General features: G+C 68.2%; 94 protein-coding genes and 5 tRNA genes (2 of these 99 cut by a window edge). 63 read left to right on the forward strand and 36 right to left on the reverse strand.

The features are described from left to right. The 3 genes in view from rapZ to OOB33_RS08695 are tightly spaced (at most 3 nt apart) and all read right to left on the reverse strand, a layout consistent with a single transcriptional unit that may run on beyond the window. Nucleotides 1-709, reverse strand: the 5' portion of a protein-coding gene (gene rapZ / locus OOB33_RS08685) for an RNase adapter RapZ (protein WP_102767966.1). It extends 254 nt beyond the left edge of the window; only the first 709 of its 963 coding nucleotides appear in the window; the start codon lies at nt 707-709; its stop codon lies beyond the left edge, outside the window. Beyond that, nucleotides 706-2,457: a DNA repair protein RecN gene (gene recN, locus OOB33_RS08690; protein WP_271008382.1), complete on the reverse strand. Its 1,752-nt coding sequence runs from the start codon at nt 2,455-2,457 to the stop codon at nt 706-708. Before recN ends, rapZ begins: the two co-directional genes overlap by 4 nt. A 3-nt stretch (nt 2,458-2,460) precedes the next feature. Next, complete coding sequence (locus tag OOB33_RS08695) at nt 2,461-3,336, reverse strand: NAD kinase (protein ID WP_102767964.1); 876 nt, start codon at nt 3,334-3,336, stop codon at nt 2,461-2,463. Nucleotides 3,337-3,404: 68 nt separating this feature from the next. Between OOB33_RS08695 and hrcA the strand changes: the two genes are divergently transcribed. After that, nucleotides 3,405-4,424, forward strand: coding sequence for a heat-inducible transcriptional repressor HrcA (hrcA, locus tag OOB33_RS08700; protein ID WP_102767963.1), 1,020 nt, complete (start codon nt 3,405-3,407; stop codon nt 4,422-4,424). 200 nt (nt 4,425-4,624) lie between these two features. Then, nucleotides 4,625-4,701, forward strand: a tRNA-Ile gene (locus OOB33_RS08705). A 220-nt stretch (nt 4,702-4,921) separates the two neighbouring features. Here OOB33_RS08705 and OOB33_RS08710 read toward each other — a convergent pair. Next, on the reverse strand, nt 4,922-6,127 hold the full coding sequence (locus OOB33_RS08710) for a PEP-CTERM sorting domain-containing protein (protein WP_271008383.1): 1,206 nt from the start codon (nt 6,125-6,127) through the stop codon (nt 4,922-4,924). A 236-nt stretch (nt 6,128-6,363) separates the two neighbouring features. Further along, complete coding sequence (locus OOB33_RS08715; RefSeq protein ID WP_271008384.1) at nt 6,364-7,449, reverse strand: helix-turn-helix transcriptional regulator; 1,086 nt, start codon at nt 7,447-7,449, stop codon at nt 6,364-6,366. A gap of 166 nt (nt 7,450-7,615) precedes the next feature. Here OOB33_RS08715 and OOB33_RS08720 point away from each other — a divergent pair, with 166 nt between their 5' ends. The 5 genes from OOB33_RS08720 (at nt 7,616) to OOB33_RS08740 (ending at nt 13,134) form a co-directional block, all read left to right on the forward strand. Then, nucleotides 7,616-8,461 (forward strand): tRNA-uridine aminocarboxypropyltransferase, encoded by an 846-nt coding sequence (locus tag OOB33_RS08720; RefSeq protein WP_271008385.1) that lies wholly within the window; start codon nt 7,616-7,618, stop codon nt 8,459-8,461. Nucleotides 8,462-8,506: 45 nt separating this feature from the next. Further along, nucleotides 8,507-9,898: a cache domain-containing protein gene (locus OOB33_RS08725; protein WP_333780322.1), complete on the forward strand. Its 1,392-nt coding sequence runs from the start codon at nt 8,507-8,509 to the stop codon at nt 9,896-9,898. Continuing rightward, the gene (locus tag OOB33_RS08730) at nt 9,895-10,533 is read left to right on the forward strand and encodes a response regulator (protein ID WP_271008386.1); all 639 of its coding nucleotides are present in this window, start codon (nt 9,895-9,897) and stop codon (nt 10,531-10,533) included. The genes OOB33_RS08725 and OOB33_RS08730 overlap by 4 nt, the downstream gene beginning before the upstream one ends. 275 nt (nt 10,534-10,808) lie before the next feature. Continuing rightward, nucleotides 10,809-12,881 (forward strand): carbon starvation CstA family protein, encoded by a 2,073-nt coding sequence (locus OOB33_RS08735; protein WP_271008387.1) that lies wholly within the window; start codon nt 10,809-10,811, stop codon nt 12,879-12,881. Nucleotides 12,882-12,930: 49 nt separating this feature from the next. Continuing rightward, the gene (locus OOB33_RS08740; RefSeq protein WP_102769604.1) at nt 12,931-13,134 is read left to right on the forward strand and encodes a YbdD/YjiX family protein; all 204 of its coding nucleotides are present in this window, start codon (nt 12,931-12,933) and stop codon (nt 13,132-13,134) included. Nucleotides 13,135-13,761: 627 nt separating this feature from the next. Here the strand turns inward: OOB33_RS08740 and OOB33_RS08745 are convergent. Together OOB33_RS08745 and OOB33_RS08750 are read right to left on the reverse strand one after the other, a co-directional pair. After that, nucleotides 13,762-14,169: a DUF1801 domain-containing protein gene (locus OOB33_RS08745; RefSeq protein WP_271008388.1), complete on the reverse strand. Its 408-nt coding sequence runs from the start codon at nt 14,167-14,169 to the stop codon at nt 13,762-13,764. 63 nt (nt 14,170-14,232) lie between these two features. After that, on the reverse strand, nt 14,233-14,706 hold the full coding sequence (locus OOB33_RS08750; RefSeq protein WP_271008389.1) for a hypothetical protein: 474 nt from the start codon (nt 14,704-14,706) through the stop codon (nt 14,233-14,235). On the opposite strand from OOB33_RS08750, the gene OOB33_RS08755 reads away from it, so the two are divergent. After that, nucleotides 14,705-15,337, forward strand: a complete 633-nt coding sequence (locus tag OOB33_RS08755) for an ABC transporter ATP-binding protein (protein ID WP_243392773.1) — start codon at nt 14,705-14,707, stop codon at nt 15,335-15,337. The two genes, OOB33_RS08750 and OOB33_RS08755, sit on opposite strands and share 2 nt — an antisense overlap. A gap of 119 nt (nt 15,338-15,456) precedes the next feature. Beyond that, on the forward strand, nt 15,457-16,218 hold the full coding sequence (locus OOB33_RS08760; RefSeq protein WP_271008390.1) for a peptidoglycan-binding domain-containing protein: 762 nt from the start codon (nt 15,457-15,459) through the stop codon (nt 16,216-16,218). Between the two features lie 15 nt (nt 16,219-16,233). Here OOB33_RS08760 and OOB33_RS08765 read toward each other — a convergent pair whose 3' ends face one another. Together OOB33_RS08765 and OOB33_RS08770 are read right to left on the reverse strand one after the other, a co-directional pair. Next, nucleotides 16,234-17,448 (reverse strand): sensor histidine kinase, encoded by a 1,215-nt coding sequence (locus tag OOB33_RS08765; protein ID WP_271008391.1) that lies wholly within the window; start codon nt 17,446-17,448, stop codon nt 16,234-16,236. Beyond that, nucleotides 17,438-18,061, reverse strand: coding sequence for a response regulator (locus OOB33_RS08770; protein WP_271008392.1), 624 nt, complete (start codon nt 18,059-18,061; stop codon nt 17,438-17,440). The genes OOB33_RS08765 and OOB33_RS08770 overlap by 11 nt, the downstream gene beginning before the upstream one ends. A gap of 171 nt (nt 18,062-18,232) precedes the next feature. On the opposite strand from OOB33_RS08770, the gene OOB33_RS08775 reads away from it, so the two are divergent. The 4 genes from OOB33_RS08775 to OOB33_RS08790 all read left to right on the forward strand — a co-directional run bounded on the left by OOB33_RS08775 (nt 18,233) and on the right by OOB33_RS08790 (nt 22,543). Continuing rightward, entirely contained in the window at nt 18,233-18,919 is a 687-nt protein-coding gene (locus OOB33_RS08775; protein ID WP_171829116.1) for an ABC transporter ATP-binding protein, read from the forward strand. Further along, nucleotides 18,916-21,381, forward strand: a complete 2,466-nt coding sequence (locus OOB33_RS08780) for an FtsX-like permease family protein (RefSeq protein WP_271008393.1) — start codon at nt 18,916-18,918, stop codon at nt 21,379-21,381. The genes OOB33_RS08775 and OOB33_RS08780 overlap by 4 nt, the downstream gene beginning before the upstream one ends. A gap of 68 nt (nt 21,382-21,449) precedes the next feature. After that, nucleotides 21,450-21,980 (forward strand): hypothetical protein, encoded by a 531-nt coding sequence (locus tag OOB33_RS08785; protein ID WP_102767953.1) that lies wholly within the window; start codon nt 21,450-21,452, stop codon nt 21,978-21,980. A 20-nt stretch (nt 21,981-22,000) separates the two neighbouring features. Continuing rightward, nucleotides 22,001-22,543, forward strand: coding sequence for a GNAT family N-acetyltransferase (locus OOB33_RS08790; protein WP_165794565.1), 543 nt, complete (start codon nt 22,001-22,003; stop codon nt 22,541-22,543). A gap of 9 nt (nt 22,544-22,552) precedes the next feature. Here OOB33_RS08790 and OOB33_RS08795 read toward each other — a convergent pair whose 3' ends face one another. Further along, the gene (locus tag OOB33_RS08795) at nt 22,553-23,035 is read right to left on the reverse strand and encodes an OsmC family protein (protein WP_271008394.1); all 483 of its coding nucleotides are present in this window, start codon (nt 23,033-23,035) and stop codon (nt 22,553-22,555) included. Nucleotides 23,036-23,072: 37 nt separating this feature from the next. Further along, nucleotides 23,073-23,726 carry a DNA oxidative demethylase AlkB gene (gene alkB / locus OOB33_RS08800; protein ID WP_271008395.1) on the reverse strand — a complete coding sequence of 218 codons (654 nt, stop codon included), beginning with the start codon at nt 23,724-23,726 and terminating at the stop codon, nt 23,073-23,075. Nucleotides 23,727-24,018: 292 nt separating this feature from the next. Between alkB and OOB33_RS08805 the strand changes: the two genes are divergently transcribed. Next, entirely contained in the window at nt 24,019-27,006 is a 2,988-nt protein-coding gene (locus OOB33_RS08805; RefSeq protein ID WP_271008396.1) for an adenosylcobalamin-dependent ribonucleoside-diphosphate reductase, read from the forward strand. A gap of 37 nt (nt 27,007-27,043) precedes the next feature. Here OOB33_RS08805 and OOB33_RS08810 read toward each other — a convergent pair whose 3' ends face one another. The 3 genes from OOB33_RS08810 to OOB33_RS08820 are packed head-to-tail and all read right to left on the reverse strand — an operon-like array spanning nt 27,044 to nt 29,602. After that, on the reverse strand, nt 27,044-27,628 hold the full coding sequence (locus OOB33_RS08810) for an OmpA family protein (protein WP_271008397.1): 585 nt from the start codon (nt 27,626-27,628) through the stop codon (nt 27,044-27,046). Beyond that, nucleotides 27,588-28,985 (reverse strand): sensor domain-containing diguanylate cyclase, encoded by a 1,398-nt coding sequence (locus tag OOB33_RS08815; RefSeq protein ID WP_271008398.1) that lies wholly within the window; start codon nt 28,983-28,985, stop codon nt 27,588-27,590. Before OOB33_RS08815 ends, OOB33_RS08810 begins: the two co-directional genes overlap by 41 nt. Next, nucleotides 28,982-29,602 (reverse strand): YfiR family protein, encoded by a 621-nt coding sequence (locus OOB33_RS08820; protein ID WP_271008399.1) that lies wholly within the window; start codon nt 29,600-29,602, stop codon nt 28,982-28,984. The genes OOB33_RS08815 and OOB33_RS08820 overlap by 4 nt, the downstream gene beginning before the upstream one ends. A 272-nt stretch (nt 29,603-29,874) precedes the next feature. Here OOB33_RS08820 and OOB33_RS08825 point away from each other — a divergent pair, with 272 nt between their 5' ends. Next, entirely contained in the window at nt 29,875-31,848 is a 1,974-nt protein-coding gene (locus OOB33_RS08825; RefSeq protein ID WP_271008400.1) for a hypothetical protein, read from the forward strand. Here the strand turns inward: OOB33_RS08825 and OOB33_RS08830 are convergent. Continuing rightward, nucleotides 31,829-33,094, reverse strand: coding sequence for a patatin-like phospholipase family protein (locus tag OOB33_RS08830; RefSeq protein WP_102767944.1), 1,266 nt, complete (start codon nt 33,092-33,094; stop codon nt 31,829-31,831). The two genes, OOB33_RS08825 and OOB33_RS08830, sit on opposite strands and share 20 nt — an antisense overlap. 139 nt (nt 33,095-33,233) lie before the next feature. Between OOB33_RS08830 and OOB33_RS08835 the strand changes: the two genes are divergently transcribed. Then, the gene (locus tag OOB33_RS08835; RefSeq protein ID WP_271008401.1) at nt 33,234-33,557 is read left to right on the forward strand and encodes a hypothetical protein; all 324 of its coding nucleotides are present in this window, start codon (nt 33,234-33,236) and stop codon (nt 33,555-33,557) included. On the opposite strand, the gene OOB33_RS08840 is transcribed toward OOB33_RS08835, so the two are convergent. After that, on the reverse strand, nt 33,551-33,988 hold the full coding sequence (locus tag OOB33_RS08840; RefSeq protein ID WP_271008402.1) for a hypothetical protein: 438 nt from the start codon (nt 33,986-33,988) through the stop codon (nt 33,551-33,553). The two genes, OOB33_RS08835 and OOB33_RS08840, sit on opposite strands and share 7 nt — an antisense overlap. Nucleotides 33,989-34,163: 175 nt before the next feature. Between OOB33_RS08840 and OOB33_RS08845 the strand changes: the two genes are divergently transcribed. From OOB33_RS08845 to OOB33_RS08855, 3 genes are read left to right on the forward strand one after another with little or no spacing between them, the layout of a single operon-like run. Beyond that, complete coding sequence (locus OOB33_RS08845) at nt 34,164-34,559, forward strand: MerR family transcriptional regulator (protein WP_271008403.1); 396 nt, start codon at nt 34,164-34,166, stop codon at nt 34,557-34,559. Further along, the gene (locus OOB33_RS08850; RefSeq protein ID WP_102767941.1) at nt 34,556-35,170 is read left to right on the forward strand and encodes a hypothetical protein; all 615 of its coding nucleotides are present in this window, start codon (nt 34,556-34,558) and stop codon (nt 35,168-35,170) included. Before OOB33_RS08845 ends, OOB33_RS08850 begins: the two co-directional genes overlap by 4 nt. 29 nt (nt 35,171-35,199) lie before the next feature. Then, nucleotides 35,200-35,730 (forward strand): 3'-5' exonuclease, encoded by a 531-nt coding sequence (locus OOB33_RS08855; RefSeq protein ID WP_102767940.1) that lies wholly within the window; start codon nt 35,200-35,202, stop codon nt 35,728-35,730. A gap of 15 nt (nt 35,731-35,745) precedes the next feature. Here OOB33_RS08855 and OOB33_RS08860 read toward each other — a convergent pair whose 3' ends face one another. The 4 genes from OOB33_RS08860 to OOB33_RS08875 all read right to left on the reverse strand — a co-directional run bounded on the left by OOB33_RS08860 (nt 35,746) and on the right by OOB33_RS08875 (nt 43,248). Beyond that, entirely contained in the window at nt 35,746-38,409 is a 2,664-nt protein-coding gene (locus tag OOB33_RS08860; protein WP_271008404.1) for a diguanylate cyclase domain-containing protein, read from the reverse strand. Nucleotides 38,410-38,511: 102 nt separating this feature from the next. Next, the gene (locus OOB33_RS08865) at nt 38,512-39,072 is read right to left on the reverse strand and encodes a PEP-CTERM sorting domain-containing protein (RefSeq protein ID WP_271008405.1); all 561 of its coding nucleotides are present in this window, start codon (nt 39,070-39,072) and stop codon (nt 38,512-38,514) included. Between the two features lie 190 nt (nt 39,073-39,262). Then, nucleotides 39,263-40,240 carry a caspase family protein gene (locus tag OOB33_RS08870; RefSeq protein ID WP_271008406.1) on the reverse strand — a complete coding sequence of 326 codons (978 nt, stop codon included), beginning with the start codon at nt 40,238-40,240 and terminating at the stop codon, nt 39,263-39,265. A gap of 11 nt (nt 40,241-40,251) precedes the next feature. Further along, on the reverse strand, nt 40,252-43,248 hold the full coding sequence (locus tag OOB33_RS08875; RefSeq protein ID WP_271008407.1) for a CHAT domain-containing protein: 2,997 nt from the start codon (nt 43,246-43,248) through the stop codon (nt 40,252-40,254). 134 nt (nt 43,249-43,382) lie between these two features. Here OOB33_RS08875 and OOB33_RS08880 point away from each other — a divergent pair, with 134 nt between their 5' ends. From OOB33_RS08880 to OOB33_RS08890, 3 genes are all read left to right on the forward strand, one after another. After that, the gene (locus OOB33_RS08880; RefSeq protein ID WP_271008408.1) at nt 43,383-43,967 is read left to right on the forward strand and encodes an RNA polymerase sigma factor; all 585 of its coding nucleotides are present in this window, start codon (nt 43,383-43,385) and stop codon (nt 43,965-43,967) included. After that, nucleotides 43,957-44,700, forward strand: a complete 744-nt coding sequence (locus tag OOB33_RS08885; protein ID WP_271008409.1) for a hypothetical protein — start codon at nt 43,957-43,959, stop codon at nt 44,698-44,700. The genes OOB33_RS08880 and OOB33_RS08885 overlap by 11 nt, the downstream gene beginning before the upstream one ends. Nucleotides 44,701-44,798: 98 nt before the next feature. Further along, entirely contained in the window at nt 44,799-46,331 is a 1,533-nt protein-coding gene (locus OOB33_RS08890; protein WP_271008410.1) for a methyl-accepting chemotaxis protein, read from the forward strand. 22 nt (nt 46,332-46,353) lie between these two features. Here OOB33_RS08890 and OOB33_RS08895 read toward each other — a convergent pair whose 3' ends face one another. Further along, nucleotides 46,354-46,479 (reverse strand): hypothetical protein, encoded by a 126-nt coding sequence (locus tag OOB33_RS08895; protein ID WP_271008411.1) that lies wholly within the window; start codon nt 46,477-46,479, stop codon nt 46,354-46,356. Nucleotides 46,480-47,391: 912 nt separating this feature from the next. Here OOB33_RS08895 and OOB33_RS08900 point away from each other — a divergent pair. Genes OOB33_RS08900 through OOB33_RS08985 form a run of 18 tightly spaced genes read left to right on the forward strand, consistent with a single transcriptional unit; the run spans nt 47,392 to nt 72,769 of the window. Further along, a complete protein-coding gene (locus OOB33_RS08900; RefSeq protein ID WP_271008412.1) occupies nt 47,392-49,677 on the forward strand; it encodes a phage tail sheath family protein in 2,286 nt (761 codons plus the stop codon). 16 nt (nt 49,678-49,693) lie between these two features. Continuing rightward, nucleotides 49,694-50,218 (forward strand): phage tail protein, encoded by a 525-nt coding sequence (locus OOB33_RS08905; RefSeq protein ID WP_102767933.1) that lies wholly within the window; start codon nt 49,694-49,696, stop codon nt 50,216-50,218. Nucleotides 50,219-50,254: 36 nt separating this feature from the next. After that, nucleotides 50,255-50,992: a hypothetical protein gene (locus tag OOB33_RS08910; protein ID WP_271008413.1), complete on the forward strand. Its 738-nt coding sequence runs from the start codon at nt 50,255-50,257 to the stop codon at nt 50,990-50,992. Then, complete coding sequence (locus OOB33_RS08915; RefSeq protein ID WP_271008414.1) at nt 50,989-51,903, forward strand: hypothetical protein; 915 nt, start codon at nt 50,989-50,991, stop codon at nt 51,901-51,903. The genes OOB33_RS08910 and OOB33_RS08915 overlap by 4 nt, the downstream gene beginning before the upstream one ends. After that, complete coding sequence (locus OOB33_RS08920) at nt 51,900-53,207, forward strand: DUF4255 domain-containing protein (RefSeq protein ID WP_271008415.1); 1,308 nt, start codon at nt 51,900-51,902, stop codon at nt 53,205-53,207. The genes OOB33_RS08915 and OOB33_RS08920 overlap by 4 nt, the downstream gene beginning before the upstream one ends. Further along, nucleotides 53,204-55,273 (forward strand): ATP-binding protein, encoded by a 2,070-nt coding sequence (locus tag OOB33_RS08925; protein WP_271008416.1) that lies wholly within the window; start codon nt 53,204-53,206, stop codon nt 55,271-55,273. The genes OOB33_RS08920 and OOB33_RS08925 overlap by 4 nt, the downstream gene beginning before the upstream one ends. Next, nucleotides 55,270-55,587: a hypothetical protein gene (locus OOB33_RS08930; protein WP_207795935.1), complete on the forward strand. Its 318-nt coding sequence runs from the start codon at nt 55,270-55,272 to the stop codon at nt 55,585-55,587. The genes OOB33_RS08925 and OOB33_RS08930 overlap by 4 nt, the downstream gene beginning before the upstream one ends. After that, nucleotides 55,584-58,982 carry an eCIS core domain-containing protein gene (locus tag OOB33_RS08935; protein ID WP_271008417.1) on the forward strand — a complete coding sequence of 1,133 codons (3,399 nt, stop codon included), beginning with the start codon at nt 55,584-55,586 and terminating at the stop codon, nt 58,980-58,982. The genes OOB33_RS08930 and OOB33_RS08935 overlap by 4 nt, the downstream gene beginning before the upstream one ends. Beyond that, nucleotides 58,979-59,635 carry a hypothetical protein gene (locus tag OOB33_RS08940; protein ID WP_102767928.1) on the forward strand — a complete coding sequence of 219 codons (657 nt, stop codon included), beginning with the start codon at nt 58,979-58,981 and terminating at the stop codon, nt 59,633-59,635. The genes OOB33_RS08935 and OOB33_RS08940 overlap by 4 nt, the downstream gene beginning before the upstream one ends. Before the next feature lie 28 nt (nt 59,636-59,663). Continuing rightward, entirely contained in the window at nt 59,664-60,008 is a 345-nt protein-coding gene (locus OOB33_RS08945; RefSeq protein ID WP_271008418.1) for a LysM domain-containing protein, read from the forward strand. Between the two features lie 4 nt (nt 60,009-60,012). Then, the gene (locus OOB33_RS08950; RefSeq protein WP_271008419.1) at nt 60,013-61,125 is read left to right on the forward strand and encodes a hypothetical protein; all 1,113 of its coding nucleotides are present in this window, start codon (nt 60,013-60,015) and stop codon (nt 61,123-61,125) included. Continuing rightward, complete coding sequence (locus OOB33_RS08955; RefSeq protein ID WP_102767925.1) at nt 61,122-61,637, forward strand: phage baseplate assembly protein V; 516 nt, start codon at nt 61,122-61,124, stop codon at nt 61,635-61,637. Before OOB33_RS08950 ends, OOB33_RS08955 begins: the two co-directional genes overlap by 4 nt. Nucleotides 61,638-61,660: 23 nt before the next feature. Beyond that, complete coding sequence (locus OOB33_RS08960) at nt 61,661-61,984, forward strand: PAAR-like protein (RefSeq protein WP_102767924.1); 324 nt, start codon at nt 61,661-61,663, stop codon at nt 61,982-61,984. 16 nt (nt 61,985-62,000) lie between these two features. Further along, nucleotides 62,001-62,360 carry a GPW/gp25 family protein gene (locus tag OOB33_RS08965; RefSeq protein ID WP_102769599.1) on the forward strand — a complete coding sequence of 120 codons (360 nt, stop codon included), beginning with the start codon at nt 62,001-62,003 and terminating at the stop codon, nt 62,358-62,360. After that, nucleotides 62,357-64,822, forward strand: coding sequence for a putative baseplate assembly protein (locus OOB33_RS08970; RefSeq protein ID WP_271008420.1), 2,466 nt, complete (start codon nt 62,357-62,359; stop codon nt 64,820-64,822). The genes OOB33_RS08965 and OOB33_RS08970 overlap by 4 nt, the downstream gene beginning before the upstream one ends. Then, nucleotides 64,819-67,527, forward strand: a complete 2,709-nt coding sequence (locus tag OOB33_RS08975; protein WP_271008421.1) for a putative baseplate assembly protein — start codon at nt 64,819-64,821, stop codon at nt 67,525-67,527. Before OOB33_RS08970 ends, OOB33_RS08975 begins: the two co-directional genes overlap by 4 nt. Beyond that, the gene (locus OOB33_RS08980; protein ID WP_271008422.1) at nt 67,524-69,626 is read left to right on the forward strand and encodes a phage tail protein; all 2,103 of its coding nucleotides are present in this window, start codon (nt 67,524-67,526) and stop codon (nt 69,624-69,626) included. The genes OOB33_RS08975 and OOB33_RS08980 overlap by 4 nt, the downstream gene beginning before the upstream one ends. Before the next feature lie 29 nt (nt 69,627-69,655). Then, the gene (locus OOB33_RS08985) at nt 69,656-72,769 is read left to right on the forward strand and encodes a DUF6519 domain-containing protein (RefSeq protein WP_271008423.1); all 3,114 of its coding nucleotides are present in this window, start codon (nt 69,656-69,658) and stop codon (nt 72,767-72,769) included. Between the two features lie 74 nt (nt 72,770-72,843). Here OOB33_RS08985 and OOB33_RS08990 read toward each other — a convergent pair whose 3' ends face one another. Beyond that, the gene (locus OOB33_RS08990; protein WP_271008424.1) at nt 72,844-73,752 is read right to left on the reverse strand and encodes a hypothetical protein; all 909 of its coding nucleotides are present in this window, start codon (nt 73,750-73,752) and stop codon (nt 72,844-72,846) included. Between the two features lie 508 nt (nt 73,753-74,260). Here OOB33_RS08990 and OOB33_RS08995 point away from each other — a divergent pair. Continuing rightward, the gene (locus OOB33_RS08995) at nt 74,261-74,671 is read left to right on the forward strand and encodes a cupin (RefSeq protein WP_271008425.1); all 411 of its coding nucleotides are present in this window, start codon (nt 74,261-74,263) and stop codon (nt 74,669-74,671) included. Nucleotides 74,672-75,338: 667 nt separating this feature from the next. Here OOB33_RS08995 and OOB33_RS09000 read toward each other — a convergent pair. Then, nucleotides 75,339-75,704 (reverse strand): hypothetical protein, encoded by a 366-nt coding sequence (locus OOB33_RS09000; protein ID WP_271008426.1) that lies wholly within the window; start codon nt 75,702-75,704, stop codon nt 75,339-75,341. A gap of 525 nt (nt 75,705-76,229) precedes the next feature. On the opposite strand from OOB33_RS09000, the gene OOB33_RS09005 reads away from it, so the two are divergent. From OOB33_RS09005 to OOB33_RS09035, 7 genes are all read left to right on the forward strand, one after another. Next, nucleotides 76,230-76,306, forward strand: a tRNA-Arg gene (locus OOB33_RS09005). 12 nt (nt 76,307-76,318) lie between these two features. Beyond that, a tRNA-Glu gene (locus OOB33_RS09010) sits at nt 76,319-76,393 on the forward strand. Nucleotides 76,394-76,702: 309 nt separating this feature from the next. Continuing rightward, on the forward strand, nt 76,703-77,263 hold the full coding sequence (locus OOB33_RS09015; protein ID WP_271008427.1) for an HNH endonuclease: 561 nt from the start codon (nt 76,703-76,705) through the stop codon (nt 77,261-77,263). Nucleotides 77,264-77,461: 198 nt separating this feature from the next. Continuing rightward, nucleotides 77,462-77,527, forward strand: a tRNA-Pro gene (locus OOB33_RS09020). A gap of 259 nt (nt 77,528-77,786) precedes the next feature. Continuing rightward, nucleotides 77,787-78,923, forward strand: coding sequence for a slipin family protein (locus OOB33_RS09025; protein ID WP_271008428.1), 1,137 nt, complete (start codon nt 77,787-77,789; stop codon nt 78,921-78,923). 65 nt (nt 78,924-78,988) lie between these two features. Next, nucleotides 78,989-80,215 carry an RtcB family protein gene (locus tag OOB33_RS09030; RefSeq protein ID WP_271010031.1) on the forward strand — a complete coding sequence of 409 codons (1,227 nt, stop codon included), beginning with the start codon at nt 78,989-78,991 and terminating at the stop codon, nt 80,213-80,215. Between the two features lie 323 nt (nt 80,216-80,538). Then, on the forward strand, nt 80,539-81,180 hold the full coding sequence (locus OOB33_RS09035) for an MBL fold metallo-hydrolase (protein ID WP_271008429.1): 642 nt from the start codon (nt 80,539-80,541) through the stop codon (nt 81,178-81,180). A gap of 11 nt (nt 81,181-81,191) precedes the next feature. Here the strand turns inward: OOB33_RS09035 and OOB33_RS09040 are convergent, their stop codons facing one another. Then, a complete protein-coding gene (locus OOB33_RS09040) occupies nt 81,192-81,518 on the reverse strand; it encodes a DnaJ family domain-containing protein (protein ID WP_271008430.1) in 327 nt (108 codons plus the stop codon). A gap of 324 nt (nt 81,519-81,842) precedes the next feature. Here OOB33_RS09040 and OOB33_RS09045 point away from each other — a divergent pair, with 324 nt between their 5' ends. Then, nucleotides 81,843-82,421 (forward strand): PEP-CTERM sorting domain-containing protein, encoded by a 579-nt coding sequence (locus OOB33_RS09045; RefSeq protein WP_165794561.1) that lies wholly within the window; start codon nt 81,843-81,845, stop codon nt 82,419-82,421. Nucleotides 82,422-82,677: 256 nt separating this feature from the next. After that, entirely contained in the window at nt 82,678-83,343 is a 666-nt protein-coding gene (locus tag OOB33_RS09050) for an MlaC/ttg2D family ABC transporter substrate-binding protein (RefSeq protein WP_271008431.1), read from the forward strand. 2 nt (nt 83,344-83,345) lie between these two features. Here OOB33_RS09050 and OOB33_RS09055 read toward each other — a convergent pair whose 3' ends face one another. After that, nucleotides 83,346-83,939, reverse strand: a complete 594-nt coding sequence (locus OOB33_RS09055; RefSeq protein ID WP_271008432.1) for an NADPH-dependent FMN reductase — start codon at nt 83,937-83,939, stop codon at nt 83,346-83,348. Further along, on the reverse strand, nt 83,936-84,715 hold the full coding sequence (locus OOB33_RS09060; RefSeq protein ID WP_271008433.1) for an arylamine N-acetyltransferase family protein: 780 nt from the start codon (nt 84,713-84,715) through the stop codon (nt 83,936-83,938). Before OOB33_RS09060 ends, OOB33_RS09055 begins: the two co-directional genes overlap by 4 nt. 154 nt (nt 84,716-84,869) lie before the next feature. Here OOB33_RS09060 and recC point away from each other — a divergent pair, with 154 nt between their 5' ends. The 5 genes from recC to OOB33_RS09085 are packed head-to-tail and all read left to right on the forward strand — an operon-like array spanning nt 84,870 to nt 98,131. Next, nucleotides 84,870-88,508, forward strand: coding sequence for an exodeoxyribonuclease V subunit gamma (gene recC / locus OOB33_RS09065; protein WP_271008434.1), 3,639 nt, complete (start codon nt 84,870-84,872; stop codon nt 88,506-88,508). Further along, on the forward strand, nt 88,505-92,299 hold the full coding sequence (gene recB / locus OOB33_RS09070; RefSeq protein WP_271008435.1) for an exodeoxyribonuclease V subunit beta: 3,795 nt from the start codon (nt 88,505-88,507) through the stop codon (nt 92,297-92,299). The genes recC and recB overlap by 4 nt, the downstream gene beginning before the upstream one ends. Before the next feature lie 2 nt (nt 92,300-92,301). Further along, nucleotides 92,302-94,275 (forward strand): exodeoxyribonuclease V subunit alpha, encoded by a 1,974-nt coding sequence (gene recD / locus OOB33_RS09075; RefSeq protein WP_271008436.1) that lies wholly within the window; start codon nt 92,302-92,304, stop codon nt 94,273-94,275. Between the two features lie 35 nt (nt 94,276-94,310). Then, nucleotides 94,311-95,462: a metallophosphoesterase family protein gene (locus tag OOB33_RS09080; RefSeq protein ID WP_271008437.1), complete on the forward strand. Its 1,152-nt coding sequence runs from the start codon at nt 94,311-94,313 to the stop codon at nt 95,460-95,462. Beyond that, entirely contained in the window at nt 95,459-98,131 is a 2,673-nt protein-coding gene (locus tag OOB33_RS09085; protein ID WP_271008438.1) for an AAA family ATPase, read from the forward strand. Before OOB33_RS09080 ends, OOB33_RS09085 begins: the two co-directional genes overlap by 4 nt. Before the next feature lie 192 nt (nt 98,132-98,323). On the opposite strand, the gene OOB33_RS09090 is transcribed toward OOB33_RS09085, so the two are convergent. Then, nucleotides 98,324-98,400, reverse strand: a tRNA-Pro gene (locus OOB33_RS09090). 53 nt (nt 98,401-98,453) lie between these two features. Beyond that, nucleotides 98,454-99,383: an octaprenyl diphosphate synthase gene (ispB, locus tag OOB33_RS09095; RefSeq protein ID WP_271010032.1), complete on the reverse strand. Its 930-nt coding sequence runs from the start codon at nt 99,381-99,383 to the stop codon at nt 98,454-98,456. A gap of 377 nt (nt 99,384-99,760) precedes the next feature. Between ispB and rplU the strand changes: the two genes are divergently transcribed. The 4 genes from rplU to proB all read left to right on the forward strand — a co-directional run bounded on the left by rplU (nt 99,761) and on the right by proB (nt 102,767). Then, nucleotides 99,761-100,072 carry a 50S ribosomal protein L21 gene (gene rplU, locus OOB33_RS09100; protein WP_102767905.1) on the forward strand — a complete coding sequence of 104 codons (312 nt, stop codon included), beginning with the start codon at nt 99,761-99,763 and terminating at the stop codon, nt 100,070-100,072. Nucleotides 100,073-100,121: 49 nt separating this feature from the next. Then, nucleotides 100,122-100,379 carry a 50S ribosomal protein L27 gene (gene rpmA, locus OOB33_RS09105; protein ID WP_102767904.1) on the forward strand — a complete coding sequence of 86 codons (258 nt, stop codon included), beginning with the start codon at nt 100,122-100,124 and terminating at the stop codon, nt 100,377-100,379. A gap of 178 nt (nt 100,380-100,557) precedes the next feature. Further along, the gene (gene obgE / locus OOB33_RS09110) at nt 100,558-101,652 is read left to right on the forward strand and encodes a GTPase ObgE (RefSeq protein ID WP_102767903.1); all 1,095 of its coding nucleotides are present in this window, start codon (nt 100,558-100,560) and stop codon (nt 101,650-101,652) included. Further along, the gene (proB, locus tag OOB33_RS09115; RefSeq protein ID WP_102767902.1) at nt 101,649-102,767 is read left to right on the forward strand and encodes a glutamate 5-kinase; all 1,119 of its coding nucleotides are present in this window, start codon (nt 101,649-101,651) and stop codon (nt 102,765-102,767) included. The genes obgE and proB overlap by 4 nt, the downstream gene beginning before the upstream one ends. Nucleotides 102,768-102,892: 125 nt before the next feature. On the opposite strand, the gene OOB33_RS09120 is transcribed toward proB, so the two are convergent. Then, nucleotides 102,893-103,561 (reverse strand): RNA pyrophosphohydrolase, encoded by a 669-nt coding sequence (locus OOB33_RS09120; RefSeq protein WP_102767901.1) that lies wholly within the window; start codon nt 103,559-103,561, stop codon nt 102,893-102,895. A 164-nt stretch (nt 103,562-103,725) separates the two neighbouring features. Here OOB33_RS09120 and OOB33_RS09125 point away from each other — a divergent pair, with 164 nt between their 5' ends. Genes OOB33_RS09125 through OOB33_RS09135 form a run of 3 tightly spaced genes read left to right on the forward strand, consistent with a single transcriptional unit; the run spans nt 103,726 to nt 107,307 of the window. Beyond that, on the forward strand, nt 103,726-105,468 hold the full coding sequence (locus tag OOB33_RS09125) for a proline--tRNA ligase (RefSeq protein WP_271008439.1): 1,743 nt from the start codon (nt 103,726-103,728) through the stop codon (nt 105,466-105,468). A 35-nt stretch (nt 105,469-105,503) separates the two neighbouring features. After that, entirely contained in the window at nt 105,504-106,634 is a 1,131-nt protein-coding gene (locus OOB33_RS09130; RefSeq protein WP_271008440.1) for a DUF418 domain-containing protein, read from the forward strand. Nucleotides 106,635-106,668: 34 nt separating this feature from the next. Continuing rightward, the gene (locus OOB33_RS09135) at nt 106,669-107,307 is read left to right on the forward strand and encodes a lytic transglycosylase domain-containing protein (protein ID WP_271008441.1); all 639 of its coding nucleotides are present in this window, start codon (nt 106,669-106,671) and stop codon (nt 107,305-107,307) included. A gap of 33 nt (nt 107,308-107,340) precedes the next feature. Here the strand turns inward: OOB33_RS09135 and OOB33_RS09140 are convergent, their stop codons facing one another. The 6 genes from OOB33_RS09140 to hemA form a co-directional block, all read right to left on the reverse strand. Further along, entirely contained in the window at nt 107,341-107,910 is a 570-nt protein-coding gene (locus tag OOB33_RS09140; RefSeq protein ID WP_271008442.1) for a UbiX family flavin prenyltransferase, read from the reverse strand. Nucleotides 107,911-107,945: 35 nt separating this feature from the next. Then, complete coding sequence (gene grxD / locus OOB33_RS09145) at nt 107,946-108,260, reverse strand: Grx4 family monothiol glutaredoxin (protein WP_102767897.1); 315 nt, start codon at nt 108,258-108,260, stop codon at nt 107,946-107,948. 61 nt (nt 108,261-108,321) lie between these two features. Next, complete coding sequence (locus OOB33_RS09150; protein WP_133155173.1) at nt 108,322-108,921, reverse strand: hypothetical protein; 600 nt, start codon at nt 108,919-108,921, stop codon at nt 108,322-108,324. Between the two features lie 113 nt (nt 108,922-109,034). Further along, nucleotides 109,035-109,871, reverse strand: a complete 837-nt coding sequence (gene prmC, locus OOB33_RS09155) for a peptide chain release factor N(5)-glutamine methyltransferase (protein ID WP_102767895.1) — start codon at nt 109,869-109,871, stop codon at nt 109,035-109,037. Continuing rightward, on the reverse strand, nt 109,868-110,953 hold the full coding sequence (gene prfA / locus OOB33_RS09160) for a peptide chain release factor 1 (RefSeq protein WP_102767894.1): 1,086 nt from the start codon (nt 110,951-110,953) through the stop codon (nt 109,868-109,870). The genes prmC and prfA overlap by 4 nt, the downstream gene beginning before the upstream one ends. Nucleotides 110,954-111,032: 79 nt before the next feature. Next, on the reverse strand, nt 111,033-112,343 hold the full coding sequence (hemA, locus tag OOB33_RS09165) for a glutamyl-tRNA reductase (protein ID WP_271008443.1): 1,311 nt from the start codon (nt 112,341-112,343) through the stop codon (nt 111,033-111,035). Nucleotides 112,344-112,516: 173 nt separating this feature from the next. Here hemA and OOB33_RS09170 point away from each other — a divergent pair, with 173 nt between their 5' ends. After that, entirely contained in the window at nt 112,517-112,795 is a 279-nt protein-coding gene (locus OOB33_RS09170; protein WP_102767892.1) for a hypothetical protein, read from the forward strand. Here the strand turns inward: OOB33_RS09170 and miaB are convergent. Further along, nucleotides 112,779-113,094, reverse strand: the 3' portion of a protein-coding gene (miaB, locus tag OOB33_RS09175) for a tRNA (N6-isopentenyl adenosine(37)-C2)-methylthiotransferase MiaB (RefSeq protein WP_102767891.1). It continues 1,061 nt past the right edge of the window; only the last 316 of its 1,377 coding nucleotides appear in the window; its start codon lies off the right edge, out of view; it ends in the stop codon at nt 112,779-112,781. The two genes, OOB33_RS09170 and miaB, sit on opposite strands and share 17 nt — an antisense overlap.

Below are 113,094 nucleotides of genomic sequence, written 5' to 3' on the forward strand. Positions count from 1 at the left end.
GCGGCCGCAGCTCGCGGTCGTAATAGGGGTTGGGCAGCACGCGCACATCGAACACAAAGTCGGCATCGCTGGGCACGCCATGCTTGAAGGCAAAGGACTCGAACACCAGGGTCAGCTTGTTGCTGGGCGCCAGCACCAGATCGCGCACCCAGGCGCGCAGCTGGGCGGGGCGCAGCTGGCTGGTGTCCAGCACGGTGGATTCCACGCGCAGGGCGGCGAGCATCTCGCGCTCCAGCTCGATGGCTTCCAGCAGGGCGCGGTGGCCGTTGTCCGAGCCACCGTGGCCGCCGCGGGTGCGCGATTCGCCGCCGTCCAGCTCGCCGAACTGGCTGGTCTCGTCGATGCGCAGAGGGTGCGGGCGGCGCGTTTCCGAGAAGCGCCGCATCAGGGTCTCGGTGTTGGCATCCAGAAAGATCGAGCGGATGGACACGCCCGAGGCGCGCAGCTGTTTGAACAGGGGCAGCAGCAGGGGCAGGGAGCCGGCGCTGCGCACATCGACCGCAATCGCCACGCGGCGCTCGCCGCGCTGGGCTTCGAGCTTGAGGAAGTCCAGCAGCAGCTCGGCCGGCAGGTTGTCCACGCAGAAGAACTCGGCATCTTCCAGCGCATGCATGGCCAGCGACTTACCGCCGCCGGACATGCCGGTCACCAGGACCACCGAGCTGGCTTCGGCTTGGGCGGCATCGTAGGGGGATGTCGTCGTGCTCATGAACGTGCTTTCTTGGCCTTGCCGGCGGAAGGAGAAGAGGGGGAAGAGAGAGAAGAAGGGCTCGTGTTCGCTGCGTCTAGGGCTGACAGGTCCAGCATCTCCTGGGCATGGGCCTGGGCGGCCGAGGAGAGGCGCTCGCCGCCCAGCATGCGGGCAATTTCGGCCACACGGGTTTCGCCCAGCACCGGCTGCACATCGCTGCAGGTCTGGCCGCCGCGCAAGGCCTTGGCCACCACCAGATGGTGGTCGGCGCAGGCCGCCACCTGGGGCAGGTGGGTGACGGCCAGCACCTGGCGGCTGCGGCCCAGCTGCTTCATCAGCCGGCCCACGGTCTCGGCCACGGCGCCGCCGACGCCGGCGTCGATTTCGTCAAAGATCAAGGTGCCCACGCCCGCGTTCACGCCCGTGCCGGTCTTCTGGCAGGTGGTGACGGCAATCGCCAGGGCGATGCGCGAGAGCTCGCCGCCCGAGGCCACCTTGGCCAGTGGCCGCGGTGCGCTGCCGGCATGGCCGGCCACCAGGAACTCGGCCGACTCCTGGCCGTAGCTCTGCGGCTGTTCCTGCGGCAGCAGGGCGATGTCGAACTGGCCACCGTTCATGCCCAGCAGCTGCATGGCGGCGGTGACGGCGCTGGCCAGGGCGGGGGCTGCTTTGGCGCGTGCCGCGCTGACGCGGCGGGCCTCGGCATCAAATGCCTTGCGGGCTGCGACCAGGCTGGCCTGCAGGGCGGCCAGGTCGGTGGCGGCGTCCAGCGCGGCCAGCTCCTCGCGCCACTGCGCATGCAGGGCCGGCAGCTCCTGCGGCGGGCGGCGGTAGCGGCGTGCCAGGGTCAGCCAGGCGGAGACGCGCTCGTCCAGCTCTTCCATGCGGCCGGGTTCACCATCGGCCTTGTGTAGATAGGCGCTGAGGGTGTGGCTGGCGTCCTGGATCTGGGCCTGGGCGCCGCGCAGGGCTTCCACGGCCGGGGCCAGGCGGGCGTCGTACTCGAGCACATCTTCCAGCCGGTCCAGCGCGTCGCCGGTCAGGCCTTCGGCCGTGCTGTCTTCGGCCTCGCTGAGCGCGTTCAGCGCGGCGCGCACCGCGTCGAGCAGCGATTGCGCATGCGAGAGCCGCTGGTGCTCGGCATTGAGTTCGTCCCACTCGTCGGCGCCCGGGGCCAGGCGGTCGATCTCGCCGATCTGCCAGGCCAGGCGTTCGCGCTCGCTGAGCAGCTCGTTCTGGCGCGTCTGCGCGGCGTCCAGCGCTTCGCTGGCGCGCTTCCAGTCGGCGAATGCGGCGGCCAGGGGGCGGGTGTCGAGGTCGGCGTACTGGTCCAGCAGCTCGCGCACCGAGGCCGGGCGGGTCAGGCCTTGCCAGGCGTGCTGGCCGTGGATGTCCAGCAGGCTGTCGGCCAGCTCGCGCAGCTGGCTCACGGTGGCGGCGCTGCCATTGATCCAGGCGCGGCTCTTGCCCTGGCTGTCGATCACGCGGCGCAGCAGCAGGCTGGCGCCCTCGGATTCAAAACCGGCTTCGTCCAGCCAGCCGCTCAGGTGCGCGGGGCAGTCAAACTCGGCCGAGATCTCGGCGCGCGCCGCGCCTTCGCGCACCACGCCGGCATCGCCGCGCTGGCCCAGGGCCAGCTGCAGCGCGTCGATCAGGATGGACTTGCCGGCTCCGGTCTCGCCGGTCAGCACCGAAAAGCCGGCGCCAAAATCGAGCTCCAGCTCGGGCACGATGACGAAGTCACGCAGACTCAGGCGTCGCAACATGGTTCAGCTCACCCCTTCGTACCAGCGCAGCTTGCGGCGCAGGGTGGCGTAATAGCTCCAGCCCTTGGGGTGCAGGAAGCAGACCTGGTGGGCCGAGCGGCGCACAGTGATGCGGTCGCCGTGCAGCAGGCTGGCCAGGCTTTGCATATCGAAATTGACGCTGGCATCGCGCCCGGCCACGATCTCCATGCGCACCTCGCCGGTGTCCGGCAGCACGATGGGCCGGTTGGACAGGGTGTGCGAGGCGATCGGCACCAGCAGCCAGCCGCCGATGCTGGGGTGCATGATGGGGCCGCCGGCCGAGAGGGCGTAGGCGGTGGAGCCGGTGGGCGAGGCGACGATCACACCGTCGGCCCGCATATTGGCCACGAACTCGTCGCCCACATCGATGCGCAGCTCCACCATGCTGGCGGTGGCGCCGCGGCTGACCACCACATCGTTCAAGGCCAGGCCGTCGAAGATGCTCTCGCCATCGCGCCAGACCGAGCCTTCCAGCATGGAGCGCTTTTCGGTCTCGAAATCGCCGTCCAGAATCGGCGCCAGCGCTTCCTGAAACTTCTCCAGCGAGATGTCGGTGATGAAGCCCAGGCGGCCCTGGTTGATGCCCACCAGCGGGATGCCATGCGGCGCCATCTCGCGCGCGAAACCGAGCATGGTGCCGTCACCGCCGACGACGATGGCCAGGTCGCAGCGCGAGCCCAGCTCCTCGGTCGTCAAGGCCTCGAAGGCCGTCATGCCGGTGTTGAGGGCGGTCTCGCTTTCGAGGGAAACATCGAGGCCTTGCCGCATCAGAAAATCGGCAATCTCCTCCAGAATCGGGCGTATGCCGCGGGCCTGGTGTTTGCCGACGATTGCCACATGTTGGAAACGTTTGGCCATAGCGAAGAATTACACCACAGCACTATGTCAGTCCGCTGAAGGCGGGCGCCAGTCCCTACAATGCCGCCATGCTCGACGAGCGATCCAAATCCCTGCTGAAAACCCTGGTCGAACGCTATATCGCGGACGGCCAACCTGTCGGTTCCCGCACCCTGTCCAAAGCCTCGGGCCTGGAGCTGAGTCCTGCCACCATCCGCAATGTGATGGCCGATCTGGAAGAGCTGGGCCTGATCGCCAGCCCTCACACCAGCGCCGGCCGCATCCCCACGGCGCGCGGCTACCGGCTCTTTGTCGACACCATGCTGACCGCCCAGCCCGGCCTGGTGGTGCCCGATGACCGGCCGATCGAGGCCCAGATCCAGCCCGACCAGCCCCAGCGTGTGATTGCCAGCGCCGCGCATCTGCTGTCCAGCCTGTCCAATTTCGTCGGCGTGGTCACCGCGCCGCGCAAGCCGAGTGTCTTCCACCACATCGAGTTCCTGCGCCTGGGCGAGCGCCGCGTGCTGGTCATCATGGTCTCGCCCGATGGCGATGTGCAGAACCGCGTCATCTTCACCGCCCAAGACCACAGCCAGGCCGAGCTGGCCGAGGCCAGCAACCGCCTGAACGCCAGCTACGCCGGCCTGAGCCTCGAGGCCGTGCGCGAGCGCCTCAAGAGCGAGGTGGACCAGCTGCGCAGCGAAATCTCCGGCCTGATGAGCGCAGCGGTCCAGGTGGGCAGCGAAGCCATGGCCGACGAGCAGGAGCGCGTCATCATCTCCGGCGAGCGCAATCTGCTCACCGTGCAGGACTTCTCCAACGATATGGGCAGCCTGCGCCGCCTGTTCGATATGTTCGAGCAAAAGACGCAGCTCATGCGCCTGCTCGACGTCTCCAGCCGCGCCGAAGGCGTGCGCATCTACATCGGCGGTGAGAGCCAGGTCGTGCCCTTCGAAGAGCTGTCCATCGTCTCCTCGCCCTACGAAGTCAATGGCCAGGTCGTCGGCACCCTGGGCGTCATCGGCCCCACCCGCATGGCCTACGACCGTATGATCCAGATCGTGGACATCACCTCGCGGATGGTGAGTCAGGCGCTGTCGCAGAAGTGAGGGGCGGGGCGCCGCTGGCGCGGTGAATGGGTGAACAGGTGAACGGGTGAACGGGTGAACACCTGCGGGACAGGTTGCTCCGCGATTCGCGCGCCCCTCGGGCCCCCAGCCCTCGCCCGCAGCGCCCCTATACAATCGCGGGCTTCGCCGGTGCAAGGCCGGCGATTTTTCTTCTTCTCCAAGGGTCTCAAGTCCCCCGGGGGCCGTTAGCTCAGTTGGTTAGAGCAGGGGACTCATAATCCCTTGGTCACAGGTTCAAGTCCTGTACGGCCTACCAGTCATCCCCTCCAAGCCACACCCATTTCGCGGTGCGCGGTCGAGGTTGGCAGCCGTTTGCCGCACTCTTTGCCTCACTTTTCCAGGAATCACCGGGTCAGGGGTGGCTGGATGTTTTTTGCAATCTCCCTTTCGTAAAAAGGCCCGCAGTTGCGGGCGTGAAGGCACGGCGTGAAGCCGTGCGAGATGACGAATCGGGAACTCTGAGGGCCCGGAGTGGGTCAGCGCTGAGGTGAGTTTGTCGGAGTGGGCTTGGCGCGGCGGCGGCTGACGACGCCCAGCCAGCCGAGGCCGCCCAAGGTCAGCACCCAGCTCTCCGGCTCCGGCACGCTGGACACCAAGGTCATTTGGTAGGCATGGACCTGGCCGTTGTGGACGGCGGTGCCGACGATGCTGCCGTTGTCGGCGATGGCCATGGCGGAGGCGCTGGTGTTGGTGCTGAAGTCCCAATCGCTGCCGGCGGGCAGCAGGCTTTGGATGGTGTAAGTCGTGCCGTCGGCGTAGAGGAAGGGGATGGAGAACTCGCCGCCGGCGTTGCCGACCACCCAGCCTTTGTCGTTGACGCCGCTGCCCGAGCCGTTGGAGGTGTTGGGTGGCAAGTTGATGGCTTTCATTCCTTGGCTGGCCGACCAGATGAAGGGGCTGCCGTCGCTGCTGTAGATGCTGCTGGAGCCGACCACATAGCCGTTGTTGCTGACGCCGAAATTGATGGCCGAGTTGTGGCCGGGCAGGGCGCCGAGGCTGCTCATCTCGCCGGTGGCCGAGTTGTAGACCATGCCGACGATGAGAGCGAGATCGCTGGGATCGGTGCCGATGCCCACCACCAGGCCGGCGTCGTTGACGCCAAAGGCCTCGGTCATGAAACTGCCGTTGGCCGTGGTGGCGTTGATGATCTGGCTGCTGCCGGTGGCGGCATTGAAGAGCACGGCGCGGTCGCCGTCCTGCGAGCCGGCGCGGCCGACGATGAGGCCGCTGTTGTTGACGGCGTTCGCGGCACCCCAGCCATAGCCCTCGGGCAGGGCCAGGGCTGTGACGCTGCCGTTCGGGTTCCACATCACCGGCAGGGGCGCGGTGCCGAACCAGGTGGTGGCCGACACGCCGACCGTGAGGCCGGCGTTGTTGACACCGTGGGCGGTGGCGAACTGGCGGCCGTCGATATTGCCCAGCGCCTGCATGCCGCCCTGAGCGCTCCAGCGATAGGCCAGGTCGTGGCTGTCGGACGAGCGGCCGACCACAAAGCTGCCATTGCGCGAGCTGCCAAAGGCCTGCGAGAACTCGCCATTGCCGATGACGCCAAGGTCGACGATGGTGTAGCTGGGCGCGTCTGCATGTGCGCCGCTGGCGAAGGCCGCCGCGGCGCTGAGGGCCAGTGCCTGGATCAGAAGGCGGTGCTTGCGGTTCGAGGGGGTGGGTGTGTTGGTATTCATGCGGCGTGGGCTGTGCTGAAAGAGAAAGGTGAAAAAACCAGGGGCCAGATAAGCAGATGAAGGCCACCCGATACCGCGATGCGGCGGCGTTAGGGCTGGCGAACGGTTTTCACCATAGCAGCGCAATCTGGGCGCTGAAACCGGGTTTGGCCGCAGCGCCGCGCAGATTGACGATGGCGGGACAGGCCTGACGATTTCGGGTCAGTGGGCGGGGGCCTGCGTCAGGCGGGGCTGAATCAGCGGCTCTCGCTCGGCCGCTCGCCAAAGCGGCGCAAGTAAGCCTGGCTGAACTTGCCGGCGCTTTGAAAACCCCAGCGCTGCGCCAGCTCAGCAACGCGGCCGGCCTGACCCTGGCGCAACTCGGCGCGGGCGCGGTCCAGGCGCAGCTGGCGCAGGTAGGCCATGGGAGTGAGGCCCAGATGCTCGTTGAAATGGCGCAGCAGGCTGCTGACGCTGACGCAGGCGGCTGCGGCGATATCGCTCAGCAGGATCTCGCTCTGGGCATGGGCGTCGAGGTAGTCCAGCGCGCGGCTCAGGCTGCGCGGCAGCAGGGGCTCCTCGCGGCGCTTGTGCTGGGCCGCGGGGCCGAGTGCGGTCTGCTCATGCAGCAAGCTCAGCCCCATCATCTCCACCCAGCGCTCGATCAGCAGGGGCGGCATGGCGCCATCGCCCTGCTGCAGCAGGCCGCTGGCTTGCCGCGCCATGAAGTGCAGCTTCTGCGCCAGGCCGGGGGCGAGCTTGGGCTGCAAGCGTGCAGGCGGCGCCTCTGCGCCCGGCACGGCCCACAGGGCGGAGCCCAGGCGCAGCAGGGGCTCGCGCGGCAGGGCGATCTCCACAAAATGCGAATCGGCCGCGAATTGGGCGCGCTCCACCTCGGCCGGGTTGAAGACCAGGCCCTCACCGGCACGCGCCAGGCATTCGCCCTCGTTCACCATCTGCAGGCGCACCGAGCCGGACAGCACCAGGCCCACCAGCAGATGCGGCGCGCGATCAGCTGGCGCGCTGCTGTCCTGAGAACGCACGTTCAGGACAAAGCTGTTGCGTGATTCGGTCAGAAACAGCTGGGGCGCCGCGCCGGCCTGCAGGGCGCTCGGCGCCTGCACCAGCTCCAAGTTCAGGCGCGCGGCCCGGTCCCGGCCCCAGGAAGCAATCTCGCGATGCGCCGAGGGCGCGCGGGCGTTCAGCTCGGCGAAATAGTGTTCGATGCCCTGGCGCGAGGCGAACTGGACGGAGCGCAGCACCGGCGGTCGGGGCGGTGGTGGTGTTGCCAACTTGCGCGAGGTCTGGCCTCGGGCGGCCGAGGGTTGCGATGCATCATTCATGCCGAAAGAGTCGTGCTCTGAGCCGGGATCCGCCTGCATCGGCGGGCAGAGGGTTCGGTCCAGTATGAAGCAGCGCAGCCGGTGCACCCTCCCGGCATAACCCGCAGATGCGCGGTGTGCGCCCGCGAGGGGCAGCTGGGGGGGGCTGGCCCTAGACTCCGCATCTATGTCTCTTGTGTCCCCCTTTGATCTGGAGCCCGCTCTGGATCTGCTGCTCGCTGACCATGCGGTCGCCCGCCTGCGCGCGGCCTGTCTGCTGACGGACACCGCCAACACACGGCCGCGCCTGGACCGAGGTGAGCCGCGCATCGAGCGCTGCGCGCGCTGCCGCCTGATCCCCAGCCACTGCATGTGCCATCTGCGGCCGGTGCTGAGCGTGCCGCCGCAAGGCCATCGGCCGGCGGCGGTGTGCCTGATCATGGCGCCTTTCGAGGCGCTCAAACCCAGCAACACCGGCTGGTTGATTGCCGACGTGCTGTCCGAGACGCAGGCTTTCGTCTGGTCGCGCGTGCAGGTGGAGCCAGGCTTGCTGGCGCTGCTGGCCGATCCGCAGTGGCAGCCCTTTGTGGTCTTTCCGGGCGAGTTTGCCGATCCGGGGCGTGAGGTGGTGACCGAGCTGGCACCGATCCAGGCTGATCCCTCCCAGCCGCCTGAAGGTCGGGTCAAGCGCCCGCTTTTTATCCTGCTCGACGGCACCTGGTCGGAGGCACGCAAGATGTTCCGCAAAAGCCCCTACCTGGCCCGTCTGCCGGTGCTGAGCCTGCAGCCCGAGCAACTCTCGCGTTACCGCCTGCGCCGATCGCACCACGAGCACCATTTCTGCACCTCGGAAGTGGCCGCCCTGTGCCTGGCCCTGGCCGGCGATGAGACGGCGGCGCAGACGCTGGAGGCGTATCTCGATGTCTTCAGCAGCCGCTACCTGCGCGCCAAGCAAAGCCTGCCGGCGGATGAGGGCGATGAGGGGCACCAGCGATTGCGGGTGTTGGCTGCGGAGCAGGCGGGCCGAGCCTGAAGAACCCGGCACAGCCGACAAAGGCCACAAACCCGACAATGCCGCATGGCCCTGCAACTCCGCACCAAATTCATCCTCCTCGCCGTCCTGCCCCTGGTGGCCAGCCTCTTGCTGATCGCGCTGGCGGTGCGGCATCAGGAGCGGGAGCTGGTGCAGCGCGAACATGCGCTGGTGGAGCGGGCGTATATGGAGGCGCGGCGGGCGGAGTTGAAGTCCTATGTGGCGCTGGCGGTCAGCACGGTGAAGCCGCTGTATGAAGCGCCGGGGGACCCGCTGGCCCAGCGGGCCCAGGCGCTGAAGCTGCTGGCCTCGCTGGACTATGGGCCGGACGGTTACTTCTTCGTCTACGACCTGGACGGCAACTCCCTGATGCACTCGCGCCAGCCCGAGTTGGTGGGCCGCAATTTGTGGGACATGCGCGATCCCCAGGGCCGGCCGACCATCCAGGAGCTGATCGCGCAGGCGCGTCAGGGCGGCGGCTTTGTCGACTACCTCTGGCGCCGGCCCTCCAACGGCCAGGTCGAGGCCAAGCTCGGTTATGTGGTGCCGCTGGAGCGCTGGGGCTGGATGATTGGCACGGGGCTCTACCTCGGCGACCTGCACGCCACCATGGAGCAGCTGGACGCCCAGGCCAGCAGCAATATCGCCACCACCTTGCTGTGGATTGCCGGCATCGCTGTTTTCGGCGTGGCCTTGATCAGCAGCACGGGGCTCTTGCTCAACGTCAGTGAGCAGCGCGTGGCCGATGCCAAACTGCGCTTGCTGGCCCACCAGGTGGTGCAGTCGCAAGAGGATGAGCGCGCCCATCTGGCGCGCGAGCTGCACGACGGCACCAGCCAGACCCTGGTGGCGACCAAGCTGCTGGTCGAGTCGGCCGTCGACGCGCTGGAGGCCGGGCGGCCGCTGCCGGCGCGGGTGCTGGCCACGGCACTGGAGCGGCTCAAGACCTGCCTGGACGAGGTGCGGCGCATCTCGCACCGCCTGCGCCCGGCCATGCTGGATGACAGCCTGGGCTTGCCGGCTGCGCTGCAAACCCTGGGCCGTGAGTTTGAGGACGATGGCGGCGCGGGTTCGGTGGCGGTCAGCGTGCAGGGCGAGCCGGTGGAGCTGCCCGAGTTGGTCAAGACCGTGCTGTTCCGCGTGGCGCAAGAGGCGCTGACCAATGCGGCCAAGCATGCGGCGGCCGCGCATCTGCAGCTGGATTTGAGCTTCGAGGCCGGCCGGGTGCGGCTGCAGATCAGCGATGATGGCGCCGGTTTCGATGAAGCCGCCGTGCAAGAGCATCCGCGCCAGGGCATCGGCCTGCGCAATATGCGCGAGCGCCTGGCCTCCATCGGCGGGCGCTTGCAGATCCGCTCGCAGCCCGGCGCGGGCACCGAGGTCTGGGCCGAGGTGCCGCTGTCTCTGAACCCTGCCGCTTCCATGGCCTCCGCATGAACTCAGTTTTCGCTTCCGCCCCGATCCGCATTGCCCTGGTGGACGACCACCCGCTGGTGCGCGACGGCCTGCGTTTGCGCCTGGGCGCGGTGCCGGAGTTTGCGGTGGTGGGCGAGGCCGGCGATGCGCGCGAGGCCCTGGCCTTGTTGGCGCACACGGCGGTGGACATCGTGCTGATGGATGTGGGCATGAAGGAGGTCAACGGCATCGAGTTGGCCGCCGACTTGCTGCAGCGCCAGCCGGGCCTGCGCGTGCTGATGCTCAGCATGTACGACAACCCCGAGTATGTGCAGCGCGCCCTGCAGGCTGGCGCCCAGGGCTATGTGCTCAAGGACGCGCCGGCCAGCGAGATCGTGGCCGCCATCCAGGCCGTGGCGGGTGGGGGCACGTTTTTGAGCCCGGCGGTGTCGCGCCGCCTGTTCCGCGCCCAGACGCCTCGCCCCTTGCTCTCGCCGCGCGAGAGCGAGGTACTGGCCGCGCTGGGCCGCGGCGAGTCGAGCAAGCAGATCGCCGCTGCCATGGACCTGAGCGTGCGCACGGTGGAAGCGCATCGGCAGAACATCAAGCGCAAGCTCAATCTCGAGGGACAGGCGGAGTTGATCAAGTATGCCGTCGAGCATTCAGGGCAGGCGTGAACAGGTGAACAGGTGAACAGGTGAACAGGTGAACAGGTGAACAGGTGAACAGGTGAACAGGTGAACAGGTGAACGGTTGAGCGTGCGAGTTGAATCCTGGTGCTTCAAACCAGATCATCAGGGTTGACCCTTAAGTGATGCCACGCGCCGCCGCGCGTGGTCTGACGGATGCGCGCGGCCGGCCGCTGGCCGAGACTGCGGCCACGCAGCGGTCCCCCTCGTTTTTCCTCTCTCGTTCCCACAGCCAAGACCGCGCGGATCAGGAGACAAAACTCATGTCCTCGAACATCAGGCGCCACCTCGGGTGGCTTCTGGTCGCGGTGCTGGGCGCTTTTGCGCTGGCCACCGTGGCCCTGGGCCGCGGCGAAGCGGTCAGTGCTCTGTGGGTGGTGGTGGCCGCAATCTGCGTCTACCTGATCGCCTACCGCTACTACAGCCTCTTCATCGCCAGCCGCGTGCTGGAGCTGGACCCGCGGCGCCAAACGCCCGCCTGGCGGCACAACGACGGTCTGGACTATGTGCCGACCAACCAGTACGTGCTCTACGGCCACCACTTCGCCGCCATCGCCGGCGCCGGCCCCCTGGTCGGCCCGGTGCTGGCCGCGCAGATGGGCTATCTGCCTGGTCTGCTGTGGCTGCTGGCCGGTGTGGTGTTTGCCGGTGCGGTGCAGGACTTCATCGTCCTCTTCATCAGCACCCGCCGCGACGGCCGCTCGCTGGGCGATCTGGTCAAGCAGGAGATGGGATTGGTGCCGGGTCTGATCGCGCTGTTCGGCGCCTTCATGATCATGATCATCATCCTGGCCGTGCTGGCGCTGATCGTGGTCAAGGCCCTGGCGCATTCGCCCTGGGGCACCTTCACCGTGGCGGCCACCATCCCGGTGGCGTTGTTCATGGGCGTGTACTTGCGCTACCTGCGCCCGGGCCGCATCGGCGAGATTTCCATCATCGGCTTTGTGCTGCTGATGCTGTCCATCGTCGGCGGCCAGTGGGTGCATGAGAGCCCGGTCTGGGGCCCGATGTTCACCTTCGAAGGAACCACGCTGACCTGGATGCTGATCGGCTACGGTTTCGTTGCTGCCTCCATCCCCGTGTGGCTGCTGCTGGCCCCGCGTGACTACCTCTCGACCTTCCTGAAGATCGGCACCATCGTGGCCCTGGCCATCGGCATCGTCTTCGTCGCACCGACGCTGCAGATGCCGGCCATCACCCAGTTCGCCGCCGGCAATGGCCCCGTCTGGTCGGGTGATCTCTTCCCCTTCCTGTTCATCACCATCGCCTGCGGCGCCGTCTCGGGCTTCCATGCGCTGATCTCTTCGGGCACCACGCCCAAGATGCTGGAGAACGAAACCCACGCGCGCTTCATCGGCTACGGCGGCATGCTGGCCGAAAGCTTTGTGGCGGTGATGGCCCTGGTGGCCGCCTCCTGCATCGAGCCGGGCGTCTACTTCGCCATGAACAGCCCGGCCGCCCTGGTGGGCAAGACGCCCGAGGCCGTGGCCGCCACGCTCTCGACCTGGGGCTTTGTCATCACGCCCGAGATGCTGATCCAGACCGCCAAGGACGTGGGCGAGAACACCATCCTGGCGCGCGCCGGCGGTGCACCGACCCTGGCCGTGGGCATGGCGCAGATCCTGCACCAGGCCATCGGCGGCAAGGCCATGATGGCCTTCTGGTACCACTTCGCCATCCTGTTCGAGGCGCTCTTCATCCTGACCGCCGTGGACGCCGGCACCCGCGCCGGCCGCTTCATGCTGCAAGACTTGTTGGGCAGCTTTGTGCCCGCCCTCAAGCGCACCGATTCGCTGCCCGCCAACCTGATCGCCACTGCGCTGTGCGTGGCGGCTTGGGGGTACTTCCTCTACCAGGGCGTGGTCGATCCGCTGGGCGGCATCAACACCTTGTGGCCGCTGTTCGGCATCGCCAACCAGATGCTGGCCGCCGTGGCCTTGATGCTGGGCACCGTGGTGCTGTTCAAGATGAAGAAGCAGCGCTATGCCTGGGTGACGGCCCTGCCAGCCCTGTGGCTGCTGATCTGCACCATGACCGCCGGCTGGCTGAAGATTTTCTCGTCCGACGCCAAGGTGGGCTTCCTGGCGCACGCCAGCAAGTACAGCCAAGCCCTGGCCGAAGGCCAGCTGCTGGCCCCGGCCAAGACACCCGAGGCCATGAGCCGTGTGGTCTTCAACGACCGCCTGGACGCCGCCCTGTGCGTGCTCTTCATGTTCGTGGTGGTCAGCGTGCTGATCTACAGCGTGCGCGCCATCCTGGCCGCGCGGGCCTCGGCCAAGCCCACGGCCCAGGAAACGCCCTTTGTGGCTTTGTCGGCTGCCGCTGCGGCACGCTGAGTGTCAAGCCATGGCTGCTGCTGACGATGTGATCGAACAGGCGCGCGAACTGCGCCAGCGTGTCGGCCAAGCCGGCCGCTACCTGGCCCAGGGCCTGCGCCTGATGGTCGGCTTCCCCGACTTCGACACCTACCGCGAACACATGGCCCGCACCCACCCCGACCAGCCGGCCATGACCTACGAGCAGTTCTTTCGCGAGCGCCAGGCCGCTCGTTACGGCGGGGCGGATGGGCGGATGAGCCGCTGCTGCTGACCCGGCGGGCGGCTGCCGGCACATTGCCCACCTCCGTAGGGTTTGTCGTTCTCGCTGCGGTGGCTCGCCCCGTCGCCGGGCTCATGGTTCGCGGGTCGGCTCGGGCGAGCCGACTCCCCTCGATGCTCACTCCGCGGCTCAGCGGCGCCAAACTCCCTCCGTTCGCTGCGCTCACTGTGGTCAAACAGTGGCGCCGATTCAGTTCTTGAAGCGCGCGGTTACGCGCGCCTGAGCCGCTCCGTTGCGCCCTCGGCCGCGCACAAATCGCCCGTCGGCGGGCCGAGCCCCCTCCGGAGGTGGCGTTCTCTACCGTCGAAGGGCACATCGCCCGCGATGCAAGCGCCCTGCAGCCCGCGCCGCTGCCGGGCGATTTGTGCCGGGCCGAGCAGCGCAGCGCCTCGGGGCGCGCGCGTACACGCGCGCTTTGAGGTCTGACTTGGCGCTTCTGTCTGAACGAAGCGAACGCAGGGAGCGAAGTGAGTTATGCGCCAGCCCCGAGGCGCGAGCAGCGCAGGGAAGTCGGCCCGAGAGGGCCGACCCCGGAACCATGAGCCCGGTGGCGGCGCGGGCTGCAGGGCCTCACGAGCAAAACCAAAGGCGGTTTCGTGCAGTTTGTAGCCGTCGCCCTCAGACCTTCTTGCTGTTGAAGGCCTGCGTCACCAACTGCTCCAACGCGCCTGCGTCCACATCGGCCAGCCGCTTCAGGTAGACGCAGCCTTTGCCGCGCTTGAGCTTGCCCAGCGCTTCCAGCAAGGGCTCGGCCTCGTCAAACCCTGTCAGGCCGTAGAGCGCGATGTCCGCCGACCGGGAGGCAAAGCCCACGGCGCAAATTTCCCCGGTCTTGCCGCCCGCCAGCGGGTAGCGGTGCAAGCCGAAACCGACGATGGCGCTGCCCCACATCACCGCGGGCTGGCCGGTGGCGCGCTGCATCAAGTCGGCCAGCGCGAGGCAGTCAGCGCGGCGGGTGGTATCGGCAATCGCGTTCAGGTAGGCGGCCACATCGGCGGCTGTGGCTTGGGTTTTGTTGGCGGGCATCGCTCAGGGCTTTCAAGTCTCGGTCGTGGGAGATGGTGAGGGGCAGGCCAGCGTCGGCTTCTTTCAGGGCAGCCGGTCGTCAGCCTCCTCGTTCAATCGCATGAAGGTGCCTGCAGCATCGAACTTCAGGCCGAGCTGGCCGATCCAGACAAACCCCTCCTTCTCAAAAGGCTCGCTCTCGGGCACGGGCTGTCGCGCAGCCTCGATCAGGGCCTGTCGGGTGTACGAACCCTTGGCCATCGTTCGAACCAGGGCCCTGGTTTGCGCCAGCGCCTGGCGAGTTTCTGCTGCAGAGATTTCGGTATAGCTGCGGGTGATGCCGGCGTCGATCGCTTGATACGCCCACCAGGCGTTGGATCCGATCAGGGCGGCGATGAGCGCAAGGACGAGGTGGCGAGGGTGTCGCATGGGCAAGAGGCTCCTGTTGTGAGGAGGGGTGAGCGCATTCATCGGAATTGTGCGGTCGCGGCCAGCGCTCTCGACCTCCCGCCGCGTTCCCGGAGAATGAGTGCGCCCCACTTCTTGCGAATGCTCCATGTTGTCCCCCGATCCATCCCAGGCTGTCTATCGCGCCCACGGCCTTAGCCTCGCCCATCCCGACCCCGGCCAGCCGCCCCTGATCCAGGACCTGAGTTTCGAGCTGCGGCCGGGCCTGAGCCTGCTGCGCGGCGGCGATGGCCGAGGCAAGACGCGCTGCTTGCGCTTGATCGCGGGGCGGCTGGGTGCGCCGCTCGCGGGCCAGATCGAATGCAGCTTGGCTCCTGCAGACATCTTTTTCGAGGACCCGACCGACCCGGCGCTGGACGCCCAACTGGCCTCGGCGTGGCTGAGCGGCCTACGCCAGCGCTATGCCGACTGGCGCGCCGACCTGGAGCCGGCCCTGGTCGAGGGCTTTGCTCTGGCGCCGCATCTGGACAAGCCGCTCTACATGCTTTCCGCCGGCAGCCGGCGCAAGCTGGGCTTGCTGGCGGCCGCTGTTTGCGGCGCGCGCCTGACCCTGCTGGACACGCCGTTTGCCGCCCTCGACGGGCGCTCCATCCGCCTGCTGGGCGAGCTGCTGCAAGAGGCCGCAGCGCAGCGCGAGCGTGCCTGGCTGCTGGCCGACTACGAGCGGCTGGCCTGTCTTCAAGGCATATCGCTTCAGACCGAGATCGATCTCGGCGACTGAAACGATCCGCAGCGCGCCACTATTCACGCGGCACCTGGGGATGGCCGGCCGGCTCGTGAGCCCCTAGCGTCTGACTCGCCCCGCAGCGTCGCGGGAGTTCAGCGAGCAAGGAGCATGGCATGGCATACGGTGATCGGGTCCTGCAACAAGGGCTCAAGGGTGAGGATGTGGTGGAGCTGCAGCTGCGCCTGGCGGGCTACCGCGGCACGCTGCTCGATGGCGACTTTGGCTCGGGCACCGAGCTGCAGGTCAAGAGCTTCCAGCGCGACTACATGAGGCTGAGCGCTCCCAGCGGCGTGGTGGACCGCGCCACTTTTCTGGCCATCGACGAGCTGGCCAGCCGCTTCCCCATCGACTTTGCGCAGCTGCGCTGCCCTTGCGGGGTCTGCAGCGGTTTCGGCCAGGGCCGCTTCAAAGGGCGCTACATGCCCGGCGGCGAGGGCCAAGAGAAGTTCCACCGCTACGAGTACCCCGGCATCCACCGCCTGATCCTCTGGGCGGCGCGGGCCTTGTTTGCCTACCGCGAGGACATTCGTTTCAGCTTCTCCTCGGGCTACCGCTGCGCGGTCGAGAACGAGCGCAAGGGCCGCACCACCACCAACCACCACGGCAAGGCCGTGGACATCGACACCGTGCTGGCGCCCGGCATGGGCAAGCGCGAAGACCTGGAGCGCTGCAACGAGCTGCGCAGCCTGCTGGTCGAAAAGTCCAATGCCCAGATCGGCTGGCTGGCCCGCAACCGCAAATCGCTGGAACCCTCGGACATCGCGCCCACCTGGGTTCACTACGATGTGCGCGAGTACGAGAGCAAATACCTGCGCGACGAGTTCTTCTGCCGCGATCTGGCCGGGCTGGACCGGCGCCTGCCGATCACGGTCTGAGTTAGGGCCTGCGGCTCAGAAGCTCAATACAAAAGCCGCGCCGCCCTCCAGCGGCCGCACATGGCGCACGCGGCCGCCCATGCCGTGCACCAGCTGGCGCACCACGGTCAGGCCGATGCCCTGGCCGCCCTCGCTGGCGCTGAAGAAGGGCATGAAGATCTTGTGCTCCAGGCCCGGCGGCACGCCGGGGCCGTTGTCGCGCACGCTGAGCTGCAGCCGCCCGCCGCGGCCCTGGCGCGCCTGCACCCAGAGGCGCGGCTGGCTCAGGCCCTCGGTGGCCTGCTCGGCATTGCGCAAGAGGGCTAGCAGGGCCTGCTCCAGCTGGCCTTCGTCGGCTTGCAAATACAGGCCCGCGCTGGCCGGCTCGAAGCTGGCCTCGCCGCCGCGCTGGCGCCAGGCCGGGGCCACCGCCTGCTGCAGCCGCTGCAGCAAACCATCGAGCGCCACCGGGGCCAGCACCGGCGCTGGCCATTGGCTGACACGCCGGTAGGTGCGCACAAAGCGCGCCAGCTCGGCCGCGCGCAGCTCGATGCCGGCCAGGGCGCTGCGCAGATCGGCCTCCACCAGGGGCGGCTCGTCCAGCAGCAGCTGGGCCGTCTGGCTCAGGCTCTGGATGGGCGTCAGCGAATTCATGATCTCGTGCGTCAGCACCTGCACCAGCTGCTGCCAGGCCTGCAGCGATTCGCCCTCCAGCTCGTTCTCCAGCGGCACCAGGGCCAGCAGGGTCTGCTGTTCGCCGTCCAGCGAGAGCGGCTGGCGCTGCAGCTGCCAGCGTTCGCTGCCGCGCTCGGTGTCCAGCAGCACCGGGCCGCTGCGGATGTCCTGCCTGCGCAGCAGGGCCTGCAAGGCCGCAGGCTCGCGCACGCCACCCGGTGCGGTCAGGCGCCGCGCCCGGCTGCTCAGGGCTTGCAGCGTGGGCAGCGCCGCGCTTTCGCGCAGCACCCAGGCGGCCACCGGCAGGTGCTCCAGCTGCGTCTGCAGCAAGATCAGCTGGCGCTGATCTGCAGCCAAAGGCGGCTCGGGCGGCAAGGGCAGGGCTGGGCGGCGGCGCAGCTGCACCGCGGCGCGCAGCAAGGGCCAGGCGCAAGCCGCGCCCGCCACGGCCAGCAGCAGCAGGGCCAGGGTGCTGCGCGCACTCAGCGGCCCACGCGCCAGCAGGGCCTGGCCCAGGGCACCGGCCGCGGCCCAGAGCAGGGCGGCCGCCAGCAGGCGCAAGGACTCAAAGCCCATGCTTGTCCAGTCGCCGGTAGAGGGCCGCACGCGACAGGCCCAGGATGCGGGCGGCGGCGCTGAGATTGCCCTCGGCCTCGGCCATGGCGGCCAGCACGGCGGCGCGCTCCTGGGCGGCGAGGGAGCGGTCGCTGTCGGGTGTGAGTTCGGGTTTGGATGCGACCGGTGGGGTCAGGTCTTGCCGGCTCGCTGCACTTTGCTGATCGACCCGCTGCAAGGCCTCGCGGCAGGTGGCGATCAGGCGCACGTTGTCCCAGGGCTTGGTCAGAAAATCAAAAGCACCACGCTTGAGCGCCTGCACGGCCAGATCGATGTCGGCGTAGGCCGTCATCACCACCACCAGGGGCGCCTGCGGCCGGGCCTGCACCTCGGCCAGCAGCTGCAGGCCTTGCGCGCCGTCGCTGCGGCCGGGGCCGAAGTTCAGGTCCAGCAGAAGCAGGCTGGGGCGCAGCCGGTCCAGGGCGGCCATCAGCTCGGCCGGCCGGCGCAGGCAATGGATGGGCGCCACCCGGCGCTGCAGCAGCAGCTGGGCGGCCAGGCCGACGCCGGGGTCGTCGTCGAGCAGCAGGATCTGGTGGGCGGGCGCTGCGGCCACGATGTCGATGTCGTTCACGGCCTGCATCTTCGCAGCAGCTCGCACGCGCGCGCCAGCCCGGTGTCCGGAAGCGGACAGGGGGCTTGGCGGCCGGCATGCGGGGCGGCGATGCTGGCAAGGCCGGGGCTGAAGTCTTCCGCAGGCCCCATCTTTTTTGCCGCCGCCCGCCGCGGGCGCAGCCATCACCTCATGATCGAACTGAGCCAACTGAGCAAACGTCACCGCGCCGGTGATGTCGAGACCCTCGCCCTCAATGCCATCGACCTGCGCATCGAGGCCGGCGAATACGTGGCCATCACCGGCCCCTCGGGCTGCGGCAAGTCCACCTTGCTGGGCCTGCTGGGCCTCTTGGACCGGCCCAGCAGTGGCCGCTACCTGCTGGAGGGCGAAGACCTGGCGCGCAAGAGCCCGCGCGAGCTGGCGGCCCTGCGCCGCGGCCGCATCGGCTTTGTCTTCCAGAGCTTCAATCTGGTGGAGGAGCTCAGCGTGCAGGACAACGTGCAGCTGGCCCTGCGCTATGGCGAGCAGCCCGAGCGGGCGCAGCGCCAGCGCGTGGCCGAGGTGCTGGAGCGCCTGGGCCTGAGCCACCGCGCCGGCCACCGGCCCAGCCAGCTCAGCGGCGGCCAGCAGCAGCGTGTGGCGATTGCCCGCGCCATCGCCGCGCGGCCAGCCCTACTGCTGGCCGACGAGCCCACCGGCAACCTCGACAGCGCCCATGGCCAGGAGGTCATGCACCTGCTGCGTCAGCTGAACGAAGAGGGTACGACCCTGGTGATGGTGACCCACAGCCCCGAGCATGCGGCCCTGGCCTCGCGCACCGTGCGCCTGCTCGATGGCCGCGTGCTGGTGGACGCCCATGCCGAGGCCTGCGCATGAGCGGCCTCCCAACTTTGTGGCGCGAAGCCTGGGCCGGCCTGCGCCAGCGCCGCGCCGCCACGCTTGTTTCTGCCGGTGGCCTGATGCTGGCGCAGGCGGCCTGCTTGCTGGTGGCCGTGCTGGCTCTGTCGCGCAGCGCCATCGACCCCGGTGTGCCGGCGCCCGAGCGCGTGGTGATGCTGGACTTCCGTCCCCATGCCAAGGGCGAAGGCGGCGTGGAGAACGACTGGCAGCTGGCCGCGCCGGCCGCCCTGGTGCCCTGGCTCAAGACCCGCGGCCTGCCGCTGGAGCAGATCAGCCGCAGCAGCAGCGAGGGCTTCACCTTGCAGATGAGCGGCGATGGCCAGAGCCGCGTCGAGGTGGTGCGGGTGCTGATTGCCGACCCCAGTCTGGTGCCGCTGATGGGCTTGAAGACCCTGCATGGCGACCTGGCCGCCACCCTTGCCCGCAAGGACGCCATCGCCTTGACGCCCAAGCTGGTGCGCAAGCTCTGGGGCGATCTGCCCCTGGCCCAGGCCCTGGGTCGCATCGTCGAATGCCGGGGCAAGAGCTACACGGTGACGGCGGTGATCCCGGCGCTCGACAGCCGCAGCACGCTGGATGCGGCCCATGAGGCCATGGCCAGCTTCGAGCTGGCCGGGGTGGATTTCCGCGGCGGCCTGCTCGACAGCCCCGAGGCGCTGGAGGGCATCCACAAGGGCAATGCGCAGATTTATGCGCGCTTGCGCCCGGGCGCTGAAGTCAATCAGCTCGCGCCCCTGCTGGCCGCGGCCTACCGCGCCCACCCGCTGCACGACAAGCTGCCGGCCGAATGGAAAACCGCCGGGCCGGAGCAGGCCGCGGCCGACTTCCGCGCGCTGCCCCTGCCCCAGCTGCCGCTCGAGGGTCAGGACTTGCTCTGGACCGTGATGACGGCCTTGGGCGCCGCCAGCGGCCTGCTATTGCTGCTGGCCGCCATCAACACCATGAACTTGCAGGCGGCCCAGCTGCTGCAGCGCCAGCGCGAGACGGCGCTGCGCCGCAGCCTGGGCGCCAGCGGTGGCCAGCTGCTGCAGCTCTGGTGTACCGAACTCTTGATCACCTTGGGCCTGGCCGCGGCTGGCGCGGCCTTGCTGGCCTGGTGGTTGGGCCCGGCCGCCGCCGACTGGCTGGGCTTGAGCGCCCAGCGCCCGGTGGTGGACGCGCTGCCGGCGCCGGCATGGCAAGGCCTCTTGCTGCTGCAACTGGTGCTGCTGCCGCTGAGCCTGGCCTTGCCGGCCACCCTGGCCCTGCGCCAGGTGCCAGCTCCAGCCTTGCAAGGCCGCACGGTCAGCGAAGGGCCCTGGGGCCGGCGCCTGCGCCAGGGCTTGTTGAGCCTGCAGCTGGGCGGCGCCTTGCTGCTGCTGGCCTTGAGCGGGGTGATGGCCTTGCAGCACCGCCACCTGCTGCAGCTGGACCGTGGCTTCGAGACCCGCAACCGCCTGGTGCTCAGCGCCATGGTCGAGCGCGATTTCGTGCCCAAGCTCGATGCCTTTGTCGATGGCCTGCGCCAGCATCCCGCCATCCAGCATTTCGCCTTCAGCACCGCCCGCCCGGCCATGGACCATTGGGGTCCGAGTGAATTGCACGTCAGCCCCAGCGGCGCCAAGCAGATGCTGCGCATGACCACGGTCTCGCCGAGCTACTTCGTCACCTACGGCATGAAGGTCTTGGCCGGCGCGCCCGAGCAGGGCAGCGGCGAGGGGCGATTGGTGATCGACGCCAAGGCGGCGCGCCTGCTGGGCTTTGCCACGCCGCAGGCGGCCGTGGGCGCCGTGCTGCGCGGCGGTGGTGACCAAGTCCAGGAGGGCCAGGAGCAACGCCGGGTGGTGGCGGTGGTCAATGACATGAAGCAGGAATCGGCGCGCGATGCGGCCCAGCCGCAGGGCTTTGTGCTCAGCGATGCGCCGCAGTGGGACTTGACGGTCTACGGTCCCGATGCCCGCGCCTTGCGCGCCGGCCTGGAGGAGGTCTGGCGCACGCATGGCCCGCCGCTGGGGCATATGGTCTGGAGCGCCGAGGAGCAGACTGCCCTGGTCTACCGCCAGGAGGAACAGCTGCGCCAGGTGCTCAGCGTGGTGGCGCTGCTGGCGGTCGGCGTGGCCATGCTGGGCGCCTACGCCCTGGTGGCCGACACCTTGCGCCGCCGCCGCACCGAGCTGGTCCTGCGTCGCTTGCATGGCGCCAGCCACGCGGACATTGCCGCCGAAGTGGCGCGTGAGTTCCGTGGCCCGCTGCTGCTGGCGGGCATCCTGGGCCTGCCGCTGGCCGGCCTGGCGGGCATGGCTTACCTCGACGGTTTTGTCGACCGCCTGGCGCCGCTGCCGGGCCTGGCCTTGCCGCTGCTGGTGGCGGCCTTGCTGACGGTGGGCATCACCGCCTTGGCTGCGGCCCGCCACATCCGCCTGGCCTTAGGCCTGCAGCCGGTGGAGGCCTTGCACTGAAGCCCGTGAATCAGGCGCCGGCCCGCAGCTAGACTTCCCGCTGTTCGGTTAGCCGGTGAGATAGAAAAATGAGTGAACAGCAGCAGCAGCGCCTGATCGTGGGCGTCGACAAATTCGAGAACATCGTCGCCTTGTTGCTGGAAGAAGCGGGCTTTTGGGTGCGCCGTGGTTTCAAGGTCGCGCTGACGCAGGATGAAAAGCGCCAGATTGGCAAGACCTCGGCGCCCAAGCCCGAGATCGACATGCTGGCCTACCACCCGGGCCGCCAGGAGTTGCTGGTGCTGGAGGTCAAGGCCTACCAGGACACCCCCGGCGTCAAGCTGGCGCAGATGCAGGAAGTTCACGAGGTGCCCACCGGCCGCTTCAAGCTCTTCACCAGCGATCTCTACCGCCAGGTGGTCTTCACCCGTCTGCAGCAGCAGCTGCTGGAGCTGGGCCAGATCGCTGAGCACACCCAGCTGCGACTGGGCCTGATCCCGGGCAAGGTCAACCAGGGCCAGAGCGAGGCCTTGCGTGCGCTGATGCAGGAGCGCGACTGGTTCTTCTGGTCGCCGGACGAGGTCAAGGCCAAGGTGGCGGCGCGCTCGGCGCAGGGTTGATGGCCGTGGCTGAAACCGGCATGAGCGCTTCGCTGGAGGACGCGCTGCCGCAGCGCAGCGCGCGGGTGCTTTTGCGCCGCTTGCGTGCCGGTGATCTGGCGGACTTTCAGGCTTACCGCCAGGACCCGCAGGTCGGGCTGTACCAAGGCTGGCAGGCGCAGAGCGATGCCCAGGCCCTGGCCTTTTTGCAGGAGATGGCCAGCGCGCCCCTGTTGCAGCCCGGCGCCTGGTGCCAGCTCGGCCTGGCCGAGACGGGCAGCGATCGCTTGATCGGTGACATCGGCCTGTGCCTGGCGGCCGACTCGGCGTCCGTCGAGATCGGTTTCAGCCTGCATGCGGCCCGCCAGGGCCAGGGCCTGGCGGCCGAAGGCGTGGGGGCGCTGATCGCTTTGCTGTGGGCGTGTTCGCCGGCGGCCGACGTTCGCGGCATCACCGATGCGCGCAACCTCGGCTCCATCCGCTTGCTGGAGCGCCTGGGCTTTGCGCGGGTGGACAGCCAGGCTGCGGTGTTTCGCGGCGAGGCCTGTGTGGAGCATCACTACCGCTTGCCTCGGCCCGCTTGAATCGCCCGCTCAAGTCACCAGGTAGCTCCACCTGCCTTCGCAGCGAACGGTGCTGCGCACCGAGTTGGCGATGAAGCAGTGCGTGTGTGCGGCATGGTGCAGGGCTTGCACGGCTGCCTCGTCGGGCGCCTTGGCGCCGCCAAACTGCACTTCGGGCCGCAGCATCACCTCGGTGATGGCGTCCTGCCCGGCTTCGTTCTGGGCCATCAGGCCTTCGGCCGGGTCCTCGTAGTGGCTCACCACATAGCCGGCACGCGCCGCCAGGTCCAGGAACCAGAGCATGTGGCAGCTGGACAGGGCGGCGATGAAGGCCTCTTCGGGGTCCACCGCGCTGGGGTCGGAGAAGGGCAGGCGCACGACGCTGGGCGAGCTGGAGGCCGGCACCTCGGCGCCGCCGTCGAACAGCCAGCGGTGGGCACGGCTGTAGCGCCGGCCGGTGAAGTCTTCATCGGGGCCCAGTGCCCAGCGGATGGTGGCGTGATGGGTGGACATGAAAGCCTTTCGCTGCAGCGATGGCCTGCATCTTCGTTCATCCCGCGCAGCGCAAGGTCAGGTTGATGCGCTGCTCGCCCAGCAGCGGGTGACGGCCCGGCGCCAGCGCCTGCACGCCGTGGAAGGCCAGGCGCGAGGGCCCGCCCCAGACCAGCACATCGCCATGCTGCAGCGGCCAGCGCGCCGGCCGCTCGCTGCGGCTCAGGCCGCCGAACAAGAACAGGGCCGGCAGTCCCAGGGAGATGGAGACGATGGGCTGGCGCAGGTCCTGCTCGTCGCGGTCCTGGTGCAGGCTCAGCGGCGTGCCGGGCAGGTAGCGGTTGACCAGGCAGGCATCGGGGCGAAAGCCGGGGTAGCCGGCCTCCTCGGCCACCGCCACGGCCAGCTCGGCGATCACCGGCGGCAGCGCCGGCCAGGGTTGGCCGCTCAGCGGGTCTGTCGATTGGTAGCGGTAGCCGCGCGCGTCCGAAACCCAGCCCAGGGGGCCGCAGTTCGTCATCGCCACCGCCATGCGCCGGCCGCCGGGGGTGAGCCAGTGGCGCAGCGCGGCCGCGGCCATCACGCCCTCGGCGGCGGCCAGCAGCTGGGGTGCCTGGGCCAGCGCCCGGCCGCGCAGCAACACGGCGCCAGGGGCCAGGTCTTGCCGGGCCGGCGGCGGCTCCAGAGCGTCATCAAACAGGTCGAGGTTCATGTGGCGCGAGCCTGGGTGCTTGTCAATTGGTGAAATCTTTTTGGGGTCAAATTCAGCAGCCAAGTTCGCTTGCAAAAGCTTGCAAACCCGAATTCCCGAGGCTTGAGAAGCGAGTGGCCGCTGACATCTTTGTTTTTGCGCGGACGCCGCCCAGGCCGGGCAGGGCCATCTGCTGATCCGGGTCAAAACGGGCTCGCTAAGATGGTTGCAGCATGCGCAGCCGGGCTTTCATGGCCCGGCCAGCCGCCACGATCCCGCCACTGATTTTGCTTGCGCTCCCGGAGTACCTCGCATGAGCTCGTCCATCACCCCCCAGCCCACCCAGTTTGATTTCGACAGCGTCCCGCAAGCGCCCCGACAGCCCCTGGCGGCGCCGGCCGCCCTGCCGGCCCAGGAGATCAGCGCCGAGGTGCTGCTGGAGAAATACGCGAAAGGCGAGGAGCAGACCCTGGACGAGCTGCGCCTGCGCGTGGCGCGCGCCCTGGCCCAGGCCGAGGCGCCCGAAGCCCGGGCCGAATGGGAAGCGAAATTTCTCGATGCCCAGCGCCGCGGCTTCGTGCCGGCCGGTCGCATCAATTCTGCCGCCGGCACCGAGCTCAGCGCCACCTTGATCAATTGCTTTGTGCAGCCGGTCGGTGATTCGATTGCCTCGCTGGACGATGGCCACCCGGGCATCTACACCGCGCTGACCGAGGCGGCTGAGACCATGCGTCGCGGCGGCGGTGTCGGTTACGACTTTTCCCGCATCCGCCCGCGCGGCGCCTGGGTCGGTTCGACCCAGAGCAGCGCCTCCGGCCCGGTCAGCTATATGCGGGTGTTCGACCGCAGCTGCGAGACGGTGGAATCGGCTGGCGCCCGCCGTGGCGCGCAGATGGGCGTGCTGCGCTGTGACCACCCCGATGTCGAGGAGTTCATCCGCGCCAAGGACAAGGGCGATCTGAAGAACTTCAACATCTCGGTCGGCGTGACCGATGTGTTCATGCAGGCGGTCGAGGCCAATGGCGAGATCGAGTTGGTGCACAAGGCCGAACCCGGCGCCAAGCAGCGCGCGGCCGGCGCCTACCAGCGCGGCGACGGCCTCTGGGTTTACCGCAAGCTGCAGGCGCGCGAGCTCTGGGACATGGTGATGCGCTCCACGTATGACCATGCCGAGCCCGGCGTGCTCTTCCTGGACCGCATCAACAACGACAACAATCTGTACTACTGCGAGTCCATCTCGGCCACCAACCCCTGTGCCGAGCAGCCGCTGCCGCCCTACGGCTGCTGCTGCCTGGGTTCGGTCAACCTCACGCATTTCGTGCGCCAGCCCTTCGGCCTGGACGCCAGCTTCGACGGCGAGGCCTTTGCCGAGGTCTGCCGCACGGCCACCCGCATGCTGGACAACGTGCTGGACGTGACGCCCTGGCCCCTGCCCGCGCAGCAGCAGGAGGCGCGCAACAAGCGCCGCGTCGGCCTGGGCTTCACCGGCCTGGGTGACACCCTGGTGATGCTGAACCTGCGTTACGACAGCGAGGCCGCGCGCGCCATGGCCAGCGAGATCAGCACCCTGATGCGCGACGCCGCCTACGAGGCCTCGGCCGATCTGGCGCTGGAGCGCGGTGCCTTCCCGCTTTTCAATGCCGACCTCTATCTCTCGGGCGGCAACTTCGCCTCGCGCCTGCCGCAAGGCCTGAAGGACAAGATCCGCGCCCAGGGCCTGCGCAACTCGCACCTGCTGTCGATCGCGCCCACCGGCACCATCAGCCTGGCCTTTGCCGACAACGCGTCCAACGGCATCGAGCCGGCCTTCAGCTGGAGCTACACCCGCAAGAAGCGCATGCCCGATGGCAGCTACAAGGAGTACGCCGTCGAGGACCATGCCTGGCGCCTGTACCGCCATATGTTTGGCAGCGATGCGCCGCTGTCACCGGCCTTCGTCACGGCGCTGGAGCTTTCGGCCTCCGACCATGCCTTGATGGTGGCGGCGGTGGCGCCCTTTGTGGACACCTCGATCTCCAAGACCGTCAATGTGCCGGCCGACTACCCCTACGCCGATTTCCAGGACCTGTACACGCAGGCCTGGAAGAGCGGCCTCAAGGGCCTGGCCACCTACCGGCCCAACAGCGTGCTCGGTTCGGTGCTCAGCGTTGAATCGGCCCAGCCGGCGCCCGCTGCTGCGGTCAGCTCGCCCGAGCCGCTCAAGCCGGTGACCTCGGACGGCGGCAACCAGCGCATGCTGGTCTCGCGCCTGCCCAATGCGGTGCTGGCCTCGCTGCGCTGGCCCAGCCGGCCCGAGCTGCCGAATGGCAACCCGGCCTGGAGCTACATGATCCGCCACCCGCATGGCGACTTTGCCCTGTTCGTCGGCGAACTGCCGGCCGAAGGGCCCGATGCCGGCCTGTTCGGCAAGAACCTGCCCTTTGAGGTCTGGGTCAACGGCGCCGAGCAGCCACGTGGCCTGTCGGCCGTGGCCAAGACCTTGTCCATGGACCTGCGCAGCAATGACGCGGCCTGGCTGCGCCTCAAGCTCGATGCCCTGGCCACCGTGGCCGAGGAGCGCTCTTTCGAGATGGCCATGCCGCCGGGTGGCGAGCAGCGCCTCTTCCCCGGCGTGGTGGCGGCCACGGCTGCGGTCATCCGCTGGCGTTGCGAGCAACTCGGCGCCCTGGCCGAGGGCGGCGCCACGCCGGTGATCGATGCCATGTTCAGCCGCGAAGAGCCGCGCACCAGCACCATGGGCACCCTGGCCTGGGCGGTGGACGTGGACAACCCGGCCACCAACGAGCAATTCACACTGACCCTGAAAGAGGTCAGCCTGCCCACGCCGGACGGCGGCTTTGTCACCCGGCCCTGCGCCATGGGCTTCTCGGGAAACTACCCCAAGGCCCTGGACGGCATGGCCCGCCTCTTGAGCCTGGACATGCGCGTCATGGACCCGGCCTGGATCGGCATGAAGCTGCGCAAGCTGCTCAATGTCGGTGAACCGCTGGGCCACTTCATGGCGCCGGTGCCCAACCTTTCGGGTGAGCGGCGCCAGCAGATCTGGCCTTCGACCGTGGCCTATGTGGCGCGCCTGATCATCCACCGCTACGCCATGCTGGGCGTGCTGGACGAACAAGGCCTGCCCCTGGTGGAGATGGGCTTGCTGCAAGCGCCGATCAGCGCGCGCAAGGCCAGCAGCGCCGGCGCCCTGCAGGCCCAGGCCGGCAAGCCCTGCCCGGAATGCGGCAACCGCACCATGATCCACAAGGACGGCTGCGACTTCTGCACCGCCTGTGGCTATGTGGGGCAGTGCGGCTGATCGAGTGAACCGGTGAACGGGCCGGAGGTTCGCTCTCTCAGCTCGCCATCGCAATCAGCACCACGCGCCGGTTCTTGGCGCGGCTTGCTTCGTTGCTGTTGTCGGCGATCGGCTTCTCGTGGCCGAAGCCCTGCGTTTTCAGCGCGCTGCTGGGCCAGCCCGCGCCTTGCAGTGCGTGGCTGACGGCGCTGGCACGGCGCAGGGACAGCTGCTTGTTGTAGCTGGCGTCGCCCACGGCGTCGCTGTGGCCCTCGATTCGCAGCCGTGGCACCTCGACCTCGCGCAGCTGCTGGCCCAGCTCGATCAGGCGCTTGCGCTGCTCCAGCTGCAGGCGGTCGGAATCGAAGCCGAACAGCAGGCTGGTGGCCAGGTTCAACTCCCACTCATCGCCGGTCTGCGCAAAGCCCAGCTCCTGCAGGCGGCGCCGTTGCTGCTCGGTCCAGGGCGAGGGCGGTGTGATGACGGCTGCCGTGCCGGGGCTGCTTTGGCAGGCCTGCAGGAGCAGGGGCAGCAGGGGCAGGCCAAGCAGCGCGCGACGCTGCGTCAGGCCGGCGGCCCGGTCATGGGTGTTGAGGCCGGTCTCAGTCCGGGCTGGGTGTGGGGCGTGTCGGGGCTGCTTCAAGTGAACTCCTGCTTGATGAGCCGCTGGGCAGCACACCGCGTGCCGCCCGCTTGCGCTGGTACATGTCCTGGTCGGCCGCCTTCATCAGCTCGGCAGCACTCAGGCCATGGGTGGGGAAGATCGCCAGGCCGACGCTGATGCCGGGCACCACGGTGGATCCATTGGGCAAGGTCACCGGCTGGGCCACGGCACTGCGCAGCTGCTCTGCAATTGCCGGGGCATTGGTGGCCTGACGCAGGCCATGGACCAGGACCACGAACTCGTCGCCGCCCAGGCGCCCCACCAGGTCCTGTGCGCGCACGCTGCGGCTCAGGCGCTGGGCCACGGCCACCAGCACGCAGTCGCCGGCCTCGTGGCCATGCTCGTCGTTGATGGTCTTGAAGTGATCGGCGTCGATGAAGTAGAGCGAGAAGCAGCCGCCGGCGCGGCTGGCTTGTGACAAGGTGCTGGCCAGCACGCGTTCGAAATGGGCGCGCGTCGCCACACCGGTCAGGCCGTCGCGCGCGGCCTGGTCGCTGAGCTCGGCATGGGCATGGCGCAGCGCGTCATGCTCGCGCAGCAGTTGCTGCTGGTGCTCGCTGAGCTCCTGCAGCAGGGCGTCGAAATCGGCGCTGAGCTGGTCCAGCTCGCGCACGCCCGCACGCGGGGCCTGGCGCAGGGCCAGCAAGGGGTTGTGGGGCTCGCGCAGCTGGCGCATCTGGCGGCTGTGCTCGGCCAGTGCTTGCAGGGGCAGGACCAGGCGATCGGCCAGGCGGTGCGACACGCGCAGCACCGCCACCCCGGCCAGGCCCATGGCCAGCAACACGCCCGCGGCGGCCCAGCTCATCAGGCTGAGCAGGGCGCTGGCATCGGCCTGCAGCTCCACCACGGCCTGCACCTGGCCCTGGGCCAGCACCGGTGCCTCGGCGCGCACCGGCCAGAGCGTTTCGGCCAGGCGGGCCCAGCTGCCCTGGGCATCTGCCTTGCGGTAGCAGGCGAAGTCTTCATCCGGCAGCGTGCCGGCCGCGCCCGGGCGCGGCAGATCGCGCAGGCTGTGGGCACCCAGGCGCACGCGCGCGGCCGACACCGGCTCGTGGCGCAGCAGCTCTTGCAGCAGGGTTTCGGTGGCCTGCCGGTCCTGGAACACCACGGCGGCCTCCACCGAATAGGCCAGCGAGCGTGCCTGCAGCTCCAGATTGCGCACCGTGGACAGGTGCAGCAGCAGGGCGGCGCCCACGGTCAGTACCAGACCGACGCTGAGCACCGACAGCCACCCGATGCGCCAGCTGGCCGCACGCATCAGCTCGAGCACGCTGGGCACCGGCCGGGCGTGATGGGCCGGGCCTTGAGCCCAGAGATGGCGCCAGGGCTTGCTCATGCCTTGCGCCCCTGGGGCTTGGCCAGGCGCAGCACCTGAGGGTGCACGCGCAGGCCGCTGCGGGCCACGGCGTCGAGGTTGACCTCGAAGCGGGTACGGCCGTCCTGAGCCTCGAGGCAGAACATGCCGCCGTCGCTGCAGAACTCGGGCCCACGGCCCAGGGTCAGCACCGCTTGCTGGGCCAGGCTGCGCAGCAGCTGGCGCAGCGGCTCGGGCTGCCAGCCTTCCAGGTAGACGGCCTGGCAATGGGGCGGCAGGGCGCTCTGATTGGCCTCGATCAGATGGACCTCGAGCTGCCGGCCATCGTGCAGGGGCTGGACCTGGCGGGCGATCTCCTGCGCATCGCTGGCGCTGCGGCTGATGCACAGGCCCAGGGTGGCCGGGCCTTGCGGCCAGCGGGTGTAGCTGACGATGGCTTGCAGGATGGCGCCGGTGGCCAGGGCCGATTGCGCCACCACGGCCTGCTGTGGCAGGGCCTGAGCCTGGCAGGGGCCGCCGGCCAGGCCGCCCAGCAGCAGACCCAGGCCCAGCTCGAGCCGGCGCCGCAGGCGCCCGCGCAGCCACCCGGGCGCGCGCCGCAGCGGGGTCGAGCAGGAGACAAAAAAGGCAGCCAACATTCAGATTCCAAACCAGCCACGCAGGGCCCGGGCCGGGGCCCGGGGACGCGCTTCATATTTCCGAATGAAGACGAGATCGGCCCAGTATAGGCAGGGCTGAAGCCCGAGCCCCGGGCATTCCTGCGCGCTTGGCCTGGCTCACCCCCGCAAGTGCAGGGGGTCTTGTTGCAGCGTCGCGGCAACCGGGCAAAGCGCGGGCTTTTCCGCGGATGGTTGGGGCAGGTCAACGGCTAGGCTCTTGGCCATCTGAATCCCTTGCCCGGGAGGCCTGGATGGCATTCGCACATGAGCTGCTCTTGTTTCCTCTGGAATGCGAGGTGCAGGCCGCAGCCCAGCAGCTGCATGACAGCTCCGACTGGAACGCCCGCCTGGCGGTTGCCTGGGGCCTGCGCCAGCTCAACAGCCCGCGCGCCCAGGCCCTGGCCGTGGCCTTGCTTCAGGAGCTGGAGGAGTCCCAGGAGCAGACCGCCTTCATGGACCCGGCGGCCCTGAGCACCATGCGCGCCCGCCTGCATCTGGTGCAGGGCGAGGTGGCCATGCTGATGATGCGTCTGGACGACGCCCAGGCCTGCGTGGAGCGTGCCCGCGCTGAGCTGCAAGCCCACCCCAACCCCTGTGTGCAGGCCGATCTGCATGGGCTGCAAGCCAGCATCCATGCCGACCGAGGCGATGTCGACCTGCAACGCGACGCCCAGCAGAGCGCGCTGGACTGGGCTGACCAGGCCCAGGACGCCGAGCGCCAGCTCTACTACCGGGCCTGCCTGGCGCGCGCCGATCTCTTCCTCGATTTCGAGCTGGCCCGGGCCACCTGGTCCGAGCAGCTGCCCTCCAGCGGCGAGGGCCTGTCGGCCATGTGCCGCGCGGCGTTGTCGGACTACCGCGCCCTCGAACATGGCCTGGGCTCCGAGTATGTCGAGGCGGCTGCTTTTCTGGAGCAGTCCTACGAGGCCAGCCTGGAATCGGGCCAGGTGCGGCGCGCCATCGGCGCGGCCTCCAATCTGGGCTACAGCTACACCAGCATTTCCGATTTCGAAACCGCCCTGGCCTGGCTCAAGAAAGGCCTGGCCGTGGCGCGGCGCGTGCGTTGGCCCGGTGCCATCGGCCTGTGCCTGGCCCAGACCGGCGAGGCCTTGCGCCGCGTCGGCCAGACCGAGTCGGCACGCGAGCTGCTGCGCGAATGCCTGCAGACCCTGGCCCAGCATCCGCACAGCCGCACTGCCATGATGGCGCTGGATTACCTCGGCCAGGCCGAGCTGGACCATGGCCACTACGAGGAAGCGCTCAAGCATTTCGAGCTGTTGGGTCAGCGCGAGCGGCATTCGCATTCCAGCGATATGCGCACCGGTGTCGTCCTCGGCCGGGCCCGGGCTTTGATGCACCTGGGGCGGCTCGACGAGGCCAAGTCTGTGGCCCTGGAGGCCATCAAGGCTGCCACCGCCCAGCAACAGCGCAGTGATCTGGTGGAGCTGCGTGCCCTGGTGGCCGAGATCGAGCGGCGCAGCGGGGCCACACCCGACACGGTGCTGAGCTGGTTGCAGCTGGCCCTCGAGCAGGCGCAGGCGCTGGAAGCCTACCAACCCAAACCTGAGCTTCTGGACGCTGCCGCGGAGGCCCTGAGCCAGGCCGGCCGGCCCGAGGAGGCCTATGCCATGGAGCGCCGTGCCATGGCCGCGCGCCAGGCCGCCTGGGCCACGGCCTCACGCCATGCCCGCCAGCAGGTCGAGGTGGCGCGCAACGAGCGCCAGCATGCCCGCCAGCAGGCCCAGGCCAAGGAAGAGCGCCTGGCCAAGCTGCAGGCCGCCCACGAGCAGTTGCAGCAGCTGGTGGTGCTGGGCCGTGAGATCTGGCGCCAGCGCAGCCCGGGCCTGATCTTCACCGTGCTTTGCCGCGAGCTGCGCTCGGTGCTGAGCGCCGAGGTGCTGGCTGTCTACCGCCGCGATGCCAGCGGCCAGACCCTGGTGATGGGCGAATCGTCCAAGGGCGAGCATGAAGGCCTGCCGCTGAAGATCGCCGTCAGCGACCCTGACAGCCCTTGCGCCGCCTGCAGCCGCGACTGGACCGAGCGCCATGAGACTCTGGAGCGCGGCCCCACCCGCATCTTCGCGCCCATGGTCGGTGACGATGCCAACCCGGCCGTGCTGGTGCTGGAGCTGCCCGAAGGCCAGGCCTGGGGCACGCGCGAGCAGGGCATCCTGCGCCACCTGAGCACCGACGCCGCCCTGGCCTTCAAGCGGGCCATGGCTTGAGCTCACTGTCGACCGGCCGAGCCCCTTCTCTTGGTTGCGGCGCTGCCTTCTCCAAGGTCTGCCAGCCGAAGAAGCGCGCCACCTTGTGACCCTGTGCCCAGGTGTCTGCTTGCCCGAGTGCCATCAGTTCGCGCGTGTAAGGTGCTTCGAACAACAGGTAGCTGGCCAGGGCAGCCCCCTGTGGTCTTGGTCCGCCGGGCGCAGTCTTGCCCACCCCGGTGCCGCGCAAGAGGGTCCGCACAGCGCGCGGCAGGCTCTCTAGATGGCGAGCGGCGATGTCGTCCAGGCGCTGCGAGGGCGCGATCACCAGGGCGTCGAGCGGCCGCAGCGGTGTCTCGGCCAGGGCCTCGGGCGGCAGCAGGGCCAGGGTGCGGTTGATGCGCTCCATGCGCTCGATGTCCACCGCCAGCGCGTCGAGAAAAATGCCCGAGAGTGCATGGCCGGCCACCTGGGCCAGGCTGGGGTAGGCTGAGCTGCTCTCGCGCTGCAGGGCCGGCTCGTGCATGCGACCGGCGCCGATGATGAGCAGGCGGCGTGCGCCGAGATGGATGGCCGGCGAGAGCGGCGCCGTCTGACGCATCGAGCCGTCGCCATACCAGGCGCCGAGGCCGTCGTGGTGCAGGCGCGTGGCCGGAAAGATGAAGGGAATCGCCGAGGAGGCCAGCAGATGCTCTTGCGTCAGCATGGTCGGCACGGCCAGGCGGCTGGAGCGCAACCAGGGGGCGATCGGCCGCGCGGCCTGGTAGAAGCTGACATGCTCGCCGCTGCTGTAGCTGGAAGCGGTCACCGCCAGCGCTTGCAGATGGCCGCGCGCCAGCATGCTGGGCAGGCGGCTCATGGGCACCAGGCGGCTGAGCAGGCCGCCCAGCGGCGTGTTGTCCAGCAGCGAGCGCGGGCGAAAGCGCGCCAGCGCCCAGCCCAGCGACATCATGCTCAGCCAGCGCGCGCCGCTGCGCGCCACGCCCAGCGCGTCGCTGCGGTAGACCTGCTCGGCGCTGAATTGCGACCAGACCTCGGCCAGCTGGTCGACCCCGGCGTCGTAGTGGTCGGCATGGCAGGCCAGGGCCGCGCCGTTGATGGCGCCGGCCGAGGTGCCGACGATGACGCCAAAGGGGTTTGCTGGATCACCGCGGCTGTGCTGATGCTGGCGGCGCATGGCCGTGATGGCCTGCAGCACGCCCACCTGATAGGCCGCCCGCGCGCCGCCGCCGCTGAGGACCAGGGCGGTGGTGGCAGGCTGGTTCATGGCGCGGGCTCGGGGCTAGGGGACTCACGCCCGATTGAGGGTCAAGCCGCTCAGCCGGGGAGCAGGGGGCGGCAATGTCGCTCCGCTGGACATGGCTTCTCTCGTCCTGACCGTGTCGCATGCGGAGGTGAGCCGGCTCATGAAGATACTCCTTGAAGCGTGCGTGGGGCGGCGGCTGGAACAGAACGATGGAGCGTGCCGGGCGCCGCTGTCAGCACAGCCACCCTTGCCTGCAAGCGCGATCTACGCGAAACCTGATGCCGATGGGCTGGTTGTGATTTCACTGCAAATGATAAAAATACCAAGTGACCAATTGCACGAATTTAGCAATTCGTCGATCCGTGACGCCGGAAATGAGATCAAGTGCATCGGCTCCGTGTTGGCTTGCGCAAAAGCAAGACGCCGCCGCGCGGGGCGGCGACCTTGGGGCTTGATCCGTGAGAGTTGGGGTGGGTCCTATTGATCAGCGCTGCGAATCGGCCAGGCCTGGCTCAGGCCCCAGAGCATCTCGGGCAGCAGAAAGACCAGCAGCAAGGGGGCCTGGGTCTGCCACCAGGCCAGGGCCATCCAGAGCGAGAACAGTGCGCGCGCCGCGGCATCGAATCGGCCCAGATGAATCTGCGGGCGCCACAGTCGCAGCAGGGACCAGACGGTGACCAGGCTGCCCATCAGCTGGCAGAACAAGGCGTGCAGGGGCTCGAAAGCGGGAAAGGCCTGACCGCCCAGGGCCTGATTCAGGGCTGAGAGCTGGGGTAACAGCCAGGCCAGGGTCCAGGGCGTGGCAAAGCCGACGGTGAGCAGCAGATCGTAGAGCCCGCTGGCGCGCACCAGGTGCAGGTAGCGGCGTGGGTGGAATCGAGGCCATGTGATGCTGAGGACAGAGGACGGGAACATGGAATCTCCAGGACGTTGAACGGGCTTGAAAGCGCCAAGGGTTGGGCTTGAAGCCGGGCGCGACAGGCCCATCTCCACAGCCAGGGCCGCAGCCTCGGGCCTGGAGTACGCTCCAGGGTCAAGCCCTGGCCTTCGCCTTTTTTCTCCGACCTTGTGAACCCACCCTCCATCCGCCATGCAGATCGGTGAACTCTCCGCCCGCACCGGCTTGAGCCGGGACACCTTGCGCTTCTACGAAAAGCGCGGCTTGCTTCGCGCCCGCCGCAGCGACAACGGCTATCGTGACTACCCGCCCGAGGCCGTGCGCTGGCTGGGTTATGTGCGCATGGCCCAGGGCCTGGGCTTCAGCCTGGCCGAGATCGAGGCCGACTTGCCCCGGGTGACGGATGCGCAGCCGGCCGCCACGGCGGATGAGCTGCGGGCTGTGCTGGCGCGCAAGCTGCAAGAGATCGACGCCCGCATCGCCGGCCTGCAAGGTCTGCGCGCCGAGTTGCTGGCCCAGCTGCAGGCGCCGCAGCCGGCCTGCCCTTTGCGAGGCGTGGGCAGCGTGCGCGGCGAGGTGCTGGCATGAGCGGCGGCGGCCCCTTGATGATCCCGCCCGCAGGCGAGGGCTTGCCCGATCGCATCGCCCAGGCGGTGCTCAGCCTGGTGGCGCAGCGGCCGGAGTCGCAAGCCCTGCCCAGCATGCGCCCGGCCGATGCCGCGCGCCAGGCCACCGGTGAGGCCGCGGCCAAGGCGGCGCTGGCGGCCGGCTCTCTGGCCCTGCCGCCCGGGCCGCTGGGCTGGTTGACGGTGTTGCCTGAGATGCTGGCAGTCTGGCGCATCCAGTCCCAGCTGGTGGCCGATATTGCCGCGCTCTACGGTCGCACGGCCGAGCTGGGCCAGGCGCAGATGCTGTACTGCCTGTTCCGCCACACGGCCGCCCAGGCGGTGCGTGACCTGGCCGTGCGGGTGGGCGGGCGCTGGCTTGTGCGGCCGGCCACCACCGCGCTGCTGCAGCGCGTGGCCGGCCAGTTGGGCGCCAAGCTGGGCGAGAAGCTGCTGCAGAAGACCGTCTCGCGCTGGGTGCCCGTGCTGGGCGCGGCGGCGGTCAGCGCCTACGCCTTCTACGACACCCAGCAGGTCGGTCGCGTCGCCATCGAGCTGTTCGAGCGCGAGCAGGTGCTCGACAACCCTGTCTGAATTCCGGCCGCCGCGGCCTACACTGCGGCATGACCGCGGTTCTGCACAGCCCCAGCCCCCTGGCCCTGCGAGCCCCCGCCATCCTGGATGTGGAGGCCTCGGGCTTTGGCCGCGGAAGCTACCCCATCGAGGTGGGCTTTGTCGAGCCCAGCGGCACGGTCTTTTGCTCCCTGATCCAGCCCGAGCCCGACTGGTTGCACTGGGACCCGAGTGCCGAACTGGTGCACGGCATCAGCCGCGAGATCCTGCGCCGCCACGGCAAGCCGCCCGCTTGGGTGGCTGCCCAGATCAACGAGCGCCTGGCGGGCCAGACGGTCTACTGCGACGCCTGGGCCCATGACTACTCCTGGTTGGCGCGGCTGTTCGACAGCGCGGACATGATGCCGGCCTTCCATCTGCAGGATTTGCGCTGCCTGCTCAGCGAGGCCGAGGCGGCCTGCTGGCATCAGCTGCGCGAACAGGTGCGCGAAGAGCTCCAGCTCGACCGCCACCGCGCCAGCGCCGATGCCCGCGTGCTGCAGACGGCCTTGCTGCGCCTGCGGGCGCCGGCGCGCGGCTGAGGCCGACACGCCGCCTCAGCCCAGCTGGTCGAGATTGCCGCGCGCGCAGTTGCGGCCGGCGCGTTTGGCTTCGTAGAGCTTGGCATCGGCCTCGGCCACCATGGGCTCGAGCAGCAGGCGGTGGTTGGGGCTGATGCAAAAGCCCACGCTGATGCCGATGTGCAGTTCCAGCTGCTCGATGCGGAAGGGGGTGCCGATGGCCTGGATGATTTTCTCGGCCACGATGCGCGCGGCGCTTGGATCTTGCAGGCCTGGCAGCAGCACGGCGAACTCGTCCCCGCCCAGGCGGGCCACCAGGTCTTGCGGCCGCAGCACATGGCGCAGGCGCCCGGCAACGGCTTTGAGCAGGGCATCGCCGACCGGGTGGCCATGCTGGTCATTGACCGGCTTGAAGCGGTCCAGATCCAGGTAGAGCAGGGCGGCATAGCCGCTGCTGCGCCGGGTGCTGACGGCATCGAACAGGTCTTGCGCCTTCTTGTTGAAACCGCGCCGGTTGAGCAGCTGGGTCAGGGGGCAGGTTTGCGAGGCGTCACGCAGGCGCTGCTCCTCGCGCCGCGCCTCGGTCACATCGTGGGCGATGCAGATCACGCCTTCGATGGCCTCGCTCTCGCTGCGCAGCGGTGCGTAGCGCAGCTGCAGCACCAGGGCCATGTCCTCGCTCGTGGCCTGCGAGCGGGCATCGGCGGCCTGGGCCGTGCTGCGGTCATAGACGCGCTCCAGCTGGGTGGCCAGGCCTTGCAATGCACGATCGATGGCCGGGCGGCGCGCCTGGTATTCCTCGTCGCCCAGCAGTTCGGCCACATGGCGGCCCAGCCAGGCCTCGCGGCGGACGTTGTAGCGCCGCTCGAAGGCCTGGTTGAAGAAGAGGAAACGGGCTTCCAGATCGAGCACCGAGATCATGGCCTGCGAGGTCTGGGCAATGGCCCGCATCATGGCCTCGGTGCGCTGGCGCTCACGCTGGGCGCGCACATCGGCCGAGATGTCGCGAAGGATGACCGAGAGCGTCTCCACCGCGCCGCTGGCCTTGCGGTGAAGCAAGACGGTGGCCATGCAGGGCACGGGCTGGCGCTGCCCGTCGAGCACTGTGCCCTGGCCCTGCCACTGGCCCTGGGCCAGCACGGCGGGCAGGATCTCCTCACGGAAGCGTTCAGCGCCGCCGGGGGCGAAGAAGTCGGTGTAGGCCGTGTCGCTGAGATCGCTGTCCATGGGCACGCCCAGGCGCTGGCGGGCGGCCGGGTTCATGTAGATCAGGCGGTGGTTCTGATCCAGCTGGCAGACGTAATCGGGGGTCAATGCGAAGATGGCGTTCAGGGTGCGGGCGGCGCGCTGCTGCTCGGCCAGCTCGGTGATGTCCTCGACCGTGCCGACCTGACCCTGCAGCTTGCCATCCAGGCGCAGCGGCGCGGTGCGCACGGCCAGCAGGCGGCGCTGTCCATCGGGGCGCTGGATGCGGCTGAAGGCCTTGAGGCCCTCGCCGCGCCGGATCATCTCCAGCCAGTTGCTGCGCACGCGCTCGCGCCGCTCCGGCGCTTGCAGCTCCAGCCAGCCCCAGGCCAGCTGATCTTCGCGCAGGCCTTGCAATTGCAGATAGGTCGGGTTGGCGTAGACCATGCGGCCGCTCTGATCGCAGCGGAACAGGCCCAGGGGGGAGGCATCGCTGGCGGCGCGCTGGATCGCCTCTTCCAGGCGCACGCGCCTTTGCGTGCGCGCCAAGACCGCCGTCATCAGCAAGGCCAGGCCGCTGACCACGACGCTGAAACCGATCACCACCAGGCGTTCGATCCGGTGCCGCGCCAGCGCGGCGTTGTCGCCCTGCGAGACCAGCAGCTGCAGGCCAAACACATCGAGGCTGCGGTAGGCGCCGTGGCGCGGCTGGCCGTCGCTGGCCGCGCCGCTGGTGGCAAAAAAGCCCTCACGGCCGCTGAAGTCAGCGCGGCGCTCAGGCCGATCGGCGAACACATCCCGGCCGATGAAGCCGGGCAGCTCGGGCACGCGCGACAGCGCCACGCCGTCCGCGCGCAACAGGGTCACCGCGGCGGCCGGACCACGGGCGAAGAAGCCATGCAGGCGCTGCAGGCGGGTCAAATCAATCAAGGCCACGGCCATGGGCAGGCCAGAGTCACTGGCGCTCAGGCGCATCAGCATGGGAATCTGCATGGGCCCATTCGCGCGCAGCTGCAAAGGCAGACCGAGCACAGGCTTGGCCTCTGCATGGTCGGCCAGCAGGGCGAGGTAGGCCCGCTGCTGTGACAAATCGGCCGCCGGCTGGCCGCTGATGGCCGGGATGCGGAAGGCCAGGCCCTGGGCATCCAGCAGCAGCACATCGACCATGCCACGCGAGGTCTCACGCAAGGTGTCGGCCAGCTGGGCCAGGGAGACATCGGCCAGAGGCTCGCGCTGACCGCGGGTCAGCAGCCACAAATCGATGGTGCGCAGGCTGCGCTCGGCGTCGCGGAACGCCGCCTCGGTCTGGGCGGCTGCGGCCTCGGTGGCGCTGGCCATCTCGCTGCGCTGGTCCTGCAGCAGCTGAGCCGGGTAGAACAGGGTGAACCAGACCACGAAGCCCCAGAGCATCACCAGCACCAGGCCGATGGCCGCGAAAGGGCCGAGCGTCAGCAGCCCGGCCAGGCGTGAGCTTGGCAGCTCAGAAGGGGGCGGCGGCGTGGATTCTTCGGGCATCCGGCTTCGTGGCCGGCCACGATGGGGGCCGGATGCAAACATTGTGCGGCAAGCAGGCCGCGGGAGATCGGCCGAAAAGCGCCGAGCCGACCTCCTTTCGTTTCAGCGTGCGGCGGTGCGCGCGCGGCGCGTACCCAGGGGCAGCAAGCCCAGTGCCAGCAGGCCCAGCGCCAAGCTGCCTGGCTCGGGCACCTGGTTGCCCTGGGTGTTGAAGTTGCCCGTGCCGTCGCCCTGGTACCACCAAGTGCCGTTGAGCTTTCGGTCGTGGATGAGGTCCACGCGCAGCACGCCGTAGCGCTGGTCGCTGCTCTTCCAGACCACGAAGCTGCCGACGCCATTGTGGACATCGCCGTCGCCCAAGGCTGGGGTCGCGTAGGCGCCGTAATTGAAGTTGCTGGCGTCGGTGATCTGGTTGATGTCGGTCACGCCGGTGGCCACAGCCACCTGGAAGCTACCACCCGAACTCACCGAGTAGAAGTAGCCGAAGTGATTGGTGGCCCAAGACCATTCGATCTTGAGGAAGTTCGTGCCATCACCGATTTGAGTGCTGTAGCTCGACTCCTGCCAGCCGTTCAGGGTGCCGGAGACGACGCCGGCTTGGGCATGCAGGGCGGCAGCGGCCAGCGCGGCACTGGCAGCCAGGCGGATCAGAAATTTCTTCAAGAGCAGACTCCCGGTCATGAGGTGGTATGAACGCCGGGATTCTCTCGATCCTGTATCCAGAAGTAACGCGCCACCCCCGTGGATGATGGGCGGGTAAACCCCTGGATGTCACTGAAGAAGTGGACAAATACCAAAGCCTGGCGGGCGTCATGGGCCTGCAGCGAAAGCGCCGCGCGCGCCATGCTTTCGTTCAGCGCCGCTGAACCTGCAGCATGGGCACGGGGCTGAGTCGCTGCTCGGCCAGAAAGCGCTGGCGCACCTGCTCGATCAGGCGTTCGCCGTCCAGCCAGCCTTGCTGGCGCAGCAGCTGGGCCAGGTGCCAGGTGAAGACGCCGTGCAAGCGGGTGTTGGCCAGGCTGCCGCCCTTGGGCATCCATTCCTCGCGCACCCGCTCGTGGCTGCGGCCGGCGAAGAGCAGGGTGCGGCCGTCGCTGCGCGGGCTGCCGAAGCGGCCGGGGGCGCGTGTCGCCTTCGCGTCTGCCGCGCTGCTGCGTGCATGGCTCAGGGTCAGGCCGAGCTCGGCCGGGTGCAGGGCGCGCACGCGTGGGCCGGGGCTGGGTTCGCCTGGCTCGCTGCGCGCCATGCCGGCGGCATGGCAGGTGTCGAAGACGGCCCAGACCTGGGCGCCGCGGTCGACCAGGCGGTCGATCCATGTGCCGATCTCGTCGTCGAGCAGGGCGTTGGGAATCTGGCCGCTGGCGCCTTCGCCGCTCCAGGACTGCACGTCGGCGGGCAGCAGCACTTCGTCCAGGCCGTCGGCTTCAGGCCAGCGGGCCTCGCTGGCTTGTGGCTGTTGGCTGCCGTGGCCGGAGAAATAGAACAGCAGGCGCTCGCCCGCCCGAGCCTGCTGGGCCAGGTCTTCCATGGCTTGCAGGATGTCGGTTCGGCTCGGTGCGCCACTGAGGGCCTGGATGCGGCCGGCCTCCAAGCCCTGGCTGCGCAGCAGCTCTTGCATCAGGGCCACATCATTGTCCGGGCCATGCAACCAGAGCCGTGCCGGCAAGGCCGGGTAACGCGACACGCCGATGAGCAAGGCCCGGTCCATGCCGGGCAGGCGGGCGGTGGGGGCTGCCCCGACCTGGGCCGGTGCCCAGCCCAGGGCGGCCAGAGTCAGCAGGCAATGGCGGCGTGAATGGCGTGGAGAGCAGGCGTCAGGAGCAGGGCGCACGGCGAATTCGTTCAATGAATCCAGGTGAAGGCGGCCCAGAAATGCGGGTGGGCGCGGGTCTGGCCGCGGTACTGCTGCAACCAATGCCGCTGGGCACGAGCCAGCAGCGCTGGGCCCAGGTTAGCACGCGCCTGCGCGCGCGCCGAAGCGGCTTGCCACGGAGGCTGGGCGTAGAAGGCGCTCAACCAATCGGCCGTGCTGTCGTCGGCCACCCGCCACTGGGTGGCCATCAGCTGCTGCACGCCCGCCCCGCGCAAGGTGGCCGCCAGGCCCAGCCATTCGCGGCCGCGCCCGCGCCGGCTGCTGGCACCCTCGTCCAGCACCAGGGCGGTCTCGCAGGCCGAGAGCACGGCCAGCTGCACGCCGGCCCAGGGCAGGCGACCCAGCTCCACCAGGTTCAAGCTCTGACCGTCACCCAGCAGCAGATAGGACTGCTCACGCCCGGCCGGGTCGAGTACGAAATGGCTGGCCAGATGCACCAGGGCCGGGCCGGCTTCCAGCGCGGCTTGCAGGCGACGGGCGGTGAAATCATGGTCCAGCTGCAGCAGGGCACCGGTGTGTTGGCGCAGTGCCGCCAGCTCGCGCCGCACGGCCGGCAGGGGCGCCAGGCGGCCGTCCTCGCTGGCCAGGCTGCGGCCCAGGCCCAGCGCGCCCTGGCGCAGCTCGGGCGGCGGTGTGGCGGCGGCCGGCAGGCCGCTGTCCATGCTCAGGCTGACGCGTTCGACCAGGTAACGCTGGCCATCATGCAGGGCGGCAAAAGGCAGGTAGCGCAGCACATCATCCGCCGCGATGTCGAGGTGCTGGGGCTTCGGTGAAACGGGCAGCAGGCGCAGGGCAGGCGCCATCACAGCCAGGTAGAGCGCCTGCGAGAGGGGCAGGTCTTGCTCGCAGCGGCGCTCCAGGCATTGACGCAGGGCCAGGGTCTGCCGTGCCAGGGCGGTGCGCGTCAGGGGCAGCTGCAGATGGCGGGTGGGCTGGCCGGCGGCTTGCACCCGCAGGCTCAGCCGGCCCTCGCGCAGAAAGAAGTAGCTGAGGCGGGCATGGCCGGGTGCCAGGGCCGCTCTGTGGCTCGGGGCCGGATCGGCTCTGGCGTTTTCAGCGGTTTCGGTCGGCTCGGCCTCGTCTTCCGCCAACTGACGCAGTTGTTGCACGGCGGCGTCCAGTGCTGTCTGGGCGGCCTGCGAGCGCACAGCTGTGCGGTCCAGCAGGCCCACGGTCTGCTCGATCTCGCTGTCGATGCGGTCGGAGGCCTGGCGCAGCTCGCGGCCGATGTCGGCCAGGGCTCCGTGCCAGTGGCGTTCTGCGGCATTGAGCCGCAGATGACGCTCGCCGTCGCTGGCGCTGCGGCGCCCGCCGCGCAGCAGCTCGCCGCGTTCTTCCTCCTGCAGAAAGGCCAGCGCCGCCTCGCTGTCCTTGAAGCGGCCTTGGTCGATCAGCAGCTCGACCCAGGCCCGCAGATGGTGCTCGTAGCGGGCCAGACCGGCACGCTGCAGGTCGGCGCTGTCTTGCGGCAAATCGCTGCGCAAACGCCGCAAGGCCAGAGCACCGAGCTTGTAGAAGACCAGGGCCAGGCGGGGCTGGCTTGCGCTGAGGCGCTGGGCGTTCTCGAACAAGGCTTGGGATTCATGGGCCGGGCTGCGGCCCATGGCCCCCAGGGCCAGGGCGCGCCACTGGTGCCAGGCGCGCAGCCGTGGCTCCAGCCGTGCCCGGGCCAGGTGCAGGATGGCGCGGTTGCTTTGCAGCGGTGTGCTGTGTTTGGTCACGATGCGCTCGACCTCGCCTGCGGCCCAGCGCATGAGCTCGGCGTCACCCTCGCGTTCGGCCAGAGGCAGCAGGGCTTCGGAAAAGAACAGGGTGTAGTTGCTGCCGAATCCCTCGCCCTCGACGATGTCCCGACCCCGTGCCAGCGCCTGCGCATCACCCAGATGGTGGCGGGCCAGCTGTTCGTACAGCCGGGTGGGCAAGGCCTCGGTGTAGACCAGGCCGAAGGCCTGGCCGGGGCTGCGTGCGGCTTTCTCGGCCACCTGCAGCACCCGTGGGTAGTCGCCCGCGGCATGGCTGAAGCGAACCAGATTGTTGTAGGCCCGGCCCAGGCGCATCCAGGCCGGTCGGCCGGCGGCCTGCTCGGCCTCCCAGTAGGCCACCACCTGCTCATGCTCGCGGATCGCCTCCATCACCTGGCCGCGCTCGTACATCACGATGGAGCGCTCGCTCTGCAGCAGGCGCAGCAGGCGTTCGTCGCCGGCTTGCTCAGCCTGGGCGCGCTGGAAGGCGGTGTCGATCAGATGCCAGGCCTGGTCGATGCGGCCGAGCCGCCGGTGGTAGGCCGTCAAGGGCCGGGCGAGGATCAGGGTCGGCGCTGCATCGGGACCGAGTTCCCGGGCCAGGGTCTCGGCCAGGGCTTCCATCTGCGGCCGCGCGCCGACGGTGCCGTAGAGGCTCTCGCTGAGGCTGACCAGCTCCTCCTGGGCCCGCTCGGCGGCGGGGCTGCGGGCACCGGGTCCGGCCGCTCGCAGGACCTGCACGCGGGACTGGATCTCGCCATCCAGCAGGCTTTGCGCTTCGCTGAGCCGGCCCTGGTTCAGCAGGCCGCCCCAGAGCATGCGCAGCATCTGCATGCGGGTTTCAGCGTCGCCAGAGGCCGCAGCCCGCGCCTCGTGGGGGCGATGAAGGTCCAGCAGTTCCGGCAGCGGCCGGTCGGGCCGCTCGCTGAGGATCTGATGGAGCCGAAAGCCATGCAAGGCCCAGAGCGAGAAGCCGGCCACTTCGTCGGGCATCAGCTGCCAGGCGCAGTCTTCCCAGGCTTGGTAGAGCCGGTGGCGATCCGACAGGGTCTCGATGTTGAAGGCCTCGCGGTTCATGGCCGCCAGGCCGGGGTGCGGCTGCCGCGCCAGCGCCTCGGGATCGCGCGCGCAGGTGCTCTCGGGATTTGCCCGCAGGGGCCCGAAACTGAGCAGGCTCAGGGTTACAGTCAGCGCCCGTGCGAAGCGCAAGCCTGCGCGTCGCACGCTTTGATTGTTGCGCTGGAGGCGCGGCCTGCGGTGTTCTCCCATGTGCCCGATTTTTCTTGTCCCGTTGCCGTGCTTCTTGGCCGGCCCCTCGTCTGGCGCCGGCTCGCCCGGGCCGAATCCTAACCAGCCCCATGTTCGATCGCACCGAGGATGAACCAGAAGCACCGGCCCCGCGTGCCGGTGCCAGTGAGGCCGATCTGGCCGCGCTGTATCCGCAGTGGTATCCGCGCCTGCTGCGCTATTTCGTGGGCACCTGCGGCTGCAGCGAGGCCCTGGCCCATGAGCTGGTGCAGGACAGTTTTGCCGCGGCCCTGCGCGGCCTGGCCGGCTTTCGCGGCGAGGCCCAGCTCTCGACCTGGCTCTGGCAGATTGCCGGCAACACCTTGCGGGCCCATCTGCGCCGCCAGCAGCCCCTGCAGCTGGGGGCCGAGCCGGACGAGGACGCGGTGGCGCAAGACCTGACCCTGGGCTCAGGCCTGAGCTTTTCCGAAAGCACGCATCTCAATGATCTGAGCGACTGTGTGCAGCGGGCTTTCCGACGTTTTCAGGCCCAGGAGCCCGAGCGGGCCGAGGTTCTCTACCTGGCTTATGTCGAGGGCTGGACCCGGGCCGAATTGGCCCAGCGCCTCGGTCGCAGCGAGCACGCCACCACGGTCTACCTGGCCCAGTGCCGGGCCAAACTTCTGCCCTTGATGCAAGACTGCCATGACTGCTGAGCACCCACCCAAACTTCCGCCGGACGCCAGCACGCCCGATGCGCAGGCCTTGCGTCAGGCCGGCGATTGGCTGGACGGTCTGGCCGGCCGGCCGCGGCCGGCGCCCTCGGAAGGCGCTGCCGAAAGTGAGTCGAAGGAGGCCTGGCAGCAAGGCCAGCGCCTGCGCCGCGGCCTGGATCGACTGCCGCAGCCGCCGCTCGCGGCCATGGACTGGGCTGAGGTTCGCGCCCGCGCCGGCCTGCAGCTGCAGCCCGCGGCGGTGACGGCGCTGAAGAATCCGCCGCCCGAGTCGGCCAATCACAGCCCGCTTCGCCACAGCAAGCCCAGCGGCGGCCGCTGGGCCTGGGGCCTGGCCGCCTCGTTCATGTTGGGTGGTGTGCTGCTCTGGCCGCTGCTGTCGCCGAAGGACCCAGGGAGCGCCGAGGGCGCCTGGCGCGGGGCGCCCCCGACGCCAGAGGCGGCCGTGGCCGTCTGGAAGGTGGCGGACGTGGCCGAGATGGCCCGTCTCAGCGTGGACCTGAGCGCGCAGCTGGAGGCCCTGGGTGCGAGCGTCGAGATCGCTTCGCGCAAGCCCTCCGGGGCGCGCGATCGTGATGGCCTGTGGCTGCACATCCGCTGTGCCGAGGCTTGCGATGCGGCCCGGGTGGACCAGCGTCTGGCCGAGCTTGAAACCGCGCTGCAGCCGGCTGCCGATGGCACGCGCAGCTTGAGCCTGAAGCTGCTGCCGCGCTGAAGCCTGCTGTGGCGTGCGTGCCGTTTTTGGCACGATCTCGCTTGCTCTGCGTGCGCCCAGGCCCGATATTGGGGCTTGGCATCAGCAGGGAGACACGAATGAAATTGCGGTTTCAGGTCTTGGCTCTGGGTTTGGCCGGCACCTTGTTGGCCACCCTCACCGGCGGCATCGGCTTGTGGTCGGCCAATCGTCTCGGCGGCAATATCGAGGACGCGCTCCATGCCGCCGCTGCGCTGCAGGCCAGCCAAGAGGCGGACATGATGCATGACGCCATCCGCGGTGATGCTCAGCTCGCCCTGCTGGGCGCCTTGGAGCAGCAAGCAGCCCGCATCTCTGAAGCCGAGGCCGGGCTCAAGGAGCATGCTGCCACCTTCGAGAAGAACCTGGCCCTGCTGGACCAGGCCACGCTCAGCGAGGAGGCCCGCCAGGCCTTGCGCACGGTCCGGCCCTTGGTGGCGCGTTACGTGCAAGCGGCGCGCGAGATGGTCCAGGCCGCCCACAACGATGCCGCCGCGGCGCAAAAGGCCGGTCCGGCTTTGCAGGTCGCGTTCACCCAGCTGGAAGACCAGATGGCGGAGATGTCCGATGCCATCGAGAAAACCAATGAACGCCTGAATGAGCAGGCGGAGCAGGGTGTCAAGATGACCCGGTACCTGATGGCCGTGGCCTGGCTGGCCTCGGCCCTGGCCATGTTGCTGGCCTCGCTGTGGCTGGCCCGCCAGATGACGCGGCCCATGAATCAGGCGGTGCGCGTCGCCCAGGCCCTGGCCTCGGGCGAGCTGGGCAACCGCATCGAACCGGCCGGCAACGAGGAAACCCAGCAGCTCTTGCGCGCCCTGGCCGAGATGCAAGGCAGCTTTGCCGACATCGTGCGCGAGGTCAAGCGCAATGCCGACGAGGTGGCCAGTGCCAGCACCGAGATCGCCCACGGCAACCAGGATCTTTCCGACCGCACCGAGCAGCAGGCCAATGCCTTGCAGCGCACCACCTCGACCATGTCCGAGCTCGATGCCAATGTGCGCAACAACGCCGACAACGCCGAGCAGGCGCGTCAGCTGGCCGAGCAGGCCTCCAAGGTCGCGCTCAACGGCGGCGACATGATGGGCCGGGTGATCTCCACCATGGGCGGCATCAACGACAGCTCGCGCCGCATCGCCGACATCATCGGCGTGATCGATGGCATTGCCTTCCAGACCAACATCCTGGCCCTCAATGCCGCGGTCGAGGCGGCGCGTGCCGGTGAGCAGGGGCGCGGCTTTGCCGTGGTGGCCGGCGAGGTGCGCGGCCTGGCCCAGCGCAGCGCCGCGGCGGCGCGCGAGATCAAGGATTTGATCGACACCAGCGTCGGCCAGGTCGGGCAGGGCACCGAGCTGGTCAACCAGGCCGGCCAGACCATGGATGAAATCGTCAGCGCCATCCGCCGGGTCACCGAGGTGGTGGCTGAGATCAGCCGTGCCTCGGGCGAGCAGAGCGCTGGGGTGCGCGAGGTCGGCCAGTCGGTCGCCCATATGGACCAGGCCACGCAGCAGAACGCAGCCCTGGTCGAGCAAAGCGCGGCCGCCGCCGACAGCCTCAGCCAGCAGGCCCAGCAACTGGTCAAGGCGGTGGCCGCGTTTCGCTTGCCGGGCTGATTTTCAGGCGCTGCTGCGCGGTTCAGGCCGCAGCGGCCAGCTCGGCGGCGATTTCCTGCCGTGCTGCAGCGGGCCAGGCCACGGCGCGAGGTGCGCGCGCCGGGGTCCAATCGGGCCTTTGCTGCAGCGAGGGGCGCAGCTCGGGCACGGCGGTGGTGCGGGCTCCTGGCGCCAGTGCAGCAGATCCACGCGTTCGGCAAAGTTGAGCGAGGGCGGGCCGCCAGATGGAGCAGCAAGGCCGGTGGGATGACCGCCCAATCGCCGGCATCGAGCTGCAGGGTCCAGCGCTGGTCGAGCCCCTGCAGCTGCAGCAAGACCTGACCCTCCATCAGCAGAAATAGGTCTGGCGCGTCCGTCAGTGAGCTCTGACCCGGTGGGGCTTGGACAGATCATGTCGGGTGGCATGGCGGCGTTGTGCCTGGTGCCGCGGACCTAGTTGCGCACATTGATGGCGGTGATGCTCATGGCAGTCTCCTGATGAGGTTGTGTTGGCGCTTTGGCCTTCGAGAGTTGCCAGCTTAGGACGCGGTTTCAGTCAGGAAACGAAGCGAAACGCGAGAGCTCGTGCGCGCGGCAGATATCGGGGCGGGGCGTGGCCGCGACCCTCGGCATGCCGCGGGGGGGCTGAGCGCTCGGGCAGGGTTTGGCCTGGCAACTCGTGCGGGCGCGATCGCTGGCCGGGCGTGCTTTTGTGCCTTTGCCGCCTGGTTCTGTGGCCGCGATCGCGCGTTGAGCCCCCCATCCCCCTAGAACCTCAGTGCCCCTCATGGCAGCGCTTTCGGCGCGAGGCCCTGCACTGCTTTGCCCAATGCTGGCGGGGCTTGCGGGCGATCGACAACGAAAACCCCCGCACGCGCCTGCCAGGTCGGTGCACCGCGCATCATCAAATCTAATGATGTTGTGCGGTCAACGCCCCTCATAGGCTGCGCGGGCCTGATGCAGCCATTCCCGGTCGTGACAGGCAGCGTGCCGCCGTGGCCCGGTGCTGCGGTGGGCGGATCGAGTCCCGAGCGTCGCGTCGTGCGCCTTGTCGAAACGGCGCCAGAAGGAGTTTTCCATCATGCCTGCGCAACTGAACTATCCCGGCGTCTACATCGAGGAGCTGCCCAGCGGGGTGCGCACCATCAGCGGCGTGGCCACCGCCATCGCGGCCTTCGCCGGCTCCGCGCCCCGGGGGCCGATCAACAAGGCGGTGCGCCTGTTCAGCTTCTCGGACTACGAGCGCCGCTTCGGCGGCCTGGCCCTCGACTCCGAGCTGGGCTATGCCGTGCGCCAGTATTTCCAGAACGGCGGCACCGAGGCCTATGCCATCCGCCTGGTCAAGGACGCCAGCACGGCCGAACGCAGCCTGCGCAACGCGGCCGCCGCCGATGTGCTCAAGCTCACGGCGCTGGACGCGGGGGCCTCGGGCAATGGCATCGAGATCCGCGTCGATCACCAGAGCGCCAACCCGGGCAGCAGCTTCAACCTCTCGCTGTTGCGCGCCGAGGATGGGGTGGCCGAGAGCTATGCCAATGTCTCGATGAACTCCGCCGATGCGCGCTATGTGCTGGATCTGGTCAATGCCAGCTCGCAGCTGGTCAAGGCCAGTCGCCTGGTCAGCAAGGCTGCGCTCGATGCCTTGACGGCTGGCACTTCGCGAAGCCTGCCCCTGGCCGATGTTGCGACATTGCTGGACGCCAACCACAACGAGTTCAGGGTCTCGGTCAACGGCCTGCCGCCGGTCAAGGTCTTGATCGCTTTGCCGGGCGACATCGGCGGCGGCACGGCCACGCAGCGGTTGGACAGCTTGTGCGCCGCCATCCAGCTCCAGGTGCGCGCCCAGGCCAACAGCCAGCAGGCCTACGACCTGTTCACCTGCGCCCGCCCGCCGGGCACCCAGCAGATCTTGATGACCTCGGGCCAAGGCGGCGAGTTCTCGCAGGTGCGGGTGCTGGCGGGCCAGAAGAACAATGCCAGCGGCGTGCTCAAGCTGGGCGCTGCCTCGGGCGGCCTGGAGGTGGACGCGGTGGCGACCATCCGCCCGGCACCCGTGCCCGATCCGGCCACGCTGAGCAGCGCCGTGTTTGCGGCCAATGACCTCAACACCCTGCCGGATGCCACGCACAGCGCGCTGCGCATCAGCCTCGATGGCTATGGCCCCGATGTGGTCGATATCGGCAGCGCAGCCGCCGCAGGCGCTGACCTGGCTGCCAAGCTCGACGATGTGGCGGCGCGCCTGCAAGCCGCCGTGCGTGCTTTGAAGCCGGGCCACCCGAGCTACCGTGATTTCACGGTCAAGGTCAGCGGCACAAGCCTGGTGCTGGCCACCGGTTCGCGGGGTGCCGGCAGCAGCATCGCCGTCAGCGCCGCCCCGGCCAAGAGCATCGCGAGCGAGCTGCACCTGCTGGCCGGCGCCACCAGCACCCAGCCGGGGAATCTCTACCTGGCCGGCGGCACCGAGACGCCCTACGCCGAGGCCGATCTCTACCCCACCTTCATTGCCGACCGCGCCAAGCGCCAAGGCATCTATGCGCTGGAAGAGGTGGATCTGTTCACCTTGCTCAGCCTGCCCGGTGTGACCGAGCCGGGCGTGCTGGCCGATGCGGCCGCTTATTGCGAAGAGCGCCGTGCCTTCTTCGTGATCGATGCGCCGCCCTCGGCGCAGGACCCGGCCCAGATGGTGGCGGCGGTCAACGGCACCGGCCTGCCCAAGTCCGACCATGCGGCGGTCTACTACCCCTGGGTCTACATCGCCGACCCGCTGCGCAATGGCAAGCTGCGCCTGACCCCGCCCAGCGGCACGGTGGCCGGCCTGTTCGCCCGCACCGATGCCGAGCGCGGCGTCTGGAAGGCGCCGGCCGGCACCGAGGCCACGCTCAGCGGTGTGCAGAAGACCGCCTACACCCTGACCGATGGCGAATGCGGCGCGCTCAACCCTCTGGGCGTCAACTGCCTGCGGGTGTTGCCGGTCTACGGCGCCGTGTCCTGGGGCGCGCGCACCTTGCGCGGCGCCGATCAGATGAGCTCGGAATACAAATACGTGCCGGTGCGTCGCTTGGCCCTGTTCCTCGAGGAAAGCCTCTATCGTGGCACCCAGTGGGTGGTCTTCGAACCCAATGACGAGCCGCTCTGGGCGCAGATCCGGCTCAATCTGGGCGCCTTCATGAACAGCCTGTTCCGCCTCGGGGCCTTCCAGGGCAAGAGCGCCAAGGAAGCCTACCTCGTCAAGTGCGACCGCGAGACCACCACCCAGGACGACATCAACCGCGGTGTCGTCAACATCCTCGTCGCCTTCGCGCCGCTCAAGCCGGCAGAGTTTGTCGTCATCCGCATCCAGCAGCTGGCTGGTCAGATCCAGGTTTGAGTCAAGGAGTCGCGTCATGGCCCAGTTCACCGTCAACGCCCAGCGTTTCGATCCCTACAAAAACTTCAAGTTCCGCGTCAAGTGGGATGGACGTTATGTCGCCGGCATCAGCAAGGTCTCGGCGCTCAAGCGCAGCACCGAGGTGGTCAAGCACCGCGAGGGCGGCGACCAGAGCAGCAGCCGCAAATCACCCGGCCGTACCGAGTTCGATGCCATCACCCTGGAGCGTGGCGTCACCCACGACACCGAGTTCGAAAAATGGGCCAACAAGGTCTGGAACTATGGTTCCGGCCTGGGCGCCGAGGTCTCGCTCAAGGACTTCCGCAAGGACCTGATCATCGAGCTCTACAACGAGACCGGTCAGCTGGTGCTGGCCTACAAGGTCTTCCGTGCCTGGGTCAGCGAGTTCCAGGCCCTGCCGGACCTGGACGCCAATGCCAATGCCGTGGCCATTGCCCGCCTCAAGCTCGAGAACGAGGGCTGGGAGCGCGACTACGAGGTGGCCGAGCCCAACGAAGTCAGCTTCACCGAGCCGAGCTGATCTTTCGCGCCTGATCGCACCGAGGGTCTTTGAATCATGGCTTCCCTGAGCTCCGCCGACTGGCTGGACCTGCTCGACAGCAGCCACGGCCTGCCGCCGCCGCTGCGCGCCTGTGCCTTGCTGGACCGCGTCTGGCAGGCCGAGCCCGGCTGGGCCGCGAGCCTGCCCCTGGGCCAGCGCGACCGCCAGCTCCTGGAGCTGCAACAGGCCTTGTTCGGCCCACAGCTGGATCTGCTGGCCGCCTGCCCGCGCTGTGGCGAGAGCTTGGAGCTGGCCCTGCAAGTGCCCGAGCTGATGGTGCCGGAGCAAACCTCAGGCAGCGCAGAGGCCCTGACGCTGGAACTCGACGGACGCCTGTTGCGCTGCCGCCTGCCCGACAGCCGCGACCTCTGGGACGCGGCGCAGCAGGCAGACGAGGGCCAGGCCCGCGCCCTGCTGATGGCGCGCTGCCTGCAGCTGAGCGAGCAAGACCAGGCCGAGGCCGCCGCGCCGCTGGCTCTGAGCGAGGAGGCAGTGCAGCTGCTGAGCGCGGCGCTCAGCGACGCCGACCCGCAGGCCCACACCGAGCTGGCCCTGCAATGCCCCGCTTGCGAGCACGGCTGGAGCGAGGGCTTTGACATCGCAAGCCATTTGCTCAGCGCCTTGGCGAGCTGGTCCGAGCGCTGCCTCGATCAGGTGCATCTGCTGGCCCGGGCCTATGGCTGGAGCGAGGCCCAGGTGCTGGCCCTGAGCCCCGGCCGCCGGGCGCGCTATCTGGAACGGGTGCTGGCATGAAGACCCAGGGCATGGCCTCGGACTTCTTCGCTGCGCTGGCCCGCAAGGCCGTGCAGGCGCCCGGCTTGCTGCTGCGCCGTGCCTCGCGTTTTGAGGAGGCCCCTGCGGCGAACGGACCTGCGCGATGGGGGGCAGATCCGGCAGGGTTGGCCGAGCCGGGTGAGGGCGAGGGCCTCGGCGTGCCGGCGCGCGGCCCGTCCCCGCAGCTCTGGAGCGGCACCCGCGCAGATGCTGCGCCTGTGCCGCAGGGCCCTGTGATGCAGGCCTTGTCAGACGCCGGTTCATCGGCGCGCCCCGCGCTGGCTCCGAGTGAGCGAAATCTGGCTCAACGATCCGCGTCCGCCCAGGCGCCTGATCTCGAGGCTCGTGTTCAGCAGCCTTGGAATCCCGTGGTGGCCCTGTCGCGGCCCCAGGACAATGGCTGGGCCGATGCCAGCCGGAGCCTGACTGAACGCCGTCCTGCGCGCGATCGCGGGCAGGAATCTGAGGCCGCGCCGCAACCGGCCGATTCACAGCGGGGCCGCTCGACAGCTGTGACGCCATCGCGTCCATCACGCATGGCCGCGCTGGATCGCCTGGAGCCTGCAGCCACTGCGGACGACAGCTCGGCGTCGCGCGGGCCGGTGCTGCCATCGCTGGCATCCTTGAAGCTTCAGCCGCTGGATGCCGTGCAGGCCCCGCGCGAAGCTTCCCTGCATACGCTGCCTGATCGACGCGAGAGCGCCGCTTCGGCGCACACCACGCGGCATGAAGCTCCGGCGCCGCAGATCGAGATCCACATAGGCCGCATCGAGGTGCTGCCGGCCGGGGGGCCGGCGTCTGCGGCCGCTCCGCAGCCGAACCCCTCGCAGGCGCATGCGCGTGCGCCGCAGTCGCTGGAGTCCTATCTGGCAGAACGGCGGCGCTCATGAGCTCGGCCCTGGGATTGGCCGCCACCTCGGCGGTCTTGCAGCAACTGATCAGCGATGGCTTTGTCGCGCTCAAGCTGGCCGATGTGCTGGGTGCCAGCCCGGTGGTGACTTGCTTGCCGCCCGAGAAAGCCCAGGCCCAGGCGGACCTGCCTTCGCTGAACATCGTGCTCTACAACCAGACCCGTAACACCGGCTGGGCCAATCTCGACTTGCCCAGCCGCGATGGGCGTGGCGAGCGCAGCGCCAATCCGGCCCTGGCCCTGGATTTGCACTACCTGCTGGTGGCCTATGGCCTGCAGGATTTCCAGGCCGAGATCCTGCTTGGCGCCGCCATGCAGGTCTTGCACGACACGCCGGCCCTGGGGCGTGAGGCCATCCGCCGTGCGCTCAAGCCTGAAGCCAATAAACCCAATCTTCCCAAGCAGCTGGAGCTCGCCGGCTTGGCCGACCAGTTGGAGCAGCTGCGCATCACGGCCATGAACCTGGGCATGGACGAGGTCTCGCGGCTCTGGGGGGCCATCCAGCTGCCAGCGCGGCCGAGTGCGGCCTATTCGGTCAGCGTGCTGTTGACGCAGACGCCGCGCAGTGTGCGCACACCGCTGCCGGTGAGCAGCCGCCAGGTGCATGTGCTGACCTTGCGCAGCCCCCGCATCGATCGGGTGGAAGCCGAAGGGCCGGCGGGCTCGCCCATCCTGCCCAACAGCATCGTGCGCATCAGCGGCGCATTGCTCAAGTCGCCCCAGCTGACGCTCAAGCTCAACGGCGTTTCGCTGCCGCCGGCCAGCCTGCTCACGGTCAGCGACGAAGAGGTTCGTCTGCAGCTCAGCCCCGCCCTGGACTTGCGCGCCGGCCTGTGCAGTGTGCAGGTCTGCCATGCCCATCTGATGGGTTCGCCACCGCAGCCGCATGGGGTGGTGGAGTCCAATCTCGGCGCCCTGGTGTTGCATCCGCAAGCGCTGTTTGCGCTGGAGCCCGGTGCGGGTCAGGACGTGATTGACGGCCAGGCCTATGCCAAGGGCCGCATCAGCGCCACGGTGACGCCACCGGTCGGCGCGCGCCAGCGGGTGCGCCTGCTGCTCAACGAGAAAGACCCGCCCGCCGACCGGCCGGCGCGGGCCTACAGCTTTGATGCGCCCGAGGGCAATGGCGTGGTCGCGCCGGCCCCCAGCAATGGCGTGCTGCGCATTCCGTTCCAGCATGTGCTGCCCGGCCGCTACCTCGCGCGCCTGCAGGTCGATGCCGGCGTCAGCCCGCTGACGGTGGCGGCCGATGGCCGCTTTGCCGGCCCGGAGTTGCTGTTGTGAACACCGCCTCGGCCCCATCGAGCTCGCCGATCGGCAAGGGCAGCAGCAGCCACCGCGAGCAGGCGCGCAACGCCCGCGTGCTCACGCAAGCCCTGGCGCGCATCGAGCAGCATCTGCAGCAGGCGCCGGGCCAGCCCATGCCTTTGCTGTCGGGCGAGCAGGTGCCGCCGGCCTTGGCTCAGCTGGCGCACAGCTTGGGCCTGAGTCCGTTTGAGCGCGATGCCTTGTTGCTGGCCGTGGCGCCGCAGCTCGATGCCCGCATCGGCCCGCTGCTGACACAAGCGCAGGGCGAGGGCGGGCAGCCCTGGATGAATGGCCGCCTGGCCCTGGCCTTGCTGGCCGAGTCGCGTTGGGAAGCCCTGACGCCGGTGGCGCCACTGCGCCGCTGGCAGCTGATCGAGCTGGTCGGCGGACTGGGCCCGCTCGACGCACGCTGGGCGGTGGACGAGACCGTGCTGCACGCCCTGGCCGGGGTCCGCTATGCCGACCCGCGCCTGGCGCCCTGGCTGCAGCGCCAAGCGGCGCATCGGGATGTGGATGCGGATCTGGGGGCACAGCAGGATGCCGGCCTCGCCGCACTGGCCGCCGCCTGGGAGGCGGCGCCTTCATTGCTCCACACCCCGGTGGCCCGCTACGCCGGCCGTGAGGCCGAGGTGCTGGTCCACACTTTGGCGCAACGCCTGGGCTTGAGTCTCTATCGCCTGCAAGAGCTGCCCCCATCGGCCGAGCGCGAGGCCATGACCCGGCTCTGGGCCCGCGAGGCGCTTTTGCACCGCGGCCTGCTCTGGGTGGATCTGGATGCCATGGAGGAGGGCGGCGCGTCCGGGGCGCAGCTGGCCGCCTGGCTCGACGGCCTGCCCAGCCTGGTGCTGCTCAGCAGCCGCGGCGAGGCGGGGCGCTTGCCGCTGCGCCGCGCGCAGCGCTCGCTGCCTTCCACCGAGCTGAGCACGGAACGCCGCCTGGCCTTGTGGCGGGACAGTCTGGGCCAGAGGGATGTGAGCACCGAGCTGCAGCGCCAGCTGCCGGCCCTGGCCGAGCAGTTCCAGCTGTCCCAGACCCAGGTTCTGCAGCTGGCCGGGCAATGGCGCGCTTCGCTGGACGATCACGCGGGGGAGGACGAGCGTGCCCGGGCCGGCCGCCTGTGGCAGGCCGCACGCGAGGCGGCGCGCGAAGCCGCGGGTGAGCTGCTGCGGCCCTCCACGCGCACGGCTCCGGGCATGGCTGGGGGCATGACAGGCGGTTCGGTGGGCGCCGGGCTGGACGGCCTGGCCCAGCGCATCGAGGCGCGCGCGCAATGGGCCGATCTGGTCCTGCCCGAGCCGGCCCTGCACAGCCTGCGCAGCATGGCCGCCCAGCTGCGCCAGCGCCACCGGGTCTACCAGAGCTGGGGCTTTGCCGAGCGCAGCAGCCGCGGCCTGGGCCTGAGCGCCCTGTTCAGCGGCGGCAGCGGCACGGGCAAGACCCTGGCCGCCGAGGTGCTGGCGCGCGAGCTGCAGCTCGATCTCTACCGCATCGATCTGGCCAGCCTGGTCAGCAAGTACATCGGCGAGACCGAGAAGAACCTGGCCCGCGTATTTGCCGCCGCCGAAGCCAGCGGCGCCATCCTCTTGTTCGACGAGGCCGATGCCTTGTTCGGCAAGCGCAGCGAGGTCAAGGACAGCCACGACCGCTACGCCAATATCGAGGTCAGCTACCTCTTGCAGCGGGTGGAGAGCTACCGCGGCCTGGCCATCCTGACCACCAATCTCAAGCAGGCCATTGACCCGGCCTTCCAGCGCCGCATCCGCTTCATCGTCCAGTTCCCCTTCCCGGACGAGGCGGCCCGCGCCGCGATCTGGGAGCGCGCCTTCCCGGCCGCCGCGCCGCTGGGGGCCATCGACATCGGCAAGCTGATGCGGCTCTCGCTCTCGGGCGGCCACATCCGCAATCTGGCGCTCAATGCCGCGTTTCTGGCCGCCGACGAAGACTCGGTCATCACCATGCGCCATCTGCGCGATGCCGCCGCGGCCGAGTTCGCCAAGCTGGAGCGGCCCTTGCCCGCCGCCGATGTGGGAGATTGGCTGTGAACAAGCCTGTCTCAGTGGCCACCTCGGTTCAGGCTGTGCCGCGGAGCAGCGCCGCGCCGGCTCCTCGGGTGCAGCTGCATATCGGCAGCCTCGCCTTGCCGGGCTACACGGCGCGAGAAGGCGCGCGGCTGGCCGGAGCCTTCGAGCAGGAGCTCGGGCGTCTGCTGGCTCAGCAGGCTTCGCAGCTGGCCCTGCAGCCCAGCATGGAGGCCGATCTGCTGCGCATCCCTCGTTTTCGCCGCTCGGCCGCCGAGTCGCCCGAGCGCACCGGCCAGCGCCTGGCCCGCGCCTTGATCCAGGGGCTGCCGCGATGAGCAGCAGTGCCGTCCACGCCGCCAGCCCCAAGGGCGCGGAGCGCGAGCAGGCGCCGCGCGGCGAGAAGCGCCCGCCCGGCAAAGAGCCGGCGGTTCGCCCCCTGCTGCAACGCCGCTGCGCCTGCGGCAGCGGCGCCGGTGCCGGCGGCGAATGCGAGAGCTGCGCGGCCAAGGCCTTGTTGCAGCGTTACAGCAGCGGCGGCAGCCCTGCCTCCAGCCAGAACGAGGCCGCCTGGCCCGGCTCGGTCAGCGACACCTTGTCGCGCGCCGGCCGGCCGCTCGATGCCGACACGCGCAGCTTCATGGAATCGCGCTTCGGCCCCGGCAGCGATTTCTCGGCCGTGCGGGTGCACGACGACAGCGCGGCGGCCGCTTCGGCCCGCGATGTCGATGCCCAGGCCTACACCGTCGGCCAGCATATCGTGTTCGGCGATGGCGCCTACCAGCCGCACAGCGAGCCGGGCCGCCACCTGCTGGCCCATGAGCTGGCCCATACGGTGCAGCAGCAGGGCCTGCAGCGCAGCGGCATCAGCAATCTGGCCGATCACGGCCCCGACTACCGCCGCCTGGAAATGGAAGCCGACCAGACGGCCGACCGGGTGATGCGCGGCGGGCTGACGGAGGGTTTGAACCTGGGCCAAGGCCTGAGCCGCAGCGGCCCGCGCCTGTCGCGCAAGGCCGATCCCGCAGCGGCCGCCAAGCCCGCAGAGGCCAAGGATGAAGACACGGGCAAGGCCAAGCCACCCAGCTTCGAGGCCAATTACGAAACCACCACCTACAACCGCAAGTTCTCGCTGACGGGAACGGCGGTGCCCGAGCAGGCCACCGGTACCGTGGACAAGACCGAGGCGGCCTACAAGGTGGACACCCTGGTCCTGCCGCCGCAGAAAGGCCAGAAGGCCCTGGACTATTGCAAAAAGAACACCAGTGCCTTGCACGCGGTGTTCGACTGGTCGGGCGGCCCGGTGCCGACCCAGAACAAGGCCGGCAAGAACGAGGCCCGCGATCCAACCGAGAAGCTGCAACGCTCCTGGCTGGAAACCGTGGGCTACAAGCTCGACAAGAAAGCCCACGCGCGCTGGGCCGAAGTCGGGGGGGAGAAACAGTTTCCCAAGCCACCCATCGGCCCGAGCTGCGAGCTCGACCATATGCAGGAGTTGCAGGTTGGTGGCACGAATGCCGGCAGCAATCTGCAGGTCATCGACAAAGTGGACAACGCCTCCAGCGGCGGCCTGATCCAGCAGCAGCTGCGCCAGCTGGCCGAGCAGGCTTTTGTCGATGCCAAGGACGCGCTCGGCGGCAAGCGACCCAAGCGGGTGTCGCTGACCTTTGGCGGTGTGCTGATGCAGGGCTCGCCGACCTGTGGCATCTGCTGCCAGCTCTCTCAACGCTTTGTCGATCCGGCCGTCACGGCCGCCACCGACAAGCCCTCGGTCGATGTCGAGCTGAGCGTGCTGGGCAAGGCTTTCACGCTCAAGCTGCCGGCGGACAAGAGCAAGTCCATCCCGCTGACCGGGGTCAATGCCGCCATCGCCAGCAGCGTCAAAGGTCTGACGATCATCAGCTACGAGCGCGACCCCAAGGGCAAGGGCCATGACAAGCTCAAGGCCACCTTGGACGATGCCGCCATCGGTGCCAAGCCCGGCACCAAGAGCACGGTCGTGACCCTGGCCATCGGCCCGGATGGTGTGGTCAAGCCTCTTTCAGGCAAGCTGCCGGCGCCCATCAAGGCCGAGTTCGCCAAGCTCAGCCCCATCACCTTCACCACCCTGAGCATGGACGCCTCGGGCGTGACGGCCGCAGGCACCATCAAGCCCTCGCTGCCCCTGCTGCCCACGCTCGATGTGGTGCTGGACCCCCAAGGCTTCCGCATGGGCAAGGCGCTCGATCCCAAGAAGATCAAGCCGCCCTTCCCGGGGATGAAGGTCACCGAGGCCAGCGTGATGATGGAGCTGGCGCCGGCCTTCAAGCCGGTGGGCACCCTGGCTTTCGAGATCGGCGGGGCCAAGAAGGTGGCCGATGTGAAGCTGACGGCCAGCGCCGACGATCAGGGCCTGGTGCTCAAGGGCGATCTCTTCGTCTACATCCCCGGTGTCGACGAGGCCAAGGGCACGGTGCTCTACCAGGCCGGGCAGTGGAGCGGCGGCGCCAAGGTCGAGGCCAGCAAGCTCAAGCTGCCTTTTGTCACCGGGGGTGCGGTCGATGTCAGCCTGAAGAACGGCAAGCTCGATGCCAACGGCCGGGTCGATCTGGAGCTGCCTGGCAAGAACCCGGCGTCGCTCGAGGTCAAGTACGCCAACAACCGCTTCAGCTACTCGGGCCGCGGCCGCATCGAAACCAAGAGCAAGTACCTGAAGCCCATCGACGCCAAGCTCTCGGTCGATGGCGATCTCTTCCGTGCCACCGGCAGCACCGGCATCGCCTTCTCCGGCCTGGACGGCACGGTCAGCGCGACCTACGAGAACCAGGGCGGCAAGGAAAAGGTCTACGGCGATGGCAATATCAAGATCGACAAGGGCCGGGCCAAGGGTTCCATCGACGTCAAGCTCCACCCCAACCAGACCCTCACCGGCAGCGGCAAGCTCAGCTACGAGATCAAGAAGGACATGGTGGCCTCGGCCGCCATCACCATCGACGAGAAGCAGAAGATCACCTTCGATGGTGAGCTGAGTTTTCCCGACATCACCCTGTTCCCGCGCTTCCCCAAGGACGAGACGCCCAAGAGCCTGTTCAGCGCTTCGGGCAGCATCCCCATCCCCGGCGCGTCCATCGGCCCCATCGGCCTCAAGGTCGAGCTCTACGGCGGCCTGGGCTATTACTACTACGTCGGCCCGGGCGTGCTCACCGGCATCAAGGCCACGGTCAAGTTCAGCCCCTTCGAGCCCGACCCTGACTTCGCCTTCAGCATGAAGGCCAAGGCCAGCATCCCGGCCGGCGGTGGCATCACCGGCACGGTGGGCGCCAATGTGGTGCTCGATGCCTTCATCGGCAAGGTCGGCGGCGGGCTCAGCGTGGAGGCGCGTGCGGGGCTCAAGGGCAAGGCCGAGCTGGGCGGCGAGATCGCCTACGCCAAGGACCGTTTCAGCGTCGATGCCAGCGCCTACATCGGCGGCAGCATTGAGCTCGGTGCGGCGCTCAAGGCCAAGGTGTTTGCCGAGGCCGGCGTCTCGGTCTTCAAGGTCAGCACCGAAAAGGTCTGGACGCTCAAGGAGGCCAAATTCGACACCGGCCTGAGTCTGGGTGTGCGCATGCCGCTGCACTACGACAGCGTCGAGGGCTTCCGCATGCCCAAGCTCTCGGACATCCAGCCCGAGCCCGCCGAGTTCAAGCTCGACACGCAAAAAATGCTCGGCAATCTGTTCGGTGCCGCCAGCAGCGAGGAGAAGGAAAAGTGACCGGCCTGACCCGCTCGCCCAAGCTGCTCAAGGGCGGCATCATCTTGATCGACCCGTCCAGCGGTGCGGTGCAGCGCGTGATCGCCCTGCAGTACAACCCCGATCTGCTGACCCGCTCGCTGACGCCCCAGGGCGCCGGCAGCAGCACGGCGCTGAGCCAGCCGCTGCGGCTCAAGGGCCCGCCGATCGAGACCCTCAAGCTCGACGCCGACATCGACGCCACCGACCAGCTCGCAGCGCCCGACCAGCATGCCGCCGTGGTCGAGGTGGGTCTTCATGCCCAACTGGCCGCGCTCGAGGTGATGGTCTACCCCGACAGCGGCACCTTGATCCGCAACAACGCCCTGGCCAGCGTCGGCACGCTGGAGATTGCGCCGGTGGAGGCGCCGCTGCCGCTGTTTGTGTGGAGCAAGGAGCGGGTGGTGCCGGTGCGCATCACCGATTTCTCCATCGTCGAGGAGGCCTTCGACGCCCAGCTCAACCCCATCCGTGCGCGCGTTTCGCTGGGCATGCGGGTGCTCAACATCAACGACCTGGGTTTTGGCAGCAAGGCCGGCCACCTCTACATGGTCTACCACCAGGGTCGCGAGCGCCTGGCCCGCAAGGCCTCCAGCGCCTCGCTGGCCAGCCTGGGCCTGAACGCCTTGTTCTGAGACCTGCGCCCCCACCGAGAAGCACACCATGAGCACCGACCAGCGCTACCCGCCCAACAGCCGCTACCACGGCATCGAAACCGCCGAGTGGGGCGAGGCCGACGGCCGCACCGTGGTCTATCTGCGGCGCCGCTTCGTGCCCGACCCGGCGCGCTTTGTCGGCTTTCAGGAGTACCGGGTGGTGGAGGGCGACCACATCGACCGCATGGCCGCGGCCGTGCTCGGCGACCCCGAGCAGTTCTGGCGCCTGCCCGATGCCAACGGCGATCTCGATGCGCGCGATCTGGAAGAGATCGGCCGCCGCATCCGCCTGACCCTGCCCGAGGGCATGGGTGGCGGCTCGGGTGGCTGGGGAGGGGCGGGCGGTGCTTAAAGGCATGCATGTCACCCTGCTGGTCGGGCCGGCCGTGCCGGTGCCCGTGCCGCAGCCGGTGATGGAGGCCTTGCAGAGCTTCCAGGTGACCTCGGCGGCCGGCTCGCGCAGCGGCTTCCAGATCAGCTTTGCCATCGAGAACCGTTCCCCTCTTCACACCTTGCTGGTGCTGGCCGGCGGCCAGGTGCCCTGGTTGCGCGTGCTGATCGTGCTGACCATCAACAGCCTGCCGCGCGTGCTGATGGACGGGCTGATCACCAAGCAGGAGATCAGCGGCTCCAACGAGCCCGGCGTTAGCACCCTGACCATCACCGGCGAAGACCTGTCGGTGGCCATGGATCAGCAGCAGTTCAACGGCCTGCCTTACCCCGCCATGCCGGCCGAGGCTCGAGTGGCCCTGATCGTGGCCAAGTACGCCATGTTCGGCATGGTGCCCCTGGTCATCCCCCAGGTCTTCAACGATGTGCCGGTGCCGGTGGAGAAGATCCCCACCCATCAGGGCACCGATCTGTCCTATCTGGAGAAGCTGGCCAAGGATGCCGGCCATGTCTTCTACATCGTGCCCGGCCCGGCGCCCGGCATGAACACCGCGTACTGGGGCCCGGAGATCAAGATCGGCCTGCCCCAGCCTGCGCTCAATCTGGGCATGGATGCGCACAGCAATGTCGAGTCGCTGAACTTCAGCATCGACCATGCCAAGAAGGCCATGCCCGTGGTCTTCATCCAGAACTCGTTGACCAAGTTCCCGATCCCGCTGCCGATTCCCGAGGTCAGCCTGCTCAACCCGCCGCTGGGCCTGCTGCAATCCTTGCCCAAGTCCATCAACCTGATGAGCGACACGGCCAAGCTTTCGCCCATGGCCGCGCTGTCCAAGGGCATGGCGGCGGCGGCCGGCTCGGCCGATGTGGTGCAGGCCACGGGATCCGTCGACGTGCTGCGTTATGGAACGGTGCTGCGCGCGCGCGAGCTGGTCGGCGTGCGCGGCGCTGGCGTGGCCTTCGACGGCATGTACTACGTCAAGTCGGTCACCAGCAGCTTCAAACCCGGCGAGTTCAAGCAGAACTTCACTCTGACCCGCAACGGTCTCATCTCAACCCTTCCGATGGTGCCCCCATGAGCAGCGAAGGCAAGTACTACGGCAAGTACCGCGGTGTGGTGCTCAACAACATCGACCCCATGCAGATGGGGCGCCTGCAGGTGCAGGTGCCCGATGTCATGGGCCTGGGCCTGTCCAGCTGGGCCATGGCCTGCGTGCCCTTCACCGGCAAGCAGGCCGGCTTGTTCTGCCTGCCGCAGATCGGCGCGGGCGTCTGGGTGGAGTTCGAGCAGGGCGACCCGGACCATCCGGTCTGGGTCGGCGGCTTCTGGGGCAGTGCGGCCGATGTGCCGGCCCTGGCCTTGGCCGGCCTGCCGGTCTCGCCCAGCATCGTGCTGCAGACCGGTAACCAGAACGCCTTGATGATTTCCGACCTGCCCGGCCCGGCCGGCGGCATCCTGCTCAAGACCACCGCGGGCGCCCTGATCTCGATCAACGAGCTGGGCATCACCATCAGCAACGGCCAGGGCGCCACCATCATGCTCAACGGCCCCAGCGTCAACATCAACGCCGGCGCCTTGACGGTGATCTGAGCGCAACAGGAGCTTCGACCGCCATGCCAGGCTTCATCGTTCATGTCGGCGCCACGGTGCTGTGCTCGCACGGCGGCCAGGCCAATCCCAGCGTGCCTTTTCCGCGCGTGCTGGTCTCGGGCCAGCCGGTGGTCACCATCGCTGCGCCCTATCTAGTTGCCGGCTGCTCCATGCCGCCACCAACCGCCGGCAATGGCCCCTGCGTCACCGGCCAATGGCTGACCGGCAGCACGCGGGTGCTGGCCGGCGGCCAGCCGCTGGTGCTGCAGTCCAGCAGCTCCGTCTGTGCGCCCACCGGCACGCCCTTGATCATCGCCATGACGCAGCTGCGCGCGTCGGCACTCTGAGTGAGGAATGGCAGCGATGACCCTCGAGTTCCCCTACCGCATCGACAGCCGAGGCCGCAGCGCCGAGCGCGAGGCCGATGCGCGCATCCGCCAGATGATCGAGCAGGTGCTCTTCACCCAGCCGGGCGAGCGCGTCAACCGGCCCGATTTCGGCTGCGGCCTCTTGCAGCTGGTGTTCGCGCCCAACAGCGATGCCCTGGCCGCCGCCCTGCAGTCCACCGTGCAAGGCTCGCTGCAGCAGTGGCTGGGCGAGCTGATCGAGGTCGAGGGTGTGCAGATCGAGCATGTGGACGAGCGCTTGCAGGTCAGCGTGCAGTACATCGTGCGCCGTGATCGCGAGCGCCAGCTCGCCAACTTTTCGAGGGCCTTGCCATGAGCGGCGCCAGCAGCCAGCGCCGCCAGGCCCGCAGCGAGAACCCGCGCCGTCTGCAGCTGCTGCGCGAGCAGACGCTGCCGCCCGCCCTCAACGGCATCGACTACCTCGAGGTGGCCAGCAAGGACCAGCGCACGCTCAAGCTCGTCTTCGTGTTCCCGGTCAGCGGTCTGAGCGTCGCGCATTGCCGCATCGTCGGCGGCGTGCGCATCCAGGGCGTCCGCGTGCTGACGGCCCAGGCCAGCGGCAAGGTGCTGACCCTGACGGTGGACCAGGCCGGGGATTTCTCCTGGTACGAGCTGCAGCTGATCGACCCGGCCGCGCCCGAGTTTGCGCCCGCCGGCATCGACCCGGTGCTGGCCAGCATCCGCTTCAGCTTCAAGGCGCAATGCCCCTCGGATTTCGATTGCGAGAGCGCCCACCACTGTCCACCCGCCAGCCTGCCCGAGCCCTTGCTCGATTACCTGGCCAAGGACTACGCCAGCTTCCGCCGCCTGATGCTGGACCGCATGGGCCAGCTGATCCCCGGCGGGCAGGACGCCCACCCGGCCGATTTCTCCACCGCCCTGGTCGAGATGCTGGCCCATGTCGGCGACCTGCTCAGCTACCGCCAGGACGCCGTGGCCACCGAGGCCTATCTGGGCACGTCGCGCCGGCGTGTCTCCTTGCGCCGCCATGCCCGCTTGCTGGACTACGCGGTGCACGAGGGCTGCAACAGCCGGGCTTTTGTCTGCATTGAGGTGGCGCCCCAGGCCGATGGTCGCAGCCTGCCCGCGCGCAGCATGCTGCTGACCCGTGGCGGCGACCCGGATGCTCCGGTGCTGCGCAGTGAAGAGTTGGCCCGCCTGCCCGAGGACGGCAGCCTGGTGTTCGAAACCCTGCATGCCCTGAGCCTGCATTCGGCCCACAACCGTATCGCCCTGCACGACTGGGGCGAGCTGCGGTACTGCCTGCCGCGCGGCGCCACCAGCGCGGCCGTGGTCAACAGCCCGGTGCTGGCCTTGCTGCCGGGCGAGGTGCTGATTGCCGAGGAGATCCGAAGTGCCACGACGGGCCGCGAGGCCGACCGCGAGCGCAGCCACCGCCACGCCCTGCGCCTGCTGGCCGTCGAGCCAGCCCGCGATGAGCTGACCGGCACCGATCTGCTGCTGCTGCGCTGGCATGAGGACGATGCCTTGCCCTTCCCGCTGTGCGTCAGCGCCGAGTTCGAGGAAGGCGGCAGTCTGGTGCGGCGCGCCATCTCAGTGATGCGCGGCAATGTGGTGCTGGCCGACCAGGGCCTGAGCCGGCGAGCCGAGAGCCTGCTGCCGCCCGAAGTGCCGGCCGATCGCCCCGGCCGTGCGGCGCGCCCCTACCGGCCGCGGCTGCAAGAGCCCGGCATTGCCTTTGCCGAGCCCTACAGCCACGATCAGGCCCAGGCCGGGTCGGCCGCGCGCGCACTGCGCCAGGATCCGCGCCGGGCGGTGCCGGCCGATATGCATCTGGAGCTGGATGACCCGGCTCAGTTTGGCGACCAGATCCTGCTCGGCGCCAGCCGCTGGACGCCGCGCCGCGATCTGCTGGCCAGCGACCGCTTTGCGCAGGAGTTCGTGCTGGAAACCGAGGCCGACGGCCGCGCCAGCCTGCGCTTCGGCGACAACCAGTTCGGCCGCCGGCCCGAGCCCGGCGCGCGCCTGCTGGCCAGCTACCGCCAGGGCGGCGGCGCGGCCGGCAATGTCGGGCCCGACAGCATCGTCCGCCTGGTCTGCGACGAGCCCCTGATCCGGCCCTTTGTGCTGCGCGTGCGCAACCCCCTCTCTGCCCAGGGCGGCTGCGATCCCGAGAGCGCCGACACCGTGCGCCTTTTTGCGCCCGAGTCCTTCCGCAGCCAGGAGCGCGCCGTCACTGAAGACGATTACGCCCGCATGGCCGAGCGCCACCCGCAGGTGCAGCGCGCGGCCGCCCGCCTGCGCTGGACCGGCAGCTGGTACACGGTCTTCGTCAGCATCGACCGGCGCGGCGGACTGCCTCTCGATGCCGCCTTTCGCGCCGAGATGCTGGCCCATCTCGACCGCTACCGCCTGGCCGGCTACGACCTGGAACTGCAGGAGCCGGCCTATGTGCCGCTGGACATCGAGCTGGCGGTCTGCGTGCTGCCCGGCTTCATGGCCGCGGCGGTGGAGCAAAGCCTGCTGGCGCGCCTCTCCAATGGCCTCGATGCCCAGGGCCAGCCGGCTTTCTTCCACCCCGATCACTTCAGCTTCGGCGGCAGCCTGGCGCTCTCGGCCCTGGTCGAGGCGGCGCAGTCCCTGGTGGGGGTGGCCTCGGTCGAGGTGCTGCGCTTCCAGCGCTGGGGCCGCACGGCCCAGGGCGAGCGGGCCGCGGGCGTGATCCTCGCGGCCAGTCTGGAAGTGCTGCGCCTGGACAACGACCCCAATTTCCCTGAGAACGGCCGGCTGCGGCTGAGCATGCGAGGTGGTTTGTGAGCGCCCCATCGTCACCCTCGAACTTCAGCGGCGCGGATGCGCAATGCGGCTGCTGTGCCGGCGTGTCGGTGCTGACGCCGGTGGATGCCATCAACCCGCCGGGCCAGCGCAGCCTCTCGGCCCGGGTCGGCAGCCAGGCGCGTTTCATGGAAAGCCAGCTGGCCCTGCTGTCCCAGGCGCCGGCCCTGCAAGCCCTGAGCACGCGCGAGCGCAGCGACCCGGCCCTGGCCTTGCTGGACGCCTGGGCCGGCGTGCTCGATGTGCTGAGCTTCTACCAGGAGCGCCTGCTCAACGAAGGTTTTCTGCGCACCGCCACCGAGCGCCGCTCGGTGCTGGAGCTGGCCCGTGCCATCGGCTACGAGCTGCGCCCCGGCGTGGCGGCCTCCACCTATTTGGCCTTCAACCTGGAAACCTCGCCCGGCGCGCCGCTGCAGGCGCGCATAGCGGCCGGCAGCAAGACCCAAAGCATCCCGGCCCAGGACGAGAAGCCCCAGGTCTTCGAGACCCTGGCGCCGCTGCAGGCCCGCGCGGCCTGGAATGCCATGCCGGTGCTGAGCATGGAGGCCGTGCCGCCGCACTGGGGCGGCACCACGCTCTATCTGGCCGGCCAGTCCACGCGCCTGGCGCCGGGCGATGCCTTGCTCATCATCGGTGAGGAGCGCCGCCTGCAGCCCGACGACGAGAACTGGGACTTCCGCCGCGTCGCCCGCGTGCAGCTGGTGGCGCCCGAGAACCCCGGTGTCGATCCGCAGGGCGGCTACACCGTGGTCACCCTGGACCGGCCGCTGGGCAACCACTCGCCCACGGTCCATCCGGCACGCGTGCAGCCTCGCTGTTATGCCTTGCGCAGCAAGGCGGCCTTGTTCGGCCATGCGGCGGCCGATTGGCGGGCCATGCCGCGCAGCCTGCGTGCGGCCTTTCTGGGCCTTGACGACCCGGACGACTCCAAGGTCAACATCCAGACGCAGCCCGAGTGGCCGGCCTTCAGGATCACCGGCGTCTCGGGGGATCAGGAGACCATCATTCACCTGGATGCCAGCTACCCCCGCATCACGCGCGGCAGCTGGGTCGTGCTGTCTCGGCCGGGCTATGAAGAGGTTTACGAGGTCGAGGCGGTGCAGGAGGATGCGCGTGCCGCCTTCGGCCTGGCCGGCAAGAGCACGTGCCTGAAGCTGATGGGCGAGCAGCTGTACGACAAGTTCAACAACGCGCTGCGCGAAACCTCGGTCTGGGGCGAATCGGTGGAGCTGACCTGGGCGCAGCGGCCGCGCTCGGGCTTCATCAGCGGCCATGAGCTGAGCCTGGCCGGCGCGGAGCCCGAGCTGGAGGCCGGGCGCTGGCTGGCCTTCATCGGCCATGTGCTGGCCGAGCGCGACGAGAACCGCGTGCTGCGCCGCCGGCTGCGCACCGGTGAACATCTGGCCGCGGTCGAGCTGGCGCGTGACGATCGCAGCGCTGTGTTCAGCTTCAGCAATGGCGATCGCCTGCTCGGCCATCTGGAGCGTGTCAGCGAGGTGGTGCAGCTGCTGCGCCAGGACTTGATCGAGGGCCGCAGCCGCCTGCTGCTGGCCAGCGATCTGGTGCATGACTACCTGCCTTTGACCCTGCGTATCAATGCCAATGTGGTGGCCGCCAGCCATGGCGACAGCCGGCAGATGAAGGTGCAGGCCGAGGTGCTGGGCAGCGGCCGCGGCAGCGCCGCTTTCCAGCGCTTCAACTTGCAGCAAAAGCCTCTGACCTACATCTCCGCCGCCACACCCTCGGGCACCGAATCGACGCTGGAGCTGCGCGTGGACGGCGTGCGCTGGCAGGAGGCCGCCCGCATCAGCGAGATGGGCCCGCAGGACAGCCGCTACCTGCTGCGCCGCGCCGATGACGGCACGGTCAGCGTGATCTTCGGCGATGGCCACCATGGCCGGCGCCTGCCCAGCGGCAGCATGAATGTGCAGGCCCGCTACCGCGTGGGCATTGGCAGCGAGGGCAATCTGCCGGCCGGGCAGATCAGCCTGCTGCTGGAGCGGCCGCTGGGTGTGAAGGAGGTCAGCAACCCGGTTCCGGCCGCGGGCGGCGCCGACCCCGAGCGCCTGGAGGATGCGCGCCGCAATGCGCCGCTGACCGTGCTGGCCCTGGACCGCATCGTGTCCCTGCGTGATTTCGAGGACTTCGCCGCGGCCTTCGCCGGCATTGGCAAGGCCCAGGCGGTCTGGCTCTGGGATGGCGAGCAGCGTCTGGTGCACCTGACCGTGGTCGGCCTGGACGGCGCCGACATTGCCCCCAGCTCGGCCCTCTACGCCCATCTGCTGGCCGCCATCGACCAGGTGCGGCCGGCCCACCAGCCGCTGCGCGTGGCCACCGGCGAGCTGCTGCGTTTTGGCCTCAGCGCGGGGGTGCGTCTGCAGCCGGCCTATGCCGCCGAGACGGTGTTCCCGGCCCTGCGTCAGGCTCTGGCCGAGGCCTTTGGCTTCCAGGCGCGCGGCTATGGCCAGTCGCTGGCCGGCAGCGAGGTCCTGAGCGTGATGCAGCGCGTGCCCGGCGTCGAACGGGTGGACCTCGACCGCCTGCGTGCCCAGCCCGGAACCTCGGTGGCCGGGCCCGATGGCCGGCTGCGTGCGCGCGGCGCCCGCTGGCAGGGCACGCAGATCCTGCCGGCCCAGCTGCTGCTGATCGATCTGGCCGATGTGCGCCTGACGGAGTTGAGCTCATGACAAGCCCCAGCAAGACCCTGGATGTCGACTTTCTGTTCAGCCGGCTGCCGGCCTTTTACCAAACCCGCGATTCCGAGCAGGGTGGCCCGCTGCGTGCCCTGCTGGAGGTGCTGGCCAGCCAGGGGCAGCTGCTCGATGAGGACATTTCCCAGCTCTACGACAACTGGTTCATCGAGACCTGCGAGGACTGGCTGATCCCCTACATCGGTGACTTGCTCGGTGTGCGCGGCCTGTACTCGGTGACGGGCACCCAGGCTTTTGGCCAGCGCGCCCACGTGGCCAACACCCTGGCCCTGCGGCGGCGCAAAGGCACGCTGCCGGTGCTGGAGCAACTGGCCCAGGACACCACTGGCTGGCGCGCCCATGCGGTCGAGTATTTCCAGCAACTGGGCTGGACCCAGCATCTCAACCATGTGAGGGCCTTCAATGTCCGCACGCCCGATCTGCGCCAGGCCCTGGCCCTGGAGCGTGTGGACGGCGCCTTCGACACCAGCGCCCACACGGCCGAAGTGCGGGCCCTGCCGGCCGGTCGCTACAACATCCCGCACATCGGCCTGCACATCTGGCGCCTGCAGGCCTATGCCGTGCAGCGGGGCACGGCGGCGGCGGTGGGCAGCGTGGCGGGCTTTTTCAGCTTCGATCCGCTGGGCCGCGATGTCGGCGAAGCGGCGCCGGCCGGCGAATCCTGGCTCTTCAACCGCCCGCGCACCGAGGCGCAGATCAGCGATCTGGCCCAGCCCATCCATGTGCCGGAGCCGCTCTCCCGCCGTGCCCTGCATGAGGAGCTGAGCGCCATCCAGGCCGACCTGGCCCAGGGCCGCGAACCGCAACGGCGCTACTTCTCGCAGGAATCGGGCGGGCCGGTGCTGCGTGTGTGGCTCGATGGGGTGGAGGTGGCCGAGACGGCCTTGCGCGTCTGCCATCTGGGCACGATCCCGGGCCTGGCGCCGCCGCAGTGGCGTCGCCCGCCGGCCGGCTGCGTGGGCTTTGACCCGGTGCTGGGCCGCATCGCTCTGCCGGCGGGTCAGGCGGTTGCTCGGGTCGAGGTGGCCTATGCCTACGGCTTCCCCGGTGACATCGGCGGTGGCCCCTACGACCGTCGCCCGGCCCGCGCCGAGGACGAGGCCAGGCAAGGTCTGTTCTCGGCCGAGGGTGCGCGTCTGATCCGTGTGCCCATGGATCAACCGAGCCTGGCCGCCGCCCTGGCCCAAGTGCAGGCTGGCCAGCGCACCCTGATCCGCATCGACAGCGATGCCACCGAGGCGCTCATGCCCAACCTCAACCTGCCCGACAGCGAGCTGCTGATCGAGGCGGTGAACCAGCGCCGCCCGGTGCTGGTGGGCAGCTGGAAGCTGCGCGGCAACAGCAGCACACGCTTTGGCTTCTCCGGCCTGTGGATCGATGGCGAGCTGCAGCTGCAAGGTGGTTTGCGCGCGCTCGATGTGCGCCACTGCAGCCTGCGGCCCAGCCGCGGCGGCATCCGCCACAGCGGCAATGGGCCGGAGTTGCAGATCCGCCTGAGCCACAGCATCTGCGGGCCGATTCAAGCGGCCAAGGCCCTCGGCGGCGTGAGCCTGAGTGCCTCCATCATCGATGCCGATGTGGCCGCGCAGCCGGCGCCGATCGACCCGCAAGCCCTGGTCCTGCCCGACACCGCGCTCGAGATCGACCGCTGCACCGTGCTCGGCGCCTGCAGCGCCGGCCAGCTGGAGGCGGGCAACAGCCTGTTCAACGGCGCGGTCGAGATCGAGCGGCGCCAGCAGGGCTGTGTGCGCTTTTGCTACCTGCCCATCGATGCCCTCACACCGCGGCGCTACCGCTGCCAGCCCGAGCTGGCGCTGCAGGGCTTGTCGCCGGCACAAAAAAAGGGCGAGCTGCTGCGCATCACGCCCAGTTTCAGCTCGCTGCGCCACGGCCATGCGGCCTATGCCCAGCTGCGCCTGAGCTGTGCGCCAGAGATCCGCCGCGGCGCCGAGGACGGTGGCGAGATGGGCGTCTGGAACCTGCTCCAAGAACCGCAGCGCGAGGCCAATCTGCGCCAGGCCCTCGATGAATACCTGCGTTTCGGCCTCGAAGCCGGGCTGATTTTTGTCAATTGATCTGAAGCGAACCATCACGGGACACCACCATGAAAGCCGACCTGACCCGATCGACCGACCGGCCCGACCAGCATTACCGCGCGGTGCGCATGCAGCAGGGGCGGGTGCAGCTGGATGCCGAGTGGAATGAGCAGCAGGACATCCTGAACCGCCGCATCGAAACCGAGACCGTGGACAGCCTGGGCGCAGGCGCGGCCGTGCCCATTGATGCGGCCGGCTTTTTGCTCACCGGTGCCGGCGAGAACATCAGCATCAGCGCCGGCCGTTGCTATGTGCAGGGCCTGCTCTGCGAGGCGGCCACCGGCCAGACGCTGATCACCCAGCCCGGCCTGGCTAGCGCCATCTCGCCGGTGCTGCCTACACAGCCGGCGGGCCAGAGCTTGCTGGCCCTGCCGCCGGCCCAGGCCGCGCCGCTGAGCCAGATCCGCGTCTACAACGCAGCCGGTGCCGCCGTGGCGCCAAGCGAGGGCGTCTACATCGGCTATGTCGAGGCCTGGCTGCGCCACATCACGCCGCTGGAGGCGCCGCACATCCGTGAGGTGGCTCTGGGCCTGCCGGACACCAGCACGCGCGACCAGCTGGTCTGGCAGGTCAAGCTGCTACGCGCCGGCGATGTCAGCACCTCGTTGAACTGCCTGAGCGTCGAGCCCTGGGCCAGCTTCAGCCAGGCGCCCGATGGCCGCATGGCCGCGCGCGCCGAACCCACGGTGCCGCCCAAAGACCCCTGCCTGCTGACCCCCGAGGCCGGCTACCGGCGCCTGGAGAACCAGCTCTACCGCGTCGAGATCCATGACGACGGCAGTATCTCGGGCAAGCCGCGTTTCAAATGGTCGCGTGACAACGGCAGCATCGTCAGCCGCGTGACGCGCTGGCTGGGCGAGCCCACGGCCAATGAGTTCGAAGTGGCCAGCCTGGGGCGCGACGCCGTGCTCGCCATCCAGGCCGGCAGCTGGATCGAGTTCTACAGCGAGCTGCACGAGCAGACCGGCCAGCCCGGCACCCTGGTGCAGGTGCTCAAGACGGCCGGCAATGTCGTGACGGTGGATTTGAGCAGCAAGACCGGGCCGCTGGACAAGGGCTTGTTCAGTGTCAACCCGCGCGTGCGGCGCTGGGAAGGCTGGGGCCAAATCAACCCCGCCGCGCCCAACACCAACACCGGCTGGGTCGAGCTGGAAGACGGGGTGGAGCTCAAGTTCGCGCCCGGCCGCTACCGCATCGGCGATTTCTGGCAGATCCCGGCCCGCACCGCCACGGCCAACATCGAGTGGCCGCTGGACAGCGCCGACAAGCCCCGCTTCCTCGCGCCGCTGGGCGTGCTGCGCGCTTTTGCGCGCCTGGCCGTGCTGCGCTACCAGGGCAATCAATGGACGAGGCTGCACGATTGCCGCCAGCTCTTCCCGGCCTTGAGCGAGCTGCGCAACCTCGTCTACGTCGGCGGTGATGGCCAGCAGATCGCGCCCAACCCGATCGCGCCCGCGCCCGTGCCCTTGCCGCGGCCGCTGGAGGTGGCGGTGTTCAACGGCCAGTTCCCGGTGGCCGGGGCGCGGGTGCGTTTCACCGCCAGCCACGGCCAGCTGCCGGGCGGTGGCCTGGTGGCCGAGGTGGACACGGGGCCGGACGGTCTGGCCAGCGTGAGCTGGTCGCTTTCGCCCACGGTGCTGTCGCAGACCTGCCGAGCCGAGCTGCTGGAAGCCGGCGCACCGGCAGCGGGCAAGTTCAATCGCATCCATTTCAACGCCAGCCTGCTCACCGCCGCCCAGGTCGCTTATGACCCCAGCAACTGCGCCGAGGCCCAGGCGGCTCAGGTCCACACGGTGCAGGACGCGATCGATGCCTTGTGCAAGCGCGGCCATGGCGGTGGCTGCAGCAAGACGGTGGGCGAGGGCGGTGATTTCGCCACGCTCGACGAGGCCATCGAGCGGCTCATCAATGAGAAGCGGCGCGACATCGTGCTCTGCCTGCTGCCCGGTGATCACCACCTCAAGGACGGCCTCGATGTGCAAGCGCCCAGCGGCACGCGCCTGCATGTGCATGGCGCCGGGCAGGCCAGTCGCCTGTTCGTGCAGGAGCAGGAGTTCAATCTCTTCAACTTCGCCTCGGTGGAGCTGGACCAGTTCGAGCTGGTGTGGAGCGAGAGCTGGGCTTCGTTGCGCATCGAAGGCTGCAGCCAGGTGCGCCTGAGCCGTCTGGGCTTGAGCGGCTTCACCCCCAAGGGATTGAGCCTGCTGCAGATTGCCGGCGCCAGCGCGCTGGAGATCAGCTCCTGCCGCATCAAGGCCTACACGGGCGAGGGCCTGCCGGCGCGTCTGAAGCAGGTGTTTGAGCTGCTGCCCGACTTCAAGCCCTTGCAGTCCAGCTTCGAGGTCAAGGAAGGGCGGGTGTTCGAGCCGCTCGATCTGCGGTTGGCCGAGGCCTATGCCCAGCTCAGCGCAGCCCAGCGCAAGAGCCTGGGAGCCCAGATCGCCAACTACCTGCGCATGGCCGACACGGGCGCCTTGGCGCTGGCCCCCGAGGAGCGCGAGGCGCTGCAGCAGTTCCAGCGAGAGCTGCAGGATGAGCAGGTGCCGGCTCAGCAGCTGTTGGCCACGCTGGAGCGCTGGCGTGTCGGCGTGCTGCTGAGCCAGGGTGGCTCGGCCCTGACCCTGGCCGATGCGCGCGCGGACACCTTGTTGGCCGACAACCTGTTCCACGGCCAGCTGGCCTTGTACGGCGACGCCAGCCTGCCCGAGTTCCCGCAAGCCCTGTTCCAGGGCCTGAGCCAGGCCCTGAAGGCCGGACGGGTCAGCCTGGCCCATGGCAACGGTCGTCTGCGTCTGCGCAACAACCGCTTGCGTGGCGTGCGCCTGGCGGACGAATGGGTTCAGCGCATCGACAGCTTGATCAAGAACGGCGGTGTGCTGGATGGTTGCTACCGCAGCCTGGTGGGCGATGCCAATATCGCCAGCGCCCTGAGCCTGGATCTGCTGGCCTACGAGCTCAGCCTCAGCACCACGGCGTTCGAGCGCAACGACGATGTCGGCGTGGTCATTGCCGATCAGGGCAAGTACCTCGGCAACTTCGCCCACAACGATTTCCGGCTGTTTGCCTTCGGCCATGTGCCGGAGAAGTTTGGCAACGGGCCGCTCAATATCGTGGCGGCCTGAGCCTCGGGCCAAGGTCTGGATTGCGGCCGCGCCCGGCCGGGCGCGCAGCAAGGGGCGCCGCGGCCGCTGCGCCCTCAGGTCTTCTTGAGCTTGCCGCTCAGGGGAGCCAGCAGCTGTTGCTGGGCCAGCTCCACCAGTTCGTCCTCGGGGTAGCCGTCCACGCGCAGCAGGCGGCGTTCGTGCAGGGCGGCGCGGCGCAGGGCCTGGCTGAAATGCTCGTCGAACAGGCGCTGGTAGCTGCCGTTGCGCAGGGCATTCTGCAGGCCCAGCTGCAGGGCCTCGGCCAGCTCGGGCGCGTCCGGGCGCACGACGAAATAGTCGTCCAGCGGGTAGCGCAGGCCCAGGCCCGGCACCACCGCGAGGCCAGCGCCCACCAGCTTGCCATTGGCCAGCTCTTCCCAAATTTCGTTCAGGCCGCGCGAGAGGTAATCGCTGCGCCGCGCCTGCAGCATGCCGAACAGGCCGGCGTAGTTGGAGGCGCTGACGACCTTGAAGCCCAGGCGCTCGAACACGGGGCGGTCGGTCCAGTCGATGCCATAACCCAGGCCCAGGGCCTTGAGCTCGGACAGGTCGCGCAGCTGGGACAGAGTCTGTGCGCGCTCGGCGCGACAGAGCAGCAGGCGCAGGCCCAGCAGGCCGCGCCGCAGCGGAATGGGCACGACCAAGCCTTCGCTGGCCGGCAGGTCGCGGCGCGTGACCATGGTGACATCCAGGCGGCCCTGGCGCAGCTCGGCCATGGCGCGTAGCTGGGTGTAGTGATAGCGCTCCTCGACGCGCGGCTCGCGGCCTGACTGCTCCAGCACCAGCTGCAACAGCTGCAAGGGGTAGACGCGTCGCGGGTCCTCGCGCGGGTCGGCCACCGGAAAGCTCACACCCTTGCCCGTGCCAGTGCCCGTGCCCGGTAAGACCTGGGCCCGCAGAGGCGGCACCGTGAGCAGGCTGCTGCCGGCCATGGCCAGGAGGATGCGGCGACGATCGCTCATGCGCGTGGACGGATGCTCAGTGCCTGTGGGCGCGACGCAGCGGAGCTGGGCAGAGTGGCATGGTGGGTCCGTATCTTGGTGACTGCTGCTGCGGCGGCGCTGGCTCGGCTTGCTTGCGAGCGTGGCTTCTGGCAACGGGACAGCATTGAGCGAAAACTCGCGGGGTGTCTATCCCACCAAAGCGGGGTGTGCGCTTGCGAGCCCCGCCGTGCTGGTTGCCGCGCTCATGTGATGGTGTTGTGGGCCATCGCTGCGCTCAGCCCGGCCGGGCTTCAGGCTGTCTGGACATTGTCAGCTAGCTTGAGTTCCAAGAGGCCCTGGTCGCTGCCGTCTGGTCAGCCGCGCTTGGCCGAGGTTTCGAGCTAGACCGCACTGGCTTTGTCACCCTGGATGCGCGCCTCCTCACGCGACTGGGCGGCCGGATTGCCGAGCAGGGCAATGTTGCGTGGCAGCCGCGCCGTCTGCCTTGCCACAATGTGCCACCCCTGCTTGCTCTGGAGCCTTCACCATGCCCTTCGACCCGCAACAGCGCTATGTCCACCTGGCCGAAGACGGCCATGCCATCGAGTTGCCCGGTGGCGATGCCTTCTGGAGCTTGCCTGCCGCACAGATGGAGGCGTTCGACCTCGGCTGGTTGGTCACTGAGTTCGAGTGCAGCGAGGACTGGCCCAATTGGGAGCGCCACCCTGAGGGCGATGAGTACGTCTACCTGCTCACCGGTTCCGTTCAGCTGCTGCTGGAACTGCCCGATGGCCTGCAGACCCTCTCCTTGGAAGGGCGAGCTGCCGTGCTCGTGCCCCGGGGTGTCTGGCACACGGCGCGGGTGAGCAGTCCCAGCCGCTTGTTGCACATCACGCGCGGCCGGGGCAGCGAGCACCGGCCGGTGCGTGCGGGCGCTGCGCTGACCATGGCCAGTTGATGCCGGTATGGGGGCGGTGCCGTTCCCGGCTCGTGCCTCCGCCTGCCTGCGGATGTCGCTGGCGTGACATCACGCTTTAATTGGTGATGGCCTTTCCTGCGTGGCATGGATTCAGTTTCGAGCCAACCGAAAGCGCAGGGCCCTGTGCGGCCTGGCCGCATGGGCTGTGGTGCTTTCCAACGCCGCCGCCGCACAGGCGGCCATGGCAGACCTCCTGCGACCGGCTGTGCCGCCTGACATTTGCTTTGTTCGCTTTGCCTCGCCCAAACAGGCCGCAGCGGCCAGCCCGCTCGGCAAACAGGGCAAGTTCCGTGTGCCGCGCCGGGCAGGGCAGGGCAGGCGGGGCGGCCAAGTAGCCAGCCGTGCTGATCCTGCACGGATCTGCCGGCAGCCTGCAGAGGGCGGTCGATCGCTCGCTTAGCTTGGGTACAGACGGGAGGGAGTGGCCACCTGTCGGCGATGGCATCCGACCGTGCGGGTGCACACAGTCGAAACAGCAGGTCAATCGCCGGGAAGCCCGCGCAGAGCATTGACTACGCCATCGAGGGTTTGGGTCTGCTTGAAGATCGATCAACCACAACTGTGTTCTCGCAAAGATTGAAGGCAAAAGCCCGGCGCGAGCACAGCATCACCCGCAGGGCGCCCCACATCTTGCGCGGACAGCGGCCTATTGTTGGAAAGTTTTCAGCGCCTGCTTCAAGCGCTTTCGCCCATCGCTGTTTGTTTCGCGATAGACCTTGAGGGCGAGCGCAAGGAACTGCTGCTCTCCTGGAGACAGCCCAGTTTGTTCACGCTCCACATCGAGCCAACCTGGCTCCTTGCCGCAATGTTGTTCAATCTGCCGCGCCAGTTTGTCGCCGATGGGGCGTGCGCCACTCTTGGCCATCGACCATGTTGCGCCACTCATCTCGACTTGTTTAGCCCAGGTGGATTCAAGCCCCTTGGGCGGATCGCCTGCGGCGATGCGTTCTTCCGCAAAAGTCTGGAAGAGCGCGATGGCGTTGAGTCGGCGGAATGTGGTGATGCTGGACACGGCTGGTGTTGTTAAAACACTTCACATGCATTCTATGTGATCGAATGTGTTGACGGACTCGTGAACACTCTTCACAATTCTTCTATTCGTTGATTCACCCCAACCCGCCAGATCTCATCATGCTCCGCACAGTCTCCATCGCCAACGCCAAACGACCCATGTCGGTCGAGATGGCTTTGTGCGTCGCTGCGGGTCGCCATGAGTTCGCGATGCTGTTCGCACTGAGCCAGCCGCGGCATGACCGATTTGAGGGTGACTCACCGTTACCGGGAGGAACTTCAGCCTACTGAAGTTCTTACATTCCAGGGATCCATCTCCGATCCCCTGAAGCCCGGTCTCCTGCAGGAACCGGGCTTTTTGTTTGGCTCTTGCAAATCGGATTGATGCCCTCTCGGGTGTGCCCGTGCACAAGCACCGGCCAGCTCGGTGTGCATGTGTGCCAAGCACGTTCTGCAGACGGAGCCGGCATGCAGCGATCTCGGCAACCATGCCGAGATCGCGTGCGGACACAGCCGAGAGTGCATGGCCTCGTTAGCTCAGCGGAGCAGAGCGCCGGTCTACGAAACCGGAGGCCGGAGGTTCGAATCCTCCACGAGGCGCCAGCTTTCATTTCTGTCCCGTTGGACTTCCGGTGAGGTCCTCGGCCCTTCAAGCCGAAGAGGCGGGTTCGACTCCCGCACGGGATGCCAAACCCAAGCCTGTCGTCGAGCTCTCGCTTCGATAGGCGCAAACCGGCCGCAAAGATTGGGCGGCGTCGGAACCCGTCACCGACAACCCTTGGGAGCAGGACCCGTGTGTGGCGCAAGTGGAATGCGCAACTGCTTTGGGAGCAGAACCGCCATCACTACCAGCATTGAGCAGCGCTGCCGCCCATTGGTCAGCCGTGGCGTAGCTTTGCTGGAAGAGCACTAAGCCTTGAATCCGCTGGGCGCAGGTTGGAGCCTCACCGCCTTCGCCGTTGAATTTCAGTCGTGCCCAGTCGCAGAAAGGAGGACGCCATGCACGATGTATTGCAGTTGGACATCACCGGCCAGCCCCAGGCCTGGATCTCGGTCGAGCAGGGGGCGGTCCATGTGGCCTCCCGCTCCGTGGCCTGGTCGCTCGGTGATACGCCGCTGGCCGTCCTGCGCGGCGGCATGAACCTCCACTCCGGCCTTCAGTCCAGGATTGAAGTTCCAGCCATCCTGGCCTTGAGCGGCAGTTCGCGCTTGAACCTCTTCGAGCGAGAGCCGGGCTTCAACAAGCTCAAGCTGATCCGGCGTGACCGACAGACCTGTGCCTACTGTGGCGATGCGCATGACCTGCGCGAACTCACGGTCGACCACATCCTGCCGGCCTCGCGTGGCGGCCCTCTCAGCTGGATGAACACGGTCGCTGCCTGCCGCGCCTGCAATGCGCGCAAGGCCGACCGCACGCCGGAGGAGGCCGGGATGCCGCTGCTGTTCACGCCTTATGTGCCCAGCCGCTTCGAGGACTTCCTGCTCAAGGGCAGGCGGATTCGTGCGGACGTGCATGAGTGGCTGGCCGCACGGCTGCCGAAAGAATCGCGCCTGAGTTGATCCACGGGGTCGGCCCAGGCGCCAACAGATCTGCCTTGGAAGGCAGGGCTCACAGGTAGGGGGTACCACCCCACCGGTGCGCTGTGGCCGGGTCCGTCCCGTCGCTGCGGCGCATGCCGCTCTGCTGGAAGAGGCCGATACGGTGAAGCACGGTTGTCCCGCAAGGGTCCGGGTTCGACTCCCGGTTTCGCCACCACTGGATAGCTCAGTCGGGTAGAGCAACGGATTTGGAATCCGTGTGTCGTGGGTTCGACTCCCACTCCACAAATGGCCTGTCACGCCAGTGAAAAACGGTCGAAAGACCACCCCGCCGAACGTGCCGGTCTGCCTTCGGGTTTGAACGGCATCAGCGCGGCCACCTGAGCTTCGGGCACGCGGGGTCTGCGTCCACGGTCAGTCCGAGGCTTGTCCAGAAAGGGCATGCCGACGACGCACCGTGGCACCCAGTCCCAGGCATCCGCGGTCCGTGTCCGCGCTGTAACGGCACCCTATTTGAAACACACGCTGCAACAAGGAGAACACCATGACGATCAAGCGTGTCAATGTGAAGAAGAACGAGCGCGGCCTGCTGCTGCGCAATGGCGACTTCGAGCGTGTGCTGCAACCTGGCACACATTGGCTCCTGTCTGGACTGGATCGGCTTCAGGTCGAACTGGTCGCCATCGGAGCTCCGGCTTTCGTGCACCCGCTGACTGACTACTTGCTAGCCAAGGAGCCGGCGGTGGTCGAGACCGAGTTCGTTCGTGTCGAGTTGAATGCGACGCAGGTCGGCCTGCGCAGTGAGAACGGTGTGCTGGTCGAGCTGCTGCCGCCTGAAACCCGCCGGCTGTACTGGAAGGGCTTGGTGGATGTGCAGCTTGAGGTGATCGACCTGGCCAGCACCACAGAACTGTCGCCTGCGCTCACCGCCCGCCTGTTGCAGGCCCAGCTGCGTCCGCGCAGCATCACTGGCTTGGCTGGTGTGCTGCAAGTGGTCGTGCCGGAACACGGCGCGGGCATTCTGTGGGTCGACGGCAAGATCGAGCGCTTGCTCGGTGCGGGTTCGTTCGCCTTCTGGAAGTTCAACCGCAGTGTGAACGTGGAGCTGGTGGACCTGCGCTTGCAGGCCGTCGAAGTCACGGGCCAGGAAATCCTGACCCGAGACAAGGTGGCGCTGCGACTCAATCTTTCGGCCACCTGGCGCTATTCGGACGTGCTCAGCGCCTACAAGGCGCTGGCCAAGCCGGCCGAGCACCTGTACCGCGAACTGCAACTCGGCTTACGCGCTGCGGTGGGCACACGCTCGCTCGATGAGCTTCTTGAGAACAAGAGCGTCATCGATGAGGTCGTGACCGCCCAGGTCAAGGACAAGCTCGCCGCTCTCGGGCTCGAGCTGACCAGCGTCGGCGTCAAGGACATCGTGCTGCCCGGCGAGATGAAGACCATCCTCGCTCAGGTGGTGGAGGCCGGGAAGGCGGCCGAAGCCAACGTGATCCGCCGCCGCGAGGAAACTGCTGCAACGCGCTCGCTGCTGAACACCGCCAAGGTGATGGAGGACAACCCCGTTGCTCTGCGCCTCAAGGAACTGGAAACCCTGGAGCGTGTGGCGGAACGCATTGACAAGATCTCCGTCTTCGGAGGTCTGGACCAGGTGCTCAACGGGCTTGTGAAGCTGCGCTGATCACCGCCCTGGCCGGGCGCGATTTGAATGTCGCCCGGCCTGGGCTCTACATTGGAAACAAGATCATGGAACAAGTACAAACTCAACATATCCACGAAGACGTCCCCGGCGGTGTGCCGCTGAAGATGTGGACGCGTGGCGTGCCCATCGAGCCCGAAGCCAAGCGCCAACTCACCAACGCGGCACGCCTGCCCATCGTCTTCAAGCATGTGGCTGCGATGCCGGACGTGCACTTCGGTATCGGCGCTACCGTGGGTTCGGTCATCCCGACCATCAAGGCCATCATTCCGGCCGCCGTGGGCGTAGACATCGGTTGCGGCATGATGGCCTGCAAGACCACACTGCGCGCTGAGGACCTGCCCGACAACCTCGCCCCACTGCGCGCGGCGATTGAACGTGCGGTGCCGCATGGGCGCGCGCCAGGCAACCGTGACCCGGGTGCCTGGCAGAAACCGCCAGGTTCAGTGGACACAGCTTGGGCGCAGCTCGAGCCCGAATTCAAGGGAATCTGCCGCAGCTATCCCAAGCTGGAGAAAACCAACCACCACAAGCATCTGGGCACTCTCGGCGGAGGCAACCACTTCATTGAGGTCTGCCTCGACGAAGCAGGCGCGGTCTGGTTCATGCTGCACTCGGGCTCGCGAGGCGTGGGCAATGCCATCGGCACCATGTTCATCGAACTGGCCAAGAAGGACGCTATGCGCCACCAGGCCAACCTGCCGGATCGCGACCTTGCTTACTTCGAGGAAGGCAATCGCTACTTCGGCGACTACGTGCGCGCCGTGAGCTGGGCACAGAAGTACGCCGCGATGAACCGCGAGGTCATGATGCGCCGCGTGATCGAAGCAGCGAAGACGGTGCTGCACAAGAACTTCCAGAGCCACATCGAGGCGGTGAACTGCCACCACAACTATGTGCAGCGCGAGCAGCACTTTGGCGAGGACGTATTCGTCACCCGCAAGGGCGCCGTGAGTGCCAAGGCTGGCCAACTGGGCATCATCCCAGGCAGCATGGGCGCACGCAGCTTCATCGTGCGTGGCAAGGGCAATCCGGAGTCTTTCGAATCCTGCTCACATGGCGCCGGCCGTGTCATGAGCCGTGGAGATGCCAAACGCAGCTTCACCTTGGCCGACCATCGTGCTGCCACTGAAGGTGTGGAATGCCGCAAGGACAAAGACGTTCTTGACGAGACGCCTGCAGCCTACAAGGACATTGACGCCGTCATGGCCGCGCAGGCGGATCTAGTCGACGTGGTGCATACCCTGAAGCAGGTGGTTTGTGTGAAGGGCTGAACTTCTGGGTTGATCGATACCACCATGCCGATGCAAAGGTCGCTCAACCCGCGCTCGGCCGCAGTCGGGCATGCGCCCTGGAATCGTTCGATGCTGCAGGGCGGTTTTGCGCTGGTTGGAGCCGGTGAACCAGTGGCCACGCCGAATGTGGCCTCAGCCGGCATCCATCTCCGCAGCTGCCCCCTCCCACACAGCTCCCCGCCCGCTTTCCCCAAGCGCGACAGCTCGCTTCGAAACTTTGACTTCACGCCGTTCGAAGTCTTCCCCTAAGACTTCGATAATTTGACAGTAACTTCGAAACTTTGTTCTCAGCCTCCTTCATCATGACCTTGCGCTACCAAATCATTCCCGTCACCACCTTCCAGCAGAACTGTTCCCTGGTCTGGTGTGACGAGACGCTGGAGGCGGCGGTGATCGACCCTGGCGGCGATCTCGCGCGCATCCGGGCGGTGGTGCAGCAGCAGGGGGTGTCGCTCCAGGCGATCTGGTTGACCCATGCGCACATCGACCATGCCGGCGGCACGGGGCAGCTCTCGCGTGAGCTGCAGCTGCCCATCATCGGGCCGCATCCGGGCGATCAGTTCTGGATCGATGGGCTGCCGCAGCAGAGCCAGATGTTCGGTTTCCCCGCCGCCGAGCCCTTCACGCCGACACGCTGGCTGGCCGACGGCGATACCGTGCAGATTGGCCGGCAGACCTTGAACGTGCGCCATTGCCCGGGTCATACGCCGGGCCATGTGGTGTTCCATTCACCAGAGATTGCGCGCGCCTTTGTGGGCGATGTGCTGTTCGCCGGCAGCATCGGCCGCACGGATTTTCCCGGTGGCGACCATGCGACCTTGCTCGCCTCGATCCGCGAGCGGCTCTGGCCCATGGGTGACGAGACCGTGTTCATCCCTGGCCACGGCCCGGAGAGCAGCTTTGGCGTGGAACGGCGCAGCAACCCGCATGTGCGGGATCGCTGAAGGGCATCCGCTCACAGCTGAGCGTGGGCGCGCAGCGATTCCAGCCGCAGGCTCAGGCTTTGCTCCAACTGGCTGAGCTGAGTCTGCAGATCCCGTCGGAGGGCCTCGTCCCCGCAGGCGGCGAAGCGTGCTTGCAGCGCCGCCTTGTCACGAAACAGGCCCACCTCGGCCGGCGCGTGGCCTGCGTTTTTCAGGATCTTGAAGCTCATGCGCAGGCTCTCGGGCGTGGCCTGCCAGGCCTCGTCCTCGGGCAGGGGCTGCCCAAAGCCTTGGGCTGATTGCAGTTCGCCCGACTTCAGTGCTTCTTGCAGGTGCTGGGCAATTTCCTCGTCACGCATGACTTGACCCTTCAGTTCTCGCTGGCTGGCTTGGCAACAGGCCATGCCAGCACCCAGTGTAGAAAACATGGGGCGGGCGACATGCGCCCCGTGGCCGCGCTGAGTCGCCGCGTGAATAAACCCGGTCACTCAGTTGCGGGGGGTGTGGGCGAGTCAAGCGCCGGCAAAATTCGCAACGGGTCAAACCCGTGTCTGTCAGGGGCCTGCCGCAGCGCTTGTTCCTGCTGCTGGCGGCAGCCCGGCGGCCGCGAACAAGGACCGAGAACACGCCGGAGAACACCACACGGCATCGATGCATTTCACCCCCAAGGGAGAACCAACACCATGGCCTTTACATCCACGATCTTCAGCAAGACCTTGATCGGCGCAGCGGCCGCCCTGACCCTGATGTCGGCCCAGGCCGCACCGGTCAGCCTGAGCTATTCGGGCCATGGCACCAGCAGCTGGTGGACCGCAGCCAAGGCCACCGGCACCGGCTCCTTTGAAACCAACTCGGGCCAGTTCAGCGGCGACATCAGCTATACCGATCTCAAGAGCTTCAGTTTCCATCTGCAGATCGAGCTGGATGGTGTGACCGAAAACTTCTTTTACGGCCTGGATCAGCTGAGTAATTTCTGGGCCACCGTGGACAACAGCGGCTTCACCAACTTCTACTTGCGCACGGAATACGTCCGTGGTGATCAGCGTGGTGGCCAAGGCCTGAACTTCGAGGGTCTGGGCGCCGATGAAGCCCGCACGCACCACTTCGACATTCCTGGCCCCTTCACCATCGGCCAGCTCAAGGCCACCTTCGGCCCGGACAACCATGTGCCCGAGCCGGCCACCCTGGCCTTGACCCTGGCCGCCCTGGGCCTGGCCGGCGTGGTGGGCCGCGGCCGCCGCAGCAGCCAAGGCAAGGCCTGAGGCGCAGGCGCGCGAGCTCCTGTTCTGGTTTTTTGAACCGGGGTGGCGCCAGGCGCTGCCCAAGAGCGCGCCGCGCGGCACTGCCGCCGGCGCGCTGTTGTTTTCAGGGCTCGGCTTTCAGAATCGGCCGTCCGCCGAATCGGCGCGCGCCAGCTCTCGGGTGAACTTGGGTGAACTCGAATGACGACGACGTCGCTGATGCGGCCCAGCCGAGGCACCCGCCTTGGCATCGCAGTACAAAGGAAGACGATTCGCCATGAAACACTTTTCATCCACCTCCACCCTGGCCCGCCGCGGCCGCGCCGCATTGGCCTCGGGCTTGCTGGCGCTTATGGCTATCAATCCAGGCCTGTCCCTGGCCGCCGATGCCAGCGCGCCCGACACCTTGATCCGTGAGCTCTCGCAGGAGACGGTGGAAGCCATCAAGGCCGACAAGGCCATCCAGGCCGGTGACTTGCAGCGCATCGTCAAGCTGGTCGACGAGAAAATCATGCCGCACGTGGACTTCGACAAGACCACGCGCAGCGCCCTGGGTCGTCACTGGAACCAGGCCACGCCCGAGCAGCGCGAGCGCCTGAAGACCGAGTTCAAGGGCTTGCTGCTGCGTGTGTACGCTGGTGCGCTCTCGCAGTTCAAGGATCAAACCATCCGCCAAGCGCCGCTGCGCCCTGGCGCCACGGAAGGCGGCCAGGTCGAGATCAAGACCCAGATCGTCGGCAAGGGCGAGCCGGTGCAGCTGAACTACAGCCTCGAGAAATCGGAGGCCGGCGTCTGGAAGATCTGGGACTTCAATGTGCTCGGCGCCTCCATGGTGCAGACCTACCGCAATCCCTTTGCGCAGGAAGTCAATGCCAACGGCATCGAAGGCTTGATCAAGATGCTGGCCGAGAAGAACAAGAAACCCCTGCCGGCCAAGGCCTGAACTCAGCGGGTCAGGGGGTGGCTGGCCACAAAGCCGGCCAGCTCGCCCACCAGGCGCCGCAGCCGGCGCTGTGCCGCTTCATCGCGCAGCGCCAGCGCGTCATCAAAGTCGCCGTCGTCCAGGGTCAGGCGTGTCGGCGCCAGCCAGGCACGCAGCTCCTGCACGCAATGGGCCATGCCGCCCAGGGGTGAGCTGTCGGACAGGCTCACCAGGCCGACCGCACAGCCTTGCAGATAGGGCCGCGGGTCGCGGGCCAGCAGCTGCATGAAGTCCAGCGCGTTCTTGAAAACCCCGCTCATGGCGCCGTGGTAGGCCGGGCAGGTCCAGAGCATGGCGTCGGCGCTGCGGAATGCCGCGACCAGGCGCTGCAGCGAAGCCTGGTGTTCGGCCGGGTAGTCCGCCAGCGCCCAGTCGGGCCGGTACATGGGCAGCTGCAGCTCGCGCACATCGAGGGTTTCACAATCCAGCCCCAGTTCAGCCGCCATGGCCATGCCGGCGCGCAGGGCCGCTGCCGACAGAGAGGCGGCTCGCAGGCTGCCGCCTAGGCCGACGATCTTGCCGCGCGGTTGATGTTTGGCTTGTTGCGTGTCACTCATGCTTGGATTCCGAAATGGTCGAGCAAGGCCTGTTGACAGGCCGCTTCCGAAGGCTGCAGGCTTTCGGTCTTGAGGCCTTCGGCCGAGGTGAAGATCAGGCGCAGATCGCTGAGGCTGATGCGGCCGCCATCGTCGGTGGCCCGCGAGCAGATGCGCTTGCGCGTGAAGTGCGAGTCGGGCGAGCTTTGGTGGAAGCGGCACATGGGCTCGAAATCACTCAAGTCTCGTGCCTGCAAGTTGAAGCGGTATTCGTCGCTCCAGCTCGCGCAGGCCTCGTGCTCAGCGGGGAGTTGCTGCAGTGTGCGAACGCCGCCCAGCGCCTGAATGCGGTAGACATGGCGGCCCTGCCGGCTCGGTGCTGCTTCGGGTTCAAGCGGCAGCGGCTGCAGGAAGCAATCGCCGAAACCGACATCGACCAGGTAGGCGCCGTCTTCCAGGTGCACGGCGAGGCAGAGGTGGTCGAACTCCGGCCCAAACGTGCTGTCGGCTCCTGCCACCTGCGCTGAGAGCAAGCTGACCCGGTAGCCCAGCTCACGCAGCAGCGCCGCGAACAAGCCGTTCAGCTCGTAGCAAAAGCCACCGCGGCGCTGCTCGACGATCTTGCGGAACAAGGCGGTCTCTTCGAGGACGATGGCTTCGCCCCGATGGATGCTGAGGTTCTCAAACGGGATCTGGCGCAGATGGGCCCATTGCAAGGCGGCCAGGGTGGCGAGATCGGGCTGGCGGTCGCCGCAGTAGGCCAAGCGCTGCAGATAGGCGTCAACGTTCATGCTCATGGGACACCATTGTGCGCAAGTGCGGCGCCCTCGCCCAAGGTCATGGCCGCTGGGCATGGCGGACTCTTTTCCAGAGCCGACCCAGTTCTGTGCTTGAATTTGGCCCGGCGCGAGGAACGCCGACCTTCGGCCAGAACAAGACCCCATCCCTTCCATGAGCGCACTCCCATCCACCGACATCACCCCCGGCCTGCTGGTCCTGCACGGCAACCGCGCCGAGCTGCTGGGCGATGCGGTGTTCGAGTGGCTGCGCCGCAGCCCCTTGCGCCCGCTGGAAGAAGAAGTGCTGCTGGTGCAGAGCAATGGCGTGGCCGAGTGGCTGAAGATGCAGCTGGCCAGCCAACGCGGCATCTGCGCCGCCACTCGGGTGGAGCTGCCCGCCCGCTTCATGTGGCGCAGCTACCGCCAGCTGCTGGGCCGCGAGACGGTGCCGCCGCAGTCGCCGCTGGACAAGCTGCCGCTGACCTGGCGCCTGATGCGCTTGTTGCCCGAACTGATGGAATCAGCGGCATCCGACCCGCAAGCGGCCGAGGTTTATGCGCCCCTGGCCGATTTTCTGCAGCGCGGTGGCCTGGACCGCCGCTTGCAGCTGGCCCAGCGCCTGGCTGACCTGTACGACCAGTACCAGATCTACCGCAGCGACTGGTTGGACGCTTGGGGCCTCGGCCACGATGTGCTGCCCGCCCAGCTGGCCCCGGCCGGTGAACAGCTGGACCTGCGCCAGGCCCCGCCGCTGGCGCCCGATCAACGCTGGCAGGCCTGGCTCTGGCGCGCCTTGCTGCAGCCGCTCTCGGCGGCCGAGCGGGCCGGCACGCGGCCGGTGCTGCACCAGCGCTTCATGCAGGCGCTGCAAGACGAGGGCCAGCCGCCGCGTGGCCTGCCACGCCGCCTGGTGCTGTTCGGCATGACCCATGTGCCGCAGCAGACCCTGCAAGCCCTGGCCGCGCTGGCCCGCCATTGCCAGGTCATCCTGGCCCTTCCCAACCCCTGCCGCTACCACTGGGCCGACATCATCGACGGCCGCGAGCTGCTGCGCCAACAGCTGCGCGAGCAGCGCCGCCGCCAGCCCCTGCGCCAGGGCCGCGATCTGGCCGAGCTGCCGCTGGAGGAGATGCATGCCCACGCCCACCCCTTGCTGGCCGCCTGGGGCCGCCAGGGCCGCGACTTCGTGCGCGCGCTCGATGCCTTTGATGATGCGGCGCAGACCCAGGCCCGCTTTCCCGCGGCCAAGATCGACCTCTTCGATGAAGCTGCCGCTGAAGGCGAGGGCGGCAGCCTGCTGCAGCAGGTGCAGGCCCGCATCCGTGACCTGGTGCCCCTGGCCGAGCATGCCGGCTACGGCCGCAGCGCACCCGAGCCAGCCTTGCTGCAAGACCGCTCCATCGTCTTCCACATCGCCCATGGCGCCCAGCGCGAGGTCGAGATCCTGCACGACCAGCTCTTGAGCCTGCTGGCCGCGCCGCCACCGCCGGGCCTGCCAAAGCTGCAGCCGCGCGACATCGTCGTCATGCTGCCCGATGTTGAAGGCTTTGCGCCGGCCATCCGGTCCGTCTTCGGCCAGTACGCGCGCAGCGATGCGCGCCACATTCCTTTCGACATTGCCGACTTGAGCGAGCGCGGCAACAACCCGCTGATGGTGGCGCTGGAGTGGCTGCTGCGCCTGCCGCAGGCGCGCTGCACCGCCAGCGAGCTGCGTGATCTGCTCGATGTGCCGGGCCTGGCCCTGCGCTTCGGTCTGGAGCCGGCCGATCTGCCGCGCCTGGCGCAGTGGATCAGCGGCGCCGGCATCCGCTGGGGCCTGAACGCCGAGCAGCGTGCCAGCCTGGGCCTGGCGGCCTGTGGCGAGCAGAACAGCTGGGCCTTCGGCCTGCGCCGCATGCTGCTGGGCTTTGCCAGCGGCCAGGGCGAGGCCTTCCAGGGCATCGAGCCCTACGGCGAGATCGGCGGGCTGGAGGCACATCTGGCCGGTTCGCTCGCCGATCTGCTCGGCGCCTTGCTGGACTGGCAGGCGCAGAGCGCCAGCCTGGCCACGCCGGCCGAATGGGCAGCACGCGGCCGGGCCTTGCTGGAGACTTTCTTCGATGCCAGCGACGAGCGCGAACGCCTGAGCCTGGCGGCGCTGAACGCCGGCCTCTCGGCCTGGCTGGAGGCCTGCGAGGCGGCTGGTTTTGTGGAGCAGCCGGTGGACTTGGCCGTGGCCCGCGAAGCCTGGCTGGACGGGGTGGACGAGCCGGGCCTGAACAAGCGCTTCCGCGCCGGTGGCGTCACCTTCTGCACCTTGATGCCCATGCGCGCCGTGCCCTTCGAGGTGGTCTGCCTGCTCGGCATGAACGATGGCGACTACCCGCGCCGCAGCACGCGCAGCGATTTCGATTTGATGGGCCTGCCCGGCCAGCTGCGCCCGGGTGACCGTTCGCGCCGGCTGGACGACCGCCAGCTGCTGCTGGAGGCCTTGCTCTCGGCGCGGCGCCAGCTCTACATCAGCTGGAGCGGCCGCAGCGCGCGCGACAACAGCGAGCAGCCGCCCTCGGTGCTGGTCTCGCAGCTGCTCGACTATCTGGCCGCCGGCTGGGGTCAGGGCTTGCCCGAGGCGCTCAGCACCGAGCACCCGCTGCAGCCCTTCAGCCGCCGCTATTTCGAGCAGCCGGCCGATCCGCGCCGCTTCACGCATGCCCGCGAGTGGCGCGATGCGCATCTGCAAGCCGAGCCGGTGAGCGGCGAGCCCGTGGGCATGGGCGCAGCGGCCGAGGAGGAGCAAGCGCCGCTCAAGCTCGCCACCCTGGTCGCCTTTCTGCGCAACCCGGTGCGCGAGTTCTTCCGCCGCCGGCTCAATGTTCACTTCGAGGACGCGGAAGACGAGGCCGGCGAGGACGCCGAGGCCTTTGCGCTCGATGGCTTGCAGGACCACAGCCTGCTGGCCGGTCTGCTGGACCAGGTGCTCAATGCCCAGGAGCAGCGCCTGCAAAGCGCTGCGCCGCCACTCAATCAGGGTGATCTGGCCGCGCTGATCCGCCTGCAGGCCGCCCGCCTGCAGCGCGCCGGCCGCCTGCCCATGGCCGAGCTGGGCCGGCGTGAGGAGCAACGCCTGGCCGAGGAACTCTTGCCCATGCTCGACCGCTGGCTGCGCCTGCAGGCCGACTACCCCGATGCCGCGCCCAAGGCCCCGCTGCGCTTGGGCCCGCTGGACGATTGGCTCGACGGGCTGCAGCAGGCCGGCGAAGGCCTGTTTGCCGAGCGTGTCTGGCTGCAGCTGTTGCCCAGCCGCCTGTGTGGCAAGGCCGCCGCCAAAGGCAAGCCGCCGGCGCTGCGCATGGAGCGCCTGATCGCCCCCTGGGTGCGCATGCTGGCGGCCAGCAGCTGCGGTTTCGACACCGTGCCCGGCGTGCTGGTCGGGCGTGATGCCTGGCTGCAGCTGCAGCCGCTGGACCAGGAGGAGGCGCAGCCCCTGCTGGCCGACCTGATCGCGCTGTGGCAGCAAGGCATGCAAGAGCCGCTGCCGCTGGCGCCCAAGACCGCGCTGGCTTTTCTCGATGCCGAAAAAGGCAAGCCGGCCGAGGTCTTCGAAGGCGGCGGCTTTGCCACGGCGGGGCGCCAGGCCATGCCGGGCGAGGGCGAGGAGATGAGCCTCACCCGCGTCTACCCGAGCTATGCCGCGCTCAGCGCCGACGGCCGCTTTGCCGATCTGGCCCAGCGCCTCTTCGGCCCGCTGCGCGCCTGGGCCGAGCAAGGCGTGGTGATGCAGCTGCATGACGCCGTGCAGGGCGATGTGTCGAACCTGGAGGCCCAGCCATGAGCGCCAGCGAGAACACCCCGGGCATTCCCCTCGACCCCCTGAGCTTCCCGCTCTGGGGCAGCCGCCTGATCGAGGCCAGCGCCGGCACCGGCAAGACCTGGACGATTGCGGCCCTCTACCTGCGCCTGGTGCTGGGCCATGGCGGCGAGGAGGCGGCGTTTGAGCGGCCGCTGCAGCCGGCCGAAATTCTGGTGATGACCTTCACCCGCGCGGCCACGCGCGAGCTGTCCGACCGCATCCGCGCGCGCTTGCTGGAAGCGGCGCGCGTGTTCCGCGGCGAGTTGGCCGCCCCCGACGGGCTGCTGCAAGCCCTGCTCGAGGACTACCCCGAAGGCCCCGGCCGCCGCGCTGCCGCCTGGCGCCTGGCCGCCGCGGCCGAGGGCATGGACGAAGCGGCCGTGCACACCATCGACGCCTGGTGCCAGCGCATGCTGCGCGAGCATGCCTTCGACAGCGGCTGCCTGTTCGACGAAGAGCTGGTGGCCAACGAGCGCCTGCTGCTGGACGGCGCCACCCAGGACTACTGGCGCCAACAGGTCTATCCGCTGGCCGGCGAACAGCTCGATGCCGTGTTCGAGGTCTGGCCCGGCGTGGCCGCGCTGGGTGCCGATGCCCAAGCCTTGATGGCTCAGGAGCTGGACCAGGCGAGCGAGGGCGCGGGCTTTGAGCAGGAACTGCCGGGCTCGTTGGGCGCGCTGATCGAGGCGCTGCAGGCCCGGCGGCGCGAAGCCTTGGCCTTGTTGAAAGCGGGCTGGGCCGAGCGCGCCGAGGCCATGCGGCTGTGGATCGATGCGCAGCTGGCGCCCAAGCAATGCGCGTTTGACAAGCGCAAGCTGGCGACGCGGCATTACACCGCCTGGCTGAAAACCCTGGCCGCTTGGGCGCTCGACCCGGAGCAGGAGGCGCTGGAACTCAGCGATTCGGCCCTCAAGCGCTTGCCGCTTCGCGGCATGAAAGAAGCACTCAAGCCCGATGCTGCCGAGCCCGACTGGCCGCCCGAGTTCGCCGCCTTCGAAGCGCTGCTCGCCGGCCTGGCCGCCTTGCCCTCGGCCAGCGCGCCGCTGCGCTTGCATGCGGCCCTGCACATCCGCGAGCGCCTGGCCGAGCTCAAGCGCCAGGACGGCAGCTTCGGTTTTGCCGACATGCTGCAGCGCCTGGACGAGGCCCTCGATGAAGCGCGGCATGGCGAGCACGCGCGCCGCCTGCGCGAGCGCATGCGGGCCCAGTACCCGGTGGCCTTGATTGATGAGTTCCAGGACACCTCGCCGCTGCAGACCCGCATCTTCGATCGGCTCTACCGCATCGCCGACAACGCGCGCGACAGCACGCTCTTGCTGATCGGTGACCCCAAGCAATCGATCTACGGTTTCCGTGGCGCCGATATCTACAGTTATCTGTACGTGCGCCGCCAGACTGAAGGGCGCCACTACCTGCTGGGCACCAACCACCGCTCGACGCAAGCCCTGGTTCAGGCCGTCAACACCGTGTTCGCGCGCGCTGAGACCTTTGACGCCGGCGCCTTCTTGCTGGGCAGCGCGGGGCAGGCCAGCCCCTTGCCCTTCCAGCCGGTGGCAGCCCGCGGGCGGGGCGAGGTGTTCGTCTGCAGCCGCGGTGCCGTGCCCGCACTGCAGCTGTGGCTGGATCTCGATTTGCAAGACGGGCGCGCCAGCCAGCAGCGCTTTGGTGAGGTGTGCGCCGAGACCATCGTCGGCCTGCTCAACGATGAGAAAGCCGGTTTCTTGAATGAAACCCAGGGCAGCTTCCAGCGCCTGCGTCCGGCCGACATCGCCGTGCTGGTGCGCAATGCCCGCGAGGCCACGGCCGTGCGCGAGGCCATGCGGCGCCGTGGCCTGGCCTCGGTCTACCTGTCGGACAAGGATTCGGTCTTCGCCAGCGATGAGGCCCGCGACCTGCTGGCCTGGCTGCGCGCCGTGGCCTCGCCGCTCGATGCTCGCCTGGTGCGCGCCGCCCTGGCCAGCCCCACCCTGGGCCTGAGCCTGGCCGAGCTGGCGGAACTGGCCCGCGACGACGAAGCCTTTGATCTGCGCAGCGAGCAGCTCAAGGCCTTGCACAGCGTCTGGCAGCAGCAAGGCGTCTTGAGCATGTTGCGCCAGACCCTGCACCGCTTGCAGCTGCCCAGCCGCTGGCTGGCCGCAGGCCTGACGCTGCAGGTCAGCGGTGAGCGCCGCTTGACCAATGTGCTGCACCTGGCCGAGCTCTTGCAGTCGGCCAGCAGCCAGCTGGACGGCGAGCAGGCCCTGATCCGCTGGCTGGCGGCCCAGATCGCCGAGCCCGGCAGCACCGGCGGCGAGGAGCAGATCGTGCGCCTGGAGAGCGATGCCGATCTGGTCAAGGTGGTGACGGTGCACAAATCCAAGGGCCTGGAGTACCCGCTGGTCTTCCTGCCCTTTGCCGCCAGCTTCCGCGCCATGGACAAGCGCCGCGCGCGCTACGTCAAGCTGGAGCAGCAGCTGCATCTGGAGCCTGACGCGGAGCAGATCGCCGCCGCCGATCTGGAGCGTCAGCGCGAGGACCTGCGCCTGTTCTATGTGGCCTTGACTCGCGCCCGCCATGCCCTGTGGCTGGGCGTCTCGGCCCTGAAGGTGGGGCAGAGCGAAGACTGCCAGGTGCACCGCAGTGCCCTGGGCTATGTGCTTGGTGGCGGCACGCCGCAGACGCCGCACGAGCTCTGGACCTCGGCCGAGGATCTGGCCGCAGGCGACCCGGCGGGCATTCACTTGAACCGCCTGATCTACCGCCCGGACTGGCCCTGCAGCGCCTTGCAAGCGCGCGAGTCGGCGCCGCCGTTGCGCGAAGCCGAGGTGTACGAGGCCCAGTTCGAGCGCCGCTGGACGGTCAGCAGCTTCTCGGCCCTGGTGCGCGCGCTGAGCAGCGCCAAAGCGCCGGCCCTGGATGCCGGCCGCCTGATCAGCGACGCTGCCGCGCGCGACGACGAAGACCGCCTGGCCGACCCCGAGGCTGCGGCCCTGGCGGCGCAGGCGCCCGCTGAAACCCAAACCTCAAGCAGCGTCAGCGTGCTGCCCGCCTGGCACCGCTTCCCGCGCGGCGCCTTTGCTGGCAACTTCTTGCACGACCAACTGGAGTGGTTGGCCGGTGAGGGCTTTGCCCTGGCCGAGTCTCCGGCCCTGCAAGCCCAGCTGCGAGCGCGCTGCGAGCGCCAGGGTTGGGGCAACTGGTCGGATGAGGTCTTGAGCTGGCTGAGCCTCCTGCTGCAAACGCCGCTGCCGCCGCTGAGCGAGGGCGCTTCGCTGGCGCGCCTGGACGCGCTGCTGCCGGAAATGGAGTTCTGGTTCCCCAGCAGCGGGCTGAGCTCGCAGTCCATCGACGCGCTCTGCCGGCAGCATCTGCTCGGCGGCCGTCCGCGCCCGGCCCTGCCCGAGCGGGCGCTGCAGGGCTTGATGATGGGCTTTGCCGACCTGGTGTTCGAGCAGGGCGGGCGTTTCTGGGTGCTGGACTACAAGTCCAATGCCCTGGGTGAGCGCGATGCCGATTACGACCATGAGGCCCTCGAGGCCGCCATGGCCGAACACCGTTATGACGTGCAGGCCGCCCTCTACCTGCTGGCCCTGCACCGCCTGCTGCGCCAGCGCCTGGGCGAGCATTACGAGCCGGCCCAGCACCTGGGCGGCGCGCTCTACCTCTTCATGCGCGGCATGGACGGGCCCGAGGCCGGCTGCCTGTGGGTGCGGCCGCCGCTGGCGCTGTTGGAGGGGCTGGAGGCCTTGATCGACACGCAGCACCAGGAAGAAGAAAAAGAAGAAGAGGTATGACCATGGACCCGATCACGCCCTCCGCGCTGCAGCAGGAGTTGAAAGCCTGGGTGCAGCACAAGTGGTTGCGCCGCCTGGACGCGGCCCTGGCTGGCTTCATGCACGAGCTGGACCCGCAGGCCGATGCGGCCGTGCTGCTGGCCGTGGCCTTGCTCAGCCATCTGGAGGGGCGCGGTCATGCCTGCCTGCCCCTGGCGCAGCTCTGCGAGGACGCGCCCGATCTGCTGGGCTGGGGGGCCGAGCCGGCGCAGCGGCTGGCTGAGCTGGATCTCCCGAGAACCCCGGTCGAGTGGACGCAGCGTTTGGTGGCCAGCCCCCTGGTCTGGCAGCCCGGCGCGCCCGACAGCCACAGCCCGCTGGTGCTGCAAGGCCAGCGCCTTTATCTGCGCCGTTACTGGCAGTACGAGCAGCGTGTGGCCAGCCAGGTGCTGGCGCGCGTATCGGCGACCGAGCGGCTCGACACGGCGGCGTTGCGCGCCTGGCTGGGCCGTTTGTTCCCCACACCGGCCGCGGGCCTGGACTGGCAGCAGCTGGCCTGCGCCGTGGCCTTGCGCAGCCGCCTGGCCGTCATTACCGGCGGCCCGGGCACGGGCAAGACCTACACGGCCGCGCGCCTGCTCGCTCTGCTGTTTGCGGTGCACCCGCAGCGGCGGACCCTGCGCGTGGCCCTGGCCGCGCCCACGGGCAAGGCGGCGGCGCGGCTCAAGCAGTCCATCGAGTCGGCGCTGCAAGGCCTGGCCGAGGCGCTGGCGCCGGACTTTGATCTGCGCGAGCTGGCCTCGCACATCGGCCCGGCGCGCACCTTGCATGCCTTGCTGGGCGCGCGGCCGGACACGCGCGCCTTCCGCGCCGATGCGGCCCATCCGCTGGAGCTGGATGTGCTGATCGTGGACGAGGCGTCCATGGTCCATCTGGAAATGATGGCGGCCTTGCTGGAAGCCCTGCCGCCCGGTGCGCGCTTGATCCTCTTGGGCGACAAGGACCAGCTCGCCTCGGTGGAGGCCGGCGCGGTGCTGGGGGATCTCTGCCGCGAGGCCGAGCGTGGCGGCTACAGCGCGGCCACCGCGGCTTTTGCGCAGGCGGCCACGGGTCAGGTCTTGCCGGCCGAGTACTTGCAGGCCGAGCAACCTCAAGCCCTGGCCCAGGCCACGGTGATGCTGCGCGAAAGCCGGCGTTTTGGTGGGCCGATCGGCCAGCTTGCCCTGGCGGTCAACCGCGGCGATGTGGCGGCGGCTCAAGGCTTGATGGCGCAAGCAGAAGATCAGGCTTTGCTGCAGCTGCCCGAGCCCGAGCCGTCTGATGTCTTGCGCCTGGCCCTGCAGGGGCGGCCCGGTGCGCCGGGGGGTTATGCCTCGTATTTGCAGGTCTTGCGCCAGCGCCCGCCGGCGGAAGCCGGCCTGCTGGCCTTTGAGGACTGGGCGCGGCGGGTGCTGGGCGAGTTCGAGCGCTTTCGTCTGCTTTGCGCCGTGCGCGCTGGCACCTGGGGCACCGAGGGGATCAATCTGGCGGTGGAGCGGGCCCTGGCCGAGGCGGGCCTGCTCAGCCGGCGCGGCGAGTGGTACGAGGGCCGGCCCCTCATGGTCACGCGCAACGACCCCAGCGTCGGTGTGTTCAACGGCGACATCGGCATCGCGCTCAAGCCGCACAAGCTGCTCGATGCCCAGGGCCTGATTCCCCTGCGCGCCTACTTCCTCGACGGCCCGCAGCTGCGCTCGGTGGGCGTGAGCCGGCTCAACGATGTGGAGACGGCGTTTGCGATGACAGTGCACAAATCCCAGGGCTCGGAGTTCGAGCACACGGTGCTGGTGCTGCCCGAGCAAGGCGGCAGCCATCTGAGCCGCGAGCTGGTCTACACCGGCATCACCCGCGCCCGAAAGTTCTTCACCCTGGTCAGCCCCCAGGCCCAGACCTTCCACCAGGCCTTGCGCCAGCGCACCCGGCGGGCCAGTGGCCTGCTGGACTTGCTGGCTGTTTGAGTCTTCCGCACTGAAATTTTTCACGCCTGCAGCCCATGCCCAGATTCCTGCACACCGCCGATTGGCAGATCGGCCGCTTGTTCAGCAGCTTCGATCCCGAGGATGCCTTGCCCCTGGCCGAGGCGCGCCTCACTGCCGTGGAGCGCCTGGCTGCTTTGGCCTGCACGAACGAGGTCGATGCGGTGCTGGTGGCCGGCGATGTGTTCGATGCGCAGACGGTGTCGGAGCGCACGATACGCCGCATGTTCAATGCCATGGCGGGCTTCAGCGGGCCTTGGGTGCTGATCTCGGGCAACCACGATGCGGCCCTGGCTGAAAGCGTGTGGACGCGTGCCCGGCGCCTGGGCGCGGTGCCGGCCCATGTGCATCTGGCCCTACGGCCCGAGCCCTTGCTGCTGGAAGCCTGCCGCACGGCCATCCTGCCGGCACCGCTGAGCCAACGCCACACTTACGGGGACAGCACGGCCTGGTTCGACGCGGCCGAAACACCGGCGGGCTGGCTGCGCCTGGGCCTGGCCCATGGCAGCGTGCAAGGCATCCTGGCCGAGTCCATGGTCGACGCGACCAACCCGATCGCGCCGGACCGCGCAGCGCGTGCGCGCCTGGACTACCTGGCCCTGGGCGACTGGCATGGCGGCAAGCGCATCGAGGCTCGCTGCTGGTACAGCGGCACGCCCGAGCCGGATCGATTCAAGGCCAATGACTCGGGCCAGGCCCTGCTGGTGGAGATCGACGCGCCCGGTGCGGAGCCGCGCGTCCAGGCGCTGCGCACGGCGCAGTTCGATTGGCTGGAGTTGTCCGCCAGCCTGCGCGTGGCCAGCGATCTGGACGGCTTGCTGCAGCGCCTGCAAGGCCTGCCGGCCCACACCGTGCTGAGCTTGCAGCTCGAAGGCCAGCTGGCGCTGGACCTGCATCAGCGCTTGAACGCCGCACTGGCCGTCTTGCGCGGGCGCCTGCGCCACCTGAGCGTGGAGGCCTCGGCCCTGAGTCTGGCGCCAACCGACGAGGACATCGCCGCCCTGCAGGCCGATGGCTATCTGGCCGAGGTGATTGCGGAGCTGCGCGAACTGGGAGCGGCCGGACCGGCACCGAGCTCGGAGGAGCCAGGCGAGGCCGAGATCGCCCGCGAGGCCCTGGCCTTGCTGACTGCCACTCTGGCTCAACGCCGCGCGGAGCTGTCGGCATGAGCGCGCCTCTGCAACTGAGCCGCCTGCGCGTCGAGCAGCTGCGGCAGTTCCGGCAAGGATTCGAGCTGGCGAACCTGCAGCCCGGCCTCAATATTTTTTGCGGCCCGAACGAGGCGGGCAAGAGCAGCCTGGTGCGCGCCATCCGTGCCGCTTTTTTTGAGCGGCACCGCTCATCGGCCGTGGGCGATCTGCTGCCCTGGGGCGACAGCAGTGCCGCGCCCAGCGTGGAGCTGGACTTTGCTTTTGACGGCCACCAGTACCGTCTGGCCAAGAGCTTCGGCAAACGGCCGCGCTGCGACTTGCGCATCGATGCGCGCAGCCTGGAGGGCGCGGAGGCCGAAGACCATCTGGCCCAGCTTTTCGGCTACGGCTTTGCCAGCCGCGGCGCCAGCAAGATCGAGCATTGGGGCATACCGGGCCTGCTCTGGGTGGAGCAGGGCACGGGCCAGGAACTGCGCGAGGCGGCCCAGCATGCCCGCGAACACTTGCACGGCGCCCTGCAAAGCCAGGCCGAGCGCTTGGGGCAGGGCGTGGCCGCCCAGGTGGCGGCCAGCGGCGGCGATGCGCTGCTGATCGAGCTGCGCGCCCAGCGCGGCGAGCTGCTCACGGCCACCGGCAAGCCTCGCGCCGAGCTGGAGCAGGCCGCCCAGCGGGTGCAGGCTTTGCAACAATCGCTGCAGGATCTGGACCTGCAGATCGCCCGTTACCGCGAGGATGTGGACCGCTTGGCCCAGCTGCGCAGCCAGCACCAGCGCGATGAGCAAGAGCGGCCTTGGGAGCAGCTGCAGCAGCAGTTGCTTCAAGCCCAGCAGGCGCAAACGGCCCTGCAGCAGAGCGAACAGCAGCTGGGCGAGGCCCGCCAGCGCATGAACCAGTTGCAGAATCAGCAGCAACTGCTGCAGCGCCAGCTGCAGGCTTTTGCCGAACAGGAGCGTGCTGCCACACAGCGCGAGCAGGCCTTGGCGCAGGCCAGCGAACAGCTGCAGCGCGCGCAGGCTGGCCTGGCCCCGGCGCGCGATCAGTTCAAGCACAGCAGCGCCCAGGTGCGCCAGGCCCAGGCCCAGTTGCAACAGTCCCGCCAGGCCGAAGCCGCGCGCCAGACCCGACAGCAGCTGGAGGCCGCGCAGCATCAGCAAGCCCGCATGACCGAGGCCTTGCAACATGCCGAGGCGGCCCAGCAGCGCGTGGCTGCGCTGCGTGCGCCGCAGGCGCAGCAGCGGCCGCTCACCAAGGCTGACCTGGATACCTTGCGCAAGCTGGATCAGCGTCTGCTCGAGCTGAGCTTGCAGCGCCAGGCTTTGGCCACCCGGCTGGAGTTCAAGCTGGATGCGGGCCAGCAGCTGCGTTTGCGCCAGGAGGGGCAGGCCGAGGCGGAATCACTCGCGGGCCAGGGTCAGGTCTTGCTGGCTGCGCCTGGGGTGCTCGATCTGCCGGGTCTGGGGCGCTTGCGCATCACGCCAGGCGGCCAGGATCTGGACGGCCTGGAGGCTCGCTGGAGCGAGGCGCGAGCGGAACATGCCGCAGCGATGGAGCGTTTGGGCGTGCAGGACCTGGCCGAGGCGGAGAGTCGGTTTGCTGCCCAGCAGGAAGCCTTGGCCCAGCTCAAGCTGGTCGAGCAGGCTCTGGCCTTGAGCGCGCCCCAGGGCCTGGCGCGGCTGCAGCAGGAGCAGGCCGATCTGCAGGCCCGGCTCTTGGCCTTGCACGATGCGCTGGCGCAGCAGGCCGCCGGTGAAGCGGCCACTGCGCTCAGTGTGGCTGAGGCTGAATCTGCGCTCGATGCGACCCAGCGCGTGGAAGAAGCGGCCCGCCAGCAGCTCGGCCGCCTGGAACAACAGCACAGCGCGATGGAGGCCCAGCAGCTGCAAGCGCAGCGCGAGCTGGAGCTGGCCCGAGCTCAGTTGGCCGAGCCCGGTCGATTGGAGCGGCAGCGCGAGCATCAGCGGCAGTGGCTGGCCGGGGAGGCTGAGTTGGCGGCCGTGGCTGCCCGCATCGAAACTTTGCAAGCCAGCCTGGACCGCGCGCGGCCGGACATCGTCCAGCAAGACATCGCGCGCCTGCAGCGCAGCGTTCAACAAATGCAGCAGGCCCATCAGGAGCTTGCGGTGCAGATCCAGCTGATCGAGCAGAGCCTGCAGCAGGCGGGCGCGCAGGGCTTGGACGAGCAGCGCGAGCAAAGCGCCGGGGATCTGGCACGCGCCCAGCGCCGCTGGCATGAGCTGCGGCTGCGCGCTGCTGCACTCGATCTGCTCTGCCGCAAGCTCGACGGCAAACGCCAGGCCAGCCTGGCCCGCCTGCAAGCGCCGCTGCAGCAGCATTTGCAGCGTTATGTGCAACTGCTGTTCCCGGATGCCCGGCTCGATGTGGACGAGGCCTTGACGCCGGGCTTGCTCCAGCGCGGCGTGGAGAGCGGCGATTTCGAAGCACTGAGCTTCGGCGCCCGTGAGCAGCTCGGGCTGATCAGCCGTTTTGCCTATGCCGACCTCTTGCGAGAAGCCGGCCGGCCGACCCTGCTCATCCTCGACGACGCCTTGGTGCACAGCGATGCGCAGCGCCTGGCGCAAATGAAGCGCGTGATCTTCGACGCCGCGCAGCGCCACCAGCTGCTGCTCTTCACCTGCCACCCCGAGGACTGGCGCGATCTTGGCGTCGCCCAGCGCAGCTTGCGTTGATCGCCAGCGGCCCGCGCGTGCAGTCTTGTGCACGCACGGGCACTGCGCGCGGTTGCACGCGCAGGCAGGCAAACAAAAAAGGGATCTGGAAACAAAAAACGCTGCGAATGCAGCGTCGGATGTGTGGGCCAGTGGCCGTGGATTGCGAGGAATCCGATGGACGTCGTCAAAGCGACATGAACAAGAATCAACTGGTCGGGGTGAGAGGATTCGAACCTCCGGCCTCTACGTCCCGAACGTAGCGCTCTACCAGGCTAAGCTACACCCCGATTTGTCTTTTGACTTGTTCTGCCGCTCTGCGCGGGTGCTATTCAAACGAGGTTTAAAAAGACCGCTCAACCGACTGAGCCGCAAATTCTAGCAGAGATTCTTGCCATTTGCTAGCAGGCAGCAAATTCAGGCAATCGCGGGCCAGTTTGGCTTCGGCACGAGCGGCCTCGCGGGTGGCGTCTAACGCACCGGTTGTGCGGACAATTTCCACGATCTCGCTCAGGCGCTCCAGCTCGCCATGCTCGATGGCATGGCGGATGAGCGCGCGCTGCTCGGGCGTGCCGCGTTCCATCGCGATCAGCAAGGGCAGGGTGGTCTTGCCTTCGCGCAGGTCGTCGCCGACGTTCTTGCCCAGGGCCTGGCTGTCGCCTTCGTAGTCCAGCACATCGTCGATCAGCTGGAAAGCGGTACCCAGGGCGCGGCCGTAGCCGGCGCAGGCTTCTTCGACTTCGGGCGAGGCATCGGCCAGCACGGCGCCGAGGCGGGCGCTGGCTTCAAACAGCTTGGCGGTCTTGTAGCGGATCACGCGCAGATAGCTGTCGACCGTGATGTCCGGGTCGTGCATGTTCATCAGCTGCAGCACTTCGCCTTCGGCGATCACATTGGTCGCCTCGGCCAGCACTTCCAGCACGCGCATGCGGTTCACCGACACCATCATCTGGAAGGCGCGCGAGTAGAGGAAGTCCCCCACCAGCACGCTGGCAGCGTTGCCGAACAGGGCGTTGGCGGTCTGTTTGCCACGGCGCAGCGAGGATTCATCGACCACGTCGTCATGCAGCAGCGTGGCGGTGTGGATGAACTCGATCACGGCGGCCAGCTCGAAACGCTCCGGCTTGTCGTAGCCCAGGGCATTGGCGAACAAGAGCACCAGCTTGGGGCGGATGCGTTTGCCGCCGGCGTGAACGATATAGCCCGCGATCTGGTTGATCAGCGCGACGTCAGAGCCAAGCCGGCGGCCGATGACGGCGTCGACTTCGAGCATCTCGGCGTTCAGCGTGGCAAGGGCCTCGCTCAGCACGGGCTTGGGGGAGGGGGACGAAGCAGGCGCAGCGTGCACTCTCGGCTCTCAATTTGGCGAAGCTGCGATTATAGGAACAGCGCTGGCGCCCTTTCGCTTTGCGGTGCAAGTCTTGCTGCGCTGGAGCGATGGAAGGCAGGTCAGAGGTATCGCCAAGGAAACGCTGGGAGCTTGGCGCTTGTGATCTACGCTGCCCCGTGCTACACTCGCGGGCTCTGCGCAGTTCTTGCTGCAGAGCTTAGGCCTGTGCTGTTGCGTGAGAGGTAGGCGTCTTCTGGAGGCCTGCCGAAATCCGCAAGGGGTGCGCAACAAGCGCAGGTGGTTCAATTGAAAGGGCTGATATGTACGCGGTCATAAAAACCGGCGGCAAGCAATACAAAGTTGCGGCTGGCGAAAAGATCAAAGTAGAACAGATTGCTGCGGATGTTGGCCAAGAGATTGTGATCGACCAAATTTTGGCTGTCGGCAACGGCGCTGAACTGAAGGTTGGCACTCCCTTGGTTGCTGGCGCTAGCATCACTGCCACGGTTGTGGCCCACGGTAAGCACGACAAAGTGCGCATCTTCAAGCTGCGTCGTCGTAAGCATTACAAGAAGAGCCAAGGCCATCGCCAGACTTACACCGAGCTGCAAATCAGCGCGGTGAACGGCTGAGCAGCGGTCAAACGCTAACTTCTTCGCCAACAGTTCAAGGAGCTAATCCATGGCACAGAAAAAGGGCGGCGGTTCCACACGGAACGGCCGCGACTCCAAACCCAAGATGCTCGGTGTGAAGGCCTTCGGCGGCCAGACCATCTCTGCAGGTTCCATCATCGTGCGTCAGCGCGGTACCAAGTTCCATCCCGGCACCAATGTCGGTATCGGCAAGGACCACACGCTGTTCGCGCTGGTCGACGGCCAAGTGTCGTTCGCCATCAAGGGTGAGAACAGCCGTCAGACGGTGTTCGTGACTCCGGTCTGATCGTTTCCGAACGAGCACATCGAAGCACAGCGCGGGTGGAGGGCAGCAGCCGGCCACCCGTTGCCCAAAGCCCCGGCTTGCCGGGGCTTTTGCTTTTTGAGGCTGCAATTGCGATGCAGGGTTTTCACCCGCATTGCCTTACCATCGCCTCAAAAGGCACGGAGCAAGCGACAAGCTTATGAAGTTCATAGACGAAGCCACCATCGATATCGTGGCCGGCAATGGTGGCGCCGGCTGTGCGAGTTTCCGCCGCGAAAAGTTCATTCCTTTCGGCGGCCCGGACGGTGGTGATGGTGGGCGCGGCGGCAGCATCTATGCCGTGGCAGACAGCAACCTCAACACCCTGATTGATTACCGCTACGCACGCCGCCACGAGGCGCGCAATGGTGAAGCCGGCCGTGGCTCCGATTGCTACGGTGCTGCGTCCGAGGACGTGATCCTGCGCATGCCGGTCGGCACCATCGTGCGCGATCTGGAAACCGACACCGTCATTGCCGAGCTACTCGAGCCCGGTGAAAAGATCTTGCTGGCCAAGGGTGGCGACGGTGGCTTCGGCAATCTGCATTTCAAGACCAGCACCAACCGCGCCCCGCGTCAGAAGACGCCTGGTTGGCCCGGCGAGGCCAAGAAGGTCAAGCTGGAGTTGCGTGTGCTGGCTGATGTGGGTCTGCTCGGTCAGCCCAATGCCGGCAAGTCGACGCTGATCACGGCCGTCTCGAACGCGCGCCCCAAGATTGCCGACTATCCCTTCACCACCTTGCACCCGAATCTGGGCGTGGTGCGCGTCGGCCCGGAAAAGAGTTTCGTGGTCGCCGACATTCCCGGTCTGATCGAAGGTGCGGCCGAGGGCGCCGGCCTGGGTCATCAATTCCTGCGTCACTTGCAGCGCACGCGTCTGCTGCTGCATGTGGTGGATCTGGCTCCGTTCGACCCCGCGGTCGATCCGGTGGCGGAGGCCAAGGCCATCGTCAACGAACTAAAGAAGTACGACCAGGAACTGCACGACAAGCCGCGCTGGTTGGTGCTGAACAAGCTGGACATGGTGCCCGAGGACGAGCGCGCCAAGCGCGTCAAGGATTTCATCAAGCGCTACAAGTGGAAGGGCCCGGTCTTCGAGATTTCGGCCCTGACGCGCGAGGGCTGCCAGCCGCTGATCCATGCGATCTACGACCATGTGGCCACGGCGCACAAGGTCCATGTCGAAGCCGACCCGCGCTTCCCCGACGGCAAGCCGGCCGCGGAGCTGGACGAAGCCGCGGAACAAAAGGCATGAGCCGCGCGCTTGCGGGCGCGCGCCGCATCGTCGTCAAAGTTGGCTCTAGTCTGGTGACCAACGAAGGCCGCGGCGTCGATGCCGAGGCCATCGGCAACTGGTGCCGGCAGCTGGCTGCCCTGGCGGCCGAGGGCCGCGAGGTGGTGATGGTGTCCAGCGGCGCCATTGCCGAAGGCATGAAGCGCCTGGGTTGGAGCACGCGACCCAAAGAGCTGCATGAGCTGCAGGCCGCAGCAGCTGTCGGCCAGATGGGCTTGGCCCAGATGTACGAGAGCAAGCTGCGCGAGCATGGCATGGGCAGCGCCCAGGTCCTGTTGACGCATGCCGACCTGGCCGACCGCGAGCGTTATCTCAATGCCCGTTCGACCTTGCTGACTTTGCTGCAGCACCGCGTGCTGCCGGTCATCAACGAGAACGACACCGTCGTCAACGACGAAATCAAGTTCGGCGACAACGACACCCTCGGTGCGCTGGTGGCCAATTTGATCGAGGCGGATGCCCTGGTCATCCTGACCGACCAGAAGGGCTTGTACTCGGCCGATCCGCGGCGCGACCCGAATGCGCAGTTCATTGCCGAGGCGGTGGCGGGCACGCCCGAGTTGGAGCAGATGGCCGGCGGTGCCGGTTCGTCGCTGGGTCGCGGCGGCATGATCACCAAGATCCTGGCCGCCAAACGTGCGGCCGGCAGTGGTGCCAACACCGTGATCGCCTGGGGCCGCGAGCCCGATGTCTTGCTGCGCCTGGCCGCCGGCGAGGCCATCGGCACGGCTTTGCTGGCCAGCCTGCCCAAGCTGACGGCGCGCAAGCAGTGGATGGTGGATCACCTGCAGCTGCGCGGCGCGGTCTCGGTGGATGCTGGTGCCGTTCTCAAGCTGCAGGCCGAAGGCAAGAGCCTGCTGCCCATCGGCGTGATGGAGGTGCAGGGTGAGTTCCATCGCGGCGATGTCATCGCCGTGCGCGACCCGGAAGGGCGCGAACTGGCGCGCGGCCTGAGCAACTACTCCAGCGCCGAAGCCCGCCTGATCGCCCGCAAGCCCTCGGCCGAGATCGGCCGTGTGCTCGGCTACGCGGCCGAGCCGGAGCTGATCCATCGCGACAACCTGGTGCTTCGCTGATTCGACTGCGTCGAGTTGACGCTTCAAAAGAAAAGCCTGCGGCGACCGAATGGTCGGGCAGGCTTTTTTTAGGCTAGCGTTTGCATGGCGCCGCTCGATCTTGCGAGCGACCGGGCGCCGTGGGCTCAGTCCGGCTGGGCTTCCTGGCCTTGCGTGTCCGCAGAAGGGTGGGGGCCGGCCGGCGAAGCCGAGGTGGGCGCCGCGCGCGTGCGCGAGTCCGCGCCGCCGGGGCGCTCCTCGGCATGACCCTCGCCCGTCGGGCCTTCCTGGCGGCCATGCTGCGGGCGCATGCCCGAGCGCAGGTAGCGGTTGTGGTGGTTGATGCGCGGCAGGTAGCGGGCCAGTTCGGTCAGTGCGTTCTCGTAAACCCCGCGCTTGAACTCGATCACGGCATCCAGCGGCACCCAGTATTCGTTCCAGCGCCAGGCGTCGAACTCCGGGTGGTTGGTGGCACGCAGATTCATGTCGGAATCGCGGCCGAGCAGCTGCAGCAGGAACCAGATTTGTTTCTGACCGCGGTAGTGCCCGCGCGCATCGCGCCGGATGAAGTGATCGGGCACCTCATAGCGCAGCCAGTCGCGTGTGCGCGCAATGATGCGCACATGCTCGGGAACGAGCCCCACTTCCTCGTGGAGCTCACGGTACATCGCCTGCTCAGGCGTTTCGCCATAATTGATGCCCCCTTGCGGGAACTGCCAGGAATGGGTGCGAATGCGCTTGCCCCAGAACACTTCATTCCTGTGGTTGAGCAGGATGATGCCGACGTTGGGGCGGAACCCTTCACGGTCGAGCATAATCAACCTCGAATCTATAGTTGGTTTGATTATTGCATTGCGGTGCCGCCTTGGCATCACTGTCTAACCCGCAAGCCAGCTGCGAGTCGACCCGCGCGGTCCGCGCGCGTTTCCATCCACTTTTGAATCCGGTTTGGCCCTTGTGGCCCAGCCCCGCCGCCGCCATGAAAGCCAGTCAGTTTTTCGTCTCCACCCTCAAGGAAGCACCGGCCGACGCCGAGGTTGTCAGCCACAAGCTGATGATGCGCGCCGGCATGATCAAGCGTCTGGGCGCCGGCATTTACAACTACATGCCCATGGGCTTGCGGGTGATCCGCAAGGTCGAGGCCATCATCCGCGAGGAAATGGTGCGCGCCGGCGCGGTGGAACTGCTGATGCCGGTGGTGCAGCCGGCCGAGCTCTGGCAGGAAACCGGCCGCTTCGACAAGATGGGCCCTGAGCTGATGCGCGTGAAAGACCGCCACGGCCGCGACTTCATCATCCAGCCGACGTCCGAAGAGGTGATGACCGACATCGCCCGCCAGGAACTGCGCAGCTACAAGCAGCTGCCCAAGAACTTCTTCCACATCCAGACCAAGTTCCGCGACGAGCGCCGCCCGCGCTTCGGCATCATGCGCGGCCGTGAGTTCACCATGAAGGACGCCTACTCCTTCGACCGTGATGTGGCCACTGCCACCGTCAGCTACCAGAACATGTACGCGGCCTACCAGCGCATCTTCGAGCGCTTCGGCCTGCAGTTCCGTGCCGTGGCGGCCGACACCGGCGCCATCGGCGGCGAGGCCTCGCATGAGTTCCAGGTCATCGCCGACACCGGCGAAGACGCCATCGTCTACTGCCCGAGCAGCGAGTACGCCGCCAATATCGAGCTGGCCGAAGCCCTGCCGCTGCTGGCCGAGCGCGCCGCCGCCAGCCAGGCCTTGAGCAAGACAGCGACCCCGGGCAAGAGCACCTGCGAAGACGTGGCTGCTCTGCTGGGCCTGCCGCTGACGCAAACGGTCAAGTCCATCGTGCTGGCGGCTGACGAGCTGAATGAGCACGGCGAGGTCGTCAAGACCACCGTCTGGCTGCTGCTGCTGCGCGGCGATCATGAGATGAACGAGGTCAAGGTCGGCAAGCTGCCGGGCCTGAAGGCCGGTTTCCGCTTCGCCACCGTCAGCGAGATCGAGGCCCATTTCGGCAGCAAACCGGGCTATCTGGGCCCGATCCAGCTGCTCAAGCCGGTCAAGGTGGTGGCTGATCGCACGGTCGCGCTGATGAGCGATTTCGTCTGCGGTGCCAACGAGGCCGATTTCCACTACACCGGCGCCAACTGGGGTCGTGATTTGCCCGAGCCGGACCTGGTGGCCGACATCCGCAATGTGGTGGCCGGTGACCCCTCGCCGGACGGCCAGGGCGTGCTCGCCATCCAGCGCGGCATTGAGGTCGGCCATGTCTTCCTGCTCGGCACCAAGTACTCGGCCGATATGAAGGCCACCTACCTGGACGAAAACGGCAAGCCGCAGCTGATGGTGATGGGCTGCTACGGCATCGGTGTGACCCGCATCCTTGGTGCTGCCATCGAGCAGAACCATGACGATCGCGGCATCATCTGGCCCGAGTCCATCGCTCCCTTCCGCGTGGTGGTCTGCCCCATCGGCATGGACCGCAGCGAAGAGGTCAAGGCCGCCGCTCACAAGCTGCACGAGGACCTGCTGGCCCTGGGCGTGGACGTGCTGCTGGACGACCGCGGCGAGCGCCCGGGTGCCATGTTCGCCGATTGGGAGCTGGTCGGCGTGCCGCACCGCGTGGTGATCTCGGACCGCGGTCTCAAGGAAGGCCTGGTCGAGTACCAGGGCCGCCGTGACGCCGAGGCCCGCAAGCTGAGCCTGGCCGAGGTGCTGGACTTGCTCACGCCCAAGACGGCGTGACCCTCGCGGCGCTGCCTGCCGCGCCGCCTCCGGGCGTGCCGACGGGCATTCAGGTGCCGCAGCGCCACGCGCCCCTCGATGGCTTGCGGGCGCTGGCCCTGCTGCCGGTGATTGCCGTCAACTGGATCGGTTATGCGGCGCTGCCGGACGGTGGCCCCCTGGCGGCACCGAAGCCGGCAGACTCCCTGGTCGCTCAGGCCGTGCTGGCGTTGGTGGCTACCTTGCTGGCCGGCAAGGGGCTGGCCCTGCTGAGCTTTCTGTTCGGTTACAGCCAGGCAGTTTCCTTTCGTGAGCGGGGTCGGCATGCTGCTTCGTGCGCGGAGCCGGATGGGCATCGCAGCCGGCGCATGCGCCGGCTCTTGTGGATCGGCCTGGCTCATGGCCTGCTCGTGTATTCCGGCGACATCCTGACGGCCTATGCCCTGTGCGGCGTGCTGATGCTGCGTGGGCCCACGATGCGCTTGCGCCAGCTGCGCCGGCGCATCTGGGTGTGGGCCGGTGTTGCGGCGCTGCTCCTGATGCCCAGCCTATTCTGGCTCGTGTTCGACCACAGTTCGTTTGCGCCCGAGGCCCCGCGCTCGCTGGCTGCGCCCGCCTCATGGGCAGACTGGTGGGCGCTCAACGCGGGCCATTACCTGCTGATGCAGCTGGGTTTCGTGCTGCAGGGTCTGCCCTTGTTCGTGGCCTGGATGCTGGCAGGGCTGATGGCGGGCCGCCTGCAGCTCTTCACCCATGCGCGCTGGCGCCCCTTGCTCAAGCGCTGGGCCGAGCGTTGGCTCCTGCCCGGCTTGCTGTTCAATGCGATTTTTGGCTGGGCTTGGTCTCAGGCTTTGTGTGATCAGAACCATCAGCTGGATGCGATCTACGGCCTGCTGTCCCTGTTTGTCGCTGTGCTCATGCCGATTGGCCTGGTGCCTTGGCTGCTGCTGCATGGCCAGCGCTGGCTGATCGTGCTAGCACCGGCTGGGCGCCACACCTTGAGCCTGTATTTGGGCAGCTCGCTGCTGAGCCTGGCATGCTTCAGCGGCGTGGGCTTGGCGCTGCCCTGGGGCACGCTGGCGCTGGTGGCGGCGAGCTTGCTGTACTGGGCGGGCTGGATCATGCTGGCCCGGCGCCTGGGGCCGCGCCGGCGCTTGCCTCTGGAAGCCTGGCTGGCCTCAGCTTGATTTCAACTTCTTTCTTGCCTTGAACTTGCACGCCATGAACTCCCCCGGCACACCGCTCGCGCCCGGCCGACGCAGCCTGCTGCTGGCCGCCGCCGCCTTGCTGTGCCTGCCTCGCTCGGCCCAGGCGGGCGCCCAGGTGGAAGAGCCCTTGGCCGATGCCGTGCGCACGGCCCTGGCGGCTTCGGTCGCCAACAGTGCCCCCCCGCGCCCGCGTTTCGATCAGATCGACGAACGCCTGGCCTATCTGCGCTGGCTGGGCGCGATGAGCGAGAAGCTCAAGAAGCGCAAGAGCGAGGCGCAGATCCGCATCGAATTTCTGGAGACGCTCTGGTACGAGTCCAAACGGGCCGGCCTGGAGCCCAGCCTGGTGCTGGGCCTGGTGCAGGTGGAAAGCGGGTTTCGCAAGTACGCGATCAGCATTGCCGGCGCGCGCGGCTATATGCAGGTGATGCCTTTCTGGGCCAAGCTGATCGGTGATGGGCAAGCCTCACGGCTGTTTCATATGCAAACCAATCTGCGTTTTGGCTGCGTGATCCTGCGCCACTACCTCGACCGGGAGCAGGGCGATCTCTACCTCGCCTTGGGCCGCTACAACGGTAGCCGTGGCCGGCCCGAGTATCCGCGCGCGGTGTTCGCCGCACGCAAGCAGTGGCTGATGCCGGGTGAGGTCTGAGCCGCTGACGGCGCTCTGCTCAGGGGTCGCGGCTCAGGGCTTGAGGCCGGCCCAGCGCTTGGGTTCGGCGCCGGCGACGCCGGCCAGTTCCAGCACCCGTTCTGCGCTTTCGTTGACCAGTTCCTCGATGCTTTGCGGGTGGTTGTAGAAAGCCGGCAGCGGCGGAAAGACGATGGCACCCATCTCGGTGGCAGCCACCATATTGCGCAGATGGGCCAGGTTGAAAGGCGTTTCGCGCACCATCAAAATCAGGCGGCGTCGCTCTTTCAGCGTGACATCGGCCGCCCGGGTCAGCAGGTTGTCGCCGAAGCCGTGGGCCACCGAGGCCAGCGTCTTCATCGAGCAGGGTGCGATCACCATGGCCGCCGTGGCAAAGCTGCCGCTGGCCACGCAGGCGCCGACATCGCCGGGCGCATGGGCGTAAGACGCCTCAGCCTCCAGCGCCTTGCGATCCAGGCCCAACTCATGGTGGGCATTGAGCACGCCCGAGGGCGTGACGATCAGATGCGTTTCCAGGCCCAGCTCGCGGCCGCGCCGCAGCAGGCGCAGCGCGTAGGCAGCGCCAGTGGCGCCGGTGATGCCGACGACCAGTCGTTGTGTCATGAGAGGAAGGGCAGGCGCAGAAGCGGGGCGCGTGCTTACTCAGCGCCCAGCAGGGCTTGCAGCTCGCCGGCTTCGTACATCTCCATCATGATGTCCGAGCCGCCGACGAATTCGCCCTTGATGTAGAGCTGCGGGATGGTGGGCCAGTTGGCGTATTCCTTGATGCCCTGGCGCACGCCTTCGTCTTCCAGCACATTGAAGGTCTTCAGATCGCTGGCGCCGCAGGCCTTGAGGATCTGGATGGCGCGGCCGGAGAAGCCGCACATGGGGAACTGGGCCGTGCCCTTCATGAACAGCACCACGCGGTTGTTCTTGACCAGATCGTCGATGCGCTGTTGAACGTCGTTCATTGTCTTCTTGCCCCAAAGTGAAAAACTGGGGCAATTATCGGCCAGGCCGTCGAAGGCCGACTCAATAGCTGTAGGACAGCCCGAGCTGCAGTACGGGTTTGAGGCGCAAATCACGCAGCAGGTCTTCGGCGCCGCTGTTGCGGCTCGCCCCCAAACGCAAGCCCCCCAGCGACAGGGAGCTGACCAGACCCAGGTCCGCGCTGAAGCCCCAGCCGCCGCGCAAGGACTGGCCGCTGTAGCCGATGCCCAAGTAAGACAGCGACGCACCGGCATCTCCCATGCCGGCCTCGGGCACCATCATGCTAAGGCTGCGCTGACCTACGGCCAGACGTTGCCGGAAATCGCGGTTCAATGCCAAGCCGGCGCTGCTCAAGGACGCGCTGGGCGCGCCCATCAACATGCCGCCAGTGGCGCGCAGGCCGCCGCTGAAGCCACCCAGGCCCGAGCCGGTCAGGTAGTAGTCGCCCAGCAGATTGGCGCTCAGCAAACGGGCGCCACGGCCTTCCAGGCTGCTCAGCTGCACCCGAGCCTGCCAGGGGCTGGTCTCCAGCTGCAAGCCATTGCCATCCAGCGCCAGAGCGGGGTTGGTCGCGCCGGCCAAGGCGTAAGCCAGGCCCAGCTGAAGGGCAAGGATCGGGCGCATGATGCGGGCGTGGAACATGGCGGTCTCCCAGAGCGGTTGGGGTTTGGAACCCATGCTACTGCTTGCCGCGGACAAGCGACATGTCAAATTGCCAGCAATAACCCGGCAAATGAAACTTTGTGTGGTGTGAATCAGCCAGGCCAGCGACCACCGCTGACGCGCGGCTGGCCGCCCAGGTCGCGACGCAGGCTGACTTCGACAAAACCGCGGCATTCCAGCGCCAGGGCCACCGGCTCGGCCTGGTCGTAGCCATGCTCCAGCAGCAGCCAGCCGCCTGGGCTCAGGTGGGCCGGTGCACCTTCGATCAAGGCCATCAGGTCGCTCAGGCCGTCGCCGCCCGGGGTGAGGGCGCTCAGCGGCTCGTGGCGCAGGGCGGGCAGATGCGGGTCCTGGCCGGCGATATAGGGCGGGTTGCTGACGATCAGCTCGAAGCTGCGGTCGCGCAGTGGGTTCCACCAGCTGCCTTGCAAAAACTCCACCGCCAAGCCCAGACACGCGGCATTGCCGCGCGCCACCTCAAGCGCCCCGGCGCTCAGGTCCACGGCGCTCAGCTCGGCCGCCGGATGGCCGGCCTTGATCGCCAGGGCAATGGCGCCGCTGCCGGTACCCAGGTCCACCACGCGCGGCGCGGCGCCCAGGCCGGGCAGCAATTCAAGTGCCCAGTCGACCAGGGTCTCGGTGTCGGCGCGCGGGATCAAGGTGTCGCGGCTGAGGCGCAGACGCAGGCCGTGGAATTCTTTTTCGCCCAGCACATAGGCCAGGGGCAGGCCCTCGGCCATCTGCTGCATCTCACTCGCCAGCTGGGCGGCCAGGGCGGGGCTCAGGGCCTCGTCGTCGTGGCTGATCAGCCAGGCGCGGCTTTGCTGCAGGCGCTCGGCCAGCAAGGTCTGGGCATCACCCCGCTCCAGGTCCAACTGGCGCGCCAGGGCCAGGGCGGTTTTGACGTCGGTGGGCGGGTTCAGGCTCATGCCCGGCCCTCCTCCAGCAGGGCCAGCTGTTCGGCCGCCTGGGCCGCTTGCAGGCCGGCGGCCACATCGTCGAGGTCGCCGTCCATGATGGCGCCGAGCTTGTACAGCGTCAGATTGATGCGGTGGTCGGTCAGTCGGCCTTGTGGGAAGTTGTAGGTGCGGATGCGGTCGCTGCGGTCGCCGCTGCCGATCAGGCCCTTGCGTGTGGCAGCTTCCTTGGCAGCGCGTTCGTTCTTGTCCTTGTCGCGCAGGCGGGCGGCCAGCACGGCCATGGCCTTGGCCTTGTTGCGATGTTGGCTGCGGTCATCCTGGCATTCGGCCACCAGGCCGGTGGGCAGGTGGGTGATGCGGATGGCCGAGTCGGTCTTGTTGACATGCTGGCCGCCGGCGCCGCTGGCGCGGAAGGTGTCGATGCGCAGCTCGGCCGGGTTCAGCGTCACTTCCTCGGCCTCGTCGGGCTCGGGCATCACGGCCACGGTGCAGGCGCTGGTGTGGATGCGGCCCTGCGATTCGGTCGCCGGCACGCGCTGAACGCGGTGGCCGCCCGATTCGAACTTGAGCCGGCCGTAGACCCGCTCGCCTTCGATGCGCACCACCAGCTCCTTGTAGCCGCCCAGGTCGGACTCGCTGGCCGAGAGGATCTCGCTGCGCCAGCCCTGGCGCTCGGCATAGCGCAGGTACATGCGGGCCAGATCGCCAGCGAACAGGGCCGATTCATCCCCGCCGGTGCCAGCGCGTATTTCCAGAAAAGCCGGGCGCTCGTCATCGGGGTCGCGTGGCAGCAGGGCCAGCTGCAGCGATTCATGCAGTCGCGTGATGTCGGCCTCGGCGGCGGTGATCTCCTCGCGCGCCATCTCGGCCATCTCGGGGTCTTGCAGTAGGCTGCGGGCCTCGGTCAGGTCGGCCTCGCGCTGCAGGTATTGGCGGTACTGGCCGACCAGCTCGGCGGCCTCGGCCTGCTCCTTGGTCAGGGCGCGGTAACGCTTCATGTCGGCGGCCAGGGAGCCGTCGGCCAAGAGCGAGTCGAGCTCGCTGAGGCGGAAGGCAAGGCGGTCGAACTGCTGGCGCAGGGAGTCTTTCATGGGAGGCAATCGGCAAAGACAGAGAACGAGCGGATCTGGGGCATAAGCCCGCAGGGCAGGGGCGAAACCTGCTCGGTCGCTAATTCTCGGACGCCGACTTTTCCGGGCTGCGCGGGCTGTTGCGCAGGAACAGGCGCGAGACGGTTTGTGCCAGCTGCAGGCGCTGCTCGCCGTCGACGCTGTGCAGCTCGGCCAGGGCGCCGTGCAGCATTTTTTGCGTCAGGCCGCGGGCCAGGGCTTCCATGACTTCGTCGACATCGGCGCCCTTGGCCAACAGCTTGCGCGCGCGGCTCATTTCATGCTCGCGCCAGTCCTCGGCCTGGGCATTGAGGGCCTGGATCAGGGGCACGGTGTGGCGCTGGCCCAGCCAGTGCACAAAACTCTGCACACCGGTCTCTATGATGGCTTCAGCCTGCTCGACCGCGGCCTGGCGTTTTTCACCGGCCGACTGCACCAGGGTGGCGAGCTCGTCGACGGTGTAGAGGTAGACATCGTCCAGCTGCGCGACTTCGGGCTCGATGTCGCGCGGCACGGCCAGGTCGACCATGAACATGGGGCGGTGGCGGCGTGCTTTCAGCGCCCGCTCGACGGCGCCGAGGCCGATCAGAGGCAGGCTGCTGGCGGTGCAGGAGATCACCGCGTCGAATTCATGCAGACGCTGAGGCAGGTCGGCCAGACGCACGGCCTCGGCGCCCAGGCGGGTGGCCAGCTTCTCGCCGCGCTCCAGCGTGCGGTTGGCCACGGCCATGTGCAGCGGTGTCTTGGCGGCGAAATGGGTGGCCACCAGCTCAATCATCTCGCCGGCGCCAACGAAGAGCACGCGGATCTTGCTCAGGTCTTCAAACAGCTGGCCGGCCAGGCGCACCGAGGCGGCGGCCATGCTGATGGAATGCGCGCCGATTTCGGTCGAGCTGCGCACCTCCTTGGCCACCGAGAAGCTGCGCTGGAAGAGCTGGTGCAAGGTGGTGCCGACCGTGCCGGCATCGGTGGCCTCGCGCACGGCCTGCTTCATCTGGCCGAGGATCTGCGGCTCGCCCAGCACCATGGAATCGAGCCCGCTGGCGACGCGGAAGGCGTGGCGCGCCGCGGCGCTGCCCTCGCGCACATAGGCGTGGTCCATCAGCGCGGCCGGGCTGACGCCGCCGACCTGGGCCAGCCAGTCCACGGCCGGCTGCACGCCGGCGCCCGAGCCGGCGACATAGATCTCGGTGCGGTTGCAGGTGGAGAGGATGGTGGCTTCGGCCGGCGCGTTGCTGCTGCGGGCGCCGCGGCTCAGTTGCTCGCGAAATTGCAGCAGGGTTGGCGCCAGCTGGTCCAGCGAGAACGCAAAACGCCCGCGCAGATCCAGGGGCGCGGAGTTGTGGTTCAGACCGAGGGCGAAGACCGTCATGGGCAGATTATAAAATTGACTCGGCACGCGCCCTGTCGCAGTAAGGCCATGCGCGGGCCGGAAAAGCTTGATATGCATCAAGCCTGCCGAAAAACAAAGCGAATACTCAGCCGATCAACGACCGAGTGCCTCTTGCCGATCCCGGCTGCACCGTCCACCCGAGCCCCGTCACCTTGAACGTCCTGGACGCCTTCTGGCACCTGAGCAATTTCTTCCTGCCCGCTTGGGCCGTTGCCGCCTTGATGGCGGGTGGCGCCAAGCTGCTGTGGCGGCGTGAGCTCAAGGCCCTGGCCTGGCGGCGCCTGACGGTCTGGGGTGGCTGGGGCGGCAGCGCGGCCTTGATCCTGGCTCTCGTGCTGCTCGGTCGGGACGGCAAGATGCTGGGCTATGGGCTGATGCTTTTGGGCATCAGCCTGCCGCAATGCATCTTGAGCTTCAGGCCGGGGCGCTGACGGTCTCCGCGGTCAGCACCTCGGCGCGCAGCGAGTGCGCGAAGGCCTGGGTGATGCGCACATCGACCAGCTGGTTCATCAGGCGCGGCTGACCCTTGAAGTTGACGATGCGGTTGCACTCGGTGCGGCCCATCAGCTCGCTGGCGTCCTTGCGGGCATTGCCGGTCACCAGGATGCGCTGGGTCGTGCCAACCATGGTTTCGCTGATGGCCAGGGTGTTGGCCTCGATCACGGCTTGCAGCTCCTGCAGGCGCTTGACCTTCACTTCGTAGGGCGTGGTGTCCTCTAGGGCCGCGGCC

Origin of the sequence: Paucibacter sp. B51, assembly GCF_027863535.1 — a bacterium.
GTDB lineage: Bacteria > Pseudomonadota > Gammaproteobacteria > Burkholderiales > Burkholderiaceae_C > Paucibacter_A > Paucibacter_A aquatilis.

What these genes read in the sequence shown, in the direction of transcription:
- OOB33_RS08755 (WP_243392773.1), top strand. Translation starts at nt 14,705, where the DNA reads ATGTTGTCCCCCGATCCATCCCAGGCTGTCTATCGCGCCCACGGCCTT.
- OOB33_RS08735 (WP_271008387.1), top strand. Translation starts at nt 10,809, where the DNA reads ATGTCCTCGAACATCAGGCGCCACCTCGGGTGGCTTCTGGTCGCGGTG.
- OOB33_RS08970 (WP_271008420.1), top strand. Translation starts at nt 62,357, where the DNA reads ATGAGCGGCGCCAGCAGCCAGCGCCGCCAGGCCCGCAGCGAGAACCCG.
- OOB33_RS09045 (WP_165794561.1), top strand. Translation starts at nt 81,843, where the DNA reads ATGGCCTTTACATCCACGATCTTCAGCAAGACCTTGATCGGCGCAGCG.
- OOB33_RS08825 (WP_271008400.1), top strand. Translation starts at nt 29,875, where the DNA reads ATGGCATTCGCACATGAGCTGCTCTTGTTTCCTCTGGAATGCGAGGTG.
- recB (WP_271008435.1), top strand. Translation starts at nt 88,505, where the DNA reads ATGAGCGCCAGCGAGAACACCCCGGGCATTCCCCTCGACCCCCTGAGC.
- OOB33_RS08795 (WP_271008394.1), bottom strand. Translation starts at nt 23,035, where the DNA reads ATGTCCACCCATCACGCCACCATCCGCTGGGCACTGGGCCCCGATGAA.
- OOB33_RS08885 (WP_271008409.1), top strand. Translation starts at nt 43,957, where the DNA reads ATGACTGCTGAGCACCCACCCAAACTTCCGCCGGACGCCAGCACGCCC.
- OOB33_RS08840 (WP_271008402.1), bottom strand. Translation starts at nt 33,988, where the DNA reads ATGTTCCCGTCCTCTGTCCTCAGCATCACATGGCCTCGATTCCACCCA.
- OOB33_RS08965 (WP_102769599.1), top strand. Translation starts at nt 62,001, where the DNA reads ATGACCCTCGAGTTCCCCTACCGCATCGACAGCCGAGGCCGCAGCGCC.
- OOB33_RS08945 (WP_271008418.1), top strand. Translation starts at nt 59,664, where the DNA reads ATGAGCACCGACCAGCGCTACCCGCCCAACAGCCGCTACCACGGCATC.
- OOB33_RS08960 (WP_102767924.1), top strand. Translation starts at nt 61,661, where the DNA reads ATGCCAGGCTTCATCGTTCATGTCGGCGCCACGGTGCTGTGCTCGCAC.
- OOB33_RS09150 (WP_133155173.1), bottom strand. Translation starts at nt 108,921, where the DNA reads ATGTTCCACGCCCGCATCATGCGCCCGATCCTTGCCCTTCAGCTGGGC.
- OOB33_RS08860 (WP_271008404.1), bottom strand. Translation starts at nt 38,409, where the DNA reads ATGCCCGAAGAATCCACGCCGCCGCCCCCTTCTGAGCTGCCAAGCTCA.
- grxD (WP_102767897.1), bottom strand. Translation starts at nt 108,260, where the DNA reads ATGAACGACGTTCAACAGCGCATCGACGATCTGGTCAAGAACAACCGC.
- OOB33_RS08915 (WP_271008414.1), top strand. Translation starts at nt 50,989, where the DNA reads ATGAAGACCCAGGGCATGGCCTCGGACTTCTTCGCTGCGCTGGCCCGC.
- OOB33_RS08900 (WP_271008412.1), top strand. Translation starts at nt 47,392, where the DNA reads ATGCCTGCGCAACTGAACTATCCCGGCGTCTACATCGAGGAGCTGCCC.
- OOB33_RS08880 (WP_271008408.1), top strand. Translation starts at nt 43,383, where the DNA reads ATGTTCGATCGCACCGAGGATGAACCAGAAGCACCGGCCCCGCGTGCC.
- OOB33_RS08775 (WP_171829116.1), top strand. Translation starts at nt 18,233, where the DNA reads ATGATCGAACTGAGCCAACTGAGCAAACGTCACCGCGCCGGTGATGTC.
- OOB33_RS08785 (WP_102767953.1), top strand. Translation starts at nt 21,450, where the DNA reads ATGAGTGAACAGCAGCAGCAGCGCCTGATCGTGGGCGTCGACAAATTC.
- OOB33_RS08715 (WP_271008384.1), bottom strand. Translation starts at nt 7,449, where the DNA reads ATGAATGATGCATCGCAACCCTCGGCCGCCCGAGGCCAGACCTCGCGC.
- OOB33_RS09085 (WP_271008438.1), top strand. Translation starts at nt 95,459, where the DNA reads ATGAGCGCGCCTCTGCAACTGAGCCGCCTGCGCGTCGAGCAGCTGCGG.
- OOB33_RS08855 (WP_102767940.1), top strand. Translation starts at nt 35,200, where the DNA reads ATGACCGCGGTTCTGCACAGCCCCAGCCCCCTGGCCCTGCGAGCCCCC.
- rplU (WP_102767905.1), top strand. Translation starts at nt 99,761, where the DNA reads ATGTACGCGGTCATAAAAACCGGCGGCAAGCAATACAAAGTTGCGGCT.
- OOB33_RS09050 (WP_271008431.1), top strand. Translation starts at nt 82,678, where the DNA reads ATGAAACACTTTTCATCCACCTCCACCCTGGCCCGCCGCGGCCGCGCC.
- OOB33_RS08935 (WP_271008417.1), top strand. Translation starts at nt 55,584, where the DNA reads ATGAGCAGCAGTGCCGTCCACGCCGCCAGCCCCAAGGGCGCGGAGCGC.
- OOB33_RS08750 (WP_271008389.1), bottom strand. Translation starts at nt 14,706, where the DNA reads ATGGAGCATTCGCAAGAAGTGGGGCGCACTCATTCTCCGGGAACGCGG.
- proB (WP_102767902.1), top strand. Translation starts at nt 101,649, where the DNA reads ATGAGCCGCGCGCTTGCGGGCGCGCGCCGCATCGTCGTCAAAGTTGGC.
- hemA (WP_271008443.1), bottom strand. Translation starts at nt 112,343, where the DNA reads ATGACGGTCTTCGCCCTCGGTCTGAACCACAACTCCGCGCCCCTGGAT.
- recN (WP_271008382.1), bottom strand. Translation starts at nt 2,457, where the DNA reads ATGTTGCGACGCCTGAGTCTGCGTGACTTCGTCATCGTGCCCGAGCTG.
- recD (WP_271008436.1), top strand. Translation starts at nt 92,302, where the DNA reads ATGGACCCGATCACGCCCTCCGCGCTGCAGCAGGAGTTGAAAGCCTGG.
- OOB33_RS09120 (WP_102767901.1), bottom strand. Translation starts at nt 103,561, where the DNA reads ATGCTCGACCGTGAAGGGTTCCGCCCCAACGTCGGCATCATCCTGCTC.
- obgE (WP_102767903.1), top strand. Translation starts at nt 100,558, where the DNA reads ATGAAGTTCATAGACGAAGCCACCATCGATATCGTGGCCGGCAATGGT.
- OOB33_RS09135 (WP_271008441.1), top strand. Translation starts at nt 106,669, where the DNA reads ATGAACTCCCCCGGCACACCGCTCGCGCCCGGCCGACGCAGCCTGCTG.
- OOB33_RS08805 (WP_271008396.1), top strand. Translation starts at nt 24,019, where the DNA reads ATGAGCTCGTCCATCACCCCCCAGCCCACCCAGTTTGATTTCGACAGC.
- OOB33_RS08980 (WP_271008422.1), top strand. Translation starts at nt 67,524, where the DNA reads ATGACAAGCCCCAGCAAGACCCTGGATGTCGACTTTCTGTTCAGCCGG.
- OOB33_RS08985 (WP_271008423.1), top strand. Translation starts at nt 69,656, where the DNA reads ATGAAAGCCGACCTGACCCGATCGACCGACCGGCCCGACCAGCATTAC.
- OOB33_RS09015 (WP_271008427.1), top strand. Translation starts at nt 76,703, where the DNA reads ATGCACGATGTATTGCAGTTGGACATCACCGGCCAGCCCCAGGCCTGG.
- OOB33_RS09030 (WP_271010031.1), top strand. Translation starts at nt 78,989, where the DNA reads ATGGAACAAGTACAAACTCAACATATCCACGAAGACGTCCCCGGCGGT.
- hrcA (WP_102767963.1), top strand. Translation starts at nt 3,405, where the DNA reads ATGCTCGACGAGCGATCCAAATCCCTGCTGAAAACCCTGGTCGAACGC.
- alkB (WP_271008395.1), bottom strand. Translation starts at nt 23,726, where the DNA reads ATGAACCTCGACCTGTTTGATGACGCTCTGGAGCCGCCGCCGGCCCGG.
- OOB33_RS09055 (WP_271008432.1), bottom strand. Translation starts at nt 83,939, where the DNA reads ATGAGTGACACGCAACAAGCCAAACATCAACCGCGCGGCAAGATCGTC.
- OOB33_RS08955 (WP_102767925.1), top strand. Translation starts at nt 61,122, where the DNA reads ATGAGCAGCGAAGGCAAGTACTACGGCAAGTACCGCGGTGTGGTGCTC.
- OOB33_RS08820 (WP_271008399.1), bottom strand. Translation starts at nt 29,602, where the DNA reads ATGTTGGCTGCCTTTTTTGTCTCCTGCTCGACCCCGCTGCGGCGCGCG.
- OOB33_RS08815 (WP_271008398.1), bottom strand. Translation starts at nt 28,985, where the DNA reads ATGAGCAAGCCCTGGCGCCATCTCTGGGCTCAAGGCCCGGCCCATCAC.
- OOB33_RS08725 (WP_333780322.1), top strand. Translation starts at nt 8,507, where the DNA reads ATGGCCCTGCAACTCCGCACCAAATTCATCCTCCTCGCCGTCCTGCCC.
- ispB (WP_271010032.1), bottom strand. Translation starts at nt 99,383, where the DNA reads ATGCTCGAAGTCGACGCCGTCATCGGCCGCCGGCTTGGCTCTGACGTC.
- OOB33_RS08910 (WP_271008413.1), top strand. Translation starts at nt 50,255, where the DNA reads ATGGCTTCCCTGAGCTCCGCCGACTGGCTGGACCTGCTCGACAGCAGC.
- OOB33_RS08830 (WP_102767944.1), bottom strand. Translation starts at nt 33,094, where the DNA reads ATGAACCAGCCTGCCACCACCGCCCTGGTCCTCAGCGGCGGCGGCGCG.
- OOB33_RS08850 (WP_102767941.1), top strand. Translation starts at nt 34,556, where the DNA reads ATGAGCGGCGGCGGCCCCTTGATGATCCCGCCCGCAGGCGAGGGCTTG.
- OOB33_RS08745 (WP_271008388.1), bottom strand. Translation starts at nt 14,169, where the DNA reads ATGCCCGCCAACAAAACCCAAGCCACAGCCGCCGATGTGGCCGCCTAC.
- OOB33_RS08765 (WP_271008391.1), bottom strand. Translation starts at nt 17,448, where the DNA reads ATGGGCTTTGAGTCCTTGCGCCTGCTGGCGGCCGCCCTGCTCTGGGCC.
- prfA (WP_102767894.1), bottom strand. Translation starts at nt 110,953, where the DNA reads ATGAAAGACTCCCTGCGCCAGCAGTTCGACCGCCTTGCCTTCCGCCTC.
- OOB33_RS08790 (WP_165794565.1), top strand. Translation starts at nt 22,001, where the DNA reads ATGAGCGCTTCGCTGGAGGACGCGCTGCCGCAGCGCAGCGCGCGGGTG.
- OOB33_RS08720 (WP_271008385.1), top strand. Translation starts at nt 7,616, where the DNA reads ATGTCTCTTGTGTCCCCCTTTGATCTGGAGCCCGCTCTGGATCTGCTG.
- rpmA (WP_102767904.1), top strand. Translation starts at nt 100,122, where the DNA reads ATGGCACAGAAAAAGGGCGGCGGTTCCACACGGAACGGCCGCGACTCC.
- OOB33_RS08835 (WP_271008401.1), top strand. Translation starts at nt 33,234, where the DNA reads ATGAAGATACTCCTTGAAGCGTGCGTGGGGCGGCGGCTGGAACAGAAC.
- OOB33_RS09060 (WP_271008433.1), bottom strand. Translation starts at nt 84,715, where the DNA reads ATGAGCATGAACGTTGACGCCTATCTGCAGCGCTTGGCCTACTGCGGC.
- OOB33_RS08950 (WP_271008419.1), top strand. Translation starts at nt 60,013, where the DNA reads ATGCATGTCACCCTGCTGGTCGGGCCGGCCGTGCCGGTGCCCGTGCCG.
- OOB33_RS08990 (WP_271008424.1), bottom strand. Translation starts at nt 73,752, where the DNA reads ATGAGCGATCGTCGCCGCATCCTCCTGGCCATGGCCGGCAGCAGCCTG.
- OOB33_RS09125 (WP_271008439.1), top strand. Translation starts at nt 103,726, where the DNA reads ATGAAAGCCAGTCAGTTTTTCGTCTCCACCCTCAAGGAAGCACCGGCC.
- recC (WP_271008434.1), top strand. Translation starts at nt 84,870, where the DNA reads ATGAGCGCACTCCCATCCACCGACATCACCCCCGGCCTGCTGGTCCTG.
- OOB33_RS08905 (WP_102767933.1), top strand. Translation starts at nt 49,694, where the DNA reads ATGGCCCAGTTCACCGTCAACGCCCAGCGTTTCGATCCCTACAAAAAC.
- OOB33_RS09080 (WP_271008437.1), top strand. Translation starts at nt 94,311, where the DNA reads ATGCCCAGATTCCTGCACACCGCCGATTGGCAGATCGGCCGCTTGTTC.
- prmC (WP_102767895.1), bottom strand. Translation starts at nt 109,871, where the DNA reads ATGAGCCTGAACCCGCCCACCGACGTCAAAACCGCCCTGGCCCTGGCG.
- OOB33_RS08995 (WP_271008425.1), top strand. Translation starts at nt 74,261, where the DNA reads ATGCCCTTCGACCCGCAACAGCGCTATGTCCACCTGGCCGAAGACGGC.
- OOB33_RS09035 (WP_271008429.1), top strand. Translation starts at nt 80,539, where the DNA reads ATGACCTTGCGCTACCAAATCATTCCCGTCACCACCTTCCAGCAGAAC.
- OOB33_RS09040 (WP_271008430.1), bottom strand. Translation starts at nt 81,518, where the DNA reads ATGCGTGACGAGGAAATTGCCCAGCACCTGCAAGAAGCACTGAAGTCG.
- OOB33_RS08710 (WP_271008383.1), bottom strand. Translation starts at nt 6,127, where the DNA reads ATGAATACCAACACACCCACCCCCTCGAACCGCAAGCACCGCCTTCTG.
- OOB33_RS08695 (WP_102767964.1), bottom strand. Translation starts at nt 3,336, where the DNA reads ATGGCCAAACGTTTCCAACATGTGGCAATCGTCGGCAAACACCAGGCC.
- OOB33_RS08780 (WP_271008393.1), top strand. Translation starts at nt 18,916, where the DNA reads ATGAGCGGCCTCCCAACTTTGTGGCGCGAAGCCTGGGCCGGCCTGCGC.
- OOB33_RS08890 (WP_271008410.1), top strand. Translation starts at nt 44,799, where the DNA reads ATGAAATTGCGGTTTCAGGTCTTGGCTCTGGGTTTGGCCGGCACCTTG.
- OOB33_RS08845 (WP_271008403.1), top strand. Translation starts at nt 34,164, where the DNA reads ATGCAGATCGGTGAACTCTCCGCCCGCACCGGCTTGAGCCGGGACACC.
- OOB33_RS09025 (WP_271008428.1), top strand. Translation starts at nt 77,787, where the DNA reads ATGACGATCAAGCGTGTCAATGTGAAGAAGAACGAGCGCGGCCTGCTG.
- OOB33_RS09140 (WP_271008442.1), bottom strand. Translation starts at nt 107,910, where the DNA reads ATGACACAACGACTGGTCGTCGGCATCACCGGCGCCACTGGCGCTGCC.
- OOB33_RS08730 (WP_271008386.1), top strand. Translation starts at nt 9,895, where the DNA reads ATGAACTCAGTTTTCGCTTCCGCCCCGATCCGCATTGCCCTGGTGGAC.
- OOB33_RS08920 (WP_271008415.1), top strand. Translation starts at nt 51,900, where the DNA reads ATGAGCTCGGCCCTGGGATTGGCCGCCACCTCGGCGGTCTTGCAGCAA.
- OOB33_RS08760 (WP_271008390.1), top strand. Translation starts at nt 15,457, where the DNA reads ATGGCATACGGTGATCGGGTCCTGCAACAAGGGCTCAAGGGTGAGGAT.